At 71.7% G+C, this 92617-nt stretch carries 86 protein-coding genes and 1 pseudogene (1 of these 87 only partly in view); 26 read left to right on the top strand and 61 right to left on the bottom strand.

From position 1 onward, the window contains the following. The 16 genes and pseudogenes from ACX9I7_RS07615 to ACX9I7_RS07540 form a co-directional block, all read right to left on the bottom strand. The coding region (locus ACX9I7_RS07615; protein ID WP_459386871.1) for a beta-ketoacyl synthase N-terminal-like domain-containing protein at positions 1–915 on the bottom strand (915 nt) is incomplete at its 3' end. Between the two features lie 367 nt (positions 916–1282). Then, positions 1283–3538 (bottom strand): BTAD domain-containing putative transcriptional regulator, encoded by a 2256-nt coding sequence (locus ACX9I7_RS07610; protein ID WP_459386870.1) that lies wholly within the window; start codon positions 3536–3538, stop codon positions 1283–1285. A gap of 221 nt (positions 3539–3759) precedes the next feature. Next, positions 3760–4584, bottom strand: a pseudogene (locus ACX9I7_RS07605) (AfsR/SARP family transcriptional regulator). Positions 4585–4755: 171 nt separating this feature from the next. Then, positions 4756–5850 carry an IS701 family transposase gene (locus ACX9I7_RS07600; protein WP_459386869.1) on the bottom strand — a complete coding sequence of 365 codons (1095 nt, stop codon included), beginning with the start codon at positions 5848–5850 and terminating at the stop codon, positions 4756–4758. 466 nt (positions 5851–6316) lie between these two features. Further along, positions 6317–7414 carry a TerD family protein gene (locus ACX9I7_RS07595; RefSeq protein ID WP_459386868.1) on the bottom strand — a complete coding sequence of 366 codons (1098 nt, stop codon included), beginning with the start codon at positions 7412–7414 and terminating at the stop codon, positions 6317–6319. Positions 7415–7619: 205 nt separating this feature from the next. Then, positions 7620–8903, bottom strand: a complete 1284-nt coding sequence (locus ACX9I7_RS07590; protein ID WP_206279887.1) for a thymidine phosphorylase — start codon at positions 8901–8903, stop codon at positions 7620–7622. A gap of 95 nt (positions 8904–8998) precedes the next feature. Further along, positions 8999–9394: a cytidine deaminase gene (locus tag ACX9I7_RS07585; RefSeq protein WP_189452940.1), complete on the bottom strand. Its 396-nt coding sequence runs from the start codon at positions 9392–9394 to the stop codon at positions 8999–9001. Beyond that, the gene (locus ACX9I7_RS07580; RefSeq protein WP_387567139.1) at positions 9391–10683 is read right to left on the bottom strand and encodes an ABC transporter permease; all 1293 of its coding nucleotides are present in this window, start codon (positions 10681–10683) and stop codon (positions 9391–9393) included. The genes ACX9I7_RS07585 and ACX9I7_RS07580 overlap by 4 nt, the downstream gene beginning before the upstream one ends. Further along, entirely contained in the window at positions 10680–11786 is a 1107-nt protein-coding gene (locus ACX9I7_RS07575) for an ABC transporter permease (RefSeq protein ID WP_358634542.1), read from the bottom strand. The genes ACX9I7_RS07580 and ACX9I7_RS07575 overlap by 4 nt, the downstream gene beginning before the upstream one ends. Continuing rightward, complete coding sequence (locus ACX9I7_RS07570) at positions 11783–13519, bottom strand: ABC transporter ATP-binding protein (protein WP_387567324.1); 1737 nt, start codon at positions 13517–13519, stop codon at positions 11783–11785. Before ACX9I7_RS07570 ends, ACX9I7_RS07575 begins: the two co-directional genes overlap by 4 nt. A gap of 217 nt (positions 13520–13736) precedes the next feature. Continuing rightward, a complete protein-coding gene (locus tag ACX9I7_RS07565; RefSeq protein ID WP_358627704.1) occupies positions 13737–14765 on the bottom strand; it encodes a BMP family lipoprotein in 1029 nt (342 codons plus the stop codon). Positions 14766–14897: 132 nt separating this feature from the next. Then, positions 14898–16136: an amidohydrolase gene (locus ACX9I7_RS07560; protein ID WP_189453553.1), complete on the bottom strand. Its 1239-nt coding sequence runs from the start codon at positions 16134–16136 to the stop codon at positions 14898–14900. Between the two features lie 106 nt (positions 16137–16242). Then, entirely contained in the window at positions 16243–17460 is a 1218-nt protein-coding gene (locus ACX9I7_RS07555; protein WP_459386867.1) for a hypothetical protein, read from the bottom strand. A gap of 10 nt (positions 17461–17470) precedes the next feature. Continuing rightward, the gene (locus ACX9I7_RS07550) at positions 17471–18409 is read right to left on the bottom strand and encodes an N-acetylneuraminate synthase family protein (protein WP_387567144.1); all 939 of its coding nucleotides are present in this window, start codon (positions 18407–18409) and stop codon (positions 17471–17473) included. A gap of 55 nt (positions 18410–18464) precedes the next feature. Then, on the bottom strand, positions 18465–19805 hold the full coding sequence (locus tag ACX9I7_RS07545; RefSeq protein ID WP_459386866.1) for a cytidylyltransferase domain-containing protein: 1341 nt from the start codon (positions 19803–19805) through the stop codon (positions 18465–18467). Positions 19806–19822: 17 nt separating this feature from the next. Then, on the bottom strand, positions 19823–21157 hold the full coding sequence (locus tag ACX9I7_RS07540; protein ID WP_459386865.1) for a DUF6716 putative glycosyltransferase: 1335 nt from the start codon (positions 21155–21157) through the stop codon (positions 19823–19825). A gap of 187 nt (positions 21158–21344) precedes the next feature. Here ACX9I7_RS07540 and ACX9I7_RS07535 point away from each other — a divergent pair, with 187 nt between their 5' ends. Genes ACX9I7_RS07535 through ACX9I7_RS07525 form a run of 3 tightly spaced genes read left to right on the top strand, consistent with a single transcriptional unit; the run spans position 21345 to position 24864 of the window. Beyond that, entirely contained in the window at positions 21345–22337 is a 993-nt protein-coding gene (locus tag ACX9I7_RS07535; protein WP_387567150.1) for a glycosyltransferase family 2 protein, read from the top strand. Continuing rightward, entirely contained in the window at positions 22337–23722 is a 1386-nt protein-coding gene (locus tag ACX9I7_RS07530) for a polysialyltransferase family glycosyltransferase (RefSeq protein WP_459386864.1), read from the top strand. The genes ACX9I7_RS07535 and ACX9I7_RS07530 overlap by 1 nt, the downstream gene beginning before the upstream one ends. After that, positions 23719–24864 carry an acyltransferase family protein gene (locus ACX9I7_RS07525; protein ID WP_459386863.1) on the top strand — a complete coding sequence of 382 codons (1146 nt, stop codon included), beginning with the start codon at positions 23719–23721 and terminating at the stop codon, positions 24862–24864. The genes ACX9I7_RS07530 and ACX9I7_RS07525 overlap by 4 nt, the downstream gene beginning before the upstream one ends. On the opposite strand, the gene ACX9I7_RS07520 is transcribed toward ACX9I7_RS07525, so the two are convergent. Beyond that, positions 24850–25494 (bottom strand): TetR/AcrR family transcriptional regulator C-terminal domain-containing protein, encoded by a 645-nt coding sequence (locus tag ACX9I7_RS07520; RefSeq protein ID WP_387567155.1) that lies wholly within the window; start codon positions 25492–25494, stop codon positions 24850–24852. The genes ACX9I7_RS07525 and ACX9I7_RS07520 overlap by 15 nt on opposite strands. Before the next feature lie 79 nt (positions 25495–25573). Between ACX9I7_RS07520 and ACX9I7_RS07515 the strand changes: the two genes are divergently transcribed. Then, on the top strand, positions 25574–27064 hold the full coding sequence (locus tag ACX9I7_RS07515; protein WP_459386862.1) for an FAD-dependent monooxygenase: 1491 nt from the start codon (positions 25574–25576) through the stop codon (positions 27062–27064). Positions 27065–27128: 64 nt separating this feature from the next. Here ACX9I7_RS07515 and ACX9I7_RS07510 read toward each other — a convergent pair whose 3' ends face one another. From ACX9I7_RS07510 to ACX9I7_RS07495, 4 genes are all read right to left on the bottom strand, one after another. After that, the gene (locus tag ACX9I7_RS07510; protein ID WP_459386861.1) at positions 27129–28613 is read right to left on the bottom strand and encodes an alpha/beta hydrolase; all 1485 of its coding nucleotides are present in this window, start codon (positions 28611–28613) and stop codon (positions 27129–27131) included. Between the two features lie 78 nt (positions 28614–28691). Continuing rightward, positions 28692–29150 carry a carboxymuconolactone decarboxylase family protein gene (locus tag ACX9I7_RS07505; RefSeq protein WP_459386877.1) on the bottom strand — a complete coding sequence of 153 codons (459 nt, stop codon included), beginning with the start codon at positions 29148–29150 and terminating at the stop codon, positions 28692–28694. Between the two features lie 156 nt (positions 29151–29306). After that, positions 29307–29501: a DUF397 domain-containing protein gene (locus ACX9I7_RS07500; protein ID WP_387567162.1), complete on the bottom strand. Its 195-nt coding sequence runs from the start codon at positions 29499–29501 to the stop codon at positions 29307–29309. After that, positions 29498–30313 (bottom strand): helix-turn-helix domain-containing protein, encoded by an 816-nt coding sequence (locus ACX9I7_RS07495; protein WP_459386860.1) that lies wholly within the window; start codon positions 30311–30313, stop codon positions 29498–29500. The genes ACX9I7_RS07500 and ACX9I7_RS07495 overlap by 4 nt, the downstream gene beginning before the upstream one ends. A gap of 117 nt (positions 30314–30430) precedes the next feature. Here ACX9I7_RS07495 and ACX9I7_RS07490 point away from each other — a divergent pair, with 117 nt between their 5' ends. Together ACX9I7_RS07490 and ACX9I7_RS07485 are read left to right on the top strand one after the other, a co-directional pair. Then, positions 30431–30787: a hypothetical protein gene (locus ACX9I7_RS07490; protein ID WP_459386859.1), complete on the top strand. Its 357-nt coding sequence runs from the start codon at positions 30431–30433 to the stop codon at positions 30785–30787. Further along, on the top strand, positions 30784–30996 hold the full coding sequence (locus tag ACX9I7_RS07485; protein ID WP_240667768.1) for a DUF6255 family natural product biosynthesis protein: 213 nt from the start codon (positions 30784–30786) through the stop codon (positions 30994–30996). The genes ACX9I7_RS07490 and ACX9I7_RS07485 overlap by 4 nt, the downstream gene beginning before the upstream one ends. A gap of 6 nt (positions 30997–31002) precedes the next feature. On the opposite strand, the gene ACX9I7_RS07480 is transcribed toward ACX9I7_RS07485, so the two are convergent. Both ACX9I7_RS07480 and ACX9I7_RS07475 read right to left on the bottom strand, forming a co-directional pair. Further along, positions 31003–32403, bottom strand: coding sequence for a GntP family permease (locus ACX9I7_RS07480; RefSeq protein WP_459386858.1), 1401 nt, complete (start codon positions 32401–32403; stop codon positions 31003–31005). A gap of 44 nt (positions 32404–32447) precedes the next feature. After that, positions 32448–32939, bottom strand: a complete 492-nt coding sequence (locus ACX9I7_RS07475; protein WP_126915672.1) for a gluconokinase — start codon at positions 32937–32939, stop codon at positions 32448–32450. Positions 32940–33078: 139 nt separating this feature from the next. Between ACX9I7_RS07475 and ACX9I7_RS07470 the strand changes: the two genes are divergently transcribed. Beyond that, positions 33079–33792 carry a FadR/GntR family transcriptional regulator gene (locus ACX9I7_RS07470; protein ID WP_387567168.1) on the top strand — a complete coding sequence of 238 codons (714 nt, stop codon included), beginning with the start codon at positions 33079–33081 and terminating at the stop codon, positions 33790–33792. 90 nt (positions 33793–33882) lie between these two features. Here ACX9I7_RS07470 and ACX9I7_RS07465 read toward each other — a convergent pair whose 3' ends face one another. Then, positions 33883–35388, bottom strand: a complete 1506-nt coding sequence (locus tag ACX9I7_RS07465) for an amidase (protein WP_459386857.1) — start codon at positions 35386–35388, stop codon at positions 33883–33885. Here ACX9I7_RS07465 and ACX9I7_RS07460 point away from each other — a divergent pair. Together ACX9I7_RS07460 and ACX9I7_RS07455 are read left to right on the top strand one after the other, a co-directional pair. Continuing rightward, positions 35387–35956, top strand: coding sequence for a GNAT family N-acetyltransferase (locus tag ACX9I7_RS07460; protein WP_459386856.1), 570 nt, complete (start codon positions 35387–35389; stop codon positions 35954–35956). The genes ACX9I7_RS07465 and ACX9I7_RS07460 overlap by 2 nt on opposite strands. A 156-nt stretch (positions 35957–36112) precedes the next feature. Beyond that, positions 36113–38383 carry a HelD family protein gene (locus tag ACX9I7_RS07455; RefSeq protein WP_459386855.1) on the top strand — a complete coding sequence of 757 codons (2271 nt, stop codon included), beginning with the start codon at positions 36113–36115 and terminating at the stop codon, positions 38381–38383. 51 nt (positions 38384–38434) lie between these two features. Here ACX9I7_RS07455 and ACX9I7_RS07450 read toward each other — a convergent pair whose 3' ends face one another. Next, positions 38435–40078, bottom strand: a complete 1644-nt coding sequence (locus tag ACX9I7_RS07450; protein ID WP_459386854.1) for a fibronectin type III domain-containing protein — start codon at positions 40076–40078, stop codon at positions 38435–38437. Positions 40079–40458: 380 nt separating this feature from the next. On the opposite strand from ACX9I7_RS07450, the gene ACX9I7_RS07445 reads away from it, so the two are divergent. After that, entirely contained in the window at positions 40459–41937 is a 1479-nt protein-coding gene (locus ACX9I7_RS07445; RefSeq protein WP_459386853.1) for an alpha/beta hydrolase, read from the top strand. Here the strand turns inward: ACX9I7_RS07445 and ACX9I7_RS07440 are convergent. From ACX9I7_RS07440 to ACX9I7_RS07410, 7 genes are all read right to left on the bottom strand, one after another. Next, positions 41934–42398 (bottom strand): VOC family protein, encoded by a 465-nt coding sequence (locus ACX9I7_RS07440; protein ID WP_459386852.1) that lies wholly within the window; start codon positions 42396–42398, stop codon positions 41934–41936. The two genes, ACX9I7_RS07445 and ACX9I7_RS07440, sit on opposite strands and share 4 nt — an antisense overlap. Before the next feature lie 42 nt (positions 42399–42440). After that, on the bottom strand, positions 42441–42659 hold the full coding sequence (locus tag ACX9I7_RS07435) for a hypothetical protein (RefSeq protein WP_126915665.1): 219 nt from the start codon (positions 42657–42659) through the stop codon (positions 42441–42443). A 30-nt stretch (positions 42660–42689) separates the two neighbouring features. Beyond that, on the bottom strand, positions 42690–44282 hold the full coding sequence (locus ACX9I7_RS07430; protein WP_459386851.1) for an acyl-CoA mutase large subunit family protein: 1593 nt from the start codon (positions 44280–44282) through the stop codon (positions 42690–42692). Between the two features lie 209 nt (positions 44283–44491). Continuing rightward, the gene (locus ACX9I7_RS07425; RefSeq protein ID WP_459386850.1) at positions 44492–45685 is read right to left on the bottom strand and encodes a hypothetical protein; all 1194 of its coding nucleotides are present in this window, start codon (positions 45683–45685) and stop codon (positions 44492–44494) included. Next, complete coding sequence (locus ACX9I7_RS07420; RefSeq protein ID WP_387567329.1) at positions 45685–46341, bottom strand: RNA polymerase sigma factor; 657 nt, start codon at positions 46339–46341, stop codon at positions 45685–45687. The genes ACX9I7_RS07425 and ACX9I7_RS07420 overlap by 1 nt, the downstream gene beginning before the upstream one ends. Before the next feature lie 34 nt (positions 46342–46375). Next, complete coding sequence (locus tag ACX9I7_RS07415; protein WP_387567184.1) at positions 46376–47359, bottom strand: DUF4328 domain-containing protein; 984 nt, start codon at positions 47357–47359, stop codon at positions 46376–46378. Positions 47360–47632: 273 nt separating this feature from the next. After that, positions 47633–49279, bottom strand: coding sequence for a beta-N-acetylhexosaminidase (locus ACX9I7_RS07410; RefSeq protein WP_387567186.1), 1647 nt, complete (start codon positions 49277–49279; stop codon positions 47633–47635). Between the two features lie 367 nt (positions 49280–49646). Between ACX9I7_RS07410 and sdhC the strand changes: the two genes are divergently transcribed. From sdhC to ACX9I7_RS07390, 4 genes are read left to right on the top strand one after another with little or no spacing between them, the layout of a single operon-like run. Then, positions 49647–50027 carry a succinate dehydrogenase, cytochrome b556 subunit gene (gene sdhC / locus ACX9I7_RS07405; protein WP_126915659.1) on the top strand — a complete coding sequence of 127 codons (381 nt, stop codon included), beginning with the start codon at positions 49647–49649 and terminating at the stop codon, positions 50025–50027. Positions 50028–50035: 8 nt separating this feature from the next. Next, positions 50036–50506 (top strand): succinate dehydrogenase hydrophobic membrane anchor subunit, encoded by a 471-nt coding sequence (locus ACX9I7_RS07400; protein ID WP_387567188.1) that lies wholly within the window; start codon positions 50036–50038, stop codon positions 50504–50506. 20 nt (positions 50507–50526) lie between these two features. After that, positions 50527–52281 carry a succinate dehydrogenase flavoprotein subunit gene (gene sdhA / locus ACX9I7_RS07395; RefSeq protein ID WP_358219004.1) on the top strand — a complete coding sequence of 585 codons (1755 nt, stop codon included), beginning with the start codon at positions 50527–50529 and terminating at the stop codon, positions 52279–52281. Further along, complete coding sequence (locus ACX9I7_RS07390) at positions 52281–53045, top strand: succinate dehydrogenase iron-sulfur subunit (protein WP_358627623.1); 765 nt, start codon at positions 52281–52283, stop codon at positions 53043–53045. The genes sdhA and ACX9I7_RS07390 overlap by 1 nt, the downstream gene beginning before the upstream one ends. A 63-nt stretch (positions 53046–53108) precedes the next feature. Here ACX9I7_RS07390 and ACX9I7_RS07385 read toward each other — a convergent pair whose 3' ends face one another. Next, positions 53109–53453 (bottom strand): MerR family transcriptional regulator, encoded by a 345-nt coding sequence (locus ACX9I7_RS07385; RefSeq protein ID WP_459386849.1) that lies wholly within the window; start codon positions 53451–53453, stop codon positions 53109–53111. Between the two features lie 60 nt (positions 53454–53513). On the opposite strand from ACX9I7_RS07385, the gene ACX9I7_RS07380 reads away from it, so the two are divergent. Then, positions 53514–54296: an alpha/beta fold hydrolase gene (locus ACX9I7_RS07380; RefSeq protein ID WP_459386848.1), complete on the top strand. Its 783-nt coding sequence runs from the start codon at positions 53514–53516 to the stop codon at positions 54294–54296. A 12-nt stretch (positions 54297–54308) separates the two neighbouring features. Here the strand turns inward: ACX9I7_RS07380 and ACX9I7_RS07375 are convergent, their stop codons facing one another. From ACX9I7_RS07375 to ACX9I7_RS07360, 4 genes are all read right to left on the bottom strand, one after another. Beyond that, positions 54309–54536, bottom strand: a complete 228-nt coding sequence (locus ACX9I7_RS07375) for a hypothetical protein (RefSeq protein WP_189453001.1) — start codon at positions 54534–54536, stop codon at positions 54309–54311. Positions 54537–54591: 55 nt separating this feature from the next. Further along, complete coding sequence (locus ACX9I7_RS07370) at positions 54592–55467, bottom strand: SAM-dependent methyltransferase (RefSeq protein WP_459386847.1); 876 nt, start codon at positions 55465–55467, stop codon at positions 54592–54594. Between the two features lie 106 nt (positions 55468–55573). Next, entirely contained in the window at positions 55574–57163 is a 1590-nt protein-coding gene (locus tag ACX9I7_RS07365) for an ABC transporter substrate-binding protein (RefSeq protein WP_459386846.1), read from the bottom strand. Positions 57164–57246: 83 nt separating this feature from the next. Continuing rightward, positions 57247–57525, bottom strand: coding sequence for an SCO4848 family membrane protein (locus ACX9I7_RS07360; protein WP_358627742.1), 279 nt, complete (start codon positions 57523–57525; stop codon positions 57247–57249). 37 nt (positions 57526–57562) lie between these two features. Here ACX9I7_RS07360 and ACX9I7_RS07355 point away from each other — a divergent pair, with 37 nt between their 5' ends. Beyond that, entirely contained in the window at positions 57563–59038 is a 1476-nt protein-coding gene (locus ACX9I7_RS07355; protein ID WP_459386876.1) for a D-alanyl-D-alanine carboxypeptidase family protein, read from the top strand. On the opposite strand, the gene ACX9I7_RS07350 is transcribed toward ACX9I7_RS07355, so the two are convergent. The 3 genes from ACX9I7_RS07350 to trpS all read right to left on the bottom strand — a co-directional run bounded on the left by ACX9I7_RS07350 (position 58995) and on the right by trpS (position 61737). Continuing rightward, complete coding sequence (locus tag ACX9I7_RS07350; protein ID WP_459386845.1) at positions 58995–59912, bottom strand: YihY/virulence factor BrkB family protein; 918 nt, start codon at positions 59910–59912, stop codon at positions 58995–58997. The two genes, ACX9I7_RS07355 and ACX9I7_RS07350, sit on opposite strands and share 44 nt — an antisense overlap. Continuing rightward, positions 59885–60547: a 2'-5' RNA ligase family protein gene (locus tag ACX9I7_RS07345; protein WP_459386844.1), complete on the bottom strand. Its 663-nt coding sequence runs from the start codon at positions 60545–60547 to the stop codon at positions 59885–59887. The genes ACX9I7_RS07350 and ACX9I7_RS07345 overlap by 28 nt, the downstream gene beginning before the upstream one ends. Positions 60548–60723: 176 nt before the next feature. Continuing rightward, a complete protein-coding gene (gene trpS / locus ACX9I7_RS07340) occupies positions 60724–61737 on the bottom strand; it encodes a tryptophan--tRNA ligase (RefSeq protein WP_459386843.1) in 1014 nt (337 codons plus the stop codon). Positions 61738–61880: 143 nt separating this feature from the next. On the opposite strand from trpS, the gene rocD reads away from it, so the two are divergent. Next, positions 61881–63089: an ornithine--oxo-acid transaminase gene (rocD, locus tag ACX9I7_RS07335; protein WP_459386842.1), complete on the top strand. Its 1209-nt coding sequence runs from the start codon at positions 61881–61883 to the stop codon at positions 63087–63089. On the opposite strand, the gene ACX9I7_RS07330 is transcribed toward rocD, so the two are convergent. Further along, the gene (locus tag ACX9I7_RS07330; RefSeq protein ID WP_459386841.1) at positions 63028–64086 is read right to left on the bottom strand and encodes an Lrp/AsnC family transcriptional regulator; all 1059 of its coding nucleotides are present in this window, start codon (positions 64084–64086) and stop codon (positions 63028–63030) included. The two genes, rocD and ACX9I7_RS07330, sit on opposite strands and share 62 nt — an antisense overlap. An 84-nt stretch (positions 64087–64170) precedes the next feature. Here ACX9I7_RS07330 and ACX9I7_RS07325 point away from each other — a divergent pair, with 84 nt between their 5' ends. Then, positions 64171–64977 carry a class I SAM-dependent methyltransferase gene (locus ACX9I7_RS07325; RefSeq protein ID WP_459386840.1) on the top strand — a complete coding sequence of 269 codons (807 nt, stop codon included), beginning with the start codon at positions 64171–64173 and terminating at the stop codon, positions 64975–64977. Positions 64978–64981: 4 nt separating this feature from the next. Here ACX9I7_RS07325 and ACX9I7_RS07320 read toward each other — a convergent pair whose 3' ends face one another. From ACX9I7_RS07320 to ACX9I7_RS07310, 3 genes are all read right to left on the bottom strand, one after another. Further along, positions 64982–66187: a glutathionylspermidine synthase family protein gene (locus tag ACX9I7_RS07320; RefSeq protein ID WP_459386839.1), complete on the bottom strand. Its 1206-nt coding sequence runs from the start codon at positions 66185–66187 to the stop codon at positions 64982–64984. A 10-nt stretch (positions 66188–66197) separates the two neighbouring features. After that, positions 66198–66530, bottom strand: a complete 333-nt coding sequence (locus ACX9I7_RS07315; RefSeq protein WP_189453020.1) for a hypothetical protein — start codon at positions 66528–66530, stop codon at positions 66198–66200. A 74-nt stretch (positions 66531–66604) separates the two neighbouring features. Next, a complete protein-coding gene (locus tag ACX9I7_RS07310; RefSeq protein ID WP_459386838.1) occupies positions 66605–67366 on the bottom strand; it encodes a serine hydrolase in 762 nt (253 codons plus the stop codon). Between the two features lie 60 nt (positions 67367–67426). Here ACX9I7_RS07310 and ACX9I7_RS07305 point away from each other — a divergent pair, with 60 nt between their 5' ends. Then, positions 67427–68251 (top strand): hypothetical protein, encoded by an 825-nt coding sequence (locus tag ACX9I7_RS07305; protein ID WP_459386875.1) that lies wholly within the window; start codon positions 67427–67429, stop codon positions 68249–68251. Positions 68252–68401: 150 nt separating this feature from the next. Here ACX9I7_RS07305 and ACX9I7_RS07300 read toward each other — a convergent pair whose 3' ends face one another. The 3 genes from ACX9I7_RS07300 to ACX9I7_RS07290 all read right to left on the bottom strand — a co-directional run bounded on the left by ACX9I7_RS07300 (position 68402) and on the right by ACX9I7_RS07290 (position 70729). Further along, a complete protein-coding gene (locus tag ACX9I7_RS07300) occupies positions 68402–68848 on the bottom strand; it encodes a hypothetical protein (RefSeq protein WP_189453023.1) in 447 nt (148 codons plus the stop codon). 835 nt (positions 68849–69683) lie between these two features. Then, positions 69684–69905, bottom strand: coding sequence for a DUF397 domain-containing protein (locus ACX9I7_RS07295; protein WP_459386837.1), 222 nt, complete (start codon positions 69903–69905; stop codon positions 69684–69686). Beyond that, the gene (locus ACX9I7_RS07290; RefSeq protein ID WP_459386836.1) at positions 69881–70729 is read right to left on the bottom strand and encodes a helix-turn-helix domain-containing protein; all 849 of its coding nucleotides are present in this window, start codon (positions 70727–70729) and stop codon (positions 69881–69883) included. The genes ACX9I7_RS07295 and ACX9I7_RS07290 overlap by 25 nt, the downstream gene beginning before the upstream one ends. 120 nt (positions 70730–70849) lie before the next feature. Between ACX9I7_RS07290 and ACX9I7_RS07285 the strand changes: the two genes are divergently transcribed. The 3 genes from ACX9I7_RS07285 (at position 70850) to ACX9I7_RS07275 (ending at position 73099) form a co-directional block, all read left to right on the top strand. Further along, positions 70850–71176, top strand: coding sequence for a hypothetical protein (locus ACX9I7_RS07285; RefSeq protein WP_358627569.1), 327 nt, complete (start codon positions 70850–70852; stop codon positions 71174–71176). 153 nt (positions 71177–71329) lie between these two features. Continuing rightward, positions 71330–72169 (top strand): hypothetical protein, encoded by an 840-nt coding sequence (locus ACX9I7_RS07280; RefSeq protein ID WP_459386835.1) that lies wholly within the window; start codon positions 71330–71332, stop codon positions 72167–72169. Between the two features lie 30 nt (positions 72170–72199). After that, positions 72200–73099, top strand: coding sequence for a YwqG family protein (locus tag ACX9I7_RS07275; RefSeq protein WP_459386834.1), 900 nt, complete (start codon positions 72200–72202; stop codon positions 73097–73099). A gap of 28 nt (positions 73100–73127) precedes the next feature. Here ACX9I7_RS07275 and pdxR read toward each other — a convergent pair whose 3' ends face one another. Further along, positions 73128–74645 (bottom strand): MocR-like pyridoxine biosynthesis transcription factor PdxR, encoded by a 1518-nt coding sequence (pdxR, locus tag ACX9I7_RS07270; protein ID WP_459386833.1) that lies wholly within the window; start codon positions 74643–74645, stop codon positions 73128–73130. Positions 74646–74692: 47 nt separating this feature from the next. Here pdxR and ACX9I7_RS07265 point away from each other — a divergent pair, with 47 nt between their 5' ends. The 3 genes from ACX9I7_RS07265 (at position 74693) to ACX9I7_RS07255 (ending at position 76510) form a co-directional block, all read left to right on the top strand. Continuing rightward, on the top strand, positions 74693–75193 hold the full coding sequence (locus ACX9I7_RS07265; RefSeq protein ID WP_387567219.1) for a carboxymuconolactone decarboxylase family protein: 501 nt from the start codon (positions 74693–74695) through the stop codon (positions 75191–75193). A gap of 93 nt (positions 75194–75286) precedes the next feature. Then, positions 75287–75670, top strand: coding sequence for a VOC family protein (locus tag ACX9I7_RS07260; protein ID WP_358627554.1), 384 nt, complete (start codon positions 75287–75289; stop codon positions 75668–75670). Positions 75671–75769: 99 nt separating this feature from the next. Then, on the top strand, positions 75770–76510 hold the full coding sequence (locus tag ACX9I7_RS07255; RefSeq protein ID WP_459386832.1) for an isocitrate lyase/PEP mutase family protein: 741 nt from the start codon (positions 75770–75772) through the stop codon (positions 76508–76510). Positions 76511–76525: 15 nt separating this feature from the next. Here the strand turns inward: ACX9I7_RS07255 and ACX9I7_RS07250 are convergent, their stop codons facing one another. From ACX9I7_RS07250 to ACX9I7_RS07195, 12 genes are all read right to left on the bottom strand, one after another. Next, entirely contained in the window at positions 76526–77497 is a 972-nt protein-coding gene (locus ACX9I7_RS07250; RefSeq protein ID WP_358627549.1) for an ABC transporter substrate-binding protein, read from the bottom strand. Position 77498: 1 nt separating this feature from the next. Next, the gene (locus tag ACX9I7_RS07245; protein ID WP_387567223.1) at positions 77499–79454 is read right to left on the bottom strand and encodes an ABC transporter permease; all 1956 of its coding nucleotides are present in this window, start codon (positions 79452–79454) and stop codon (positions 77499–77501) included. Beyond that, complete coding sequence (locus tag ACX9I7_RS07240) at positions 79451–80635, bottom strand: quaternary amine ABC transporter ATP-binding protein (protein ID WP_459386831.1); 1185 nt, start codon at positions 80633–80635, stop codon at positions 79451–79453. Before ACX9I7_RS07240 ends, ACX9I7_RS07245 begins: the two co-directional genes overlap by 4 nt. Further along, on the bottom strand, positions 80632–82164 hold the full coding sequence (locus ACX9I7_RS07235; RefSeq protein ID WP_459386830.1) for a GMC family oxidoreductase: 1533 nt from the start codon (positions 82162–82164) through the stop codon (positions 80632–80634). Before ACX9I7_RS07235 ends, ACX9I7_RS07240 begins: the two co-directional genes overlap by 4 nt. A 53-nt stretch (positions 82165–82217) precedes the next feature. Next, on the bottom strand, positions 82218–83726 hold the full coding sequence (locus ACX9I7_RS07230) for an aldehyde dehydrogenase family protein (protein WP_459386829.1): 1509 nt from the start codon (positions 83724–83726) through the stop codon (positions 82218–82220). Between the two features lie 174 nt (positions 83727–83900). Then, positions 83901–84767 carry a hypothetical protein gene (locus tag ACX9I7_RS07225; protein WP_459386828.1) on the bottom strand — a complete coding sequence of 289 codons (867 nt, stop codon included), beginning with the start codon at positions 84765–84767 and terminating at the stop codon, positions 83901–83903. Between the two features lie 13 nt (positions 84768–84780). Further along, positions 84781–85356 (bottom strand): hypothetical protein, encoded by a 576-nt coding sequence (locus ACX9I7_RS07220; RefSeq protein ID WP_459386827.1) that lies wholly within the window; start codon positions 85354–85356, stop codon positions 84781–84783. Then, a complete protein-coding gene (locus ACX9I7_RS07215; RefSeq protein WP_459386826.1) occupies positions 85353–87023 on the bottom strand; it encodes a hypothetical protein in 1671 nt (556 codons plus the stop codon). The genes ACX9I7_RS07220 and ACX9I7_RS07215 overlap by 4 nt, the downstream gene beginning before the upstream one ends. Before the next feature lie 183 nt (positions 87024–87206). After that, on the bottom strand, positions 87207–88196 hold the full coding sequence (locus ACX9I7_RS07210; RefSeq protein ID WP_358627531.1) for a malate dehydrogenase: 990 nt from the start codon (positions 88194–88196) through the stop codon (positions 87207–87209). A gap of 157 nt (positions 88197–88353) precedes the next feature. Beyond that, positions 88354–89478: a helix-turn-helix domain-containing protein gene (locus ACX9I7_RS07205; RefSeq protein WP_459386825.1), complete on the bottom strand. Its 1125-nt coding sequence runs from the start codon at positions 89476–89478 to the stop codon at positions 88354–88356. Positions 89479–89904: 426 nt separating this feature from the next. Continuing rightward, complete coding sequence (locus ACX9I7_RS07200; RefSeq protein ID WP_459386824.1) at positions 89905–90780, bottom strand: helix-turn-helix domain-containing protein; 876 nt, start codon at positions 90778–90780, stop codon at positions 89905–89907. Continuing rightward, positions 90777–91577, bottom strand: coding sequence for a helix-turn-helix domain-containing protein (locus ACX9I7_RS07195; protein ID WP_459386823.1), 801 nt, complete (start codon positions 91575–91577; stop codon positions 90777–90779). The genes ACX9I7_RS07200 and ACX9I7_RS07195 overlap by 4 nt, the downstream gene beginning before the upstream one ends. Positions 91578–91908: 331 nt before the next feature. Here ACX9I7_RS07195 and ACX9I7_RS07190 point away from each other — a divergent pair, with 331 nt between their 5' ends. Next, on the top strand, positions 91909–92334 hold the full coding sequence (locus tag ACX9I7_RS07190) for a hypothetical protein (protein ID WP_459386822.1): 426 nt from the start codon (positions 91909–91911) through the stop codon (positions 92332–92334). A gap of 116 nt (positions 92335–92450) precedes the next feature. Here the strand turns inward: ACX9I7_RS07190 and ACX9I7_RS07185 are convergent, their stop codons facing one another. Beyond that, positions 92451–92617 carry the 3' portion of an NADP-dependent isocitrate dehydrogenase gene (locus tag ACX9I7_RS07185; protein ID WP_459386821.1) on the bottom strand. 1060 nt of this gene lie beyond the right edge of the window, so the window shows 167 of its 1227 coding nt (coding positions 1061–1227); its start codon lies off the right edge, out of view; its stop codon occupies positions 92451–92453.

The raw sequence follows: 92617 nt of genomic DNA, 5'->3' as shown, positions 1-92617 counted from the left end.
TGCACCGTCCTGATTGACCGCCGAACCCCGCACCACCGCCAGGACGGTGTGCCCATTGCGCCGAGCATCCGAAAGCCGCTCCACGAGAAGCAGGCCGACGCCCTCCGACCAGCCGGTGCCGTCGGCGGACGCCGAGAACGGCTTGCACCGCCCGTCCTTGGCCAGGCCACGCAGCCGGGAGAACTCCACGAAGGTCGTCGGCTGGGACATGACGGTGACGCCGCCGGCCAGGGCGAGGTCGCATTCCCCGTTGCGCAGCGCGGTAGCCGCCAAGTGCAAGGCCACCAGGGACGAGGAGCAGGCCGTGTCCACCGTCACCGCCGGGCCCTCCAGACCCAACGTATAGGCGATCCGGCCCGAAGCCACACTCCCCGCACTCCCACTGGCCAGATACCCCTCCAGCCCCGGCGGCAGTTCACCGACGCGGGATCCGTAGTCGCCGTACATGACGCCGGTGAACACACCGGTCCGGCTGCCGTGGAGATCCGCCGGAACGATGCCGGCGCTCTCCAACGTCTCCCACGCCGTCTCCAGCAACAACCGCTGCTGCGGATCCGCCGCCGTCGCCTCCCTCGGCGACATCCCGAACAACTCCGCGTCAAACAAATCCGCGTCATGCAAAAACCCACCCTGACGCGCATAACTCGTCCCCGCACGCTCCGGATCAGGATCGAACAACCCCTCCAGATCCCAACCACGATTCACAGGGAACCCACTGACCGCATCCACACCACCGGCAACCAGCCGCCACAAATCCTCCGGCGAGGACACCCCACCCGGATAACGGCACGCCATCCCCACAATCGCGACCGGCTCATTGAGTCGGCCCTCGACTTCGCTCAGTCGCTTGCGCGAGTCGCGGGCGTCGGCGATGGCCCGCTTGAGGTATTCGCGGAGCTTTCCCTCGTCCGTCACGTGCTTTCAACTCCTGACATCAATGGCGTGTACAGCGAAGTCATGGGCCTGCCACCCGCCGTCCCGCGTGTCTGCGTGCGGGGGATTCAGCTGGGCGCGCACGTGAGCGCGGGGCTCGGCAGGGGCGTGGCATCGACGCGGCAGAACTGGCGTCATCGTGAAATCCGACCCTACGCGCGGTGCGGAATTCCTTTCCCAATGCGCGACCCACGGCCCGGTAACTTGCCCTGGTCCGGCGGCACTTCACGCCCGGAGAAAAGCTGCCCGGTCCGTGCGCGGGGCGCGGGCCGGGCAGCGTGGCCGCGGCGGTGGGGGAGCCGCCCCGGTGGACCCACCCCGCCGGGGACCGGCCGGGGTGGGAGGGAGGTCAGGGGGTGAGGCTCGGCGTGTCGTCGTGGCGGGCGGCCGACAGGAGCAGTTCGACGAGTTGCTCGTTGGTGATCCGCTCGGGCCGGCCGAGGGTGACCGTGGTGGCGTGGCTCTTGCCCCCGGCCCAGTCCGGGCGGCGCAGGAGCAGTTCGGGCCGGGCACCGACGACGACGAACAAGGGGCCCGAGCCCGCCGTCTCCGCGAGCCCTTCGACGGCGTCGAGCACGGCGTCGGCGCCCAGGTGGAGGTCGTCGACGCACAGGACCAAGGGCTCCTGGCGAGCCGCCTGCTGGAAGAACTGGCACCAGGCGTCCATGATCGCGGCGATGTTCACCTCGCCGAACTGGTCGTCGACGCCGATGCCGACGGTGTCCACCAGCGGGCCGAGCCGGGAGAGCAGCAGCGTGGAGGTGCGCTCGCTGGGGAAGAGCGACCGGATCGCGGCGGCCAGGCGGGCCTTCGCCGTGGGCAGATCGTCGTCGCCGATGCCGCAGTAGCCCGCCAGGATCTGAGCCGGGGCACGCAGTCGGCAGCCGTCCTCGTCCGGGGCGGGAAAGCGCCCGGTGAAGACGCGCACTTGGTCGACGCTTTCCACGGCCCGGCGGGCGAAGCCGCGCAGCAGTCGGCTCTTGCCGGTGCCGCCCTCCCCGAGGACCGTGACGAGGTGGGGCACGCCCCGATGCCGGGTGCGTTGCATCAGCCCGCGCAGGATGTCGTACTCGTACTCCTCGGCGTCCCCGGCCGTCGGGGGTTCCTCGTCCTGGACGCCCAGGGCCTGCCAGCCCGGGGCGGGCGGGCCGAAGGGCCGGTAGCGGATGCGGTGCTCGCTCGCCCGGCGGACGCGGTCGCACACCCGGACCTGACCTGCGGGCACCTCGCACAGCAGGGACAGGGAGTCGTCCAAGGCGGCGCCGACCACGGTCGCCGGGGCGCCCGGGGCCTTGCGGCGCGACGAGACCTCTCCCATGGTCACCGAGCAGTGCACGGTCAGCTGTGGTGTGCCGGGGCCGTGCCCGGTGGAGAGGTCCAGGACGTCACGGATCGCCAGTGCCGCCAAGACTGCCTGCTGGGCGTCGATCTCGCCAGGGTCCTCCAGCCCGAACAGGGCGAGCGTGACCGAGCCGAGCGTGGCGGTCACGGTGCCGCCGAACCGTTCGACCTGCTCCCTGACCAACTGGCTGGTTCCTTCGAGCAGTACATCGAGGTCCTCAGCGGCCACATCGGCGAGCGAGGGCGCCAGGTGGGTGCGTACCGACAGCACGCCGACCGTGCGGCGCGCGGTACCGGCGGTCCGCGCGGGCGCGGCGGTACCGCCGGTGCGCGGCTGCGGCACGGTGGGTTCGGCCGGCTGTTGCGGCATCGTCGCGCCGGCCTGTTGCGGCGTGGTCGTCTCGGCCCGTTGCACCGTAGTCGTTTCGACGGTCCGCTGTCGCGGCGCGATGTCCAGGAGGCGGGCTCCCTGGCGCTCGGAAGTCAGGGCGGGCAAGGCGGCGGGGCGGGAGAGCGCGGGGTCCTGGACGAGGATCGCGTGCTGCAGTTGCTGCAGGGCCCGGCCGGGCTCCAGGCCCAGGCTCTCGACGAGAACGGCCCGGGCCCGGCTGTAGACCTGGAGAGCGTCCGCCTGCCGGCCGCAGCGGTAGAGGGCGAGCATGAGCTGGCCGCACGAGCGCTCCCGCAGGGGCTCGGTCTGGACCATCCGCTCCAGTTCCGCCAGGACCGTGTGGTGGTTGCCGCATGCGAGTTGTGCCTCGAAATAATCCTCCAGCACATCCAGCCGGGTGTTCTCGACCGTGGCCAGCTCCAGCCACTGAATCCCGGCCTCCACCAGGTCGGCCAGGGCCGGGCCTCGCCACAGCGCGAGCGCGTCGCGCAGTAGCGACGAGGCCGGCTCGACCTCGCCCCGCGCCAGGCGCTCCCGCCCCTGACGGACCCATTTGTGGAACAGGTGAAGGTCCACCCGGTCCGGGTCGACCCGCAGCATGTAACCGGGCGGCTGGGTCAGTAGGGTGACGGCCGCGGGGTCACCGTCGGCCCATCTGCCGGACAGGGCGCTGCGCAGGTTGTAGACCGCGTTCTGCAAGATCTTGCGCGCCGTGGCGGGGACGTCGTTGCCGCCCCAGAGCGCGTTCAGGAGCTGGCTGGTGGCCACCACCTTGTTCGGTTCGAGCAACAGGGCGCCGAGGGTGGCGCGTTGTTTGGGGCCGCCGAGGACCACGGGCCGGCCTTTGTCGACTACTTCTATCGGACCCAGCATCCGGAACTGCATGTCTCCCCCAATGACTCCGTTCCCATGGGCGCATGACCCGGGCGCCACGGAGCGTGTCCGATGCGTCACCCGCTCTTATTGGTCAAGATCCCTTCATCATCGTGCAAGGTCTCGATCCAAGATCACACAAATCTTGGGCAAGTGCGGGGCGGGTATGCCCCACCGTGGTGCGCATCGCAGCGCGTCCGTGTCGGCGCGGTCACCCCTGGTCACGAGCTTGTCCGCCCGAGTCTGCCGCTGCGGTGCGGCGCGCCCGAGGCGGCCGTACACAGCAGCCGCAAGGGTTCCTGGGCGGGGGCGGAGTCGAGGATCTCGGACTGGAGTCGCCGCAGTTCCGCCGAGGGCTCCAGGCCGAGCTCCGACTTGAGGATGCAATAGAGGGCGTGGTAGGCGCGCAGGGCCTCGCTGCGGCGGCCGGCGCGGTGGAGCGCCGAGATGAGCTGCCCGTGGAACCACTCGTGCAGGGGGAACTCCTCGACCAGCGCGCGCAGATCGGGCAGCAGATCGCGCGCCCCGCCCCGCTTGATCCCGACCTCGATGCGCAGCTCCAGGGCCCTGATGCGCAGTTCCTAGATGCGCGGGATCCGGCCCGCGAGCACCGTGCCGATGGGCATGCCGCTCAGGGCCGGACCTCGCCACAGCGCCAAGCAGCGATCCAGGCGGTGCCCCGCGCTCTCCAGGTGCCCCGCCTCTACCTCCCAACGGGCTCTGCGGAGATACTGCTCGAACGTGGCGACGTCGACTTCCTCGTCCCGGACCCGCAGCTCGTAACCGGACGCCTTGGTGACCAGCACCTCCCGGCCGGCGGCGGTTACCCGCTCGTCCTCGAGCATCCGGCGCGCATGATAGACGTGCGTCTGCAGTGTCTTCAGCGCACTGTGTGGGGGACTCTCCCCCCACAACTCCTGGATGAGCACGGCGGTGGGTACCGCCTCGCGCGGCTGGAGGGCCAGCACTGCCAGCATCCGGCAGATCTTCGGCGCGTTGGGCTCGTACTCCCGGCCGTCATCGGTGATGATCCGGAACGGGCCCATCAGGTTGAACCGCACTGTTCACACTCCTGTTCAGATGTCCACGCCCGCGATATGCCGGGCGTGCGGGCTCCTCCCGATCCCACTTCCGCACCCGCGCGGAACACGCCCCGACCGCCGGGGACCCGGGCGCGGCCAGGAAGGTGATCACTCTGCGGGGTGCCGTCACCACCGTCACGCGGCCGTGCACACCATCGCGTCGGGACAGGACTCCTCGGCACCGAGCACGGCGGCGAAATGAGCCACCGACGCGAGCGTGACATGACGGTGCCAGCCGGCGAACGAGCGGCCGGTGAAGTCCCGCAGGCCCACCCGGTCCGCGAGGTCCAGGGCCTCCCCCGCGACCACATCACCCAGCCCCGTCAGCCCCAGCAGCCCGGGAACCGGCAGACCTGCCACGCCCGCCAGCCACAACCGGACCTCGCCAGGGCCGTCCACAGGCCACTCCCCCACCAGACGCAACCCCTCTGCGCCGCTGGTGGCCGGCGAGCCGGGAGCCACGACGGGAAGCGCCGCGGCCGGCACCCTCCCTGCGCCCACCGGGCGGCGCAGCCGCGCCAGGCGGGCCGCCAGCTCCCCAGCCGTCAGCTCCCGCGTACCGCCCACCGCCGACACCGGCACATCGGCCCCCAGCCGCGCACCCGGCCCCACGCGGACGATGAACTCGTGCCCCCGCTCCCACAGGTGCCGGGCCACGGCCATGCCGTCCACGCCCTCCACGTCGACCACCACAGGCCGTCGCGGCACACCGGCGGCGCCCGCCGCCTGGTCCACCGCCTCCAGCACACACTGCTGAAGGCTGGCCGCCCGCACATCCCCGGGGATGCGCGCCCGCCCCCGCAGCGGCTCCTCACGCCAGCGCCGCGGCAGCACCAGCTGCCACTCCACCGGCACCGCCGCCCCCCGCGCCATCAGCCAGACCCCCACCGCCAGCTGGCCGTTGACCGCCCGCCCCAGCTCCGGCACGAACTGCGCGGCGACGCCCACCGAACGCTCCCCCGCCTTCGGGATCGTCAATGGCTTGACCACCCACGCGTCCACACCCAGCGCACGCCACGCCTGCCCGGCCAGCGCTCGCCGCACCGGGCCCCACTCCCAGGCCGACTCGCTCACGAAATGGTGCAAACCTTGCAGGGCTCCCGGATCGCCCAGAAACTCCGCGATGTTCCGCAACGACTTACGGCCCGGCGCCCCCAGCAGGCCGCTCACATACCGCTCCGCCTTGCGTCGCTGGCCGCGCCGCAACGAACCGAAGACCCCCGCTCCCATCGGCTTCCCCCCGCACGTCGCCGTCCAGCACGACACCAAACAAACCAACTGAACTGTTTTTGGCCACGAAGTCCTGGCGCTGTCCCATGTCGGACGCCCTCCCACGACCCAAACGTGGCGGAAATATAGCTACTGAAGCGGACACAACGACCGCTTTTCCAGTGACCGACAAGCATACCGACCGACCAGTTCTTTTGAAGTAAATAGCAGCACGCCGCACCTCCGGCATCCGGCGTCACACCCGACCGCAAGCCTCAGAAAAGCGACAAACGAGAAAAACGCGGAAGAAAAGCGACGTCGGCAGGCATCAGGCACCTGCCGCCCACCACCCGGTCAATGGGTGACCACTGGACCCCCATTGACCGGGCGGTAGCCCTCACACGCCGAACGGGACCGGTGGAAGTCCACCGGTCCCGTTCATCCGTAACAAGCACTTCGACCGATGACCCGGCCGGGAGTCAGCCCGTCAGTCTTCCTCGTAGTAGTTGTTGATGATCACGTCCGGCTCGTCGTCGCTCATCGCCTCGTTGAGGAGCGCGCCGCCGACGAGGCCCGCCGCGCCCGCGCCGATGAGGGCGCCGGTGCCGAAGCGGCGGCCGCCCTGCTGCTGGCCGCCCTGCTGCTGCGGGTAGCCGGCGGGGGGCTGCTGGGGGTAGCCCTGCTGGGGGTAGCCCTGCTGGACCGGTTGGGGGTAGCCCGCCTGGGGCTGCTGCGGCGTGTAGTACGGCGGCGGCGTGGTCTGGACGCGCTGGGCGCAGCCGCCGCACGTCTGGACCTGGCGGGGGACGCCCCACTGCGGGGACCACAGGACCGTCGTCATGCCGGGGCCATGGCTCGGGTCGAAGAAGCACGTCACGGTGGAGCTCCCTGATACGTAATCGATTGCTGGTGGGGCGGAGGCGATGGTCGGAGGTGCCGGCGGGGCCGCCGGAACCGGCGGAGGCGCAGGCGCAGGCGGAGGCGGCGGCGTCGCCTGCGTCGTCGCCTCGCGCAGGACGTCCACGCCGTAGTCCGTCGCGATGCCCGCGAGTCCCGACGCGTACCCCTGCCCGATCGCCCGGAACTTCCATTCCGTCCCGTGGCGGTAGAGCTCGCCGAAGACCATCGCGGTCTCCGTCGAGCCGTCGCCCTTCAGGTCGTAGCGGGCCAGCTCGCGGCCGTCCGCGCGGTCGACGACGCGGATGTGGGCGCTGTCGAGCTGGCCGAAGGTCTGGTGGCGTTGTTCGGCCTCGTAGAGGGAGACGGGGAAGACGATCTTCGTCACCGTCTCCGGGACCCTGCCGAGGTCGACCTGGATCTGCTCGCGGTCCTCTTCCCCGGACGCGCTCACGTCCCCCGAGTGGGTGACCGAGCCGTCGGGGCTCCGAAGGTTGTTGAAGAAGACGAAGTGCCGGTCGGAGACGACCTTCCCGGCCTGGTCGCACAGCAGGGCGCTGGCGTCCAGGTCGTAGTCGGCGCCCGCGGCGGGACGGACCCGCCAGCCCAGCCCGACCGTCACCGCAGTCAGACCCGGGGCCTGCTTGGTGAGCGACACGTTGCCGCCCTTGGTCAGGGGCACACCCATGAACTTCCTCCACAAACCACTGTCCCGGTCCCCGTCGCCTTGATCAACGGGGCACTCGCGCCCACAGTTCCTGGCTTGCGCAATATACAAAATGAGGGCCTCAGCCCCGCACGGGGTGGCCCGTGACGCCGTCCGGGTACGCGAAAGCCCCCGCCTTGCGCTGAAGGCGGGGGCTTTCGTCGTGTCAGTCGTGTCAGCGGCTCGCTTACGCGATGCGGTCCAGCACGATCGGGTTCGGCGTGAAGTCCGTACCCGCCGCCGAGATCTCGACACCGCCCTCAAGAGCCTTGAGGGCGTACTCGAACTTCTCCGGAGTGTCGGTGTTGAGGGTCATCAGCGGCTGACCCGCCTTGACCGTGTCGCCCGGCTTGGCGTGCATCTCGATGCCCGCGCCGGCCTGCACCGGGTCCTCCTTGCGGGCGCGGCCCGCGCCCAGGCGCCACGCGGAGACGCCCACCGCGTAGGCGTCCAGCTTGGTGAGGACGCCGGACTCGGCGGCCGTCACCACGTGCTGCTCGCGGGCGACCGGCAGGGTGGCGTCCGGGTCGCCGCCCTGGGCGATGATCATGCGGCGCCAGACGTCCATCGCGGAGCCGTCGGCGAGCGCCTTGGCCGGGTCGGCGTCCTTGATGCCGGCCGCGTCGAGCATCTCGCGGGCCAGGGCGATGGTGAGCTCGACGACGTCCGCCGGGCCGCCGCCCGCGAGGACCTCGACGGACTCGCGGACCTCGAGGGCGTTGCCCGCGGTGAGGCCGAGCGGGGTCGACATGTCGGTGAGCAGGGCCACGGTCTTGACGCCGTGGTCGGTGCCGAGGCCGACCATCGTGGAGGCGAGCTCGCGGGCGTCCGCGAGGTTCTTCATGAACGCGCCCGAGCCGACCTTCACGTCGAGGACGAGCGAGCCCGTGCCCTCGGCGATCTTCTTCGACATGATGGAGGAGGCGATCAGCGGGATGGCCTCGACCGTGCCGGTGACGTCGCGCAGGGCGTAGAGCTTCTTGTCGGCCGGGGCCAGGCCGTCGCCGGCGGCGCAGATGACCGAACCCACGTTGCGCAGGACGTCCAGCATCTCGTCGTTGGAGAGCAGCGCGCGCCAGCCGGGGATGGACTCCAGCTTGTCGAGGGTGCCACCGGTGTGGCCGAGGCCGCGGCCGGAGAGCTGCGGGACGGCCGCGCCGCAGGCGGCGACGAGGGGGGCCAGCGGGAGGGTGATCTTGTCGCCGACGCCGCCGGTGGAGTGCTTGTCGGCGGTGGGGACGGGCAGGGACGAGAAGTCCATGCGCTCGCCGGACTTGATCATCGCGGCGGTCCAGCGCGCGATCTCCGCGCGGTCCATGCCGTTGAGCAGGATGGCCATCGCGAGCGCGGACATCTGCTCGTCGGCGACCTCGCCCCGCGTGTACGCGTCGATCATCCAGTCGATCTGCTCGTCGCTCAGACGACCGCGGTCACGCTTGGTGCGGATAACGGAAATGGCGTCCATCAGCACATTTTCCTTAAGTTCGTAGTCCTCAGGTCTTCCCGGGTCCGGAAAGTGACCCGGACGGGCTGAAAGATCAGCCCGTCCGGCGCTTAGGGACATCTTCAACGATTCAGGTCCGAGGGCCCAAACGCGTCGGGGAGGAGCTCGGCGAGCGGGCGGACGCCCGTCGTCGTGTCCACCTCCAGCTCGGGGCCGCCGTGCTCCCAGAGCAGCTGACGGCAGCGGCCGCACGGCATCAGGACGTTGCCGTGGCGGTCGCAGCAGGTGAAGTGGGTCAGCCGGCCGCCGCCGGTGGCGATCAGCTCGGAGACCATGCCGCACTCGGCGCACAGGGCGACGCCGTAGGCGGCGTTCTCCACGTTGCAGCCGGTGACGACGCGGCCGTCGTCCACCAGGGCCGCCGAGCCGACGGGGAAGTTGGAGTACGGGGCGTAGGCCCGGGACATGGCGTCCCGGGCCCGCCCGCGCAGGGCCTCCCAGTCAGGGGAGTCGGTCACTTGCCCTGGCCCTTCCGGTACGGCTTGCCGTCGGCCTTGGGCATCCGCAGGCGCTGCGCGGACAGCGACAGGACCAGCAGGGTCGCGACGTACGGGGTGGCGTCGACGAACTCCAGCGGGACGGTCTTGGTCAGCGCGTACCAGAGGACGAGGGCCGCGGCGACGACACCGCTGATGATCGCGGGCTGCTTCTTGCCCTGCTTCAGGCGCCACAGGGCGAGGCCGACGAGCAGCACCGCCACGAGCAGCAGCAGGGCGTGGACGGTCGGGCCGCCGGAGCGCAGCTGGAGGCTGTCCATGAAGCCGAACAGGCCGGCGCCCATGGCGACGCCGCCCGGCCGCCAGTTACCGAAGATCATCGTGGCGAGACCGATGTAGCCGCGACCGCCGGTCTGGCCGTCGGAGTACATGTGGGTGCCGATGGCGAGGAACGCGCCACCGAGGCCGGCCATGCCGCCGGAGACGATGACGGCCGCGTACTTGTACTTGTAGACGTTGACGCCGAGGGACTCGGCGGCCACCGGGCTCTCGCCGCAGGAGCGCAGGCGCAGGCCGAAGGCCGAGCGCCACAGCACGAAGAACGTGCCGACGAAGAGCAGCGCGGCGACGATCGTCAGCCAGGACACGTCGGAGACGAGGCCGTCGAGGACGCCGGCGACGTCGGAGACGAGGAACCAGTGGTGCTTCTCGATCGAGTGGAGCCAGTCGGACAGGCCCGGGATGGAGAAGTTGGGCATGTTCTCCATGACCGGCGACTGCTTGTCGTTGCCGCCCGCCTTCTGCGCGGCGCTGCCCTCGGCGCCGAACCACATCTTGGCCAGGTACTGGGTGACGCCCAGGGCCAGGATGTTGATGGCCACACCGGAGATGATGTGGTCGACGTTGAAGGTGACGGTCGCGACGGCGTGGATGAGTCCGCCGACGGCACCGCCGACGACGCCGGCGAGGGCCGCCATCCACGGGCCGTGCTGCCAGCCCACCGCGCCGGCACAGAACGTGCCGAGCATCATCATGCCTTCGAGGCCGATGTTGACGACGCCGGCGCGCTCGGCCCACAGGCCGCCGAGACCGGCGAGGCCGATGGGCACGGCGGCGGCGAGGGCGCCGGAGAACTGACCGGAGGAGGTCAGGTCGTTGGCGCCGGTGATCTGGCGGAGGGCCGCCAGCAGGATCATCGAGCCGGCGATGATCAGCAGGACGACGGGGGTCGAGAGCTTGCCCCGCTTGCCCTCCGGCCGGTTCCTGCCGGACAGCTTCTCCGCGATGGCGGAGGTGAAGGTGGTGCTCACGCGGAAACCTCCGCCTTGTCGCTCTTACGGGCCTGGGCGGCGAGTTCCTCGCCGACCTTGCGCTGCTGGGCCTTGAGGCCGTACCGGCGCACGATCTCGTAGGCGATGACGACGCACAGGACGATGACGCCCTGGATCACGCCGACGATCTCCTGGGCGTAGCCCTCGAACTCCAGCTGGGTGCCGGTGCGCTCCAGGAAGCCCCAGAGCAGGGCGGCGAGCGCCATGCCGATGGGGTTGTTGCGGCCGAGCAGCGCGATGGCGATACCGGTGAAGCCGATACCGGCCGGGAAGTCGGTGCCGTAGTTGTACGACACGCCGAGCAGGGTCGGCATGCCGACGAGACCGGCGATGGCACCGGACAGCAGCATGGAGGTGATCACCATGCGCTTGACGCTCACGCCGGAGGCGTGGGCCGCGGACTCGGACCGGCCGACGGTGCGGAGGTCGAAGCCGAAGCGGGTGCGGTTGAGGACGAACCAGTAGGCGGCGCCGGCGAGGGCGGCGATCACCACGAAGCCGTAGATGGGCTTGGGCTGGGTCGGGATCTCGAAGAAGTGGGCCGAGTCGGGCAGGTAGGGCGTGTGGATCAGGTTGCCCTCCTTCTGCGCGAGGCGGCCGTCCTGGAGGAAGTAGCCGATCACCGAGGCGCCGATGGCGTTCAGCATGATCGTGCTGATGACCTCGTTGACGCCGCGGGTGACCTTCAGCAGACCGGCGATGCCGGCCCAGACGGCGCCGATCGCCATCGCGACGACGATGATGATCGGGATCTGGATGATGCCCGGCATCGTCAGCGCGCCGCCGACCACGGCGGCGAAGAACGCCGCGATGCGGTACTGGCCGTCGACGCCGATGTTGAACAGGTTCATCCGGAAGCCGATGGCCACGGCCAGCGCGGAGAGGTAGTACGGCGTCGCCTTGTTGATGATCCAGACCTGGCTGTCGGCCTTCGAGCCGAAGTCCACCATCACCTGGTAGGCGTGGAAGGGGTCCTTGCCGGTGGCCCCGATGATGATCGAGGTGATCACCAGCGCGGTGACGATGGCCAGGGCCGGGGCGGCGAGGCCAAGGATCAGCTTGTTCTTGTCGAACTTCTTCACTTCGAGTCACCGCCTTCCGGGTTCTCGTCGCTCTTGGCGCTCTTGTCGTTCTTCACGTTCTTCTTCTCCGGCTCCGAGGAGGGCTCCTCGGTCTCGGCCGGGGTCTCCTCCGCGGGGGGCTCCGGGGCGTCCCCGGAATCCGAGGGCTCCGGGGCCTCCTCGGCGCCCTCCTCGTGTTCGAGGTGGCCCGACGCGGCGCCCGTCATGGCGGAGCCCAGCTCCTCCGGGGTGATCGTCGCGGGGTCCGCGTCGGCGACCAGTCGGCCGCGGAACATCACCCGGAGCGTGTCGGAGAGGCCAATGAGCTCGTCCAGGTCGGCGGAGATCAGCAGCACCGCCAGGCCCTCGCGGCGCGCCTCGCGGATCTGGTCCCAGATCTGCGCCTGCGCGCCGACGTCCACGCCCCGGGTGGGGTGCGCGGCGATGAGGAGCTTGGGGTTGTGGCTCATCTCGCGGCCGACGATCAGCTTCTGCTGGTTGCCGCCGGACAGGGAGGCCGCGGTGACCTCGATGCCGGGCGTGCGGACGTCGTACTCGCGGACGATGCGCTCGGTGTCCTCACGGGCGGCCTTGGTGTCGAGGAGCCCGCCCTTGCTGTTGGGCTTCTCGGTGACGTGGCCGAGGATGCGGTTCTCCCACAGCGGGGCCTCCAGCAGCAGGCCGTGGCGGTGGCGGTCCTCGGGGATGTACCCCATGCCGCCCTCGCGGCGCTTGCGCGTGGGGGTCTTGGTGATGTCGTCGCCGTCCAGGGTGACGACGCCGCCGTCCGGGGTCCGCATGCCCATGATGGCCTCGACGAGCTCCGCCTGACCGTTGCCCTCGACACCCGCGAGGCCGAGGACCTCGCCCTTGTGGATGGTGAAGGAGATGCCGTCGAGCACCGCGCGGACGACGCCGTCGGAGTCGGTGGCGGACAGGTGGAGGCCGTCGACGGTGAGCATGGGCACGTCGGTGACCGTGGACTCACGGGTCTCCGGCGAGGGCAGCTCCTCGCCCACCATCAGCTCGGCGAGCTGCTTGGGGGTGGTCTCGCTGGGGATCGCGGTGCCGACGGTGGTGCCGCGCCGGATGACGGTGATGTCGTCGGCGACGGAGAGCACCTCGCCCAGCTTGTGGGAGATGAAGATGACCGTCAGGCCCTCGGCCTTGAGCTCGCGCAGGTTGTCGAAGAGCGCGTCGACCTCCTGGGGGACCAGGACGGCGGTGGGCTCGTCGAGGATCAGGGTGCGGGCACCCCGGTAGAGGACCTTGAGGATCTCCACGCGCTGGCGGTCGGCGACGCCGAGGTCCTCGACGAGGACGTCGGGGCGCACGCCCAGGCCGTACGCGTCGGAGATCTCCTTGATCTTCTTGCGGGCCTTGTTGCCGATGCCGTGGAGCTTCTCGGCGCCGAGGACGACGTTCTCGAGCACGGTGAGGTTGTCGGCCAGCATGAAGTGCTGGTGCACCATGCCGATGCCGCGCGCGATGGCGTCGGCGGGGCTGTGCAGGGAGACCTGCTCGCCGTCGAGGGTGATGGTGCCCTCGTCCGGCTTCTGCATGCCGTAGAGGATCTTCATCAGGGTCGACTTGCCGGCGCCGTTCTCGCCGCAGAGGGCGTGGACGGTGCCGCGGCGGACCGTGAGGTGGATGTCGTGGTTGGCCACGACTCCGGGGAACCGCTTGGTGATGCCCGCGAGCTCTACCGCCGGTGCGGCTGGCTCCTTCTTGGGCTCTTCGGTGGACGCTTTGATGGCGCACTCTCCTCGGGGAAGGGAGCGGGAGGAAAGCCGGACCAGCCGTGCGGGGGTCGGAGGGTTCGGCGGGGCGGGGGCGACGCTACACGCGTCAATGCCGTGCTACGCGCGTAGCGTTGGCTCGTATGTACGGGCCCGGCGGCGGGGGAGCTCCCCCGCCGCCGGGCCCGCTGTCATGACGTCATGACGGACCGGCCGAAACCGGTCACTCGCGTCACGGGGCGGTGCGGACCTTGACCTGGCCGTCCACGATCTTCTTCTTCGCGGCCTCGATCTTGTCCTTGATGTCGTCGATCTGACCACCGGAGGTGGCCAGCGACACGCCGCCGTCCTTGAGCAGGTAGGCGTGCGGGCCCGTGAGCGGCTTGCCGTCCTTGACGCTCTTGATGAGGTCGAAGACCGCCACGTCCACGTTCTTCACCACGGAGGTGAGGATGGAGCTCTTGTACTTCTCCAGGCCGGGCTGCTGGTACTGGTCGGAGTCGACACCGATCGCCCAGGCGCCCTTCTGGCCGGCGATGGCCTCGATCGAACCGTTGCCGGAGAGACCGGCGGCGGTGTAGATCACGTCGATGCCCGAGTCGAGCATGCCCTTGGCCTTGTCCTTGGCGGCCGCCGGGTCGTTGAAGCCCTTGTCGTTGTTCGGGTACAGGTACTGCGAGGTGACCTGGACGTTGGAGTCCGTGTCCTTCGCGCCCTGCTCGAAACCGGCCTGGAACTTCTGGATCAGGGCGTTGTTCACACCGCCGATGAAGCCGACCTTGTGGCTCTTGGACTTCAGGGCGGCGGCGACACCCGCGAGGTAGGAGCCCTCGTGCTCACCGAAGGTGATGCTGTCGATGTTGTTGCCCGGGGCGACCGAGTCGACGATGCCGAAGGTGGTCTTCGGGAAGTCCTTGGCGACCTTCTCGATCGACTTCGAGTAGTTGAAGCCGACGCCGATGACGGGGTTGTACCCGGACTCGGCAAGGGAGGTCAGCCGCTGCTCGCGGTCGGCCTCGGTCTCGCCGTTCTTGGCGGTCATCAGCTTGCTCTGGACACCCAGCTCCTTCTGAGCCTTGTCCACGCCACGGGCGGCGGACTCGTTGAAGGAGTGGTCGTCACGGCCGCCGACGTCGAACGCCAGGCCGACGCCCTTTCCGCCGCTGCTGGACTCGGTAGAGGACTCACCACAGGCGGTGAGAGTGAATGCGAGAGCCGCGGTGCTGATGCCCGCGACGGCGATAGTGGATACCCGGCGCACGAGGGGCCCCTTCACTCGAAGCGCCTCCATTGGCGCTGTCTTTCGCGGGCATCGTAACGCGCGTAGATACAGATAAAAGGGGTGCTAGGAAGCCGTTATCGGATCGTCGTCAACCCTTCTTGACCCGAATGCCTACATTCGGTTGCCGTCCAGCAATGCCGCGGCGGTAAAGAGCTCCACCCCCACGGCGATCGCTTCCTCGTCAACATCGAAATCGCCGCAATGCAGGTCACGGCGGGTCGTATCCCCCACCGGACGCACTCCGAGCCGGGCCATCGCGCCCGGTACGTGCTCGAGGTACCAGGAGAAGTCCTCGCCGCCGAGGCTCTGCTCGGTGTCCTCCAGGGAGTACCGCCCCCGGCGGGCGGCCATGGCGCGCCGGAGCAGCCCGGTGACGTCGGCGTCGTTGACGACGGGCGGGACGCCGCGGATGTAGCTGATCTCCGTCTTGGCCCGGTGGAGCGCGGCGACCTCGTCGACGGCGGCGTGCACCAGGTCGGCGGCCTCCCGCCAGGCGGCGAGGTCCAGGCAGCGGACGGTGCCGGAGAGCTCGGCGTGCTGCGGGATGACGTTGGGGGCGTGCCCGGTCTCCAGGCGGCCCCAGGTCAGGGAGAGCCCCGAGCGGGCGTCGGCCCGCCGGGCGAGCACCGCCGGGACGTCGGTGGCGACCCGGGCGGCGGCCGTCACCAGATCGGTGGTGAGGTGGGGGCGGGCGGTGTGGCCGCCGGGGCCGGCGAGGCGGACCTCCAGCCGGTCGCAGGCGGAGGTGATGGGGCCGGTCCGCAGGCCCAGCCGGCCGACCTCGACCTTGGGGTCGCAGTGGACGGCGATGATGCGGCCCACCCCGTCCAGCGCCCCGCACTCGATCGCGTCGAGGGCGCCGCCGGGCAGCACCTCCTCGGCGGGCTGGAAGATCAGCCGCACCGGATTGGGCAGCAGCCCCTGCTCGGCCAGCTCCGCCAGGACCAGCCCGGCGCCCAGCACGACGGTGGTGTGGACGTCGTGACCACAGGCGTGGGCCATCTTGGGGATGGTCGAGCGGTACGGGACGGTCTTGGTGTCCGGGATGGGCAGCGCGTCGAGGTCGGCACGGAGCGCGAGGACGGGCCGCCGGCCGCCGGTGGCGGCGTACGACGCCCCGTCCCGCCCGATGTCGCAGATCAGGCCCGTGCCGTTCGCGAGCGTACGCGGTCTGAGCCCTGCCTTCTCCAGCCGCGCCCGGACCTGCGCGGTGGTGCGGAACTCACGGTTTCCCAGCTCGGGATGCATGTGCAAGTCGCGCCGGAAGGAGATGAGTTCGCTGCGCAGCCCGGGGGGTAGGAGACCGGGGAGTTCGCCGTCGGTGGTTTCGGGATCGGCTTCGCAGGGCATCAGGTGATTCACCCTGTGAAGGGTAGAGCCCCGAATGGGGCAACTGTCCCTCGATCAAGAAAAGTTCAGCCGCATGGATGGGTCGGCCGAGGGGTATGACCCGTATTTACGGCGTACCTTCGGCGACACGCCCCGATGGAACGGGCGCGTACGGTACGCGTCGTACGGCGCGGGCGCTGCCTGTGACTCCGGAGAGGAAACCTTCGGCCCGGGGTGAGGCGTGCTCGGTGAGCCAGGCGGGGTCGATGTCGCAGACGGCGACGGTCACCCCGGTGCCGGCGAGGGCCTGGGGCAGGGTGTGGACGACGGTGGAGGGGAAGCTCACCACCGTGCGTCCGATGGGCCCGCGCCGGGCGATCAGCTCCAGCGGCAGCTCGGGCCGGACGACCTCCAGCCCCAGCTCACCGGCTATGCGGCGGAGCTTGTCGGTGCTCTCGCGGCGGTGGGCGAAGTAGCGGGTGGCGCCGTGGGCGCGGGCGAGGGCGGCGACCGCTTCGAGGTAGCGCTCGGGGTCCACGACCCCGGTCTCGACGAGCGAGGTGCCCACCAGGTCGGTGCCCCGGGTGAGGGTGGGCGGGCCCTGAGTGGCCCTGGTCCAGGCGAAGTCGTTGGCCGTGACCGTCACTCCGGGTGGCGGTTCCACGGGCATCGAGGTGAAGATTTCCACCGAACGGTGGTTGTTCGGAGTGAGTTTCCGGCGCGCCGATGCGGATACGGGCGCGAAGATGATGTCGCGCGCCCCCGGGGTGGCGTCGCGCCGGTGCCAGCGCACGAACCGTTCGCCCCGGGCGAGTTGGGAGACGAACTCCATGGTGGCCGTGCCGTCGTCCACCACGATCAGCTCCCTCGCCCGGGTGATGGTCAGCAGCAACTGGACGTAGCGCGAGAACGGGTCGCCGATGACGACGCGCCGCGCCCGGCGCAGCGGCCCGGCGAGCGCCCCGACGGTGGCGAAGGGCGCCCCCGGCCCGCCCCGGGCCTCCTCCCAGCGCACCCCGTGCCCCTGGTCCCGGGCCAGTTCGGCCATCCGCCGCAGCTGCCCCCGGGTCATGGGGTCGTGCGGGGCGAGGACGACGACGAGCAGATCACCGCCGAGCGGGGTGATGTCCCGGGCACCGGGCTGGCGCGGCACCCCTTCGAGCGACGGCCGGGGGCCGTAGGTGACGCGGTACGCCCATTCGAGGACGTTCAGCAGCTGCACCGGGCTCTCGACGAAGGCCAGGGTGGGGGCTTCGGGCCGGCGAGGGCCCCGGAGGCGGCGGACGGGAGCCTCCGCCGCCTCCGGGACCGGTCCGTCGGCCGGCCGCCCCTCGGGTGGGGTCACGGCCGGCCCGTCAGACCGCGAGGGGTTCGCGGTCGTCCGCCTCGGCGACGACGCCCGCGACCCGGCGCAGCTTGCGCATCGGCCCCCGCTCGCTGTCGTACACCCGCTTGACCCCGTCGCCCAGCGACTCCTCCACGACGCGGATGTCGCGCACGAGCCTGCTGAGCCCGCCGGGTTCCACGGACGCGGCCTGGTCGGAGCCCCACATGGCGCGGTCGAGGGTGATGTGACGCTCGACGAAGGCGGCGCCGAGGGCGACGGCGGCGAGGGTGGTCTGGAGGCCCGTCTCGTGGCCGGAGTAGCCGATGGGGACGTTGGGGTACTCGGCCATCAGGGTGTTGATCACCCGGAGGTTGAGCTCGGCGGCCTTGGCGGGGTAGGTCGAGGTCGCGTGGCAGAGCACGATGTTGTCGCTGCCCAGCACCTCGACGGCGTGCCGGATCTGCTTGGGCGTGGACATCCCGGTGGAGAGGACCACCGTGCGGCCGGTGGCGCGCAGGGCGCGCAGCAGCTCGTCGTCGGTGAGGGAGGCGGAGGCCACCTTGTGGGCCGGGACGTCGAACTTCTCCAGGAACGCGACGGACTCGACGTCCCAGGGCGAGGCGAACCAGGCGATGCCGCGCCGTGCGCAGTGCTCGTCGATCGCGCGGTACTCGTCCTCGCCGAATTCCACCCGGTGGCGGTAGTCGATGTACGTCATCCGGCCCCACGGCGTGTCGCGCTCCACGTCCCACTGGTCGCGCGGGGTGCAGATCTCGGGGGTGCGCTTCTGGAACTTCACGGCGTCGCAGCCGGCGTCGGCGGCGGCGTCGACGAGGGCGAGGGCGGTGGCGAGGTCGCCGTTGTGGTTGATGCCGATCTCGCCGGTGACGTAGACGGGGTGCCCGGGGCCGACGGGGCGGTCGCCGAGGAGCCGGGTGCGGGGCGCGCTGCGCGGTGCTGGGTTCATGACGGGGCGGTTCCTTCGGTGACGGAGTGGGCGTGGGGCCGGAGTGGGGCGGGGGTCAGACGGTGGTGCCGCCGAGGTCTTCGCCGAGGAGCCAGGTGGCGATCTCGCGGACGGCGCCACGGCCGCCCGGGGCGGCGGTCACGGCGCGGGCGGCGGCGCGGACGACGCCGTGGGCGTCGGCGACGGCCACGGGCCAGCCGACGAGGCCCAGGCAGGGCAGGTCGTTGACGTCGTTGCCGGCGTAGAGCACCCGCTGGGGGTCGACGCCGTGCTCCTCGCACCACTGTTTGAGCGACACGTCCTTGCGCCTGCTGCCGTGGATCACGGGCACGCCGAGCTTGCGGCCGCGCGCGGCGACGACGGGGTTGGTCTCGGTGGACAGGATCAGCACCGCCAGCCCGGCCCGGCGCAGCGCGGCGACGCCGAGGCCGTCCCCGCGGTGGACGGCGACGAGCTCGCGCCCGTCGGCGTCGACGAGGACGCGGTCGTCGGTCTGGGTGCCGTCGAAGTCGAGGACGACGGCGTCGACGTCCTCGCGGCGCGGCTGGGCGGCGGGGGCGGTGTCCAGCAGGGGCGCGAGGGCCCGGGCACGGGCGAGATCGTGCGGGTCGTCGATCTCCAGGACACGGGAGGGGTCGGTGCGGACGAGGTCGGTGCGGCCGAAGAAGCGGTGGCGGTTCTCGCGGAAGCCGGTGGCTTCCATGGCGTAGGCGGCGCCGGTCTCCAGGAGGTCCTGGGGGCGGTCCTGGCGGCGGGGGCGGTGAGCGGGGTCGTGGTTCACGCCGGTGGGCGGGTTTGTGCCCACCCGTTCCGCCCTGCGGAACGCCTGCCCACAAACCGGTGGCAAATTCAGCCCCTCCGGCGATTGAGGAGCGGGGTCCGGGGCGGAGCCCCGGGAAACGGAGAAAGGGCGGGGCTGGGGCACACCGCCGGAGGCAACGGAACCCTCCCGCCACACGAAGCCGTGGAAGGGCGCGACCGTCAGCGCCGTGTTCGCGCCACCCTCGACCACCGCAGCGGCCACGCCGCCGACGTCCTCCGCCGTGAGGAACGGGCTGGTGCACTGCACCAGAAGCACCGTGCCCACCACCACCCCCCGCATCGCCTCATACGCGTCCATCGCGTGCAACACCGCCGCCTCGCTCGTCGCGGCGTCCCCCGCGATCGCGGACGGCCGCTGGACGACCTCCGCGCCCGCCCCCCGCGCGGCGGCCGCGATCGCCGGGTCGTCCGTCGAGACGACCACGTCCGTGACGAGCCGGGCCCCCCGGCAGGCGCGGACCGCGCGGGCGACGAGCGGGACGCCGCCGACGGGCGCGAGGTTCTTGCCGGGCACCCCCTTCGAGCCGCCACGGGCGGGGATGACGGCCAGGACGGCCGGCGGAACGGGCGACATCGCGTACTCCTTCATGGCTACAGCTCCCCCAGCCGCCGGATGACGGGCGCCACGCGCTGCACCCCGTGCCGGTACGCCCCGCGCGCGGCCTCCCGGAGGGCGCCCCGGGTGGCGCGGCGCAGCGCGCTCTCCTCGCGGCCGGGCGCGGCCGGCTCGCGCAGGGGGCGGCCTTCGGGGTCGAAGCCGTGGCGGGCGAGGATGCCGGGGAGGTAGCCGGGGGCGGTCTCGGCCGTGTAGTAGGGGGCGAGCGCCGGGGGCGCGGCGCGGCGGGCGAGTTCGGCGACGCGGGCGCGCGCCGCCTCGAACGCGCGCTCGTGGGGCCGGTCCTTCGCGACGCCCTGGCGGGCCGTCCAGGCGGGGTCGGCCTGGGGGAGGTGGCCCGCGTCGAGGCGGTCCCAGGAGGTGAGGCAGCCGGAGCCGAGGAAGTGGTGGTTTCCGAGGGCCTCGCGGATGCCGAGGTCGGTGAGGACGGCGGTCGGCACGTTCCGGTGGAGGGCTTCGAGGGCGGCGGTGGAGCTGACCGTGACCAGGAGGTCGGTGCGGTCGAGGACGTCCCCCATGTGCCCGTAGACCAGGCGGCAGTTGGGCGGCAGGCCGCCCGGAACACGGCGGGACAGCTTCTGGTACGGAAGTTCCTCGATGTGCGTCGTGTGCTCACCGGGCTTGCTACGGAGCTTGATGAGGACGTCCCGGCCGGGGTGGGCACGGGCGTGCCGGACGGCGCGTTCGAGGAGGTACGTCCGGTCGGCGCGGCTTTCCGGTACGGAGGGCTGGGCGGCGAAGACGACGGTGAACGGCCGCGGGCCGGCTCCCTCGTTCCGTCCGCGCTCCCCTCCCTCCAGGAAGGGCAGCGCGCACTCGGTCACGCTGTCGGAAGGGGCGCCCACCCCCTCGTAGACCGCGCGGAAACGCTCGGCGTCGTGGCGGGAGTTGGCGAGGACGACGTCCGCGCCGTGCCGCAGCAGCAGGCCGTCGGCGAGCTTCTCGTAGACGACACCGACGTAGCCGGTGACGACGACGGGACGCACGGCGGGTGCCGGTCCCCACGCGTGGGCCAGCCCGTGGAGCATCGCCTGCACGGCGCCCCCGACGCAGGCCAGGACGATCACGTCGTACCGCTCCCGGTCCGCCGCCCGGGTGAACTCCGCCCCGGTGACCTCCCGGAGGGCGTCCGCGTGGACGCCGACCTCGGCGAGCTGGCGGACCGTGGGGGTGGCGCGGCCCCTCAGCAGGAAGCCGTCGAGCGCGCCCCCCGGGGCGAGCCGGTGTGCGGTGAGCGCTCCCCATTTCCACCGGGTGTCGGAGTCCGCGAGGACGGCCACCCGGGGCGGGGATTCATTGCGTGAGGGCACGTCGCCGACGATAGAAATGCATTCCGTTTGGCCGCCCAACGGCACTTCAACAGCCGGTAAACAGCACACCGACGATCGGCGAATCGGTTGACGCACAAGGGCGGTTCATCGATCCGCCGCGCTTCGTTCACCTCTCATTGTGCCCTTCGTCAGAACGAATGCCGGGGCACCACATAGCGTCACGCGGGTGGTCAAGCTCTCGGTCATCGTGCCGTTCTTCAACGTGCAGACATATGCTCCCGACACACTTCGAAGTCTGAGTACGAACACACGTGAGGACTTCGAATTCATTCTCGTCGACGATTGTTCGACGGACGGGACACCGGAGATCCTCAGGGGCGCGGAGCGCGAGGTGCCGGGGGCGGTGCTGGTGCGGCACGAGGAGAACGGCGGCCTCGCCACGGCCCGCAACACCGGGCTGGAGCTGGCGCGCGGGGAGTACGTGACCTTCCTCGACGGCGACGACTGGCTCGCCCCCGGCTACTACGAGCGACTCCTCGCGGTGGCGGAGGACTTGGGCGTCGACTTCGTCCGCGCCGATCACGTGCAGTGCACGGGCCGGACGCGGACGGTCCGCCGGGTGCCCGTCGGACGACGCGGGGTGGCGCTGTCACCGCGCGGGGCCATACTGCCGGCCGACCGCTCCACGTCCGTCGACTACGCCTACGCCTGGGCGGGCGTCTACCACCGGCGGCTGCTGGACGACGGCCTGCTGCACTTCCCGCAGGGCCTGCGCACCGCCGAGGACCGGCCGTGGATCTGGCGGCTGCACCGCGAGGCGCGGTCCTTCGCGGTGACGGGACTGCTGGGGGTGTTCTACCGCCGGGGCGTCGCCACGTCGCTCACCCAGATCGGCGACGTACGCCAGCTCCATTTCCTGCGCGCCTTCGATCAGGTAATCGAGGAAACGGCGACGGACCCGGACGCGGAAAAGCTTCTCCCCAAGGCCGTCCGCACGTACTGCGCGATTATGTCCCACCAGTTGGGGACCATCGAACGATTCGAACCCGACGTCGCCCGGGCGCTGCGCTCCCTGAGCGCGGACGCCTTGCGGCGCATGCCCCGGGAACTCGTCAAGGACGCGCTGAATTCCATGGACGAGGACCGGGCGGCCCGGCTGCGCCGACTGCGCCGCCGACCCGCCCTGCCGGTCCCGGCCCGACGGAGGGCGGCAGCCTGATGACCACCCGCCCGCGCGTCCAGCTCCTGCTCGTCTCCACCCTCTACGGCGCCGCCACGCTCGCCGCCGCCCTCGACGCGGGCCAACTGCCCCCCGCCGAGCGCCGCTACCTGGTCGTCGCCAACACCGCCGCCATCCCCGAGACCACCCCCGGCCCCGACCGGGCACCCGGCTTCGAGCGGCTGCTCACCCGTTTCGACGGGGTGCTGTCCTGGAACGACGCGATCAGCCCCTTCCACCCCGCCGGCTGGTCCCCGCGCCCCGACGACGCCCCCCTGTGGGAGCGGTACCTGCGGCTGCTGTGGGGCCTCGGCACGGACGACGTGACGATGGTCCTGGAATCCATCCAGGTCAACCCGGCCCTCGCCCTCGCCCAGCTCTTCCCCGACGCACCCCTGGACGTCTACGCCGACGGGCTGATGAGCTACGGGCCCACCCGCAGCAAGCTCGACCCGCTGATCGGCACGCGCGTCCGGCGCCTCCTCCACCTGGACCTCGTGCCGGGCCTGAAGCCGCTGCTGCTCACGGAGTTCGAGGTGGAGGCCGAGACCGTGCCGGCCGAGGCGTTCGCCAAGGTACTGGCCGAGCTCTCCGACAGCTGCCCCGAGCTGCCGGAAGCCCCCGAGGGCGCGGCGCTGCTCCTCGGGCAGTACCTGTCGGCGCTGGACATCCTCTCCCCCGAGGAGGAGGAACAGCTGCACGTACGGATGCTGCGCGGCGCGGTCCGGCGCGGCCACCGCGACGTGCTCTTCAAGCCGCATCCCTCGGCGCCGGCCCGCTGGTCGCGGATGCTGGAGGAGGAGGCCGCCCGGCTGGACGCCCGGCTGACGGTCCTGGACGCGCCCGTCCTGGCCGAGGTCGTCTACCAGCGGCTGCGGCCGGCGCTGGTCGTCGCCTGCTTCTCGACCGCGCTGCTGACCGCCCGCACATTCCACGGCCTGCCCGTCGCCCGCGCCGGCACGGACCTGCTGCTGGACCGCCTCACGCCGTACCAGAACAGCAACCGGATCCCCGTGACGCTGGTGGACGCGCTGTTGCCGGACCTGGAGAACGACGCGTTGCGGGCAGGCGTTCCGCAGAGCGGAACGGGTGGGCACAACGCCGACAACGGATCCGCGCCCGAAGACCTCAGCGATCTGCTCGCCGCAGTCGGCTACGCGATGCAACCCCAGATCTACCCGAACCTCCGCCCGGCGGCGGAGCGCTACCTCTCCACCCACCTCACCCCCCACACCTGGCGCTACTTCAAGCGCCGCCGCCTCACCACGCTGGGACTCCCGGGCGCGATCCCCTCCCAGCTCGCCTTCCTCCCCCGCAGTCCCGCCGTCCGGAAGCTGGCCCGCCGGGCGCGGGCCGTCAAGCGGCGGCTGACGAAAGCGAAATGAGTGACGCCCGCATGACGGCCACCCTCCCCACCCTGCCCGAGCCCCGCACGGACCAGCCCGCACCGCGCGCCGCCGGGCCCGGGCGGCGCCTGTACGCCCTGGACGGGCTGCGGCTCGTCGCCGCCCTGATGGTGGCGCTCTACCACTACGGTGGGCGGGACGGCGACGTCAACCGGGCGTGGGGCGCCTCGCCCCGCCATGAGTTCCCGCAGCTGTCCTCGGCGTTCGCGTACGGCTGCCTCGGGGTGCAGATCTTCTTCGTCATCAGCGGGTTCGTGATCTGCATGAGCGGCTGGGGCCGCCCCCTGCGGTCCTTCGTCGCCTCGCGCGCCGCCCGCCTCTACCCCGCGTACTGGACGGCGATCGTGCTCGTCACGCTCGTGTTCGCGCTGCCGTGGGTGACGTACAAGACCGTCTCCCCCAGCGACACGCTCGTCAACCTCAGCATGCTCCAGCAGCCCGTCGGCGCCGACCGGGTGCTGGGGGTGTGCTGGACGCTCTGGGCGGAGCTGCGCTTCTACGCGCTCTTCGCGCTGTTCGTCGTGCTGCCCGGGGCCTCGCGGCGGAGGGTGGTGCTGTTCTGCGCGGTGTGGACGCTGATGACAGTGATCACTTCCGCCTCGCACGTCGAGTTCCTGCGCGTGGTGTTCATGCCGGAGCACTCGGCCTTCTTCATCGGCGGCGTCGGCCTGTACCTGGTGCACCGCTTCGGCAACGACGCCCTGGCCTGGGGCATCGTGGGCGTGAGCTTCCTGCTCGGCCAGCACTACGCGGTGGCGGGCCTCGTCCACCCGCCGAACCCCCACTACTTCTCCACCCGCTCCGCCTACGTCGTCATCGCGATTCTCGCCCTCGGGTACGCGGCCGTCGCGGCGGTGGCCACGGGCCGGACGGGCTGGGCGACATGGCGCTGGCTGCCCTTCGCGGGCGCGCTGACGTACCCGTTCTACCTGGTGCACGAGCACCTGGGATGGGTGGCGATCGGTGGGCTGCACCGGGGGCTGGGCATCCCGTCGTACGCGACGTTCGCGCTGACGCTGCTGGTGATGCTGGTGCTGGCGTGGGCGCTGCACCGGTTCGTGGAGCGGCGGTTCACTCCCGTGCTGCGCAGGGCCCTGGAGGGCGCGTCACCCGGCCGGTAGCAGCGTGGCCTCGATGCCGGCGATGACGGCGCGCAGGCCGGTCTCGAAGCCGGCGTCGAGGTCGTTGAAGAACACCTGCCCCGCGTCGGCGGTGAGCGGATGGCCCTCCAGGCGCTGGGCGCGCTGGGCCTCGTCGTAGTAGGGGTCGCGCTCGCCGCCGGGGAACGGGTAGACGGACTGCTGCTCGACGACGTGCCCCATGGTGAAGCACTGGACGGTGAACCAGGCGCGTGCGGCGTTCGGCAGCGTGAACCCGGCGTCCACCAGCGTCTCCATCAACCCGTCCACGGGACCCGCGTAGTCCGTGCCCCTGAAGCGCGTCCCGCTGAAGACCTTGGCGCCGTCGCGGTAGCCGAGCACGGAGTCGCGGATGACGTGGGCCGCGCCGGCCATGAGCGCCTGCCAGCCGGAGCGGTCGACGGCGCTCAGGGCGGCGCCCATGCGGCGGAACATCTCCGTCGCCATCTCGTCGAGCAGTTCCTGCTTGTTCTTGAAGTGCCAGTAGAGCGCCGGTGCCTGGACGTCCAGCTCCTTGGCGATCCTGCGCAGGGTGAGGCCCTCGAGGCCCACCTCGTTCAGCAGGCGCAGCGCGGTCACAGCCACCTGGGCCCTGTCAATTCGAGTTGCCACCTTGACAGCTTAACAACGTTAAGTGCACGCTGGGAACCGTTCCGCACTTAACAACGTTAAGGAAGCAAGGGGGGATCGCGTGACCACCATCGACGCGACCACGCACACGGACGTTCTCATCGCGGGCGCCGGGCCGACGGGCCTGGTCCTGGCCATCGACCTGGCCCGGCGCGGCATACGCCACCGCCTCGTCGACAGCGCCGACCGCGGCTTCCCCGGCTCGCGCGGGGCGGGCCTCCAGCCGCGCTCGCTGGAGGTCTTCGAGGACCTGGGCGTGCTCGGGGCCATGCGGGCCGCGGGCGGCCCGTGCCCGCCGCTGATGATCTGGGACCGCGACCGGCAGGTCGGCGAATGGGACATGTTCGACCGCACCGAGCCCACGCCGGCCGTGCCCTACGGCGAGATCATGATGCTGCCCCAGTGGCGCACGGTCGAGATCCTCGCCGCGCGGCTCGAAGAGCTCGGCGGCCACGTGGACTTCGAGACCGCACTGACCGGCTTCGAGCAGGACGCCGACGGCGTCACCGCCACCCTCACCCGGCCGGACGGCACGACCGAGACCGTACGGGCCCGCTATCTGGTCGGCGCCGACGGCGGCCGCAGCGCCGTGCGCAACGCGCTGGGCGTCGGCTTCGCCGCGGAGCCCGTCGACGAGCGCGCCGCCCTCCTCGCCGACGTCGTCGTCGACGGGCTGGAGCGCACCCACTGGCACGTCTGGCCGGACGCCCCGGGCGGCAGGCTCATGCTGCGCCCGCTGGAGGGCGTCGAGACCTTCCAGCTCGTCGCCCGCCACGACGACCCCGACGCACGGGTGGACCCCGAGCGGGAGGGCACCACGGAGGCCCTCCAGCGCCTGATCGACGAGGCGACGGGCCGGAGCGACCTGACGGTGGGCGAGGTCCACTGGGTGTCGGCGTTCAAGCCGCGCATGGCCATGGCGGAACGGTTCCGCGAGGGGCGGGTCTTCCTCGCCGGGGACGCCGCCCACGTCCACTCCCCGGCCGGTGGCCAGGGCCTCAACACCAGCATCCAGGACGGCTACAACCTCGGCTGGAAGCTGGAGGCGGTCCTGCGGCGCGGCGCACCGGACTCCCTCCTCGACACCTACACGTCCGAACGGATGGGGGTCGCGGCCGACGTCCTGGGCCTGAGCACCCGCATCCACCACGAGGACGACGGTGGCCAGCCCCGGCGCGGCCCCGAGACCCACCAGCTCCACGTGGGCTACCCGGACAGCCCCCTCACCCGCGAGCTGCGCCACGACCTCCCCGAGGGTGCCCTGCGCGCGGGCGACCGCGCCCCGGACGCGCCGTGCGAGGACCCCGCCTCCGGGGCGCGGGTCCGGCTCTTCGAGGTCTTCCAGGGCACCCACGCCACGGTCCTGGCGCTGGGCGACGCGGAGTTCACCGTGCCGGAGTGGGTTCGCGTGTTCCACCCGGTGGATGTGGACGGGCACGTCAAGGAGGCGTACGGGTCGGGGTACTTCGTGATCCGCCCGGACGGGTACGTGGGCCTGGCGACGGACGACGCGGCGGACGTGACCGCGTACCTGGCGACGCTGGCGGGGTGACGAGCGGGCGCCGGTTCCGGGCGGGCCTCCCACGGGGGTGGGGGACCGCCCGGCACGCCGCCGCCTACCGACACAGCATGTCCCGCTCCGGCCGCTCCCCCGTGGTGAGGAACGCGGTGACCGCCCGGTCGCCGCAGGCGTTCCCCCTGCGGAGGTACGCGCCGTGACCGCCGGAGTCGACGCTGACCATCCGGGCGCGGTCGCCGAGGGACTCCCGCATCCTCAGCGCTCCCCGGTGCGGTGTGGCGGGGTCGCGGAGGTTCTGCACCATGAGGATGTTCGACGGGCCCTCGTCCGTTATGCGCACCGGCTTCTCCGCCGGGTCGTTCTTCCAGAACGCGCACGGCATGACGTTGGCGGGCATCCCGGCCGTCAGCGGGTACCGGAGCCGGTCGGCGGCGACGGCGCGCTCGTACGAGGCGGGCGACCGGGGCCAGCGCACGTCGTTGCAGAGGACGCCGAGGAGGGTGGCGGCTTCCTCGGGCGACGCGTACGCCGGCTCCACGGCCGGTGGAGCGGCGTCGCCCGCGGCGCGGGCCGAGACGATCAGTTCGGCGAGCCCGGGGAAGGCCCTGTCGTCGTAGAGGGCCATCTGGAGCCGGGCCCGCAGCCGGTTCCCGGTGAGCCGCTCCGTCCCGTCGGGCCCCCGCTCCGGTACCCGGTCCAGCCTCTCCGCGAGCGCGAGGACCAACGGCCGGACGTCCTCGGGCCGTTCGGCGACGCGGTGCCGGGCGTCCCGGGCCGGGTCGGCGGCCCACCGCGCGAAGTCCGGGAACCTGTCCTCCGTGGCCGACGCGATGTTCGCCGTCCAGCCCCGGCCCACCCGGGAGGGATCCGGGTCGAGGCTGCTGTCGAGCACCAGCCGGTCGACGCGGCCCGGGTACTTCTGCGCGTAGACGGCGCCCGCATACGTCCCGTACGAGACGCCCCACGCCGAGAGCTTGCGCTCGCCGAGGGCCTGGCGGAGCCGGTCGATGTCGCGGGCCTCGTTGACGGTGGAGAAGGAGCGGATCAGCTCGCCGCCTCCGCGGGCACAGCTCTCGGCGACGCGCCGGGCGCCGGCGATGTTCGCGCCGATGTCCCCGTCGGCGGCGGGCCAGGGGCGGATCTTGGTGATCTCGAGATCGCCCCGGCCGAGCCCGCAGTCGGCCCGTGCGCTCCCCCCGACACCGCGCGGGTCGAACGACACGATGTCGTACGTACCGCGCGTCTCCTCACGCAGCCTCTCCCCCACCCGCGCCAGCCACTCCCTGCCGGAACCACCGGGCCCGCCCGGGATGAGTAACAGCGTGCCGCGTCTGGCCTCGAGCCGATCGCTGCGGAGCCGCGAGACGGCGAGACCGATCGAACGCCCTTTGGGCTCGCGGTAGTCGAGCGGCACGGACAGCTCGGCGCACTCGCGGGCGGAGGCGTCGGCGCAGGGCGCCCAGGCGAGGGCGGGCGGCTTCGCCGCGGCTGCGGGAGCCGCCTGCGCCGGGCTCGTCGCCAGAGTGGCGACGGCCCCTGCGCAGGCGGCGAGGGCGAGGGCCTTGCGGCTCGTCATTGACATACAGCCCATGATTGTCCGGACCCGGGCCCAACACCTCCGGTGAACCACCCAATTCGCGATCGGGGTGCCCCTAGGGACTCAGGTCCACTGCTCGGCCGGCGCCTTGCCGGGCAGGGGCCGCCCGATGAGGGCGATGGGCATGAAGAAGTTGACCTGGCCGATCGCGACGGCGAGGGTCGCGAGGGCCTTCGCGTCGTAGTGCCGGGCCGCCTCGGCGTACACCTCGTCGGTCACCCGCTCACCGTGGGGGTTCGGCGTGAGCACGCCCTCCACGAGCGCGAGGGCTGCCCGCTCGGCGTCCGTGAAGTACGGCGCGTCCTTCCAGGACGAGACGGCGGTGATCCGCTCCTCGGACTCGCCTGCGGTGCGGAGGGTGTTGGAGTGGAAGACGGTGAGGTAGGTGTTGCCCACGATCTGCCCGGCGCGCAGGTGCATGAGGGCGAAGGTGGTGCGGGGCACCGAACCGTTTCCGATGGCCTTGAACAGGGCCGCCGACACCTCGGCGATCTCGGGGACGACGTCGAGGGGGTTCGACATGCGGGAGGTCAGGGTCTTGTCGGTCACGGTGGCCGTTTCCTTCCGGGTGGGGCCCGTTCGGGCCTGCTTCGTCACCGCACTGACGGATGCCGGGGAAGGAATGTGACGGGTGGGGGTGGGGAGGTGGTGTGGCGTGGGACACAGCGGGATGCGGCGCTATTGGAGGGTGGCGATGAAGGTTTCCCATGCCGCAGCGGGGAAGAGGAGGGTGGGCCCGTGGGGGGATTTGCTGTCCCGGACGGGGACAGCGCCGGGTATGTTGTCGGCGACTTCGACGCAGTTCCCGTCACCGCCATCGCAATAGGTGCTCCTGCGCCATTCGATCGGGTCCAAATCGAGGGCAGTTTTCATGATGTGCCGTCCTCCAGGTGCTTGATGAATGTCAACGAGTCCAGGGGAGAAAGCGCCATGTCGCGTACTCGATCGTAAGCCAGGCGCAACTGGGCGACTTCCTTCGGATCGTCCGTCAAGCGGGCGGACTTGGCGCCTTCGAGGTAGGCGACCGCATGGCCGTCGGGCAGCCACAGCAGCGAGAGCGAGCCACCCATCAGGTGGTGCACTCCGGCCTTGAACGGCAGCACCTGGACCGTCATGTTCGGCAATGAGGCCGCGTGCTCGATGAGCGCCATCTGGTCATGCCATACCTGCGGATCGGCGGGAAGCCGTCGCAGCACGCTTTCGTCGAGGATGACTCGGACGTTCGGCGCCGGATCCCGGCGCAGGAGTTCTTGCCTGCCGATCCGAGCGGCGACCTGATTCTCCAGCTCGTCGGTGCCGAGGGGCGGCAGTGCCGTGGACAACGCCATCCGGGCGTAGTCCTCCGTCTGCAACAGCCCGGGGATGGTCATCATGTACTTGTGCATGATGACGGCCCTGGCCTCGTACTGCATGAAGTCCTTGTACTTGTCCTTGAACGATTCCTGCTGTGCGAGCCTCCACAGGCGGGTCAGCAGCTTCCCCGTCCCGTAGACGGCGTCCAGCGCTTCCATCACCGGGCGCTGCGACAGCCGCTCCCCCGTCTCCAGGCGGTGCAGGTACGTGCGGTCGTACGAGGTGTCTTCCGAAAGCTGCGCGAGCGACTTGCCGGACTCCTCCCGGAGGCGCCGAAGCTCGATGGCAAGCGTGGCTCGCGCAGAGTCGTCATCACCGGACAGGTGTTCCACGATCTCAACTCCCCTTTGTTGTCTCGTGGCTGGACAACAGCCGACCCCTGTTGAGCGTAGCTCCGGCGCGCGACGCTGAAACCGCTCTGCGTAAGGTCAACTCGAAGGGGAGATTCCGTGACCTACCGCGAAGGCGCATACGTGGTGGACACGCGTAGCGCGACGCTCGCCCAGGTGATGGGCAACATCGGCCCGCGCGTGCAGATCAGGCGGCCCGGAGGCGGCCGGGAATGGGAGGCGCCCGCCGACGCGCTGCGTCTGGCGACGCGCGCGGAACGGGAAGCGGCGGGCCTGCGCGGCAGCGCCGCCGCGCCGAGCGCCTCGCCCGTCGGCTGCGCCGAGTGCGTACGGCTCGACACGGCCCGGCGGGCCGCCGGGGAATACGGCGAGCTCACCGAGGCGGCCGTCGACGCCATGGTCGCCGTGCGCAGTCACTTCCGGGAGGCGCACGTCCTGCCCGCGTGGCCGCGATGAGGTGCGCGCACCGGGCCGGGTGGGCCCAGCGGGGCGGTGAGGCCCGCTGTCACGACTGCGGGGTGCGCCGCTTCACGTCGTACGGGGCCCTACGGCCCCCCGGCCTGGCGGCGGCTGTCGCGACGCCCCGCACCTTCCTCGTCGGCCACCAGGCCGACCGGGCCGCCGCGCTGAACCTCACGCGGCGCGCCCGGTACGCGGGGGTGTAGGGACCCCTACAGCACCAGCGACAGGAGCATCACAAACCCCAGCCCCACCACCGAAATCACCGTCTCCATCAGAGACCACGTCTTGAGCGTCTGCCCGACGCTCATCCCGAAGTACTCCTTCACCATCCAGAACCCCGCGTCGTTCACGTGGGAGAAGAACAGCGAACCCGCGCCCACGGCCAGCACCAGCAGCGCCGTGTGGGTCGTGCTCATGTCGGCGGCGAGCGGGGCCACGAGCCCCGCCGCCGAGATGGTGGCGACGGTCGCCGAGCCCGTCGCGAGCCGGATGGCGACGGCGATCAGCCATGCCAGCAGCAGCGCGGAGACGGACCAGTCCTTGGAGATGTCGAGGACCATGCGGCCGACGCCCACGTCGATCAGCGTCTGCTTGAAGCCGCCGCCCGCGCCCACGATCAGCAGGATCCCGGCGATCGGGACGAGGGACTTCTCCACCGTGCCCGACAGCCGCTCACGGCCGAAGCCGGCCGCGCGGCCCAGCGTGAGCATGCCCACAAGTACCGCCGCCAGCAGGGCGATCAGGGGCGAGCCGATGACATCGGCCACCCGCTGCACATGCGCCTTCGGGTCGTCGACCACGACGTCCACGAGCGCCTTGGCCAGCATCAGCACGACCGGGAGCAGCACCGTGGCGACGGTGATCCCGAAGCCGGGGCGGCGTTCCAGCTCCTCCGACGGGCGCTGCGGGACGAGCTTCTCGGGCGGGGTGACGTCGACCCAGCGGGCCGCGACGCGGGAGAACAGCGGACCGGCGATGATCGCGGTCGGGACGGCGATGAGGACGCCCAGCGCGAGAGTCACGCCGAGGTTGGCGCCGATGGCGTCGATGGCCGCGAGCGGGCCGGGGTGCGGGGGGACGAGGCCGTGCATGACGGACAGGCCGGCCAGCGCCGGGATGCCGATCCGCATCAGGTTGTGGCCGCCGCGCTTGGCGACGAGCAGGACGACCGGGATCAGCAGCACGATCCCGACCTCGAAGAACAGCGGCAGACCTATGACGCCCGCGATCAGCACGATCGCCCACGGCATGGAGCTGCGGCTCGCCCTCGCCAGGATCGTGTCGACGATCTGGTCGGCACCGCCGGAGTCGGCGAGGAGCTTGCCGAGTATCGAGCCGAGGGCGATGAGGACGCCCACGCCGGCGACGGTCGACCCGAGGCCGGTGGTGAAGCTGGTGATGACCTTGTCCAGCGGGGCGCCCGCGACCGCGCCCAGGACGAGCGAGCCGACGGTCAGGGACAGAAACGCGTGGAGCTTGAAGCGGCTGATGAGGAGGACGATGACGGCGATGCCGACGAGGACGGCGATGCCCAGCTGTGCGTGACCCGCCGACGTGATCGGTGCGGTGGGTGCTGCCGCGGCCAGCATCTCGACGCTGAGAGTGCTCACGGGGCTTCCTAATGGGGGGAGGGGGGAGGGAGTGCCTCTGGGAACTACAGGCGCCGCAGCGCGGCTACCGCCCGCTCGGCGATGACGGCCGCCTCGGGCGCGACATCGACGGCGATGCCCGCTTCGTCGGCCCCGAGCGGTTCGAGGGTGGCGAACTGGGAGTCCAGCAGCCGGGTGGTCATGAAGTGGCCCTTGCGGGCGGCCATCCGCCCGGCGATCAGCTCGCGGTCGCCGGTGAGATGGAGGAAGACGAGCCCGGGCGCGGCGGCGCGCAGCCGGTCGCGATAGGCGCGCTTGAGCGCGGAACAGCTGACGACGCCACCGCCGTCCGCCCGGCCGCGGGCCCAGTCGCCGATGGCGTCGAGCCAGGGGGCGCGGTCGTCGTCGTCCAGCGGGGTGCCGGCGGACATCTTGGCGATGTTGGCGGGCGGGTGGAAGTCGTCGCCCTCGGCGTAGGGGACGCCCAGGGCCTCCGCCACCAGGGGCCCGACCGTGGTCTTGCCCGTGCCGGCGACGCCCATCACCACGACGACCATCACGCCTACCTCGCTGTCTCCGTCGACATCGGTTGTTGGTTGAGGCTTCACTGAAACGCATTGAGTACGACGTATTCAAGACTCTGTGACTAAAACGTCATACTTAATCGGGGGCGCCACCCACGTTTAGGCTGATCCCATGGACAAACAGGGGCTGGGGGCGGGGCAGGGGCTCCACGCGCGCGTGCTCGACTCCCTCGGGCCCGCGATCACGGCGGGCGAGTATCCGGTGGGCAGCGTGCTGCGCACGGACGAGCTGGAGGAGCGCTTCGACGTCTCGCGCTCGGTCATCCGCGAGGCCATACGCGTCCTGGAGTCCATGAACCTCGTCGCCTCCCGGCGCCGCGTCGGCGTGACCGTGCTGCCCGCCGACGAGTGGAACGTCTACGACCCGCGCGTCATCCGCTGGCGCCTGGCCGGCCCCGACCGGCCGCGCCAGCTGCGCTCGCTGACCGTGCTGCGCTCGGCGGTCGAGCCCGCGGCCGCCGGGCTGGCGGCCCTGCGGGCCACGCCCGAGCAGTGCGCCGAGCTCACCGAGCACGCCCTGGGCATGGTCGCCACCTCGCGCGGCCAGCAGCTGGACGCCTATCTGGTGCACGACATCGCCTTCCACCGGGTGATCCTGCGCGCGTCCGGCAACGAGATGTTCGCGCGGCTGGGCGATGTGGTCGCGGAGGTCCTCACCGGCCGCACCCACCACCACGTGATGTTCACCGACCCCGACCCGGCCGCCGTCACCCTCCACGTTCGCGTCGCCGAGGCCGTGCGTGAGCGCGATGCGCAGCGGGCGGAGGCCCTGACTCGCGAGATCGCCACCGGCGCGATGGCGGAGCTGGACATTCTGGCGCCCTAGCGCTCGCCGGAGGCCGGGTGCGTTATCAACTGCTGGCGCGTCGTGGCTTGTCGCGCAGTTCCCCGCGCCCCTGACGGGGCACGACGCTCCCTAGGCAGGAAGCCCCTCCGGCCAGTGTTCGTGCCAGCGCTGGTCCGCTTCCAGCTGCGCGGCCAGTGAGATCAGCAGTGGTTCGCTGTTGGACGGGCCCAGGAGCTGCGCCCCCATCGGCAGACCGTCCGCCGTGAAGCCGGACGGCACGCTCAGGGCGGGCCAGCCGAGGACGTTCCAGGGCCAGGCGTACGGACAGGCCGCGATCATCCGGGATTCGGTCTCCCACGTGCCGAGCCCCGCCAGCGCGCCCGTGCGCAGCGGCGGTACGGCCGTGGTGGGCGTCAGGACGGCGTCGAAGCGCCAGAACATCTCCCCGATGCGCCGCCGCAGCGGCGCCTCCGCCGCCCGCGCCGCCCGCAGCACCTCGCCGCCGAGCAGCAGCCCGCCGCGCGCGTTGGCGCGCGTCCGGCCGTCGAGCAGCGCCCGGTCGGGCACGCGCGCGGTCCAGTCCCGGATGCCGACCATGGAGCGCGGCACGAAGGCGAGGCCGATGGGGCCGTAGCGCGGGTTCTCCTCCACGACCTCGTGCCCCAGCGCCTCCAGGGTCTCGGCCACGCGCAGGGTCGCCGTCCGCACGGCGGGGGCGAGGGCGTTGCGCACGGCCGCGAAGGCGGGCCGCAGCGACAGCGCGATCCGCAACCGGCGGCGGGGTTCGTGTGTGGCGGCCGCTACCACGTCGACGGCGGGCGGCCGGTGGATGTCGCCGTCGTGGGAGCCGCTCGCCGCGTGCAGCAGCAGCGCCGCGTCGGCGACCGTACGGGCCAGCGGCCCGAAGCAGGTGATGCCCCGGAACGGCTCGCGGTCCGGCCAGGTGGAGATCCGCCCGCGCTGGGGCTTGATGCCGACGAGGTGGGTCCAGGCGGCCGGGATGCGGATGGACCCGGCGCCGTCGGAGCCGAGGGCCGCCGGCACCAGCCCGGCGGCGACGGCCGCGCCGGCGCCGCCGGACGAGCCGCCGGGGGTGTGCCCGAGGTTCCAGGGGTTGCGGGTCACCCCGAAGGCCGGCCCGTCCGTGACGGGCCACTGCCCCAGCTCGGGGGTGTTCGTCTTGCCGACGATCACCGCGCCGGCGGCCCGTAATCGCCGCACGGCCTCGCTGTCCGCCGGTCTCGGGGGGAAGTCCCCCGGGCAGCCGAACGCGGTCGGCTCGCCGGCCACGTCCATGTCGTCCTTGACGGCTACGGGCACGCCGAGCAGGGGCAGCCGTTCCCCCGCCGCGAGCCGCCGGTCGGCCTCGTCGGCCTCGCGCAACGCGGCCTCGGCCCGGACGACCCGGAAGGCGTTCAGCGTCCCCCGGGTCGCCTCGATCCGCCGCAGCGAACGCTCCACGACCTCCCGGGACGACACCTGACGCCCGGCCAGCCCCAGGACCTGCGCCTGGAGCCCCTCGAACTCTTCGCTCACGAAACCGGTCACGCGAACCTCATTCCCGCGCGCGCTCGAACGCACGCTAACGGGACTGGAGTTGTACGGACATAAGTCCGTGGCGCACACTCGCCGCATGCGCGAGGAGACAGAGGGGATAGCGGTGCCCGGTGGCCCGTTCCTGCTGCGGCCGTGGGCGGCGGGGGACGTCGGGGCCCTGCTGGAGGCCCACGCGGACCCGTTGCTGCGCTGGCAGGCGCCCCAGCCGGTCGACACGACCGAGGAGGCGCTGCGGTGGATACGGCGGCGGGCCGGCCAGTGGGAGGAGGACGCGGCGTACTCCTTCGCCGTCGTCGAACGGGCGGATCCGCGTGCCGTGCTCGGCGACATCACGGTGAGCGCGGTCGACCGCCGGCATTCCACGGGCTGGGTCTCCTATTGGACGACGAAATCCGCGCGGGGCCGGGGAGCCGCCACGGCGGCCTGTCGCGCGGTGTGCCGGTGGGCCTTCGACGAGCTGGGGCTGTTCCGGCTGGAATTGGGGCACCGCGTCGACAACATCGCCTCCTGCCGGGTCGCCACGGCGGCCGGTTTCGCCGTCGAGGGGCGCGAACGGCAGCGGCTGCTCTACTCCGGCGTGCGCTACGACGTGGAGCGGCACGCGCGCCTCGCCACGGACGAGGAGCCCGGCCCGGACGGCCGCTGACCGGCGCCGCAAATACAACAAAACCCCGGAGCGTATTGACGCCCGGGGTATTTCTCCGCGTATATTGACGGGTTCCATGAGTTGTTCAACTCAACGCATGGGGAAGCTTTATGAGGCCATCATATCCGTGCGGGAGTGGAATTGTCAAACACGGACATGCGCAATGAGCAGGAATTCATCGATCTGCTTCATCACCGGCTCGCCGAACTGCGCACCGGCGCCGAGTCGGCGGTCGAGGACGCCCTGGCGATGGACGGCACCACCTTCCAGGCGCGGCAGGAGCGCGACGTCATGGTGGCCGAGCAGTCCGGGCTGCTCGCGGCGTTCAACGCGGGGGAACACGGGCTGTGCTTCGGGCGGCTGCTGTTCCGCGACGGCGCCGACCACCACATCGGCCGCATCGGCATCCGCGCCGCCGACGAGGACCGGACGCCCCTGGTGATCGACTGGCGGGCCGAGGTCGCCCGGCCGTTCTACCTCGCCACCGGCCACACCCCCATGGGGCTGCGCCGCAGGCGTCACATCACCACCGAGAACCACCGGGTCACCGACCTCCACGACGAGATCCTCGATCTCACCGACACCGCCCGTACCGGCCATGAGGGCAGCGACGCGGACGCCGTCCTCCTCGCCGCGCTCGACGCCGCCCGCACCGGCCGGATGCACGACATCGTGCAGACCATCCAGGCCGAGCAGGACCGCATCATCCGCGCCCCCCACCAGGGCGTCCTCGTCGTCGAGGGCGGCCCCGGCACGGGCAAGACCGTCGTCGCCCTCCACCGCGCCGCGTACCTCCTCTACGCCCACCGCGAGCGGCTCGCCCGCCGCGCCGTGCTGATCGTCGGCCCCAACCCGGCCTTCCTCGGCTACATCGGCGAAGTGCTGCCCGCGCTCGGCGAGACCGGCGTCCTCCTCGCCACGCCCGCCGAGCTCTACCCGGGCGTCCGCGCCACCGGCACCGACACCCCCCGGGCCGCCGAGATCAAGGGCGCGGCCGGCATGGCCGACGCCCTCGCGGCACACGTCCGCGACCGGCAGACCGTGCCCGAGCCCGACGCACCCATCGCCATCCGGCACGACGACGGCGAGCTGCTGCTCACCACCGAGATCGCCACCGAGGCCCGCAGCCTGGCACGGGAGACCAGGCTGCCGCACAACCTCGCCCGCCCCTACTTCGCCTTCCGCGTCATCGACGCCCTCACCGCCCAGATCGCCGACCGCCTCGGCGCCGACCCCTACGGCGGGCCCAGCCTCCTCGGCCCGGACGACATCGCCCAGCTCGGCAAGGCCGTCGCCGCCAACCGCGACGTCCACGCCGCCATCGACGACCTGTGGCCCGCGCTCACCCCGCAGGAGTTCCTCGCCGACTACCTCACCGACCCCACCCACCTCCCCGACGAGGACGCGGCGGCCATCCGGCGCGACGGCGGCCCCTGGACCCCGGCGGACGTCCCCCTCCTCGACGAGGCCGCCGAGCTCCTCGGCGAGGACGACTCCGCCGCCCGCGCCGCCGCCGAGGCCGCGCGCCAGGAGCGCGTCCGCTACGCCCAGGGCGTCCTCGACCTCTCCTACGGCTCCCGCACCCAGGAGTTCGAGGACCGCGAGGACGAGGACTCCGAGGTCCTCGCCGCCCACGACCTCATCGACGCGGAACGCCTCGCCGAACGCCACGAGGAGGCCGACCACCGCAGCGCCGCCGAACGCGCCGCCGCCGACCGGACCTGGGCGTTCGGCCACATCATCGTCGACGAGGCCCAGGAGCTGTCCGCCATGGCCTGGCGGCTGCTGATGCGCCGCTGCCCCACGCGCTCCATGACCCTGGTCGGCGACCCGGCCCAGACCGCCGAACCCGGCGGCTGCGGCACCTGGGACGCCATCCTCGCGCCGCACGTCGGCGACCGCTGGGAGCACGTGCGGCTGGGCGTCAACTACCGTACGCCCGCCGAGATCATGGACCTCGCGGCCGGCGTCGTCCGGTCCGTGAACCCGTCCTTCGAACCGCCGAGCTCGGTACGGGCCACGGGGGAAGCTCCGTGGATGTGCCTCGTCGGCGGCGCCGGCGAGGTGGCGGACCCGGCGGACCTGGCGGACGCGGTGGCCGAGGCGGTCGTCTCCGAGACGTCCCGCGAGATGGCCCGCATCGCGGTCATCGCCCAGCGCCCGCACCACGCGGCCCTGCGCGCCGCCGTGCCGGCGGCCTCGACGGGCGCGAACCCGGACCTGACCCGCCCGGTGGTCCTCCTCGACCCGCGCCAGGCCAAGGGCCTGGAGTTCGACTCGGTGATCGTCGTCGAGCCGGGCGAGTTCGGGACGAGCGACCTGTACGTCGCCCTGACGCGCGCGACCCAGCGCCTCGGCGTCATATACGGCGAGGGCGGGCCCGGACTCCCGGCGGGACTGGAGGGGCTGCGGGGACTGGCCGGGTGAACACACGGGTCCGGGGGCCAAGCGGCCCCCGGACCCCGCCCCCTGTGCGCGTCAGACCTGGTACGCCGCCTCGATCTTCAGGTACGTGCCCGGCGTCTGGGGCTCCCACGTGCACTGGGAGATGTCGCCCGAGTCGACGCCGCACTTGGTCGTCGTGCGGTTGGAGTTCCAGTCGCGCTGGGCGTCCCAGCCGCCGATGGAGCCCAGCCGTACGTCCCGGGCGTGGGCGACCAGGTCGTGCATGTCCTGCTCGTGGAAGCGTTCGCCGCCGTCGTTGATGCCGTACATCGGACAGGCGCCCAGCCGGGCCCAGACCTCGGCGTCCGTGAGGTGCGGGTAGGCCTGCTTGACCGTGCGGTGCATGAAGCGCGTCGCGATGACGGCCTCCGTGCCCTGCGGGCGGTTGGGGTTGCCCATGGTCATGGTCATCCCGTTGAACAGCGACGGGAGGATGCCCGCGTCGGCGAGCATGCCGATGAACGCCTGACCGTCGGTGTTGAACCCGGCGACGAGGTCCGGCGGGCAGTTCGGGTCGTCCGGGCCGTAGACGTCGGCCGGGCGGCGCTCGCGGCCGGCGTCGACGGGGAGGGTGTAGGAGATGCGGAGCTGGGGCCGGGCGTCCAGCAGCATCAGGACGATGCCGATGTGGCGGGCGAGGAATGCCTTGTCCTTCTGGGCCGCGCCCTCGATGTCGAAGTCGATGCGGTCGATGTCGTACGCGTCCAGGATGGCCGAGTACCAGCCGTAGACCCGCTCCACGTCCGTGTGGACGTATTCCGCGATGTGGTTGGTCCAGCCGCCGATGGAGATGACCGGACGGCCGCCCAGCTCCTTGAAGGCGCGCACGTCGTCGGCGTTGTGCTTGCCGTTGATGGCGTCGTAGGTGGGAATGCTCCCCCAGCACGGCTCCATCTGGTCGTTCGCGACGGTGATGAAGCCGAGAGAGACGCCGCGAACACCCGTGGCCTGGGCGATGGGCGTGATCTCGTTGATGTGCCAGTCGCCGGAGACGGTGTTGCCGCCGGCGTAGTCGATGAACGGCATCACCGGGATGTCCCAGGCGGGCCGTTCCCCCTTCGGCTCACCGGAATTGAATTCGACCGTGGTGGGCGAGGAGAACAGGCCGCGGATGTTCATGGCGACGACGGTCGCCTCGTAGTCGGTCTCGGGCGTCAGCCGGCCCACGAGGGCGGGCGGCCCGGTGACCACGACCGGCTCGCGGCCGGGGACGTTGACGGTGATGTGGTACTCGATCACCGCGACCTCGTCGGTCGAGGGCGTCCAGTCGAGCAGCACGGAGCGCCCGAGGACCCGGTCGACCCGCAGGTCGGTGACCGGGGTGGGCGGCGTGTCGTATTCCGGCACGTCCGCCGGAACCCCGTCGACCTTGATGTTCTTGGGCAGCGGGTCGAGCGTGCCGGTGTACGACACGATGACGAAGTTCGTGCCGTGCGCGGGGATTTTCCGCTTCCAGCTCTCGACCGTTCCCGTGACGCGCTGACCCTGCTGGACGACCACGAGGCCGACGTTGTTGCCGACGGTCTGCCCCTGGGCCACGTCGAATTCGATGGTCGAGATGTTCTTGTCCTCGTCGGTGAGGTTGTGGACGGTGAGCCGGACGGAGCCCCCGCCGACCCACTGTTTTTCGACGGAAGGCCGGACGAGGATCGTGTACTCACTGCTGGACGTGGTCATTCCGAGCCCTTTCTCGAGGCCGGTCCCGTGCGGTCACCTGGAAAAGTATTCGGCCGGACGCACGCGGCTAAGGCCCCGATACGGCCTGCCGGAAACGACGGCCGACCCGCGCCAGCCGGGCGCCGTATACAGCCAGGTCAGTCACGCCTCAACGCCGTTACAGCCGACGGGCTTTGACGCGTTCAAGCCGTTGTGGCGTGTCATGGCCGCCTCTTACGCCCCACAACACCGCGATACCGGCCAATCATGAATACTCCACCTCTAACGGTCATGACGCATTTGCAGGGACCAATCCCTCGGTGACCAGGGGGATTTCCCCACCCCTAAGGGAACGGTGGGCCGGATGGGCAGAACGACGCCGGGCGGCCACGCTTGTCGGCATGACGAACCAACGCACCCGCAAATCCATCCTGTTCGCACTCGCCACCTCCGCCGTCGCCGCCACCCTCGCCGCACCCGCCCAGGCCGCACCCGCGGACGCGCCCTCCCTCCGCTGGAAACCCTGCGCCGACGCGCCCACCAGGGAGTGCGCCGACCTGTCCGTACCGGTCGACCACCGCGACCCGGACGGCCCGCAGGCCCACCTCGCCGTCTCCCGCCTCCGCACCGACCACCCGGAAGCCCGGCGCGGGACCCTGCTGCTGATACCCGGCGGGCCCGGCGGCTCCGGCTTCGACCTGCTGAAGCAGAAAGGCGAAGCCATGCGCGAGCAGACCGGCGGGGCGTACGACCTCGTGAGCTTCGACCCGCGCGGTACCGGAACCCACGGCAGCACCCTCGCCGACTGCGGACTGGACAAGGGCGATCTGGAGATCAGCAGCTTCATCCCCTGGCCCGGTCCCGACGGCGACACCGGCGAGAACGCCGCCCGCGGCCGCCGTATCGCCGACGCCTGCGCCCGCAACGGCGGCCCGCTCCTCCGCTCGTTCACGACCGCCAACGAGGTACGCGACGTCGACCTCCTCCGCCAGGCCCTCGGCGAGCGGAAGCTGTCGGTGTACGGCGTCTCGTACGGGGTGTACGTGGCGGCCCAGTACGCGCAGAAGCACCCCGACCGGACCGACCGGGTCGTGCTGGACAGCTCGGGCGACCCCGACCCCGCCCGGGTCGCGCGCGGTTGGCTGGCGAACATGGCCGTCGGGGTCGAGGACCGCTTCCCCGACTTCGCGAAGTGGGCCTCGACGCCCGACAACCCCGACCGGCTGGCCGACACCCCCGTGGCCGTCCAGCCGATGTTCCTCGCGCTGGCGGCGAAGCTGGACGCCTCACCGCGTACGTTCGCCGACGGGCACCAGCTGACCGGCAACCGTTTGCGGATGGGTCTGCTTCAAACCCTCACCTCCCGGCAGGGTTTCGCGCCCCTGGCGAAACTGATCCTCGCCGCCCGCGACACCACGGGCGACCTGACGGTCCCCGACGCCCTGCCCTTGGCGGTGTCCCAGCACGACGCGGCCGTACGGACGGCGACCATCTGCAACGACGTCGCCTGGCCGAAGTCGCTCCCCGTCTACCGGCGGGCCGTCGCCGCCGACCGGATCCGGCACCCGCTGACGGCGGGCATGCCCGTCAACGTCATGCCCTGCGCGTTCTGGAAGGACGAGCCGGCCGACAAGCCCGGCCGGATCACCTCCCAGGGACCCTCGAACATCCTGATGGTCCAGAACCTGCGCGACCCGAACACACCCCACAGCGGCGCCCTCAAGATGCGGGCGGCCCTGGGCGACCGGACCCGGCTGGTCACCGTCGACTCCGGCGGGCACGGCGCGTACCTGGCGAACGGCAACGCCTGCGGCGACCGGGCCGTCAGCGCGTTCCTCAAGACCGGACAGCGCCCGGCCGAAGACGTCGTCTGCCGTTAGACGATGTTCTCCCGGGCCCAGACCTTCGCCTCCTCCAGCTCCCCCTCGCGGAGCCCCGTGAGGATCACCCGGTTCCCGTCCGGGTCGTCGATGGTCAGGTCCGAGGTGAACCACAGGGTGTCCGTGGGGCCCTCGACCCGGGCCCCCTTCAGCGGGGCCTCCCGGAGCAGGATCGCCAGCTCCTCGAGGTCCTGCCCGCCGGCGGCGAAGCTCACGGTGGTGCTGCCGGGGACGGGCTCACCCGGGGTGAGCAGGATGTCCTGGTACTTCATCCGCCGCAGGTGCACCAGTGCGGTGGCCCCCTCCGGTCCCGGGATGGTGGCCAGGGTGAAGAACCCGACGGCGTGGTAGAACGCCTCGGCGGCCTCGATGTCGGCGACCTTGAAGTTGGCGAACATCGGCATGGGATAGATGGTGCGGTCGAAGGCGACCACGGATTCGGCGGTGGTGTTCTCGCTCATGCCGTCGACCGTAGAAGTTGACGTCGCGGCAAGCGCAAGTCGTCAGAACAGTTGCTGCTGGCCGTCCATCGGGGGGCGCTCCGGGTCGAAGAGCACCGGTTCCGTCGCCAGGAGCGGGGCCGAGCGGCGCGAGCCGGGGCAGGACATCAGCTCGTATGTGAAGGCGGGGCGGCGGCCCGGCGGGTCGTGGCGGGCGAAGCGGCCGCCGACGACTGCGATCTCACGGGTACATACGGGACAGGCCCGGCGGGGGGAGGACATCCCACCAGTGTCTCTCAGTCCGGGCGGCGGTCAGAACGAGTCCGCCGGCGCGTGCGTCCCCCACACCTCCCGCAGCGCCCCGCACACCTCCCCCACCGTGGCCCGGGCCCGCAGGGCCTCCCGCATCGGGGGCAGGACGTTCTCCGCCGCGCTCTCCGCCGCCCGCCGCAGCGCGTCCAGTTCGCGCGTGACCGCGCGGCCGTCGCGGTCCGCCCGCAGCCTCGCCAGGCGTTCGCACTGCCGCGTCTCGATCTCCGGGTCGACGCGCAGCGGCTCGTACGGCTCCTCCTCGTCGACACGGAAGCGGTTGACGCCCACGACGACGCGCTCGCCCTCCTCCGTCTCGCGGGCGACGCGGTAGGCGTTGCGTTCGATCTCGCCCTTCTGGAAGCCCCGCTCGATGGCGGCGACGGCCCCGCCCATGGCCTCGACCTCGTCCATCAGCTCCAGGGCGGCGAACTCCAGCTCGTCCGTCATCGACTCGATCGCGTACGAGCCCGCGAACGGGTCGACCGTGGCGGTGACGTCCGTCTCATGGGCGAGCACCTGCTGGGTGCGCAGGGCGAGCCGGGCGGCCTTCTCGCTGGGCAGGGCGATGGCCTCGTCGTAGGAGTTGGTGTGCAGCGACTGGGTGCCGCCGAGCACGGCGGCCAGGCCCTGGACGGCCACGCGCACGAGGTTGATCTCGGGCTGCTGCGCGGTGAGCTGCACCCCGGCGGTCTGGGTGTGGAAGCGCAGCATCTGCGATTTGGGATTCTTCGCCCCGAACTCGTCCCGCATCAGCCGGGCCCAGATCCGCCGGGCCGCCCGGAATTTGGCGACCTCCTCCAGCAGGGTCGTCCGGGCGACGAAGAAGAAGGAGATCCGGGGGGCGAAGTCGTCGACGTCCATGCCGGCGGCGATGGCCGTGCGGACGTACTGGACGGCGTCGGCCAGGGTGAAGGCGACCTCCTGCACGGGCGAGGCCCCGGCCTCGGCGATGTGGTAGCCGGAGACGGAGATGGTGTTCCAGCGCGGGAGCTCGGTCCGGCAGTAGCGGAAGATGTCGGCGGTCAGGCGCAAGGAGGGCTTGGGCGGGAAGATGTACGTCCCGCGCGCGATGTACTCCTTGAGGACGTCGTTCTGGACGGTGCCGGTGAGGTGCTCGCCGGAGACGCCCTGCTCCTCGGCCACCAGCTGGTAGAGCAGGAGCAGCAGGGCGGCCGGGGCGTTGATGGTCATCGAGGTGGAGACGTCGCCGAGGGGGATGCCGTCGAAGAGCTCCCGCATGTCCTCGACCGAGTCGATGGCGACGCCGACCTTGCCGACCTCGCCGCTCGCGATGGGGGCGTCGGAGTCGTGGCCCATCTGGGTGGGCAGGTCGAAGGCGACGGACAGGCCGTGGCCGCCGTCGGCGATGAGCCGGCGGTAGCGGGCGTTGGACTCGGCGGCCGTGCCGAAGCCCGCGTACTGGCGCATGGTCCACGGGCGCTCGGTGTACATCGTCGGGTACACGCCACGGGTGAAGGGGAACGCGCCGGGGGCGCCGAGCCGGTCGCCGGGGTCCCAGCCGGCGAGCGCCTCCGGGTCGTAGACCGGCTTGACGGGCAGTCCGGACTCGGTGGATCGCGATCGGGTCGTCATGGGAAACGCCTCCCGCTGCTCGGGTTCCGGAAGCCTCCACTTCGGACTGTAGTCCTCCGGAGGTGCCCGTCCCGGTCGCCACACACGGCGAAGGAGGAGGGGGGCGCGGGCAGGACCGGGGGAAGAGCCCCGCCCGCGCCAGGTGCGCGGAGCCGACTAATGGGGGGGAACTTCGGCTCCGCGCAGCCGATGACCAGTCGGCTCACTACCTACAGCGCCGACGCCTCGAAAAGTGTCACACCCGGTTTCGGTGCGGGGGCCGGCGCGCTGACACGGGGCACGGTTCGGGAGCGCGGAGCACGGTTGACGAGGTCGTCCCACACCGAGCCGTCGCCGTCCTCGTCGCCCTTGCCGCCCTGGCCGTCGGAGGCGAGGACGCGCTCGCAGTACGTCCGGACGGCCGACGAGCCGCCGGCGAACCGCTCCAGCGTGCGGGCCTCGTCCTCGTCGACGCCCTTGCCGTTGCCGTTCCCGTTGCCATTGCCGTTGCGCTTGCCGTTGGCGAGGAACTCACGGCAGATCTTGGCGGCCCAGACGCGGCCCGCCTTGGCGCCGTCCAGGGTGCCGGGGTCGTTGTTCCCGCCGTCCTTGCCGGGCTTGTCGCCCTTGTTCCCCTTGTCACCCTTCTCGCCCCGGGCGTCGTCCTCGTCACCGTGGAACGGGCTCGCCGAGGAACCGGACGCCGGTCCGGACTCCTTGGCACCGGGGGTACGCGAGGGGTCCGGGCGGCCGGTGGGGCGGGCACTCGCTCCCGGGGAAGGGGTGGTGCCGGGGGCGGGCTTGCCGGGGCCGACCGTCGCGACGTCGGTCTCGTCGGCGAGCGTCACGCTGGCGGAGGGCGACGGCTCCTTGCCGGACCTGCCGAACGGCCCGGGCAGCACGCCCGTCCCGGCCGCGACCGCGACGCCGCCCACCGCGCAGCCCGCGAGGGCCAGCGCGAGGGCCGTCCGGGCGGGGCGCCGCAGGAACGAGCGCACGGCCTCGGCGCGCCGCGAGCCGGCGTCGCGCAGGGCGGCGAGGGGGGAGGCGGTGGCGGCCTTGGGCGCGGTGGCGGCGCGCGCGGCGCGGAAGGCCGCGAGCGCGGCCTCCTCGCCGGGCAGGGGCGCTTCGGCGGCGGAGGTGCCGACGGCGCCCGCCGACGGGATGTCGGTCAGGGAACGGAAAGCCGCGTTCAGCCGCATGGCGACGAGGGCCTCGGCCCCGTCTCCGGCGGCGGGGCTCGCAGAGGCAGCGTTCGCCTCGCCCCCGGTGGGGCGGTCCGCGGTGGATTCCGCTGGAACGACGCCGGTCTCACCGCCGACTGCGGAGCCCGTGGGGGCGGACCCCGCGGGGAGCCCGCGCAGCAGCCGCTCCACGGCGTCGTCATCCAGCCAGTCGTGGTCGTACCGGTGGTCGTCCGCCATCACATGTCCTTCTGCGTCCGCGCGCGCATTTGCGTCACACCGGAAGAAACTGTCGCTCCACCGGCCCGCCGGTCCTGGCCGGCGCCTGTGGCCGGGGGCCCGCCGGGGCCCGCCGTCACCAGCTCGGCCAGCCGTCGCAGACCGCGGTGCGCGGCGGTGCGCACCGCGCCGGGCCGTTTGCCCAGCACTCCGGCGGCGCTCTTGGCGTCGAGGCCGACGACCACCCGCAACACCACGGCCTCGGCCTGGTCCTGCGGGAGCTGGGCGATGAGGGCGAGGGTACGCCCCGTGCCGAGGGCCTCCAACGCCTCCCCGGCGGTGTCCGCGTCGGCGGCCCGGGCGGCGAGCTCGCTCTCGTCGCCGCCGATGGCCGGGCGCCGGCCGCGCATGCGTATGTGGTCGAGGGCGCGGTTGCGGGCGATCGTGGCCGCCCAGCCCCTGAAGCGGTCGGCGTCGCCGGTGAACCGCTCCAGGTCCCTGGCTATCTGGAGCCACGCCTCCGAGGCCACGTCCTCCGCGTCGGCCTCGCCGACCAGCGTGCGCACGTACCCGAGCAGGCGCGGCTGTACGGTCCGGTAGACCGTACGGAATGCCGTTTCGTCCCCGCTCTGCGCCGCGCGCACCGCGACGGTCAGCTCAGCGTCGTCCCCCTGCACGCTCACATCCTGCACCACAGGTCGTACTCGCGGTTCAGGAGGCCGCCGGACCGGCGCTGAAAGGATTCTGCCCGGGCGGCGGACCGTAGGGGACGCCCCCGAACGGCACCCCGTACGGCGGCACGGACGGCGGGACGGACGGCGGCACGGGCGGCATCGCCGGAGGGCCGGCCAGGGCCCGCTGCTCCTGCATCCGCGTCAGCTGCCGGACGACGAGCAGCGCGAGCACGGTGTCGGCCAGGAGCAGCAGCGCGGAGAAGCCGCTGACGGCGAGGGAGCTGTTCAGCAGCTCGACGGCGCTCTCCCAGTCGGATCCGGCGAGGGGCCGCCGGAGCCTCGCCGAGGCGACCGAGGACATGCCGTCGCCCACCGTGCTGAGCACGTTGGCCGCGATCCACAGCACCCACCAGGCGTTGAGCAGGCCCTTGGGGGCGCTCTGCGGGCCGCCGGGGGCGCTGGCCCGGTAGATGTCGTTCGCCATCTGCTTGGGGAACCAGAGGTTCACGACCGGCGTGAACCAGCTGCCCACCGCCCAGCCGCTGCCGAAACGGTGGGTACCGGGCGCGAACACCTCGGCGTTGAGGCGCACCCGGCGGAACCAGATCACCCACAGGACGGCCGTGGCCGCCATGCCGAGGAACGACAGCACCGTCATCGCGTCGGCGAAGGAGTCGGCGTCGTCGACGGCGTCGCTCGTGGACGAGCTCGGATGGCCGTTGGCGAGGATGTCCTGAATGACCCCACGCTGCTGGCCGATGGCCGCGATCTGCAGCATCAGCAGCAGGGCGACCACGCCCAGCAGAACGTTCAGGGCTGTCCGTACGCCGCGCCGCAGATCCACCCCGCCGAACGGAAGCCCGCCGGGGAAGCCGGGCACGGCGCCCGGGTACGGGTGCGGGTGCGGCGGATACGGATACGGGGGCGGGTAGGCGTACGACGCCTGCGCGGGATGCGGCTGCGCGGACGGGTGCGGCTGCTGGTGGGCACCACAGGCGGCGCACCGGCCGTCGGGTCCCACGGCGACAGCGCGGCATCGACCGCACGGATACATCAGCAAGACCCCCGGGAATCGTGGCGTGGTCAAACGGCTACGAGCGGGTGATATTACGCGCTCCGGACGACCTGCCCCGGTCCGGGGAAGTGGGGAGTGACGAATTTTCGATTACCGGCGCTGTAAGAGATGCGTGCCCCACCAGGGTTCGCAGCGGACGGCGGTCGGGGCCTCTCCTGTGGGGGGTGGCGGCCCCGGCCGTCCCCGTCCGGGGGTTCGAGGGGGCGGAGCCCCCTCGGGTCACCGCCGCACCTTCCCCGCCAGCGCCGAGAAGTCCGCCCACGACAGTCGCGGCGGCCTCGGATCCCACAGTCGCTGTGACACCGCCGCGAGCGGCAGCCGGATGCCCGCCGCCACCTGCTCCGGCGACTGCGCGTCCGCGCGGTCGCACCAGACGGCGAGCCGCCCGCCGGGCACCCGGTCCGCGCCGGTCGCGACGTTCGCCGGGACGGGGCCCGTGCCCCGCAGGACGGGCGGCGACCAGGCGCCGTAGATCCGCTCCCCCGTCGGGTAGCGGAAGTCGTTGGGCTCGCCGAGGACGTAATAGAGGTATTCGTCGTTCAGGTTGACCACCGAGCGTCCCTCGTTCAGGTAGTCCTGCGGGCGGCGCGCGCCGGTCTCCTTGCCCGTCCAGTACTCGACTTCGATGGATTTGTCCGGGCTGACGACCCCGCCCGTGAAGAAGCCGTCGTTCCACGCCTTGGGCGTCTTGCCCAGGCCGCGCACCACGGCCGCCCGGTCGTTGAGCCAGGCCGTGGCCAGGTCCTGGACCCGGCCCTGGGGGCCGAACCGCCGGCGGGCCAGCTGGGCCAGCCGGGGGTAGGCGGCCTGCGGGTCACGGGACATCAGGGCGCGGTACTCGTCCGCGCCGAGGTGGAACCAGGGGCCGGGGAAAAGCGGGGCGAACTCCCGCAGAAGGTCGTCGACGACCCGCGCGGACTCGGGGTTGCCGATGTCGACCGCGCCCCGCGCCGCCGTCCCGCTCGCGTCGCGGAGCTGGAGGGCGGGGCGGGCGGCGATGACCGCGCCGAGGTGGCCGGGCGAGTCGATCTCGGGGACGACGGTGATGTGGAGGTCGGCGGCGAGGGCGGTGATCCGGCGGAGCTCGGCCTTGGTGAGGTGCTGCGGGGAGACGACCTCGGGGTGGGAGGAGCTCTCGATCCGGAAGCCCTGGTCGTCGGAGAAGTGGAGGCCGAGCTGGTTGAGCTTGAGGTCGGCGAGCTCGCGCAGCCGGGACTCGATCCAGTCGGCGGTGAAGTGCTTGCGGGCGGTGTCGAGGTTGAGGCCGCGCTGGGGGCGGTCGGGTGCGTCCTTGATCACACCTTCGGGCAGTCCCCCGCCGCCGCGCACGGCCTGGACGACGGTCCGGGTGCCGTAGAACAGGCCGGCCGCCTCGGGGGCGGTGACGGTGACCTTGCGGTCCTGGACGGTCAGCTCGTACGACTCGGGGCCGCCGGCCTGCCCGGCGCGCGCGATCAGCTCCACGTCGCCGGGGCGGGCGGGCCCGGCGTCGTAGGTGAGCCCCAGGTCGGCGGCGAGCCGGCGGGCCTCGTCGGCCGGCTTCCCGGCGGCGGCCACCACCCGGGCGCCGGGCGCGGGCCGCCAGCCGGGGCCGGAGCGCTGGGTGAACTCCCGGACGGCCGGGATCACGGCCGGGGGCCCCTGCGGTACGGGCGTGGACGGGGAGACGGTGGCCGGGTCCGAGGCGGCGGGAGAGGCGGCCGGGGCGGCGACGGAGCCCTGGGCGGAGCGGGAGTCGTCGGCGCCCGGGTGCCCGGCGTGGCCGTCGCGCGGGCAGCCCATGAGGCTCATGGTGGCGAGGAGGGCGCAGCTGGCCACCGTTCCCCGGACGGCAGAAGCCCGGGTGATCCTGACAGACCGTCCCATGGAGCAAACCTCCCATTTGGGGCTTTGGTGTCGAAGATATGGGTTTTCTCCCTGACTACCCCCCACATCCCGCCGGACACGCCGGAAGCCCGGATTCCGGGGGACGGCGGCGGATTCTCGACGGGGTCTCGGCACGGTCTCGGTCAGGACTCGACGGGGTCTCGGCCCGGACTCGGGAAGGCATCGACAGGCCCGCGTTCCCGCTCCGCCTAGGCCGTACGTGCCTGTTTGATCACACCTGCCGTACCCCGGGGGACCGAACCGACAAGGCGTCGCTACGATGGCCAGGGCCGGTGGACCGTACCCGGCCGGGCCCGACCGACAGTGAAGCCGGCAGGCCCCAATCCCCGCTCCCGGAGGGTTTTCCGTGCCGGCTGGAACGCTGTACCGCGGCCGGGAAGGCATGTGGTCCTGGGTGGCTCACCGAGTCACCGGCGTCCTCATTTTCTTCTTCCTGTTCGTACACGTCCTCGACACCGCTCTCGTCCGTGTCTCCCCCGAGGCATATGACGACGTCGTCGCCACGTACAAGACGCCCATCGTCAACCTGATGGAGTACGGCCTCGTGGCCGCCATCCTCTTCCACGCACTCAATGGCCTCCGCGTCATCGCGGTGGACTTCTGGTCCAAGGGACCGCGGTACCAGAAGCAGATGCTGTGGACCGTTGTCGGTGTCTGGGTCGTGCTGATGGCAGGCGCTTTCTACCCCGTGCTCCAGCACACGCTGCGCACGCTGTTCGGGAGCTGAGTCGCGAGATGTCCGCTGAAACCACCCCCGCCGCCGTGAACGACGTCCCGCTCTACGACGTCGACAACCCGGCCCCCGTCATCGAGGCGCCGCGCAAGCGCACCAAGAAGACCCCTAAGGCGACGCGCACCAACTTCGAGATGTACGGCTGGCTCTTCATGCGCCTGTCCGGCATCGTGCTGGTCGTCCTGGTCCTCGGCCACCTGCTGATCCAGCTCGTCCTCGACGGCGGCGTCAGCAAGATCGGCTTCGCCTTCGTGGCCGGCCGCTGGGCCTCGCCGTTCTGGCAGGCCTGGGACCTGATCATGCTGTGGCTGGCGATGCTGCACGGCGCGAACGGCCTCCGCACGGTCATCAACGACTACGCGGAGCGGGACAACACCCGCTTCTGGCTGAAGATGCTGCTGTACACCGCCACGGTGTTCACCGTCCTGCTGGGCACGCTGGTGATCTTCACCTTCGACCCGAACATCCGCTAGAGCCCGGGGCTGACGCGACCATGAAGATCCACAAGTACGACACCGTCATCGTCGGCGCCGGTGGCGCCGGCATGCGCGCGGCCATCGAGTCGACCAAGCGCAGCCGCACCGCGGTGCTCACCAAGCTCTACCCGACCCGCTCCCACACCGGCGCCGCCCAGGGCGGCATGGCCGCCGCCCTCGCGAACGTCGAGGAGGACAACTGGGAGTGGCACACCTTCGACACGATCAAGGGTGGCGACTACCTGGTCGACCAGGACGCCGCCGAGATCCTGGCGAAGGAGGCCATCGACGCGGTCCTCGACCTCGAGAAGATGGGCCTGCCGTTCAACCGCACCCCGGACGGCACCATCGACCAGCGCCGCTTCGGCGGTCACAGCCGTAACCACGGCGAGGCCCCGGTCCGCCGGTCCTGCTACGCCGCGGACCGCACCGGCCACATGATCCTCCAGACGCTGTACCAGAACTGCGTCAAGGAGGGCGTGGAGTTCTTCAACGAGTTCTACGTCCTGGACCAGCTGATCACCGAGGTCGACGGCGTCAAGAAGTCGGCCGGTGTGGTGGCGTACGAGCTGGCCACCGGCGAGATCCACGTCTTCCAGGCGAAGTCGGTCATCTACGCCTCCGGCGGCACCGGCAAGTTCTTCAAGGTGACCTCCAACGCCCACACCCTGACCGGTGACGGCCAGGCCGCCTGCTACCGCCGCGGCCTGCCCCTGGAGGACATGGAGTTCTTCCAGTTCCACCCGACGGGCATCTGGCGCATGGGCATCCTGCTGACGGAGGGCGCCCGCGGTGAGGGCGGCATCCTCCGCAACAAGGACGGCGAGCGCTTCATGGAGAAGTACGCGCCCGTCATGAAGGACCTCGCCTCGCGTGACGTCGTCTCGCGCTCCATCTACACGGAGATCCGCGAGGGCCGCGGCTGCGGTCCCGAGGGCGACCACGTCTACCTGGACCTCACCCACCTGCCGCCGGAGCAGCTCGACGCCAAGCTCCCGGACATCACCGAGTTCGCCCGGACGTACCTCGGCATCGAGCCCTACACGGACCCGATCCCGATCCAGCCGACCGCGCACTACGCCATGGGCGGCATCCCGACCAACGTCGAGGGCGAGGTGCTGGCCGACAACGACACCGTCGTCCCCGGCCTCTACGCCGCCGGCGAGGTCGCGTGCGTGTCCGTGCACGGCGCCAACCGCCTGGGCACCAACTCGCTGCTGGACATCAACGTCTTCGGCAAGCGTGCGGGCATCGCCGCCGCGGAGTACGCGCAGAAGGCCGACTTCGTCGAGCTGCCGGAGGACCCGGCCTCGCTCGTCGTCGACCAGGTCGAGAAGCTGCGTGCCTCCACCGGCACCGAGCGGGTCGCCGAGCTCCGCAAGGAGCTGCAGGAGACCATGGACGCCAACGTCATGGTCTTCCGCACCGAGCAGACCATCAAGACGGCCGTCGAGAAGATCGCCGAGCTGCGCGAGCGCTACAAGAACGTGTCCGTCCAGGACAAGGGCAAGCGCTTCAACACCGACCTGCTGGAGGCCATCGAGCTGGGCAACCTGCTCGACCTGGCCGAGGTGATGGCCGTGTCCGCGCTGGCGCGCAAGGAGTCCCGCGGTGGTCACTACCGCGAGGACTACCCCAACCGCGACGACGTCAACTTCATGCGCCACACCATGGCGTACCGCGAGGTCGACGCGGACGGCAAGGACTCGATCCGCCTCGACTACAAGCCGGTCGTCCAGACCCGCTACCAGCCGATGGAGCGTAAGTACTGATGAGCACCCCGACTCTCGAGAAGGTGGAGGCCGAGGCCGCTTCCTCGGCTTCGCCGTACATCACGGTCACCTTCCGCATCCGCCGGTTCAACCCGGAGGTCTCGGCGGAGGCCACCTGGCAGGACTTCGAGGTCGAGATCGACCCGAAGGAGCGCGTGCTCGACGGTCTCCACAAGATCAAGTGGGACCTGGACGGCTCGCTGACCTTCCGTCGCTCCTGCGCGCACGGCATCTGCGGCTCCGACGCCATGCGGATCAACGGCAAGAACCGGCTGGCCTGCAAGACCCTGATCAAGGACATCAACCCGGCCAAGCCGATCACGGTCGAGCCGATCAAGGGTCTGACGGTCCTCAAGGACCTCGTGGTCGACATGGAGCCGTTCTTCCAGGCCTACCGCGACGTCATGCCGTTCCTCATCACCAAGGGCAACGAGCCGACGCGCGAGCGTCTGCAGTCCGCCGAGGACCGCGAGCGCTTCGACGACACCACCAAGTGCATCCTGTGCGCCGCGTGCACCTCCTCGTGCCCGGTGTTCTGGAACGACGGCCAGTACTTCGGCCCGGCGGCGATCGTCAACGCGCACCGCTTCATCTTCGACTCGCGTGACGAGGCGGGCGAGCAGCGCCTGGAGATCCTCAACGACAAGGACGGCGTGTGGCGCTGCCGCACGACCTTCAACTGCACGGACGCCTGCCCGCGTGGCATCGAGGTCACCAAGGCGATCCAGGAGGTGAAGCGGGCGCTGATCACGCGCCGCTTCTGACCTCCGGTGGTTTCCGGTTGACGGTGTGGGCCCGCTCCCTTCGGGGGGCGGGCCCACACCCGTTCAGGCGGACCTGAGCTCCAGGCGCGCGAGCGCCTCCTTCTTCCGCCGCAGCTCGGCCATCTGCTCCTCCACCCGGGCGAGTTGATCGTCCAGTGCCTGGACGGAGCGGGAGCAGGCGAGCAGGCCGGGGCCGCCCTGGGCGCAGGGCAGCAGGGTGCGGATGACCTCGGTGGTCATTCCCGCGTCGAGGAGTTCGCGGATGCGATGAACGCGCTCGACGGCGGCCGGTCGATACCGGCGGTAGCCGTTGCCGTCCCGCTCGGATCCGAGCAGTCCCTGCTGCTCGTAGTAGCGCAGCATCCTCGCGCTGACCCCCGTACGCTGCGACAGTTCACCGATACGCATCGGCGGATCCCCCACCCGGACTTGACCTTGACACTGATGTCATGGGGCAACCTCTGGGGCATGACAGGGATTCCCGCGTTCGCAACGACCGTTCACGGCACCGGCCCCGGCCTGCTCCTCGCGCACGGCGCGGGCGGCAGCATCGAGGGCAACTACGCCACCGTCCTCCCCGCCCTCTCCGCCGGGCACACGGTGGTGGCCCCCGACTACCCGGGCTCCGGCGCCACGCCGAGGGTCACCGGCCCGCTGGCCCTCGACGCGCTGGCCGACGGAATCGTGGCCGCGGCGGACGAGGCAGGGCTGGAAACTTTCACTCTATTGGGCTACTCGCTGGGCACCATGGTCTCCGTACGGGCGGCCGCCAGGCACCCGGAGCGGGTGCGGGGCCTGGTCCTGACGGCGGGCCTGGCCACGGCGGACAACCGGACGCGGGCCTCGCTGTTCCTGTGGCAGCGGCTGCTGGAGCGGGGCGACCGGGAGGCGTTCGCCCGGTTCGTGGCGCTGTCCGGCTTCGGCGAGACCTTCTTCAACGGCCTTCCGGAGGCGGCGGTCGGTCCCTTCCTGGAGCTGGTGGAGCGCGGGGTGCCGGCCGGCGCGGCCGAGCAGGCCGCCGTGGTCGGCGCGTCCGACACCACCGGTGACCTCGCCGGCGTCTCCGTGCCCACGCTGGTCATCGCGCCCCTCCAGGACACGCTGGTCGCGCCCGCCAACTCCCGTTTCCTGGCCGACCGGATCGCGGGCGCGGAGTACGCGGAGATCGACACGGGGCACGTGCCGATGGCCGAGCGGCCGGAGGAGTGGCAGAAGCTGATCCTGGACTTCCTGGACCGGCACCGACTCTGATGACGGCCGGGGCTACGACGGCCGGTCGTATCCCACCTTGTTCGTGGCCAGTTCCTCCGGGGTGATCTCGGAGGCCCAGCCCTCGGGCGGCTCCTGGTACGGGCTGCACGCGCCGCAGGCCGCGCACGTCCACCGGCCGTGGATCCCGTGGACGACGGCGCCGCACCCGGCGCACGTGTCGGTCGTGTAGTAGGGCGGCTCGCCCGGCGAGGCGGGCGAGCGCCACGGGTGCTGGTCCATCCGGTCCATCTCCCCAGACTGCCACGCGCGGCGGCCCCCGGGGCGGGCCCCGCCGCTAGGCGAGGGGCTTGCTCAGCAGCATCATGAAGAAGCGCGTCTTCTCCCGGATGATGGTGCGGACGCCCGTGTACGCGGCGTCCGTCATCTCCACGAACTCGGCGCCCAGCGCGGCCGTGAGCTCCTCGCGCCGGTCGCGCAGCAGCAGGGCGATGATGTCCGAACTGATGGCCAGGTTGGCCGACAGGTCCTTGAACTCAAGCGTCCGGAATCCGGTCCGTTCCAGCAGCGCGGACAACTGGGGGAACGTCAGCGGCGGGTTGGAGGCCAGGACCGTCTCGTAGAGGCCGAGCTCCTCGGGGGTGAGCTCGGCCTCCAGGGACGACTCCAGGATCATCAGGTGGCCGCCCGGGCGCAGCACCCGCCATGCCTCGCCGAGGGCCTTGGCGCGGTCCATGTGGCACAGGCTCTCCACGGCCCAGGCGGTGTCGAAGCTCTCGTCCTCGTAGGGCAGGTTCATGGCGTCGACGACCTCGAAGGCGAGGCGGTCGGCCAGTCCGGTGGCGCGGGCCATCTCCTGGGCCCTGGCGATCTGTTCCTTGCTGACGGAGATGCCGGTGACGTGGGTCCCGGTCTGCTCGGCGAGGCGGGCGGCGGGGCGGCCGGGGCCGCAGCCGATGTCGAGGTGGCGGCCGCCGGGGCGGGCGTTCATCAGGCGGATGAGGTAGTCGGTGTAGCGGTCCTGTGCCCGGGAGGAGAGGGCGACGAGGTCCAGGCTCGCCGGATGGGGCTCGTCGGGCGACACCCACAGGCCGCAGTGCACGCTGTCGCCGAGGGTCATGTGGTACAGGTCGCCGAACTTGTCGTACCAGGCTCCCACCGCCTCGGCCTTGATGAGGTCTTGAGGAGTCCCAGGAGCTTCTTGCTGCGGCACGTCGTCCCCTTCCGGGAGGATTCCGGGAATCGATCAGCTGTGCGCGATCAAGTGAAGTGGACCGCCCCGGAGGGGACAAGAGCGCCTGCTGGTCAGATCCCGCCGGTCAGATCCGGCCCAGCATCCACAGCCGCCAGATGCCCGTGCCGTCCGTCAGGTACTGCGTCCCGGAGATGCCCGCGTTGCTCAGCACGTAGTCCTTCCGCTGCCACAGCGGCACCAGCGGCACGTCCTCGGCGACGATCTTCTGGATGCTCCGGAAGTCGTCCGCGACCCGGCCGCGCTGGTCGTTCTGCTGGGCCTTGCGGATGAGCCTCTCCACGCGGGTGCTGGAGTAGCCGGAGTGGAGGGCGTTGCCGTCGCCCACGAGGGGGGTGGTGAAGGTGTCGGGGTCGGGGAAGTCGGCCAGCCAGCTGACGCAGTACGCGTCGTACTCGCCCCGCGCGTAGCCCCGCTGGAAGTCCGTCCACTCGACCCGTTTCGTCGTCACCTCGAACAGGCCCGTGGCCTCCAGTTGCCTGCGCAGCAGGGCCGCTTCCTGGTCGGTGGCCGCGCCCTTGGAGTAGGCGAGGGTGAAGCGGACGGGGGTGGGCACGCCGGCCTCCAGCAGCAGCCTGCGGGCCCGGTCCTCGTCCGGCTTGGGGTAGGCGTCGAAGAAGGACGTGGCGTGGCCGGTGAAGCCCTGCGGGACGAGCGAGTAGAGCGGCTCGACGGTGCGGAGGTGGACGTCCCGGGCGAGGGCCTGGCGGTCGACGACGGCCGCGACGGCCTGCCGTACGGCGAGCGGCTTCGCCGGGGCGCCGTCGCGCAGGTTGAAGACGAGGAAGCGGGCGTTGGCGCCGGAGGTCTCGGTCATCCGGGAACCGGTCTCGGAGAGCGAGTACTTGGCCAGGTCGGCGGGCGGCATCTGCCGGGCGGCGACGTCGATGGTCCCGTTCCGCCAGGCGTCGCTCATCCGGGCCGGCTCGGGGAAGTAGCGGACGGTCACCGGGGAGCCGACGTCCTTGACCGCGCCCTCGTACTTGTCGTTGGGCGCGAGCTCGGCGCTCGTCCCCGGCTTGTAGTCCTTGAGGGTGTACGGGCCCGAGCCGTCCACCTTCTCGCCCCGGCGCAGCGTGTCGAAGGGGTAGGCGCGGTGGTCGACGATGGAGCCGGCGCCCGTGGCGATCTTCAGGGGGAAGGTCGCGTCGGGGACCTTGAGGCGGAAGGTGACGACGCGGCCGCCGCCGGAGGTCTCGACCGAGCCCAGGGTCTCCAGCAGCGGCCCGGGGCCCTGGGGGGACTTGATGCGGGCGATGCGGTCGAAGGAGAACTTCACGTCCTCCGCGGTCAGCTCGTGCCCGTTGGCGAAGCTCAGCTCCGGGCGCAGCTCGCACGTGTACGTGCGCAGGTCGTCGCCCTTGAAGCCGCAGCTGCGGGCCGCGTCCGGCACCGGGTTCTTCGAGCCGGGGGCGAAGGTCAGCAGGGACTGGAAGAGGTTGCCGTACAGCGCCCATGAGCCGGCGTCGTAGGCGCCCGCCGGGTCGAGCGCGGTGACCGTGTCGGTCGTGCCGACCTGGACGGGCCCCCGGCCGCGCTCCTCGCCCGGGGTGAGCCGGCAGCCGCCGGCGCCCGCCGCGAGCAGCAGGAGCGCCGCGGCCGCGCGCCCCCGACGCCCCCGCCCGCGTAACCCTCTTCGTACCCGGACCTCACGCATCCCCCGCGCCCCTCCCGCCCAGTGATGCGCATCACCGTAGAAGGGGGAACGGGCGTACGTCCCGGGAATGGGTCAACCGGCGGCTATGAACTACGCCGCAGCGCCCTGACGCCACGCAACCCGATGAGTCCTACAACCGTCCCCAGAAGGAAAGAGGTGACCGCGAGCAGCAGGTGCACCCAGAAGTACGTGGTCGGGGAACCCGCGTCGTCGAAGGCCAGCCCGCTGCCGTCCTTCCAGAGATTTTTCACGAAAGTGACCCAGATGACCCAACTCCAGGCGCCGAACGCCAGCAGGAACCACGACACGGGACGGGAGAGGGTCGCGGGGACCGGTGCCGGAGCGGAGGGCTCCGGCGCCATGGGCTGGGTGGGGGAAGCGTTCGCCATGGGTTTCAGTATGCGTTCCCGTGCCCGCACTGGTCCTATCGGGTCCTCGGCGGGCGCCCGCCGTGAGGCGCCGTCCTGGTTGGCGGAGCGTGGCGGTACGTTCACCACCGTGCCGACGACGACATCACACACCCCGCGGTACTCCGCGACGCCCCGACGCCGCCGCGCGGCCCTGCTGGCCGCCGGCGCCTCGCTGCTGCTCCCCCTGGCGGCCGCCGCGCCCGCCCTCGCCGCACCCGCCCCGGGCCCCAGCGGCTCCCCGGCCGTCTCCCCCGGCGCCCCGGCGACCCCCGGCAAGCCCGCCGACGGCAAGGCCAAGCCGCCGCCGAAGCAGCCGCCCGCCAAGATGTCGACGGTGGGCGGCGAGCTCCTGGGCCGGCCCGGCCCGCAGGTCCAGTTGGGCCCCGGCGCGCCCGAGCTGCCCCGGGAGCTCAGCGGGAACTCGTGGCTCGTCGCGGACGCCGAGACCGGTGACATCCTCGCCGCCAACAACGCCCACTGGCGGCTGCCGCCCGCCTCCACGCTGAAGATGCTCTTCGCCGACACGGTGCTGCCGAGGTTCCCGAAGGACAAGAAGCACGAGGTCCGGCCGGCCGACATGGAGGGCATGGGCGAGGGCAGCAGCCAGGTCGGGATGAAGGAGGGGCAGACGTACTCCGTCCACGACATGTGGATGGGCGTCTTCCTGCGCTCCGGCAACGACGCCGTGCACGTGCTGTCCGCGATGAACGGCGGCGTCGCCAAGACCGTCCGGGACATGCAGGAGCACGCCGACGAGCTCCAGGCCGAGGACACCCACGTCGTCACGCCCGACGGCTACGACGCGGAGGGCCAGGTCTCCAGCGCCTACGACCTGACGCTTTTCGCCCGCTCCGGCCTGCAGAAGGCCGACTTCCGCGAGTACTGCTCGACGGCCCGGACACAGTTCCCCGACGAGGACCACCCGGGGAGGACGAAGGAGATCGTCAACACCAACCGGCTGCTCACCGGCCAGGACGGGGTGACAGCCTACAAGGGCATGGCGGGCGTGAAGAACGGCTCCACCACCAACGCCGGCAACACCTTCACCGGCGTCGCCCAGCACGACGGCAAGAAGCTGCTGGTCACTGTGATGAACCCGGAGATCAAGGAGCGCAACCAGGTCTACAAGGAGACCCAGTTGCTCCTCGACTGGGGCTTCGAGGCGGTCGGTCACGTCAAGCCGGTCGGCGTGCTCGTCCCGCCGAAGGGCGGCTTCCCCGCCGACAAGGGGGCCGGTACCAGCGGGCAGTCCTCGCAGGGCGCCCAGGCCGCCGTCACGGGCGGCGGCGACGGCATGTGGACGGCCGTCGGGCTGACGGGCGGGGCGCTGGCGGTGCTGGCGGTGGCCGGGTTCTTCGTCAACCGCCGGCATCCGCTGCCGGAGCGGGCCGCGCGGCGCCGCCCCGGTCACGCGGCGCCGCCTAAGAACCCGCAGAGCCCTCCGAAGAACCCGCCGAAGGAGTAGCTGGGGGCGGCTCCTTGTGCGGCGACTCCTCGTGCCGCGTGGCCGCGCCGTCCGTGGCGGTCCACGCGGCACAGTAGAGCGTGAGCTTCGCCGTGAAGTTGATCCACAGCAGCAGGGCGATCGGGGTGCCGAAGGCGCCGTACATGCTCCGGGCCGCGACGCCCCGCAGATAGCCGCTCAGCACCAGCTTGAGCAGCTCGAAGCCCACCGCCCCGAGCAGCGCGCCGGTGACCAGCCGGCGCCGCTCGGGGTGGACGCCGGGCAGCCGCGACAGGACGTAGAGCATCAGCAGGAAGTCCGCGAGGGCGGCGATGCAGAAGCCGACGGCCGTCAGCAGCCCGCCGACGCCCTCCAGCCCGGCCCGCTCCACGACCCAGCCGACCGCCGCCGACGCGAACGCCGAGCAGCCCGCCGACAGCAGGAAGACCCCGCCGAGGCCCAGCAGCAGGGCGACGTCCTTGGCCTTGAGGAGCAGGAGGTTGCCGGGGTTCTCCTCCACCTCCCACACCGCCCGCAGGCACTCCCGCAGTTGGCCGACCCAGCTGATCCCGGTGAAGAGCAGCAGGCCGCCGGCGACGAGGCCGACCGTGCCGGCGTTTTCGGTGAACGAGGTGACGTCGAGGGCGCCGGAGGGCATCTGCTCGGCGACCCGCCGCTCCAGCTCCTTGGTCTGCTGATCGCTGAGCACGGCGGCGGCCACGGCCGCGCCGAGGGTGAGCAGGGGGAAGAGCGCGACGAAACTCGAGAAGGTGATCGCGGCGGCGAGCCGCGTCCACTTCACACGATCGAGGGTGTCGTACGCGCGCCAGGCGTGCGTCCGCATCGCCTTCGCGACGAGCGGACCGATCAGGGGCAGCCGGGTGAGCCAGTCCATGAGCTACGGATACCCGCGTCGTCCTGGCGCGGCACGGCCGCGCTCACGTCGTCCGCCCCGGAGGCGTCGGTCCCGGAGGCGTCGGTTCCGGAGGCGTCGGTTCCGGAGGCGTCGGTCCCAAAGGGAAAGTGGCGCTCGAGGCGCCAGATCCCGTCCTCTCCCTGCTCGTAGAGGGCGAAGCCCTCGATCGTCCACTCCGCCTCGTAGTCCGCGAGCTCCGTGAAGGCCCGGTCCATGGCCTCCTCGGCGATGCCGTGGGCCACCGTGACATGCGGGTGGTACGGGAACTGGAGCTCCCGCGCGACCGGGCCCGACCCGTCCCGCACCCGCTTCTGCAGCCAGGCGCAGGAGGCCGAGCCCTCGACCACGTTCACATAGACGACGGGCGAGAGCGGCCGGAACGTGCCCGTCCCCGAGAGCCGCATCCGGAAGGGGCGCCCCGCCGCCGCGACCTCGGCGAGGTGCCGTTCGATCGCGGGGAGCGACGACGCGTCCACCTCCGTGGGCGGCAGCAGGGTGACGTGCGTGGGAATGCCGTGGGCGTGCGGGTCGCCGAAGCCTTCGCGGCGCTTCTGGAGGAAGCTGCCGTACGGCTCCGGGACCGCGATCGAAACGCCGAGCGTTACGGTCCCCACTGCGTTCTCCCTCCTGGCGCCTGTACGTCCCCGTGGTCAGTGTGACGGCTGCGCCGCTCCCACTGCCAGATCTCCTGGTCCCGCCCGCCCGGGACGAGGGTCCCGACGTGCGCGGACGCCGGTGAACCGTATCCGGATGGCTCAGCGGCCGGCGGGGCCGCCGAAGCGCGTGCCCGTCAGTGGGCGGCGGGCAGGAAGCCCACCCGGTCGTACGCCCGGGCCAGGGTGTCCGCCGCGACGGCCCGGGCCTTCTCCGCGCCCTTGGCCAGCACCGCGTCCAGCGCGGCCGGGTCGTCCAGGTACTCCTGGGTACGGGCGCGGAAGGGGGTGACGAAGTCGACCATGACCTCGGCGAGGTCCGTCTTCAGCGCGCCGTAGCCCTTGCCCTCGTACTTCTGCTCCAGCTCGGCGATCGTGGTGCCGGTGAGCGTGGAGTAGATCGTGAGGAGGTTGCTGACGCCCGGCTTCTTCTCGGCGTCGAAGCGGATGACCGTGTCGGTGTCGGTGACCGCGCTCTTGATCTTCTTCGCCGAGACCTTGGGCTCGTCGAGCAGATTGATCAGGCCCTTGGGGTTCGCCGTCGACTTGCTCATCTTCGCCGACGGGTCCTGCAGGTCGTAGATCTTCGCCGTCTCGCGGACGATGTGCGCCGACGGGAGGGTGAAGGTGTCGCCGAAGCGGCCGTTGAAGCGCTCGGCCAGATCGCGCGTGAGCTCGATGTGCTGGCGCTGGTCCTCCCCCACCGGCACCGCGTCCGCCTGGTACAGGAGGATGTCGGCGACCTGGAGGATCGGGTAGGTGAACAGCCCGACCGTGGTGGCGCCGGCGCCCTGCTTGGCGGACTTGTCCTTGAACTGCGTCATGCGCGAGGCCTCGCCGAAGCCGGTGAGGCAGTTCATCACCCAGCCGAGCTGGGCGTGCTCCGGGACGTGGCTCTGCACGAACAGCGTGCAGCGCTCCGGGTCCAGCCCGGCGGCCAGCAGCTGGGCGGCCGCGACACGGGTGTTGGCCCGCAGCTCCTTGGGGTCCTGCGGCACGGTGATCGCATGGAGGTCGACGACCATGTAGAAGGCGTCGTGGGACTCCTGCAGGGCCACGTACTGACGGACGGCACCGAGGTAGTTCCCGAGGTGGAACGAGCCTGCGGTGGGCTGGATACCGGAGAGAGCGCGCGGACGATCAAGGGCCATGCACAACATTCTCTCAGGTGCGGGCGCGGACTCGGTTCAGCTGTGGAAAACCTCGTCCACCGGGGGTGTACGGCGGGTGTACAAAGGCGTCAGCACCAGCCAGTACCAGCCAACAGCAGGCCCGGACCGGAACGGAGCTCACGGTGACCGCCACGGAACGCAGCATCGCCGCCGCCGAGAAGTACAGCGCGCACAACTACCACCCGCTGCCGGTCGTCGTCGCGACCGCGCAGGGCGCCTGGATGACCGACGTCGAGGGGCGCCGCTACCTCGACATGCTCGCCGGATATTCGGCGCTGAACTTCGGCCACGGCCACCGACGACTGATCGACGCGGCCAAGGAGCAGCTCGACAGGGTGACACTGACCTCCCGCGCCTTCCACCACGACCGCTTCGGCGAGTTCTGTACCGCGCTGGCGGAGCTGTGCGGGATGGAGATGGTCCTGCCCATGAACACGGGCGCGGAGGCCGTGGAGACGGCCGTGAAGACCGCCCGCAAGTGGGGCTACCGCGTCAAGGGCGTGCCCGACGGCAAGGCGAAGATCGTCGTCGCGGACAACAACTTCCACGGCCGGACGACCACGATCATCAGCTTCTCCACGGACGAGGAGGCCCGGGCGGACTACGGCCCCTACACCCCCGGCTTCGAGATCGTCCCGTACGGCGACCTGGCGGCCATGGAGGCCGCCGTCGACGAGCACACCGTGGCCGTGCTGCTGGAGCCCATCCAGGGCGAGGCGGGCGTCCTGGTGCCCCCGGCCGGCTATCTGCCGGGCGTCCGCCGGCTCACGCGGGAGCGGAACGTCCTCTTCATGGCGGACGAGATCCAGTCCGGGCTCGGCAGAACGGGCCGGACGTTCGCCTGCGAGCACGAGGACGTGGTCCCCGACGTCTACATCCTCGGCAAGGCGCTCGGCGGCGGCGTGGTCCCCGTCTCGGCGGTCGTCTCCTCGCGGGAGGTCCTCGGCGTCTACAAGCCGGGCGAGCACGGTTCCACCTTCGGGGGGAATCCGCTGGCGTGCGCGGTGGCCCTGGAGGTCATCGAGATCCTCCGCTCCGGCGAGTACCAGGAACGCGCGGCCCTCCTCGGCGACCACCTCCACCACGAACTCGGCCTCCTGACCGGCGGCCCGGCCGTCACGGCCGTCCGCGGCCGGGGCCTGTGGGCGGGCGTCGACATCGCCCCGGGCATTGGCACGGGCCGCGAGGTCTCGGAGCGGCTGATGGCACGCGGGGTGCTGGTCAAGGACACCCACGGCGCGACGATCCGCATCGCCCCGCCGCTGGTCATCAGCAAGGAGGACCTGGACTGGGGGCTGGACCGCCTGCGGGAGGTCCTGACGGCCGGCTGAGCGCCCGGCGCGGCGACAGCAGCGCCCCCGCACGCTTGACGTGCCGGGTGACCAACGCCGTCTCGGCGCCCCGCACCCCGGGCAGGGCGCCGACGCGCAGGGCGAGGTAGTCGTAGAGCGCGTCGGCGTCCCGGACGACGACGCTCACCATCATGTTGCTCGGCCCGGTGACGGCGGCGGCGTACGCCACTTCGGCGTGCCCGGCGAGGGCCTCGGCGACCGCGCCGAGCGCGGCGGGGGCGACGCTCAGCCACAGCACGGCCTCGCAGGCGAACCCGTAGATCGCCGGATCGATGTCGACGTCGAAGTACAGCGCCCCGCTGGCCCGGAGCTCCTCGATCCGGCGCCGCACTGTGGACTCCGACCAGCCCGTGGCGGCGGCCAGTTCGGGGACGGCGGCACGCCCGTCCTTGGCGAGGACGTCCAGCAACCGCTGATCGGCCGCAGTGGGTTCCAGCCGGACGCCGCCCCTGGGCGCCGGCCGGGACAGCTCCGCGACCTGTCGCGCGTCGAGCGCGTCGGTACGCCCCGGCCAGCCGGCCGTACCGGCGACCGGGCGCAGCATGCAGTGGGCCGTCACCCCGGTGATCCGCGGTGTCCTGGGCAGTTTGGACAGCAGCAGGCTTCCCGGGCCCGAGCCTGCCCGGGCCCGGGTGACGCAGGTGACCTCGGTGCCGCCGGAGGCGAGCCCCACCCACGAGGTGTCCGCCCGCTCGGCCAGCGCGGCGGCGATCGCGGCCGAGGCGTCGGGCGCGCACTGGATCCGTACGCCCCAGTCGACGAGGCCCAGACTCCGGGCGTCCGGCAGCCCGACGACGCGCAGCGCACCGGCCGCGCGCAGCCGGTGGTAACGGCGGGCGACCGTACGGTCCGAGGTGCCGAGGACGGCGGCGACGCGGCTGAAGGGGACGCGCCCGTCGAGCTGAAGGGCATGGGCCAACTGCCGGTCGAGCAGATCGAGATCGCGTATGCCCGGATCGCGTATGACGGAATCCACCGGGAGACGGTATCGAATGTCGGATCACGTCAGGAAGAGGGCAGAGGAGGACGCGGCCCGCCGGGGGCGGCGAGGGTCATCGGCATGACGCAACACAACGAACTCGATCCCGTCGCGCGCACCGCACTGCTCACGGCCGCCCAGCGGGCCCGCGAATCGACCAGGGCGGACGCCCTCTTCCACGACCCCCTCGCCGCCACCCTCGCCGGTCCGCCGGGAACGGCGCTGCTGGCGGAATTCGGCGACACACCGCTGATTTCGGTCCGGACACGGTTCTTCGACGAGGCGATCGGGCGTGCGATGGGGCACGGGGGTCCTCATCGGCTCGTGATCGTCGCGGCGGGGATGGACACCCGCGCGTACCGGCTGGGGCTGCCCGGCGGGGTGACGGTCTACGAACTGGACCGGCCGGAGGTCCTGGACCGCAAGGAGCGGCTGCTGGACGGCACCGCCGCGCCGACGTGCCGTCGGGTCGGGGTGGGCGTCGACCTGGCGACGGCCGACTGGGGCGAGGCCCTGGCCGAAGCGGGGTTCCGGGCGGCCGACGGGCCGACGTGCTGGCTGGTGGAAGGGCTGAACCAGTACCTGGCGGAGCCGGACGTGCTCGCCCTCCTCGACCGGATCTCGGCCCTGTCCGCACCGGGCAGCCGCCTCCTCACCGACTTCGTGCCCGCCGCGCTCCTCGCCGCGCCCGAGGCCCGTCCGCTGCTGCGGCTGATGGCGGAGTGGGGCGCACCGTGGCGGTTCGGCACGGACGAGCCGGGGGCGCTGCTCGCGGGGCTCGGGTGGCGGGCCGAGGTGCGGTCGTTCGCCGAGGTGGGCGAGGAGCTGGGGCGGTGGCTGCCGGGCGGGCGGGAGCTGTCGGGGTGGGTGGTGGAGGCGACGAGATGACTCGTTACCCCTCCGGGAGGATCACGTGGGGGACGAAGCGGGCGTACCCGTCCGTGACCAGGTTCGCCGACTCCCGGATGCCCAGCCCCGCGGGCTCGCCGTCGACGACCCAGGCGCCCAGCACCACGTGGTTGCCGTCGAATTCGGGGAGCGGGGCGAGCTCCTGGTAGCAGCAGGGCTCGTCCCGCACCGCGGGGGTGCTCCCGGCGGGGTGGAGGGTGACGCCCGCGCCCTCGCGCCCGAAGAGCGGCTTGGCCGCCCACCCGGTTTCGCGGGCGAGTTCGCGGGGGCCGTCCAGATAGGCGGGCAGCAGATTCGGGTGACCGGGGAAGAGTTCCCAGAGGATGGCCAGCAGCGCTTTGTTGGAGAGCAGCATCTTCCACGCCGGTTCGATCCACAGCGTGGACCCCGTGGCGCCGCCGTTGTCGAGCGTGTCGAGCACGTGCGGGCCGAAGTCGTCCTCGGCCAGCCATTCCCAGGGGTAGAGCTTGAAACAGGCCCGGATGAAACGGAGTTTCTTGTCGACGAAACGGCCGGAGAGGCCGTCCCAGCCGATGTCCTCCATCGCGATGACGTCCGTCGCGATGCCCGCCTGTTCCGCCGTCTCGCGGAGATAGGCGACGGTCATCAGGTCCTCGCCCAGTTCGTCGCCGATGGAATGCGCGAAATGCACGGGCGCGCCGGGCGGCAGCAGGTCCGCCTGGCGGCGCCAGGCGTCGACGAGCCGTTCGTGGAGGGAATTCCACTGGTCGGCGTCGGGCACGCCGACGAAGCGTTCCTCCATCCAGAACCACTGCGGACCGGCCGCCTCCACGAGGGATGTCGGGGTGTCGGCGTTGTACTCCAGCATCTTCGCGGGGCCGCCGCGCCCGTCGTAGTGGAGGTCGAAGCGGCCGTAGAGGGAGGGGATTTCCTCGCGGCGGTGCCAGGACTCGCTGATCAGGGCCGTCAGCCGGGGGTCGGTCAGGCCGAGGTCCGCGAAGCGGTGGTGCTCCACGATGTGCGCGGCCGCGGCCAGGCACATCGTGTGGAGCTCCTCGACGACGTCCTCCAGCGCCTCGACCTCGGGCAGCGTGAAGGAGTAGTACGCGCTCTCGTCCCAGTACGGCCGCAGGGAGCCGTCCGGTTCCCGGGTGAGCGGATAGATCAGGCCCTGTTCCTCGACGGTGTGCTGCCAGCCGGGGCGAGGGGTGGTGCGATGACGGCGCATGTCCGGGGGATCAGCCGCCGCTCGAACCGGAATGGCTCTTGGAGGAGGAACAGCCGAAACCGCCCCGGGAGACGGCCTTGCTCTTGTCGAACGTACCGGCCTTGGCACGGCTGCCGGAATCGCCGGAGTTGTAGTACCAGGTGCCGGCGGCGTGACCGCCGCCGGTGCTCTTGCAGGACTTCGAGTCGAGGACTTTGTAGCCCTTTCCCGCCTCATAGCTGTTGCGGTCGACACAGCGTTTGTCCGGCTCGGATCCGCAGGAGGTGAGGGCGGCGGCGAGCACGCCCATTCCGCCCAATATGACCGTGCTGGACCGCAGACGCCGTCGCGCCTTCTTCTCCATTCGCTGACGCCCCCGTCGCGTTCGAAAGTTCAAGAGTTCGAAAGTTCGACCACCCTAAACCCGGGTGCGGACGATCATTCGGCGAGGGTGTGCGCGAGGGCGTGCCGGGCCTCCCAGGCCCGCGCCGAGATCCGCGCGAGAAGGCGGGCGGCGGGGTCGTCCACGTCCTCCCCGTTGGCGAGGGGGCCCGTGTAGCAGACGGCGATCGTGTACGGCCCGGCGTCGGGCGGGTGGACGACGGCGGCGCTGTGCCGCACCCCGGGGAACCAGCCGTTCTTCCCCGCCAGCCGGGTCCCCGGCGGCAGCCCCGCCGCCAGGTCCACGCGGTGGACGTTGCCCTCCAGCAGGGCCAGCAGTTCCGGCTCCAGCGATTCCAGCAGCCGGACCAGGTCCCCCGCCGTGATCAGGTTGCGCACCCCCGCCGCGCGCCCCGGCGCGTCCTCGATGCCGCGCGGGGTGTCGCTCCCGTGCGCCCCCGCCCGCTTCCACACCTCGGCCACGGCCTCCCGGCCGGCCTCGGCGAGACAGAGATTGGTGGCCAGGTTCGAGGAGTGCGTCACCATCCGCTCGGCGAGCCAGCGCAACGGCGCGGTGCCGCCGAGGAGTTCCCATGGCTCGTCGTCGCTGTCGTAGGACCGCTCGTTGGCGAAACTGTCGGTCCCCGTCACAGAGACGAAACGATTGACGACCGGAATCCGCCGGTCGAGATCCGTTCCGTTCCGGTGGAGCGCCGCGAGCACGGCGACCTTCATCGTGCTCGCCGCGTCGTGCGGCACGTCCGGGTTCCGCGCGACGACGGGAGCGCGCCGCCAGGGCGCCACGACTACGGAAAGCACGAGTCGACTCTAGGGTCCCGGCGGCTCCGCCGCCCTAGAGTCGGAGGCGTGTTCCTCGGCATGCTCTGCGCACTCGGCACGGCGGTCTGCTTCGGCACCGCCTCCGTCCTCCAGGCCGCCGCCACCCGGGCCACCGCGCCCGGCACGGGCTCCGGCGTGGACCCGATGCTCCTGATGCGGGCGTTGCGCCAGTGGCGCTACCTCGCCGGGCTCGCCCTGGACGGCGTCGGCTTCCTGCTGGAGCTCGTCGCCCTCCGCACCCTGCCCATCTACGCGGTGAGCGCCGCCCTCGCCGCGAGCCTGGCCGTCACGGCCGTCACCGCCTCCCGCGTGCTGGGCGTGCGGCTCAGCGGCGTGGAGTGGGCGGCGGTGCTGGTGGTGTGCGGCGGGCTGGCGATGCTGGGCCTGTCCTCCGGCGCGGAGGGCACGGGTACGGGCGACACCGCGCTACGGGTCGGCGTCCTGGTCACGGCGGTGGGCGTCCTCGCCTTCGGCGCGGTGGCGGGCCGGGCGCGGGGCCGGACCCGGGCGGCGGCGCTGGGCCTGGGCGCGGGGTTCGGCTTCGGGGTGGTGGAGGTCTCCGTCCGCCTGATCGACGACTTCACGCCGTCGGCGGTGCTGACCAACCCGGCGACGTACGCCCTGCTGATCGGCGGCGGAGCGGCGTTCCTGCTCCTGACCTCCGCCCTGCAGCGCGGCTCGGTCACGGCCGCCACGGCGGGCATGGTCATCGGCGAGACCATCGGCCCGGCCTGGGTGGGCGTCTCCTGGCTCGGCGACCGTACGAGGGAGGGGCTGATGCCGCTCGCGGTGACGGGCTTCGCGTTGGCGGTGCTGGGGGCGCTGGCCCTGGCCCGGTTCGGGGAGGCGCCGGCGGAGGAGTGAGGGGGTTTTCGTGCCGGACGTTTTCAGCAGGTGTGGGGCCGGATGGAGTGGGGTACGCGCTGTTGTGTCGTCGGCAACGACAGCGGGGCGACCGGTCGGCCGAGTAAGGCCGCCGATCGCCCCGCGCCGCGCGCCGTACTACTCCGCGTACTACTCCGCGTCGACCGGACGCACGAACTCCAGGGTCCACGTCTCCTGGAACTCCGGCTTCGGCGGCACGACTTCGATCTGGGCACCACGGTGGCCCGCCCGGAGGGCGAGGCCCTTCTCGTTGAGGATCTTCACGCCGCCCAGGACACCTTCGAAGGTGAACTTCGCCAGCTCGGGGCGCGGGACGGCGTTGACGAAGATCCTGTCGTCGGCGATCACCAGACCGGCGGCGTCGTGGCTGGCCAGCCGGATCACATACGGCGAGCCGGGGACCGGCTCGGCGGGCTCGATGATCCACTCCTGCTCGATCGGGAGCGGGTTGAACCGGTCGACGATCACGGGCGCGCCGTGCTTCACGGCATGCTCCGTGGCCGTCACCAGGGAGGACGGGCCGATGATGTGAGCGTGGATCTTGTAGATACCAGGCTTGATCGGGATCGGAGGCATGGGCGTGGCGTCCTCTCTCACGTCCGCTTCCACCGACGGCGGGCCGCCGCCGGTGAGACGCCCTCCACCTTTGCGGCGCACCCGGGCGCCGACTAGGGCGGGATATCGCCAAGGCGATTACGGCGCGGAGTGATCGATCGCCCTTGCGAATCGGGTCGACCTACCGGGGGACAGCGAGCGCATCTGCCGTGCCGAGGGGATGCGGAGCCGCTACCGTGGTGCTGCGACGTCCACCCGGTGGGCCCCCGGGAGGCTGTGCCAGCCAGGCATGGTCGTCGGGCGTGGCGAAATGGGGTCCCGCTTCCCTGGGTACGGCGGCAGGGCCTCTTGGAAGGATGTTGGCTGCACCCCTCGCTAGTTCTTCTGGCGAGGGTTGCAAGCGAAGCCCCACCGTCGAGGGCACGGCGGCAGGGCTTCTCAGAAGGATTGTCGGCTGCCCCTCGCTAGTGGAACTGGCGAGGGTTACAGCCGGTGAGCCACCTCCAGCAACCATCGGATCGCCGCCACGGCCATGGAGCCGAGAATCGGCGCCGACCAGCGGTAGATCCGGTAGAGCTGGGCCCTTAGGCGACCACGGTCCTTCTTTTTGCGATGGCGCACGTGCTGCGCCTTTCTCCCGAGGTGGGTACTGGCCCACCGGTCACCCCTCTCATCGGAGGGCTGACCATGGGCGCGGCCACCCGGTGGCTCCGGGGAGGCCGCGCCCCAAACAGCCCCCCGTGCGGGTGGCTGACCGTTGCGGGCGCCCCGGAAAGACCGGCACGTCACTGCGTCATCGGGGGCGAGCCTAGCCCCGGATCGCATCAAGTTATGTCGTACCGCGACGAGTTGACACCTATCGGGGGATTGGTAGCGCAACCGTCCTAACGGCGCGCACGAAGGTGGCCCAGGCCGCCGCCGGGAGGACCAGGGCGGGCCCTGTGGGGGATTTGCTGTCGCGGACGGGTATGAGGTCGCCGGGTATGAGGTCGGCGACCTCTAAGCAGGCCTCCGACCCGTTGCTGTGCGTGGATTTGCCCCACCTGACGCCGCTCAGGTCGCCTCGTTTGGTCTGCATGTGCTCAAGTCCTCCATTGCCTTTTCAATCCAGCTGATCGAGGCTGCCGGCGTCAGTGCAGCAGCGTGCACGAGGTCGTAGCGATGGGAATGCCGCGCAACCGCTTTCCGGTCCCGCACCACCTGACTCCACACATCGCCTTCGAGGTAGGCCACATCCGGGGCGTTATTGAAGGACAGCATGGTCAGCGATCCGCCCAGGGCCGCATGAGCACCGGCAGCGAACGGCAGCACCTGCACTTCGACGTTCGGAGCCTCCGAGGCCTCCAGCACTTGCGCCAACTGCTCGCGCATGACCGAGGGACCGCCGATCGGACGCCGGAGAACGGACTCATCCAGCACGGCCCACAACAGCGGAGCGTCTTCCTTTGCGATGACAGCCCTCCGTGAGATTCGCGCGGCGACTTTCTCCTCGATTTCGTGCACGGTGCACCACAGCTGGGCCGCGCGCATCACCTCGCGGGCGTATGCCTCGGTCTGCAACAGCCCAGGCACGCAGTGCGCCAGGTACATGTGCAGGGCAGTCGCCCTCGCCTCGTATTCCATGTACTTGCGCGTCGCATCCGAGAAGGGGAATCGCTGGGCGTAGTCCCATAGGTCGGAAAGATCGCCGTCGGCTTTGAGGATCGCGTCCAGCCGATCGGAGATGTCCCTGGGAGGCAACTCCTTGCCCAGCTCGAACTGGGCGATCCGACTGTGAGCGATAGGGACCTGCCTCCCCAGCTCCTTCTGCGTCCAGCCGCAGCGCAGCCGCAGTTTGCGCAACTTGGCGCCGTAAAGGGCCAAGGGGGAGGAGAGGGGGTCAAGTTCCTTGGGTGCAGGCACGCTTGCCACCTGTTTTCGCTACGACATACCGAAAACCGTTACCCCTGGTGAGCGTAGCTCCACGCACCGATGCTGAGAACCGGAACCGGAGCAACAGACCACGACCGAGGTAGCCCACCCATGCCACACGACAACATCCGTCACGCCGCCGCGCGCACGGCACGCGAGCTCTCCGACGCATTCAAGGCTCACGGCTGTACGGTCCAGGTCGTACCCCAAGGACCCGTCGACGGACAGATGTTCCTCTTCATCGACGACGCGCTCACCGGCTATGAAGCCCAGCTCCTCACCGCCGCGCTCGCCGCCTACACCGCTCCCCCGCCGCGTTGCGACGAGTGCCAGGCCATCAAGCGCGACCGCGCCAAAGCCGTGCGCGACGGAAACCGCGAGATGGCCATGAAGGTCGCCACCGCCATGGGAGTCCATCAGCGCGTATCGCACGGCTGATCTATTCATAACCGTACGGGTGTTGGGGCGCCGGAACGTGCCATTCGGCACGCCCCCGTGGAGTACGTTTCGGCGCAGACGAATCGACCCCCGGCGGTGAGACAACACCGGTCCGGGGGTCTACACCCACCAGGAGAGTAGGCCTCCCTCAAGATGTTCCGGCATGCTACCGCGCCCACCCGCTTCTACACCCCCGTCTCCAACGAGATCATCCGCCATCCCCGCCTCTCTTCCGACGCCAAGTGCCTTCTCCTCTGGCAGCTTTCGCTCCCACCCGGCGCCGACGAGGCCCTCTCCGAGTCCGCCCGGCGGGCCGGGATCAAGAAGACCGCGTTCGGCCGCGCCAAGCGCGAACTCCTCGCCGAGGGTTACGTCCACGAGTGGCGCCGCTCCGGGCCCCGAGGACGCTGGTCCACGACACAGCTCGTATCGAATGTCCCGCTGACGGCCGCCGAGGCTCTGGCGCTACGCGATGGCGACCAGCCGCCGACGGACGCTTCTCCGGCCCCCGGTCGGCCGACCGGCCACGCCGTCGGACGTCCCCAGGAAAACACCGGGGAGAACACCCCCAACCCCCGCGCCACCGCCGCCCTCACCGCCCTCTCCCGCTCCGAACGGAGACTGCGGCTCTCCGCGCGGGACGTCCGGGCGCTCGCGCCGCTCGCGGCGGAATGGTTCAGCCGTGGGGCGACCCTCGCCGAGTTGCGGGACGCGCTGACGTCCGGGCTGCCGGACGCCGTCCGGTCGCCCGTCGGGCTGGCCCGTGACCGGCTCACGCGGAAGATGCCGGACCCGGCGCCCGAGCCCACGCCGCCGCCCACCCCCCTCCGCTCCTGCGCGGGCGGCTGTGGGCGGGTGTTCCGGCCCGTCACCGACGAGGCGGCCTGCCGCGATTGCCGAACCGAGCGGGCCGCTGACGACGACTCCGGCGCCATCGCCGCGACGAGACGCGGCATGGCCGCGATCCGGGACATCCTCGCAGCTCAGACGTGATTGTCAGTGGTGGGGTGCATCATCGTCGGCATGACTGAGAGCACGCTGCACGACCTCGCCCGGACGCTCCTGCCCGCCGACCTCGCCGAGCGCTGGATTTCTCTTCTCCGCCCGGCCGCGCGGCTGGTGGCGACGCCGGAGCCCGGGCCGGAGGACGTGGTGGTCGGGCGGCTGGGCGGGCTGCCCGAGCTGCCGGAGGGCATGGCGTGGCCGGTGTGGGAGGGGCACGGGCCGCTGTCGTTCATCGCGTCCGTCGACTGCGCGGCGCTGCCCACGGGCTCGCTGGACATAACGCTGCCCGCCGACGGGACGCTGTCGTTCTTCTACTTCGACGGGCAGATCGACGACGGCGACGCCCTGGTCTGGCCGAAGGCTCCCGAGACGTGGGCGGGCGCGCGGGTCGTCCACGTCCCGGCCGGGGTCGCGGTGTCCGAGCGCGCCCTGCCCGTCGTGAACGACGAGGACGTCGAGTTCGAGGCGTACCCCGAGGTGCCGCTGACGGCCCGTGTGGAGTGGACCGCGCCCGACTCCTGGCACCCGGACTTCGTCGCGGCGCTCCACCGCGACGGCGAGGGCGAGGGCGAGGAGCGCGACCGCCATCCGGCGGAAGCCAAGGCGTTCGTCGACGCCCTGTGGGATCTGGAGCGCGCCGCCGACCATCTCATCGGCGGCCACGCCAACCCCGTCCAGAATCCCGTGGAGTACGAGATCGCCCACGGCTTCCTCAACCGCGACGGCGGCGACATCACCTGGAGCGACCCGCGTGTCGAGGAGGAGGCCGGACGTTGGACGCTCCTCGCCCAGATAGACACCGACGACGCGGCCGACATGATGTGGGGCGACTGCGGCGCCCTCTACTGGCTCATACGCCCCGAGGACCTGGCCGCAGGCCGCTTCGATCAAGCGATGTTCACCATGCAGTGCTGCTGAGCACGGTGAATTCCGCTGTCACGATGCCTCACGGCGCCGACGCCAGCGCCGGCGCCGATGGCAGAACGTCGATGAGGGTCTCCAGTGCCCCCGCGAAGGCGTGCTTCGCGGGCGTTCCGTAGGCGACGAGCAGGCCGTCGCGGCCGTCCGGTACCGGGGAGGGGACGGACGGGCCGGCGGCGTCGTGGCGGAAGCGGCTCAGGCCCTCGATCGCGAGGCCCCGCCAGGCGGCGGCCTGGATCGTGGCCTGCTCGGTGCCCGGGGGGAGCTCAAGGACGGCGTGGAGGCCGGCGGCGATGCCGGTGACGCGGATGTGGGGGGCGTGCCGGGCCAGGGCGGAGACGAGTTCGTCGCGACGGCGGCGGTAGTGGAGGCGCATGGCACGGACGTGACGGTCGTAACCGCCGGAGTTGATGAACTCGGCCAGGGTGAGCTGGTCGAGGACGCCCATGCCCCATTCGCCGGAACGTCGCAGGTCCAGGACGTCGGCGACGAGGTGTTCGGGGAGGACGAGCCAGGCGAGGCGCAGGCCGGGGGCGAGAGACTTGCTGGCGGTGCCGCAGTAGACGACGTGTTCGGGGGCCAGGCCCTGGAGGGCGCCGACGGGCTGGCGGTCGTAGCGGAACTCGCCGTCGTAGTCGTCCTCGACGATCAGCCCGCCCGTGCGCGCGGCCCAGTCGGCGACGGCGGCGCGGCGGTCGGGATGGAGGGGGACGCCCGTGGGGAACTGGTGGGCGGGGGTGAGGAGGACGGAACGGACGTTGCGCCGCGCTTCGTCGTCCAGCTCGGCCACCCGCGCGCCGTGGCCGTCCACGGTCAGCGGGTCCGTCCGGAGCCCGGCGCGTTCGGCGATGCCGCGGTGGACCCAGAGTCCGTACGACTCGACGCCCATCGTCTTCACGCCGCGCTGCCGCAGCACTCGTCCCAGCAGGGCGAGCCCCTGGCTGAAGCCCGCGCACAGCACGACGCGCTCGGGCGTCGTACGGACGCCGCGCGCCCGCGCCAGATAGCCGGCGAGGGCTTCGCGCAGCTCGGGGCGGCCCCGGCCGTCGCCGTAGCCGAATGCCTCGTGGGGGACGGCGGTGATGGCGCGGCGGGCGGCGGAGAGCCAGGCGGCGCGGGGGAAGGAGGAGACGTCGCAGGGGCCGCAGCGCAGGTCGTGGACGGGCGGCGGCGGGGTGCGGGGCGGGGTGGCGCGACGGTGGGCGGGGGCCGGGCGGGGCGGCGCGGTCCGGGAGGCCACCCGGGTGCCGGAGCCCTGCCGGGCGGTGAGCCAGCCCTCCGCGACGAGCTCGCCGTACGCCTCGGCGACGGTGTTGCGGGCGAGACCGAGGTCGGCGGCGAGGGTGCGGGAGGAGGGCAGCCGGGTGCCGGGGGCCAGGCGCCCGGAGCGGACGGCTTCGCGCAGCGCGTCGGTGAGCGCGGCGCGCACGCCGCGCTCACCCGCGCCGACGGCCGCCGCCCCCGTGCCCGCGCCCGCCCCCGCGCCCGCTCGGGGGAGGTCCAGGTGGAGGTCCACCCCGGAAATGGCCCACGTTTTCTCCATGGGAATGGACCATACCCCTGGGCTATCCCTGGCGTAGCGTCGGTGGCATGACGACGACATCGACGACGACAACGACAACCGAGACGAGCGGCCACCAGCACGGCCCCCGCATGGACTTCTACAAGCACGCCCCCGAGGTCCGGAAGGCGATGTTCGCCCTCTCGAAGGCCGCGAACGACGGCGTGGACCCGGTCATCGGCGAGCTGGTGAAGATCCGGGCCTCGCAGCTCAACCACTGCGCGTTCTGCATCGACATGCACGTGAAGGACGCCCGTAAGGCGGGCGAGTCGGAGGCGCGCATCTACCTCCTCAACGCGTGGGAAGAGGCCACCGGCTACTACACCGAGAAGGAGCAGGCGGCCCTCGCCCTCACCGAGGCCATCACGGTCCTCACGGACGGCTTCGTTCCGGACGAGGTCTACGAGCGCGCCGCGCGCCACTTCTCCGAGGAGGAGCTGGCACACCTCATCGCCGCGATCATCGTGATCAACTCCTGGAACCGCATCAGCGTCTCGACCCGCGTCCAGCCCGGCTCCTACCAGCCGTGATCAAGAGCGAGTAGGCTTGGCCACAGCATCGCGCGTCGGTCACCGGCTGGGTGAGGCGTGGAGGTGCCGGATGCCTTCGGAGGCATAGCAGCCTTGCCAGTTCAGCTCAATCACACCATCGTCGCGGCGAAGAACAACCGGGAGTCGGCGGAGTTCTTCGCCCATCTCTTCGGACTGGAAGTCGGCGAGGGGTGGGGTCCGTTCATCCCCGTCGTCCTCGCCAATGGCGTCACCCTCGACTTCGCCAATGTCCCGCCCGGGGCGCCCTTCGCGCCGCAGCACTACGCCTTCCTCGTCTCCGAGGAGGAGTTCGACGCGGCGTTCGCGCGGATCAAGGAAGCCGGGCTCACCTACTGGGCCGATCCGCGTCAGCAGAAGCCGATGGAGATCAACCACAACGACGGCGGCCGTGGGGTGTACTTCCCGGACCCCTACGGCCACTACATGGAGATCATCACCCGCCCGTACGGCGGCTGATCCCCTGACTCCATAGGGGTCGAACAGGCGGAGTGGCCCACGTTCTCCGTAAGGAAGTGGACCACTCCGCCCGCCTCTTGGGGGCCTACGGTCGTTCGTATGACGACTGCGGCGGCGGCCTTTCGCGCACTTCATCACACCCGCGACACCGACGGCCCCCTCGTGCTGCCCGGTCCCTGGGACGCGGCCAGCGCTCGGGCCTTCGCCGACGCCGGGTTCCGGGCCCTGGCGACGCCGAGCGCGGGGGTCTCGGCGTCGCTGGGCTACGCGGACGGGGAGGCTCCGGCAGCGGAAATGTTCACGGCGGTAGGCCGGATCGTGCGGGCTGTCGCTGCCGAAGGAGTGGTCGTCACCGCCGATGTGGAGGACGGCTACGGGCTCCCGGCCCGGGAGCTCGTCGAACGCCTCCTCGAAAGCGGCGTGGTCGGCTGCAACCTGGAGGACACCGATCGCACGACCGGACGACTCAAGGACCCGCGCGAGCAGGCCGACCGGCTGGCCGCCGTCGTGGCCGAGGCGGACGGACGGCTCGTCGTCAACGCCCGTATCGACACGTTCCTCAAGGGCGACGTCGACAGCGCCGCCCCCGCCGTCGAACGCGGGCTGCTGTACGCCGCCGCCGGTGCCGACTGCGTCTACCCGATCCTCGCCCCGGCCGAGTTGCTCGCCCCGATCGCCGAGCGCGTCGGGCTGCCGGTCAACGCCCTCGCCATGCCGGGTGGGCCCTCCCCCGCCGAACTCGGCGCGCTCGGCGCCGCGCGCGTCACGTTCGGGGGCGGGCTCCACCGGCGGGCGATGGCGGCGGTGGCGGAGATCGCGGCGGGGCTGCGGGAAGGGTGACCCGTCAGGGCCGGCTCAGCCCACCCATTTCTTCCACGTGTCCGGGTGGCGGTCCACCCACCGCTTCGCCGCCTCCTCGGGCGCCAGCTTGTCCTCGGCGATCATCTGGGCGACCTCGTTCTGGTCGGCCTTCGTCCAGTGGAAGTCCTTCAGGAAGCGGGCCGCCTTGCCGCCCTTCTTCGCGAAGTCCGCGTTGAGGTACTTCTTCAGGGGCGTCGTCGGGTACGCGCAGTCGATCGTCGACGGGTCCTTCGCGCCCTTCGCCGCGCAGGCGTCCGTGTACTCGGGGAGCTTCACCTCGACCATCGGGACCTCGTTGAAGAGCCACTGGGGCTCGTACCAGTAGGTCAGGAAGGGCTTCTTCTCCTTCGCGAACTGCTTGATCTGCGTGATCTGCGCGGCCTCGGAGCCCGCGAAGACGACCTGGTAGTCCAGCTTCAGGTTCTTCACCAGCGCCTTGTCGTTGGTGACGTACGACGGGGAGCCGTCGAGGAGCTGGCCCTTCCCTCCACTCTCGGAACTCTTCAGCTGCGCGGCGTATTTGTTGAGATTCCGCCAGTCGAGGACGTCGGGGTGGGCGTCGGCGAAGTACTTCGGGACCCACCAGCCGATGTGGCCGGTGACCCCGAGGTCGCCGCCGTCCGTGATCGTCCTCTTGTCGCGGACGTAGCGTTTCTCCTGGTCCGGGTGGCCCCAGTCCTCCAGGATCGCGTCCACGCGGCCCTGGCTGAGGGCGTCCCAGGCCGGGACCTCGTCCACCTGCACGGTGTCCACGCGGTAGCCCAGCTCGTGCTCCAGCAGGTACTGCGCCACCGCCGCGTCGGCGCGGGCGCCGACCCACGACTGCACGGAGAGGGTCACGGTCTTCGCGCCCGCCGCGTTGGCGTACGGGGACGCCTGCTTCGTCATGTCCGCCGCGCCGCAACCGGTGGCGACGGCGGCCAGCAGGGCCGTCGCCGGAAGGGCGATCAGTGCCTTGCGCTTCATGTCAGTTCGCCTCCTTCGCCTTCACCGGCTGGGTCACCCGGTCGAGCATCAGTCCCAGACACGCGATGGCCGTACCGGCCATCAGGCCCGTGGCCAGGTCGCCCTGCGCGAGGCCGAAGACGACCTCGTAGCCGAGCGCGCCACCGCCCACCAGGCCGCCGATGATGACGACGGACAGGACGAGGACGACCGCCTGGTTCACGGCCAGCAGCAGCTGCGGCCTCGCCAACGGGAACTGCACCTGCCGGAGCTGCTGCCCGCCCGTCGCGCCCAGCGAGCGCGCGGACTCCATGGCCGCCGGGTCCACCTGCCGCAGCCCCTGGCCGACGATGCGGACGACGGCGGGCAGCGCGTAGACGATCGCCGCGGCGGCGGCCGGGGCGCGGCCCACGCCGAACAGGGCGACGACGGGGATCAGGTAGACGAACTGCGGCATGGTCTGGAAGACGTCCAGGACGGGCCGGAGCAGGCGCTCCACGCGGTCGCTGCGCGCGGCCGCGACGGCGACGAGCACGCCCAGGAGCAGGGTGACGACGACCGCCGCGAGCACCTGGGAGAGGGTGTCCATGGCGGGCTCCCAGCGGCCCAGCACGCCGATCGCGGCGAGGGACAGGGTCGCCGTGAGGGCGGTCCGCCATGTGCCGATCAGCCAGGCCAGGGCCGCGACGAGGGTCAGGGCTCCCCACCAGGGGAGGGCCTGGAGGCCGGATCGGAGGGGGTCCAGGACCCAGGCGGTGTAGTGGGCGGCGGCGTCGGCGGTGCCGCCGATTCCCGGTATTCCGCTGTAGAGGTGGTCGACCATCCAGTCCTTCGCCCGGTTCACCGGGGCGGCGATCTGGAGCGTCCAGGTGGACGGCCAGGCCGTGCCCGACAGGCGGCCGAGCGCGACCACCGCGGCGGTCGCGACCACCCACGTGGTTGCCGTTCGGGTGCGGCCCGATGGGTGGCTCTGTGCCCACCCGTTCCGCCCTGCGGAACGCCCGCCCACAGAGCGGTCCAGGACGATCGCCAGGAGCACGATCGGGATGCCCGCTGTCAGGGCCGTGCCCACGTCCACCGTCGACAGGGCCTGGTAGACGCGGTCGCCCAGGCCGTCCGCGCCGATGACCGAGGCGATGACGGCCATGGACAGGGCCATCATGATGCTCTGGTTGACGCCGAGGAGCAGCTCGCGGCGGGCCAGGGGCAGGCGGGCGGTCAGGAGGCGCTGGCGAGCCGTGGCGCCGAGGGAGTCGACGGCCTCCAGGACGCCCTTGTCCGTGCCGCGCAGGCCCAGTGCCGTCAGGCGGGCCATCGGGGGTGCCGCGTAGACGACGGTGGCCAGGACGGCCGGGGCCACGCCGATGCCGAAGACGAGGACGACGGGGAGGAGGTACGCGAAGGCCGGGAGCGCCTGCATCGTGTCCAGGACCGGGCGCAGGGCCCGGAACGTACGGTCCGAGAGGCCGGCCGCCAGGCCCAGCAGCGCGCCGACGGCGACGGACGCCGCGACGGCCACGATCATCAGGGCCAGGGTGCGCATCGTGGGCACCCACATCCCCAGCAGTCCGCACACCGCGAACGAGGCCAGGGCCGTGACGCCCGCCCGTACGCCCGCCAGGCGCCACGACAGCAGTGCCGCGCCCGCCGTCACGCCCGCCCAGCCGAGGGCGAGCAGCACGACGTAGACGGCCCGTACCGAGACGACGATCGCGTTGCTGATGTGGCCGAAGAAGTACAGGAACAGCCAGTGGCTGTCACGGTTGTCGATGATCCAGTCGTTGGCCCGGCCGAGGGGGCCGGTCAGGTCGACGGTCAGCGCGTGCGGCCAGGCGCCGCTGCCCCAGCGGGCGGCGGCGAACGGCGCCACGGCCGCCGTGACGGCCGCGAGCAGGAGTAGTTTGCGGGCGGCGGGGCGTTGCCACACCGCCTGGAGGGGCGTGACGTGGGGGGTGACGGTCGTGCCGGCCGTGCTCATGCCGCGGTCTTCTCCTCGAAACCCCCCATAGAAGGCGTGCTGTTCGGAGGCGTGCTCTTGGAAGGAGTGCTTTCCAGACCCGCCACCACCCCGAGCAGGCTCGTGGAGTCGACGACGCCCAGGCACCGGCCCGCGTCGACGACCCGGGCCGAGCAGCCCGTGCGCGCCACCGCCTCGATGGCGTCGGCGACCGTCGTGGCCGGGGACAGCGCCGGACCGGTCGCGGCCTCGCCCGCGTCGTGGGCGGGGCGCATGGCGCGGCGGACGGTGAGGACCTGCTCGCGCGGCACGTCCCGGACGAAGTCGCGGACGTAGTCGTCGGCCGGGGAGCCGACGATCTCCTCGGGGGTGCCGCACTGGACGACGCGGCCGCCGCGCATCAGCGCGATGCGGTCGCCGACGCGCAGCGCCTCGCTGAGGTCGTGGGTGATGAAGACCATCGTGCGGCCCTCGTCGCGGTGGAGGCGGACGACCTCTTCCTGCATGTCGCGGCGGATCAGCGGGTCGAGCGCGCTGAACGGCTCGTCGAACAGCAGTACTTCGGGGTCGGCGGCGAGGGCGCGGGCCAGGCCGACGCGCTGCTGCTGGCCGCCGGAGAGCTGGCCGGGGCGGCGGCCCTCCATGCCCGCGAGGCCGACCTTGGCCACCATCTCGCCTGCCTTCGCGCGGCGTTCGGCCTTGCCCACGCCCTGGATCTCCAGGCCGTAGGCGACGTTGTCGAGGACCGTGCGGTGCGGGAGCAGGCCGAAGTGCTGGAAGACCATGGCGGCCCGGTGCCGGCGCAGGTCGCGCAGGGCGCCCTTGTCCATGCCGCCCACGTCCTCGCCGTCGATGGCGATGGTGCCGGCGGTGGGTTCGATGAGGCGGGTGAGGCAGCGGACGAGCGTGGACTTGCCCGAGCCGGACAGGCCCATGACCACGAAGCACTCGCCGGGGCGCACGTCGAAGGAGACGTCGCGGACGGCGACCGTGCAGCCGGTGCGCTCACGCAGGGCGTCCGGGGGCAGGTCGGCCAGCGGGCCGCCGGGGACGCGCTCGGCCTTCGGTCCGAAGACCTTCCAGAGGTTGCGGACGGAGAAGACGGGCTTCTCGTCGACCGCCGGTCCCGTCGCCGGGGAAGCGGTCGTACGCGCCTCGCGTATGTCTCCCGTACTGTCGCCGGGGGCGGCCGCGGCGTTCATCGGGCCACCCCCTCGTCCGGGCTCTGTACAAGCAGTTCCGCGCACTTCTCCCCCACCATCAGCACTCCGATCATCGGGTTGACGGCCGTCATCGTCGGGAAGACCGACGCGTCCGCGATACGGATACCGCCCAGTCCACGGATCCGCAACTGCGGGTCCACGACGGCCTGTTCGTCGCCCGGCGCGCCCATGCGGCAGGTGCCCGCCGGATGGTAGACGGTGTGGGCGACCTTGCGCGCGTACTCGCTGAGCTCCTCGTCGGAGGTGATCTCCGGGCCCGGGCAGACCTCGCGCTTGAGCCAGCCCGCCAGCGGCTCGGTCTTCGCTATCTCGCGGGCGATGCGGATGCCGTCGACGAGCGTACGGGCGTCGTAGTCGTCCTCGTCCGTGAAGTAGCGGAAGTCCAGGGCGGGCTTCACGGACGGGTCGGCGCTGGTGAGGTAGAGGCGGCCGCGGCTGCGCGGCTTGGGGATGTTGGGGGTCATCGACACGCCGTGCTCGGGCTTCTCGTAGCCCAGGCGCTCGGGGTTGTCGGTGAAGGGGATCTGGTAGAAGTGGAACATCAGGTCCGGGCCGTTCGAGGCCGGGTCCCGGCGGACGAACAGGCCCGCGTCGGAGTCCATCGCGGAGTTCTCGGGTATGGGCCCGTCGGTCTCCCAGACGATCACCGACTCGGGGTGGTCGAGGAGGTTCTCGCCGACGCCCGGCAGGTCGTGGACGACGGGGATGCCGAGCTCCTCCAGGTCGGCCTTGGGGCCGATGCCGGAGTGGAGCAGCAGCCGGGGCGTGTCCACGGCGCCCGCGCAGACGAGCACCTCGCGGCCCGCCTCCACGAACAGTTCCTCGCCGTCCTTGGTGCGGACGTGGACGCCGCGCGCCCGGCCGGCCTCGATCTCCAGGCGGTACGCCCAGGTCTCCAGCATCAGGTGGAGGTTGGGGCGGTCGAGGAAGGGGTGGAGGTAGGCCACCGAGGCGCTGGAGCGCTTGTTGTTCTCGGGGTGGTAGGCGAGGTCGAAGAAACCGACGCCCTCGTGGAAGGGCTTCTTGTTGAAGCCCTCGACGCGCGGGACGTCGGTGGCGCGCCGGGCGGCCTCGACGAAGTCGCGGGCGATGGCGTTCCGGTCCTTCTCGTCCACCGCGACGATGTTGTTGCGGAGCCGGGCGAAGTACGGGTCCATGGACTCGGCGTCCCAGCCCTCGGCGCCGGCCTCGGCCCACTCGTCCCAGTCGCCGGGCAGCGGCTTGAAGGAGATCAGGGTGTTGTGGGAGGAGCAGCCGCCCAGGACGCGGGCGCGGCTGTGGCGGATGTGGGAGTTGCCGCGCGGCTGTTCGGTGGTCGGGTAGTCGTAGTCCAGGTCCCCGCCGAGCAGGCCGAGCCAGCGGCGGAGGGTCAGGACGTCCTCGCGGTCGACGTCGGTGGGGCCGCCCTCGATGACGGCGACGGTGACGTCGGGGTCATCGGTGAGGCGGGAGGCGATGACGGATCCGGCGGTTCCGCCGCCGATGACGACGTAGTCGTAGACGGGCATGGTGGGGGTGGACTCCTTGTGCGGCAGGATGCTTCGCGTCAGCGGGGCGGGGATCAGCCCGCGAACCAGCGCACCGGCTTCGGCGCCAGGTTCTGGTAGACGTGCTTGCTCTCGCGGTACTCGGCGAGCCCCGCGGGGCCCAGTTCCCGGCCGGTGCCGGACTTGCCGAAGCCGCCCCACTCCGCCTGCGGCAGATAGGGGTGGTAGTCGTTGATCCAGACCGTGCCGTGCCGCAGCCGGCCGGCCACCCGGCGGGCCCGGCCCGCGTCCTTGGTCCAGACGGCGCCCGCGAGCCCGTACTCGGTGTCGTTGGCGAGCGCCACCGCCTCGTCCTCGGTATGGAAGGTCTCGACGGTGAGGATCGGCCCGAAGGTCTCCTCCCGGACGACCGTCATGTCGCCGTGGCAGAGGTCCAGGACGGTGGGGGCGTAGAAGTAGCCGTCCGCCGGGCGGGTCTCCGACGGCTCGGGGCGCTTGCCGCCGCAGCGCAGGGCCGCGCCCTCGGCGAGCGCGGAGGCGACGTACGCCTCGACCTTGGCGAGCTGCTGCGCGGAGACGAGCGGGCCGCACTCGACGCCCTTCTCGGTGCCCCGGCCGAGCTTGATCCGCTCGGCGCGGCGGGCGAGTTCGGCGACGAAGCGGTCGCGCACCGACTCCTCGATGATGAGCCGGGAGCCCGCCGAGCAGACCTGGCCGCTGTGGATGAACGCGGCGTTGAGGGCCTGGTCGACGGCGGTGTCGAAGTCCTCTTCGGTGGCGCAGGCGTCGGCGAAGACGACGTTGGGGTTCTTGCCGCCGAGTTCGAGGGCGACCTTCTTGACGGCGGGCGCGGCGGCACGGGCCACCTTGGCGCCGCTGGCCAGGCCACCGGTGAAGGAGACGAGGTCCACGTGCGGGTGCTCGGCGAGCCGGGCGCCGACCGGGTCGCCGGCGCCGGTGACGAGGTTGGCCACACCGGCGGGCAGCCCGGCCTCGGCCAGCAGCCGCACCAGGTGCACGGTCGACAGCGGGGTGACCTCGCTGGGCTTGATGACGAAGGTGTTGCCCGCCGCGAGCGCCGGGGCGATCTTCCAACTCGCCTGCAGGAGCGGATAGTTCCAGGGCGTGATCAGCGCGCAGACGCCGACCGGCTCGTGGACGACGACGCTGTGGACGTCGTCCGAGCCCGCGTCGACGACGCGCCCGCCACCCTCGTTGATGACGAGATCCGCGAAGTACCGGAAGGCGGCGGTGACATCGTCGACGTCGACCCGCCCCTCCTCCAGGGTCTTCCCGGTGTCACGGCTCTCGGTGAGCGCGATGGTCTCGCGGTCGCGCTGGAGCAGATCGGCCACGCGCCGCAGCAGCGCGGCCCGTTCGGCGACCGGCGTGCGCGGCCAGTCGCCCTCGCCGCCGCGGAAGGCGCGGCGCGCGGCGGCCACGGCCGCGTCGGCGTCCGCCGCGCCGCCCTCGGCCACGACCGCGAGAACGGTGGCGTCGGCCGGGTCGAGCACCTCTCGCTGAGCGCCGGACGCGGCGGCACGCCACTCCCCGTCGACGTGGATGGTCTCGGCTGACGCCATGTCTTCTCTGCCTTCCGGTGACGAACGATCCGTTGCGTCCCGGCCCTGTCCGGACGAGGCCCAGGGCCGGCAACGGGTCGCGCCTAACCAGAAGGGGTGAACCTATGCCTCTCCTTTCACAAAGAGTGACGCGAGTCACTCAGCGTCGCGGATCGGGGTGTTGATCGAACGGTGTCATCCGACGCAGTAGCCCGTCGGGCAGAACGAGCCCACCAGCGACCGCATGACCAGGCCCTGCGCGGCCTCGCCGCCCACGGGACCGGCCACCAGCAGCGCGTACTGCCTGCCGTCGGGAGCGGTGTAGGCGTGGATCACCACATGCCGCCTGGTGCCGTCGCTCAGCGTGTACGTGTACTCGTACTCGGCCGGGTTGCCCGCCCCGGCGACCGTGCCGAGCCTGGCCTTCCGGTAGTCCTTGTACGCGGAGACGTACTTCTCGGTCTCCAGCAGCGAGTCGTACGGCGTCCGCCCCGGCGGGTTCAGCGTGAACACCTGGATCAGGCTCGTCCCGTCCGCCGTCCGGTAGAACACGCTGCCCCGGTCCGTGCTGCGCGACCAGCCCGCCGGCACGTCCAGCCGGAAACCGGCCGGGTCCGTGGTCCGCACGAAACCGGACGCGGCGCCCGGGGCGCCGTAGGTGCCGTAGCTGGGATAGGGGTTGTAGGTGTAGGGGGTGTAGGGGGTGTAGCCCCCGGAGAGTCCGGAGGTCGTGCCGGACGACGTGCCGTAGGTCGACCCGTAGGTCGATCCGTAGGTGCCCGTCGGGCCGGGGGACGGCCAGGCGGTCGCGCTCGGTACGGGACCGACGCCGCCCCCTCCGTCGTCGTCGCCCCGGACGAGCGCCCAGACGCCGACGCCGATTCCGCTCGCCAGCACCACCCCGGCCACCACACCCGCGAGGATCGAGGCGTGCGAGGGGCCCGTGGGCGGCTCCTCGTACGGATCCGTTTCGCCGGCCCCGGCGCGTGGCGGCTCCGGCGGCCGCCATCCGGGCGGCGGCTCGTCCACCCACTTCTGCGCGTCCGCGTCCCAGTAGCTCATGCGACTCGCCGCCTCATGCCACTAACCGGCTGATCGCCTCGACGACGGCGGCCAGCGACGCCAGCCCGCCGACGGCCGTGGCGCCGCTCGTCAGCAGCGTCCGCAGGCGCGTCAGCCGGGTGCGCCGGGCCTGGCCGGTCAGCCCGGCCTCCGCCTGGAGCTCCGCGAGCTCCCCGTCGACCTCGTCCAGACCGTCGCCCGGGGTGCGGACGCGGTGGGACAGCTCCATTCGCATCTCCCGCACCGCCGCGAGGAGTTCGGGCGTCACGGTCAGCAACTGCCGCGAGGCGTCGACCGCCCGCGCGTCCCTGCCCTGGGCCAGCGCGCCGCCCGACATCGAGCCGACGGCCATGCCGCCCCGGCCCGGGGCCGGCGGCGGGGGCGTGGCGGCCGCCGTGGCGGGGCGCTCGCCCACGCGGTCGGAGCGGTCCTCGGCCCGGGCGCCGTCGCCCTGGGCCACGGCGCCGCCGCTGAGCGAGCCGATGGAGATGCCGCCGCCGCCCGGGCTCCGGTTGCTCTCGCGGCGGTGTTCGTCGTCCTCGTGCCGGTCGTTCCCGTGCTGATCGCTGTCGTGTCGGTCGTCCGTCATCGTCCCCCGCTTCCCGTGAGGTGTTTGGCCTCGGCGCCCGCGCCCTGGGCCACGGCGCCGCCGCTCATCTGGCCGATGTAGATCGCGCCCTCGCTGATCTGCACGATCTGCTGCTCGAAACGGTCCGTCTCATAGCCCTGGGAGCGCAGCGCCTCCCGGACCCCGCTGGCGATGCGGTCCTGGACCGTCTTCACATAGCGGCTGACGTCCATCTCCTGGAACAGCGAGATCTCCTTCGCCGCCGCCAGCTCCCGCACCGAGTGGGCCGGGCCGTCCGGCGCCGAGCGCCGGGGGTCGGCGAGCCAGGTGCGGAAGCCCGACACGCCGGAGCGGACCGTGGAGACCGCCGCCGCGAAGCCGGCCGCGGGGGCGGTCAGCAGCGCGCGCAGGCCGTCGCGCAGCATGTCCTCCTCGCCCCGGCTCGCGATCACGTCGACCGCGCGGAACTCCGCCCGGATCGGCGTCAGGACGTGCGGGACGACCTCCAGGACCAGCATCCCGCCCTGGGTGTGCACCCGGACCAGTACCGAGACCACGACCTGCTCGTCCCACGCGCCGACGCGCACGCGCAGGAAGTAGCGGCGCGCCTCGCCGCCCTCGTTGACGGCCTCGGCCAGGTGCATCCGCACCGTGCGCTCGTCGTAGGACACCACGGAGCGCTGCGGCCCGACCGGGAGGTAGACGAACTCGTCGATCTCCAGGTCCTTCAGCCGGTCCCGGCTCGTCGCGGCGGCGGCCTGCCGCAGGGCCTCCAGCCGGGGGCGGATGAGCTCGACGACCGTACGGCCGGTGAAGGGGGCACCGGCCGCGCCGCCGGCCCCTCCGTCGGTCACGCCATTGGCCGCGCCATTGGCGGTGCCGTTGGACGCCGACGGTGAATTCTTGCCGCGCTTGAGCTCCAGGGCGAAGGACCAGGGCTCGTAGGGGACGCCCATGCCGATGAACGGCCGGGAGGGGTCGTAGATCGTCAGCCCCGCGTACTGCTCCCGGTCGATGGACCGGGCGATGCGGCGGTGGTACGCCGAATCGGGGAAGGGCCGGCTGTCGGCGAAGTTCTTCCGGCTCAGCTCGTCGCGCATCACGGCCGCCACGCGCGCCCGGTGCATCCACACCGGCAGCACGAGCAGCAGCGGGAAGATGATGCCCGCCCAGTTGCCCGCGCCCTGGGCGAGCGCCCACAGGGCGAACAGCCAGTAGGCGAGGGTGATGAGCGGCAGGCCCGGCAGCAGGGCGCGCAGGGCGCGCTGGGCGCCGCTGCCCTGCAGGGCCTCGCGGAGCGTGCGCCGGTCGACCACGTACGCCGCCGAGCCGCGCCCGGCGGCGGCGTGCGCGCCCCAGTGGAGCAGACAGACGGCCGCGTACAGGAAGGACCAGAGGCCGACGAACGGCAGGCCCTCCGCACCCTCGGGGGCGGAGGCGGCGTCGGCGGCGATGAAGCCCACCCAGAGGGCGAGCAGGAGCAGGGCGGTCAGGGTGTCCTGACCGCGGGCGCGCAGTGCGTGGGTGAGCACCGGCACCACATCGACCCCCAGGGACGGGGCGATGGGTCTTTCCTCATGTTCCACCAGCTCTTCGATGACACGGCGGCGGAACTCGATGTCGAGGTAGGTCCCCGCGCAGAGTAACCGGGTGGCCTCTGACGGGGATCCTTGGACGGAGTGGCTCATTTCGGTCCCCCGATCCGTCGAACTCGCCTTCGAACTAGCCGAGTTGACGTATTTTCGGAAGAACCCAGAATAAGCCAACGGGCCCGCCACCGACCCCCCTTGGGAGTGGATGACGGGCCCGAAAATCGTCGGGCACGGGTGTACGTCGGCACACCCGTACGGCGACGGTGGTTCCGTACCGGCTCAGATCAGGCCGAGGGCGCGCACGGCGTCGCGCTCCTCCGCGAGCTCCTGGACGGAGGCGTCGATGCGGGAGCGGGAGAAGTCGTTGATCTCCAGGCCCTGGACGATCTCGTACTTGCCGTCCTTCACGGTGACCGGGAAGGAGGAGATGAGGCCCTCGGGGACACCGTAGGAGCCGTCCGACGGGATGCCCATGGAGGCCCAGTCGCCCTCGGCGGTGCCGTTGACCCAGGTGTGGACGTGGTCGATGGCGGCGTTGGCGGCCGAGGCGGCGGAGGACGCGCCACGGGCCTCGATGATCGCGGCGCCGCGCTTGGCGACGGTCGGGATGAAGGTGTCGGCCAGCCACGCCTCGTCGTTCACGACCTCGGCGGCGTTCTTGCCGGCGATCTCGGCGTGGAAGATGTCCGGGTACTGGGTGGCGGAGTGGTTGCCCCAGATCGTCAGCTTCTTGATGTCGGAGACCGCGGCGCCGGTCTTCTTCGCCAGCTGGGAGATGGCGCGGTTGTGGTCCAGACGGGTCATCGCGGTGAAGCGCTCACGCGGCACGTCCGGGGCGGCGGCCTGGGCGATCAGGGCGTTGGTGTTGGCCGGGTTGCCGACGACGAGGACCTTGATGTCGTCCGCGGCGTGGTCGTTGATGGCCTTGCCCTGCGGCTTGAAGATGCCGCCGTTGGCCTCGAGCAGGTCGCCGCGCTCCATGCCCTTGGTGCGGGGGCGGGCGCCGACGAGCAGCGCGACGTTGGCGCCGTCGAACGCGACGTTCGGGTCGTCGGTGATCTCGATGCCGCGCAGCAGCGGGAAGGCGCAGTCGTCGAGCTCCATGGCGGTGCCCTCGGCGGCCTTCAGGCCCTGCGGGATCTCCAGCAGGCGCAGCTTGACCGGCACGTCCGCGCCGAGGAGGTGACCGGAGGCGATGCGGAAGAGCAGCGCGTAGCCGATCTGACCGGCGGCGCCGGTAATGGTGACATTGACGGGAGTGCGGGTCATGGCGATCTCCTGCGCGAGCTTTGGTGGGTGTCCCTGCCCAAGGTGTGCGGATCTCTCTCGGTATCAAGAGATCCGGCGTCAGGCTATCCGACGGGACCGGTCGTGTACTCCCGACCCGGTGTGGGACGCCTCACCGTCACGTTTGCCCCGTTTCCCCTCACCCCTCCGGGGATCGTTCTTGCGGTGGGCGGGGGGTGGTGCAGCCCTTGCGGCCGGAGAGGAGGGCCGCGCAGGCGGAGGCCTGGCGGGAGTCGGCGACGGGGATCATGCGGGTGTGCCCGTCGGCACCCTTGTCGACGCGGCCGCTGTCGGTGACGGCCCGGCCGCCGGTGCCGCTTATGCGGAGGGTGTCGCCCGGCGCGGCCTGGGTGATCCGGGCCCACGCGGCGCCGCACGCCTTGCTGTAGCGGACCTCGAGGTACGACGCCCCCACCGTCGCGGAACCCGCTGTCGTGGCGTGCACGCCGCCGCAGCCCATCGTCTCGGGGTCCTTGCCGGCGCAGGCGGCGCCCGTGCACTTCACCCCGTCGGGCAAGCTCGACGGGCTGCCCGCGCTCGGCGTGGCGATCGCGCCCGGGGACACCTGCCCGTCGTTCGAGCCCGTGCCGAGCAGCAGCACGCCCGCCGCCACGACGAGGAGGGCCCCCACCGCGCCGACGGCGAACAGGACCGTGTTGCGGCGCGCGGAGGCGGGGGCGGAGGCGGCGGCCTTGGGGCTCCTGGGCACCTTGGGGTCCTTGGGCGCCTTCGGCTTCCGGACCGGGATGGCCTTCTCCCGCACGTCCCGCGACCCCGGATCGCGCGGCAGCCCGGAATCCGGCATCGGAGACCTCGGCGGCTCGGCCTCGTCGTCGCGCAGGGCCGTGGGCGCGGACGACGGCGCGGCGGCCGCGCCCGCCGCCGCGGGCCTCCTCGCCTTCGCCGTCTTCTCCGGCGGCGGCCCGTACTCCCCCAGCGCCGCCTTCGCCTCCGCGACGCGGATCGCCTCCATCGTCACGTCGTGCCGCAGTTCGGAGCGGCTCCACGCCCGTTCGGCCAGCTCCCACAGCGTGCCCAGATGGCCCACATCCGTGCCCGTGACCTCGGCCAGCGCCTCGGCCGCCCCGCGCGGGGGCAGCAACCGGCCGTTGAGGTAGCGCTCCCAGGACGTCTTGCTGTAGCCGGTGCGGTCGGCCACGGCGGCGATGCCGAGCCCGCTGCGCTCCACGAGTCTGCGCAATTGTTCGGCGAACTCGCGCACCTGCGGATCGAGTTCCTCCGGTAGCGCCCTCCAACGAGGCATTGCCCTCCCCTGTCCCCCGGTCCCCGCCCGACGACTACCCACGGGGATGCCCGAAACCAGCATGTCAGTTCCCAAAGGGGCGGCGCACGGAGGCACTTGGGGTTGATCAAGGCCATGGGGCGCACGCCCCCGGGGCGCGACCGGCGACCCCCGCCGTGCGTGGTGACCATACGGTGACATGACCGGGCACTTTGGTACGGAAAGAGGACCCGGTACCGGAACGGTCACGCCCATGCCACAGCGGCCCGGCGGACCTTGATCCGGCTTGTCGAGGTCATGATCCTTCTGGGGTGAGCGGCGGGCGGTCCTCCCACGGGGGTGGAGGACCGGCCGCCGGCTCTCCTCCACCCGTCTTCTACCCACATGTCGCCCCTCACACGCGGCATCACACACCGGCCTCGCACACCGGCGTCACACTCCGGCGTCTCACACACGCGGGGCCGGTGATTGCGGAACAAAGCACTCCGGGCTGCCACCGGCGGGCAGGACACAGGCCCGCGCCTTGTCCGGGTCCTTGGTGGCGGTCATGGCCGTCGACAGATAGACCTCCGTGTCCCGCTGGCTCGCGGCCTTGAGCTCCTTGGCGTCGGCTCCGGGCAGCGTGAGCACGACACGGTCGCCGAGCCGCAGGTTCATGGACCGCACCCACACGGCCCCGCACTTCTCGCTGTAGCGGATCTCGACCCGCTGGCCGCCGGCCGCCCGGCGCTGGAGCAGGGTGACGAGCATGCCCTGGGCGCCGCAGCCCATCTGCGTGGGGTCCGCGCCCTCGCACTCCGCGCCCCGGCAGCCGGGTTCGTAGGACTGCGGGTAGGAGGCCGCCGCGATGGGGCCCGCGGGGGCGTGGTCCCGGTCGCCGGCCCCGGACCCGCCGCTCGCCAGGACCAGCGCGACCACCACCCCCGCCACGACGAGCACGGCGGCGCCGGCCGGCAGCAGCACCCGTCGCACGAGGAACGGCCGCCGCTCCGGCTCCTCCACCACAGGTGGGGACGCCTGCGGAGGGGGCGCCTGCGGCGGGGCCTCCCCGGCGGCGGCCCGTCCGCTCCACGACTGCTCGGCCAGCTCCCACAGCGCCAGCAGCCTCTCCGCCGGCTCGCCCGCCAGCCGGCACAGCGCGTCGACGGCCTGCCGGGGCGGCAGCTTCTTGCCGTTGAGATAGCGCTCCCAGGACGACTTGCTGTACGGGGTCCGCTCGCCGAGCGCGGCCAGGCTCAGGCCCGTACGGTCCTTCAGCTCCCGCAGCCCGGCGGCCAGCCGCCCGCACTCGGCGGGAACGAGCCGTTCCCCGCTCCCGCTCACCGGCGCAGCTCCTTCCAGGTGTCCGGGCCGACGATCCCGTCGACGACCAGGCCGCGCTCCTTCTGGAACGCCTTGGCGGCGTTCTTGCTCCGCTCCCCGTAGGAGCCGTCGGCGAGGCCGGGGTCGAAGCCGTGGTACCGCAGCAGGCACTGGGCCTCCAGGACCTCCCAGCCGGTGCTCTTGAGGTCCATGAGCGTGGTCCGGGTCGCGCTGTAGCCGGCGCGCAGATCGCCGTCGTGCCGCTGGACGTCGCAGGGGCGCGAGCGGCCCTGGACGAGGACGAAGGGGGCCGGCGTGTCGCCGACGGCGGCGTGCTCCTGGCCCGCGGTCGTCCGGTCGCCCTGCCACGGACGGGTGACCAGCAGGACGGCGGCCAGGGCGACCGCCAGGGCGACGACGGCCGCGGCGAGCACGACGGTCGTCGTACGGCGGGGGCCGGGGCGCGCGCCGCCACCGGCGGGGGGCGGTGCCGTGGGCGCGCCGGGTGCCACCCCTACCGTCTCCTCCCCCTCGTCCGGCTCCGCCGCCTCGTCCGTCCACGCCTCCGCAGCGACCTCGTGGAGCACCAGCAGCCTCGTCACGTCCGCGCCGCACACCCGGGCCAGTTCCTCGACGGCGTCGCGCGGCGGGAGTTGCCTGCCGTTGAGATAGCGCTCCCAGGAGGAACTGCTGTACGAGGTCTTGGCCGCCAGCGCGGCCAGGCTCAGCCCGCTGCGGTCCTTGAGTCTTCTGAGCTGTACGACGAGCTGCCGCACCCGCTGATCCAGCGAGGCGGGTAATTCCTTCCAACGCGACATGTTCCACCCCATACGCGTCACAAGAGTCCCTCGAGGCGGAAAGTCGCCTCATGCCGCACATCATGGCGAGGTAAACGCGCCGATTCCCGTCTCCGGGACCGGGAGCCGTGGTTTCCGGCCAGCCCGGCCGTCCCTCGCCCGTCCCACCACCACCTCGTGGGACCCGGCGTCCCCGCAGGTGGGGGCGTGGGACGTCCCACGGTGGCCCAATTCCCGGCGATCCTTTGGCAGGAGGGGATGTGGCGCATCACAGTCAGTCCTGCAAGCCGGGGGCGGCACGGTCCACCCCGTGCCGTCCCCCACCGCTCATCGACGGGGAGGAACCCGGATCATGAACGTACGCAGGAGTGTCGCCGTGTCCGCCGCGACCATCATGCTGGGCGGCGGGCTCGCCCTCGCGGCCCCGGCCGCGAACGCGGCGCCGACGGACGGCCCCGCGGTCCAGGACTCCTGGAGCCGGCTGTGGACCGCCGACATCTCCGGTGACTACCTCAAGTCGCACGGCCAGTGGGTCTCGCAGGGCTACAAACAGCCCAACGGCTCGCGCATGGCCCGCGGCGTCTTCAGCTGCTCCGGTAACGGCACGGCGAAGCTGACGGTCCTCAACCTCGACACCGGCCAGAGCAAGTCGAAGACGCACAGCTGCAAAGGCGACCGGTACCACGTCGACCCCGTGAGCTACCGGAACGGGGAGACCGTCAAGCTGATCCTCAAGGGCTCGAAGAACACCAAGGTCGAGGCCTGGGCCGGCCGCTGACCGCGCCCGCACGGTCCGGGGCGTTCGCCCGGCGCCCCGGGCCCCCGCACCCGGTGGTCCGTCCTCCCACGGGGGAGAGGACGGGCCACCGTCACGTCCGCCCGCCGGCCGCGCGGCTACGCCGCCGCCGCGCCGGTCCGCTTCCGCAGGTTCTCGTCCAGGGCCGCCAGGAACTGCTCGGTCGTCAGCCACGGCTGACCGGGGCCGATCAGCTGGGCCAGGTCCTTGGTCATCTGGCCGCCCTCCACCGTCTCGACGCAGACCTTCTCCAGCGCCTCCGCGA

It is taken from the genome of Streptomyces sp. L500 (assembly GCF_054551825.1).
This window is presented reverse-complemented; position numbering and strand designations above follow the sequence as displayed.

Coding starts and splice junctions, on each gene's coding strand:
- ACX9I7_RS07610 (WP_459386870.1), bottom strand. CDS start 3,538: ATGCTGGGTCCGATAGAAGTAGTCGACAAAGGCCGGCCCGTGGTCCTC.
- ACX9I7_RS07600 (WP_459386869.1), bottom strand. CDS start 5,850: ATGGGAGCGGGGGTCTTCGGTTCGTTGCGGCGCGGCCAGCGACGCAAG.
- ACX9I7_RS07595 (WP_459386868.1), bottom strand. CDS start 7,414: ATGGGTGTGCCCCTGACCAAGGGCGGCAACGTGTCGCTCACCAAGCAG.
- ACX9I7_RS07560 (WP_189453553.1), bottom strand. CDS start 16,136: ATGCCCTGCGAAGCCGATCCCGAAACCACCGACGGCGAACTCCCCGGT.
- ACX9I7_RS07550 (WP_387567144.1), bottom strand. CDS start 18,409: ATGAACCCAGCACCGCGCAGCGCGCCCCGCACCCGGCTCCTCGGCGAC.
- ACX9I7_RS07545 (WP_459386866.1), bottom strand. CDS start 19,805: ATGTCGCCCGTTCCGCCGGCCGTCCTGGCCGTCATCCCCGCCCGTGGC.
- ACX9I7_RS07530 (WP_459386864.1), top strand. CDS start 22,337: ATGACCACCCGCCCGCGCGTCCAGCTCCTGCTCGTCTCCACCCTCTAC.
- ACX9I7_RS07525 (WP_459386863.1), top strand. CDS start 23,719: ATGAGTGACGCCCGCATGACGGCCACCCTCCCCACCCTGCCCGAGCCC.
- ACX9I7_RS07510 (WP_459386861.1), bottom strand. CDS start 28,613: ATGTCAATGACGAGCCGCAAGGCCCTCGCCCTCGCCGCCTGCGCAGGG.
- ACX9I7_RS07505 (WP_459386877.1), bottom strand. CDS start 29,150: ATGTCGAACCCCCTCGACGTCGTCCCCGAGATCGCCGAGGTGTCGGCG.
- ACX9I7_RS07500 (WP_387567162.1), bottom strand. CDS start 29,501: ATGAAAACTGCCCTCGATTTGGACCCGATCGAATGGCGCAGGAGCACC.
- ACX9I7_RS07485 (WP_240667768.1), top strand. CDS start 30,784: ATGAGGTGCGCGCACCGGGCCGGGTGGGCCCAGCGGGGCGGTGAGGCC.
- ACX9I7_RS07475 (WP_126915672.1), bottom strand. CDS start 32,939: ATGGTCGTCGTGGTGATGGGCGTCGCCGGCACGGGCAAGACCACGGTC.
- ACX9I7_RS07470 (WP_387567168.1), top strand. CDS start 33,079: ATGGACAAACAGGGGCTGGGGGCGGGGCAGGGGCTCCACGCGCGCGTG.
- ACX9I7_RS07460 (WP_459386856.1), top strand. CDS start 35,387: ATGCGCGAGGAGACAGAGGGGATAGCGGTGCCCGGTGGCCCGTTCCTG.
- ACX9I7_RS07465 (WP_459386857.1), bottom strand. CDS start 35,388: ATGCGGCGAGTGTGCGCCACGGACTTATGTCCGTACAACTCCAGTCCC.
- ACX9I7_RS07455 (WP_459386855.1), top strand. CDS start 36,113: ATGCGCAATGAGCAGGAATTCATCGATCTGCTTCATCACCGGCTCGCC.
- ACX9I7_RS07450 (WP_459386854.1), bottom strand. CDS start 40,078: ATGACCACGTCCAGCAGTGAGTACACGATCCTCGTCCGGCCTTCCGTC.
- ACX9I7_RS07445 (WP_459386853.1), top strand. CDS start 40,459: ATGACGAACCAACGCACCCGCAAATCCATCCTGTTCGCACTCGCCACC.
- ACX9I7_RS07440 (WP_459386852.1), bottom strand. CDS start 42,398: ATGAGCGAGAACACCACCGCCGAATCCGTGGTCGCCTTCGACCGCACC.
- ACX9I7_RS07435 (WP_126915665.1), bottom strand. CDS start 42,659: ATGTCCTCCCCCCGCCGGGCCTGTCCCGTATGTACCCGTGAGATCGCA.
- ACX9I7_RS07430 (WP_459386851.1), bottom strand. CDS start 44,282: ATGACGACCCGATCGCGATCCACCGAGTCCGGACTGCCCGTCAAGCCG.
- ACX9I7_RS07425 (WP_459386850.1), bottom strand. CDS start 45,685: ATGGCGGACGACCACCGGTACGACCACGACTGGCTGGATGACGACGCC.
- ACX9I7_RS07410 (WP_387567186.1), bottom strand. CDS start 49,279: ATGGGACGGTCTGTCAGGATCACCCGGGCTTCTGCCGTCCGGGGAACG.
- ACX9I7_RS07400 (WP_387567188.1), top strand. CDS start 50,036: ATGTCCGCTGAAACCACCCCCGCCGCCGTGAACGACGTCCCGCTCTAC.
- sdhA (WP_358219004.1), top strand. CDS start 50,527: ATGAAGATCCACAAGTACGACACCGTCATCGTCGGCGCCGGTGGCGCC.
- ACX9I7_RS07390 (WP_358627623.1), top strand. CDS start 52,281: ATGAGCACCCCGACTCTCGAGAAGGTGGAGGCCGAGGCCGCTTCCTCG.
- ACX9I7_RS07385 (WP_459386849.1), bottom strand. CDS start 53,453: ATGCGTATCGGTGAACTGTCGCAGCGTACGGGGGTCAGCGCGAGGATG.
- ACX9I7_RS07380 (WP_459386848.1), top strand. CDS start 53,514: ATGACAGGGATTCCCGCGTTCGCAACGACCGTTCACGGCACCGGCCCC.
- ACX9I7_RS07375 (WP_189453001.1), bottom strand. CDS start 54,536: ATGGACCAGCACCCGTGGCGCTCGCCCGCCTCGCCGGGCGAGCCGCCC.
- ACX9I7_RS07365 (WP_459386846.1), bottom strand. CDS start 57,163: ATGCGTGAGGTCCGGGTACGAAGAGGGTTACGCGGGCGGGGGCGTCGG.
- ACX9I7_RS07360 (WP_358627742.1), bottom strand. CDS start 57,525: ATGGCGCCGGAGCCCTCCGCTCCGGCACCGGTCCCCGCGACCCTCTCC.
- ACX9I7_RS07355 (WP_459386876.1), top strand. CDS start 57,563: ATGCGTTCCCGTGCCCGCACTGGTCCTATCGGGTCCTCGGCGGGCGCC.
- ACX9I7_RS07350 (WP_459386845.1), bottom strand. CDS start 59,912: ATGGACTGGCTCACCCGGCTGCCCCTGATCGGTCCGCTCGTCGCGAAG.
- trpS (WP_459386843.1), bottom strand. CDS start 61,737: ATGGCCCTTGATCGTCCGCGCGCTCTCTCCGGTATCCAGCCCACCGCA.
- ACX9I7_RS07325 (WP_459386840.1), top strand. CDS start 64,171: ATGACGCAACACAACGAACTCGATCCCGTCGCGCGCACCGCACTGCTC.
- ACX9I7_RS07320 (WP_459386839.1), bottom strand. CDS start 66,187: ATGCGCCGTCATCGCACCACCCCTCGCCCCGGCTGGCAGCACACCGTC.
- ACX9I7_RS07315 (WP_189453020.1), bottom strand. CDS start 66,530: ATGGAGAAGAAGGCGCGACGGCGTCTGCGGTCCAGCACGGTCATATTG.
- ACX9I7_RS07305 (WP_459386875.1), top strand. CDS start 67,427: ATGCTCTGCGCACTCGGCACGGCGGTCTGCTTCGGCACCGCCTCCGTC.
- ACX9I7_RS07300 (WP_189453023.1), bottom strand. CDS start 68,848: ATGCCTCCGATCCCGATCAAGCCTGGTATCTACAAGATCCACGCTCAC.
- ACX9I7_RS07295 (WP_459386837.1), bottom strand. CDS start 69,905: ATGCAGACCAAACGAGGCGACCTGAGCGGCGTCAGGTGGGGCAAATCC.
- ACX9I7_RS07285 (WP_358627569.1), top strand. CDS start 70,850: ATGCCACACGACAACATCCGTCACGCCGCCGCGCGCACGGCACGCGAG.
- ACX9I7_RS07280 (WP_459386835.1), top strand. CDS start 71,330: ATGTTCCGGCATGCTACCGCGCCCACCCGCTTCTACACCCCCGTCTCC.
- ACX9I7_RS07275 (WP_459386834.1), top strand. CDS start 72,200: ATGACTGAGAGCACGCTGCACGACCTCGCCCGGACGCTCCTGCCCGCC.
- pdxR (WP_459386833.1), bottom strand. CDS start 74,645: ATGGAGAAAACGTGGGCCATTTCCGGGGTGGACCTCCACCTGGACCTC.
- ACX9I7_RS07265 (WP_387567219.1), top strand. CDS start 74,693: ATGACGACGACATCGACGACGACAACGACAACCGAGACGAGCGGCCAC.
- ACX9I7_RS07255 (WP_459386832.1), top strand. CDS start 75,770: ATGACGACTGCGGCGGCGGCCTTTCGCGCACTTCATCACACCCGCGAC.
- ACX9I7_RS07250 (WP_358627549.1), bottom strand. CDS start 77,497: ATGAAGCGCAAGGCACTGATCGCCCTTCCGGCGACGGCCCTGCTGGCC.
- ACX9I7_RS07245 (WP_387567223.1), bottom strand. CDS start 79,454: ATGAGCACGGCCGGCACGACCGTCACCCCCCACGTCACGCCCCTCCAG.
- ACX9I7_RS07240 (WP_459386831.1), bottom strand. CDS start 80,635: ATGAACGCCGCGGCCGCCCCCGGCGACAGTACGGGAGACATACGCGAG.
- ACX9I7_RS07235 (WP_459386830.1), bottom strand. CDS start 82,164: ATGCCCGTCTACGACTACGTCGTCATCGGCGGCGGAACCGCCGGATCC.
- ACX9I7_RS07230 (WP_459386829.1), bottom strand. CDS start 83,726: ATGGCGTCAGCCGAGACCATCCACGTCGACGGGGAGTGGCGTGCCGCC.
- ACX9I7_RS07225 (WP_459386828.1), bottom strand. CDS start 84,767: ATGAGCTACTGGGACGCGGACGCGCAGAAGTGGGTGGACGAGCCGCCG.
- ACX9I7_RS07220 (WP_459386827.1), bottom strand. CDS start 85,356: ATGACGGACGACCGACACGACAGCGATCAGCACGGGAACGACCGGCAC.
- ACX9I7_RS07215 (WP_459386826.1), bottom strand. CDS start 87,023: ATGAGCCACTCCGTCCAAGGATCCCCGTCAGAGGCCACCCGGTTACTC.
- ACX9I7_RS07210 (WP_358627531.1), bottom strand. CDS start 88,196: ATGACCCGCACTCCCGTCAATGTCACCATTACCGGCGCCGCCGGTCAG.
- ACX9I7_RS07205 (WP_459386825.1), bottom strand. CDS start 89,478: ATGCCTCGTTGGAGGGCGCTACCGGAGGAACTCGATCCGCAGGTGCGC.
- ACX9I7_RS07195 (WP_459386823.1), bottom strand. CDS start 91,577: ATGTCGCGTTGGAAGGAATTACCCGCCTCGCTGGATCAGCGGGTGCGG.
- ACX9I7_RS07190 (WP_459386822.1), top strand. CDS start 91,909: ATGAACGTACGCAGGAGTGTCGCCGTGTCCGCCGCGACCATCATGCTG.